General features: G+C 65.0%; 103 protein-coding genes and 17 pseudogenes (1 of these 120 only partly in view). 64 read left to right on the top strand and 56 right to left on the bottom strand.

Going from position 1 to position 113,921, the window contains the following annotated elements:
* The 4 genes from HYG77_RS37530 to HYG77_RS37515 form a co-directional block, all read left to right on the top strand.
* Window positions 1-780: the 3' portion of a TniQ family protein gene (locus HYG77_RS37530; RefSeq protein WP_054246139.1), read on the top strand. Its footprint begins 564 nt before the window's first position; 780 of the gene's 1,344 nt are visible here — the last part of the coding sequence; the start codon falls outside the window, past its left edge; it ends in the stop codon at window positions 778-780.
* Window positions 781-1,052: 272 nt separating this feature from the next.
* Window positions 1,053-1,655 (top strand): hypothetical protein, encoded by a 603-nt coding sequence (locus tag HYG77_RS37525; protein ID WP_208964462.1) that lies wholly within the window; start codon window positions 1,053-1,055, stop codon window positions 1,653-1,655.
* A gap of 11 nt (window positions 1,656-1,666) precedes the next feature.
* Window positions 1,667-2,254: a hypothetical protein gene (locus tag HYG77_RS37520; protein ID WP_054246141.1), complete on the top strand. Its 588-nt coding sequence runs from the start codon at window positions 1,667-1,669 to the stop codon at window positions 2,252-2,254.
* A 434-nt stretch (window positions 2,255-2,688) separates the two neighbouring features.
* On the top strand, window positions 2,689-3,222 hold the full coding sequence (locus tag HYG77_RS37515; RefSeq protein ID WP_236603726.1) for a class I SAM-dependent methyltransferase: 534 nt from the start codon (window positions 2,689-2,691) through the stop codon (window positions 3,220-3,222).
* Here HYG77_RS37515 and HYG77_RS37510 read toward each other — a convergent pair.
* The 6 genes from HYG77_RS37510 to HYG77_RS37480 all read right to left on the bottom strand — a co-directional run bounded on the left by HYG77_RS37510 (window position 3,219) and on the right by HYG77_RS37480 (window position 8,436).
* Window positions 3,219-4,613: a cytochrome P450 gene (locus HYG77_RS37510; RefSeq protein WP_054246143.1), complete on the bottom strand. Its 1,395-nt coding sequence runs from the start codon at window positions 4,611-4,613 to the stop codon at window positions 3,219-3,221. The genes HYG77_RS37515 and HYG77_RS37510 overlap by 4 nt on opposite strands.
* Window positions 4,614-4,628: 15 nt before the next feature.
* The gene (locus HYG77_RS37505) at window positions 4,629-5,864 is read right to left on the bottom strand and encodes a DUF6545 domain-containing protein (protein WP_054246144.1); all 1,236 of its coding nucleotides are present in this window, start codon (window positions 5,862-5,864) and stop codon (window positions 4,629-4,631) included.
* Entirely contained in the window at window positions 5,861-6,343 is a 483-nt protein-coding gene (locus HYG77_RS37500) for a hypothetical protein (protein ID WP_063786592.1), read from the bottom strand. Before HYG77_RS37500 ends, HYG77_RS37505 begins: the two co-directional genes overlap by 4 nt.
* A 110-nt stretch (window positions 6,344-6,453) precedes the next feature.
* Window positions 6,454-6,876, bottom strand: a complete 423-nt coding sequence (locus HYG77_RS37495; protein WP_159929197.1) for a hypothetical protein — start codon at window positions 6,874-6,876, stop codon at window positions 6,454-6,456.
* Entirely contained in the window at window positions 6,873-7,550 is a 678-nt protein-coding gene (locus tag HYG77_RS37490; protein ID WP_159929199.1) for a hypothetical protein, read from the bottom strand. The genes HYG77_RS37495 and HYG77_RS37490 overlap by 4 nt, the downstream gene beginning before the upstream one ends.
* 577 nt (window positions 7,551-8,127) lie before the next feature.
* Window positions 8,128-8,436 (bottom strand): helix-turn-helix transcriptional regulator, encoded by a 309-nt coding sequence (locus HYG77_RS37480; RefSeq protein ID WP_082359726.1) that lies wholly within the window; start codon window positions 8,434-8,436, stop codon window positions 8,128-8,130.
* 139 nt (window positions 8,437-8,575) lie between these two features.
* Here HYG77_RS37480 and HYG77_RS37475 point away from each other — a divergent pair, with 139 nt between their 5' ends.
* The 11 genes from HYG77_RS37475 (at window position 8,576) to HYG77_RS37425 (ending at window position 20,074) form a co-directional block, all read left to right on the top strand.
* Complete coding sequence (locus HYG77_RS37475; protein WP_236603679.1) at window positions 8,576-9,256, top strand: hypothetical protein; 681 nt, start codon at window positions 8,576-8,578, stop codon at window positions 9,254-9,256.
* Entirely contained in the window at window positions 9,253-9,777 is a 525-nt protein-coding gene (locus HYG77_RS37470; RefSeq protein WP_054246149.1) for a hypothetical protein, read from the top strand. Before HYG77_RS37475 ends, HYG77_RS37470 begins: the two co-directional genes overlap by 4 nt.
* Window positions 9,774-10,079 carry a hypothetical protein gene (locus HYG77_RS37465; RefSeq protein WP_054246150.1) on the top strand — a complete coding sequence of 102 codons (306 nt, stop codon included), beginning with the start codon at window positions 9,774-9,776 and terminating at the stop codon, window positions 10,077-10,079. The genes HYG77_RS37470 and HYG77_RS37465 overlap by 4 nt, the downstream gene beginning before the upstream one ends.
* Before the next feature lie 234 nt (window positions 10,080-10,313).
* Window positions 10,314-10,571: a hypothetical protein gene (locus HYG77_RS37460; RefSeq protein ID WP_054246151.1), complete on the top strand. Its 258-nt coding sequence runs from the start codon at window positions 10,314-10,316 to the stop codon at window positions 10,569-10,571.
* A 2,040-nt stretch (window positions 10,572-12,611) separates the two neighbouring features.
* On the top strand, window positions 12,612-13,199 hold the full coding sequence (locus HYG77_RS37455; RefSeq protein ID WP_082359728.1) for a hypothetical protein: 588 nt from the start codon (window positions 12,612-12,614) through the stop codon (window positions 13,197-13,199).
* A 291-nt stretch (window positions 13,200-13,490) separates the two neighbouring features.
* On the top strand, window positions 13,491-14,726 hold the full coding sequence (locus HYG77_RS37450; protein ID WP_054246153.1) for a hypothetical protein: 1,236 nt from the start codon (window positions 13,491-13,493) through the stop codon (window positions 14,724-14,726).
* Between the two features lie 1,289 nt (window positions 14,727-16,015).
* Entirely contained in the window at window positions 16,016-16,798 is a 783-nt protein-coding gene (locus tag HYG77_RS37445) for an AAA family ATPase (RefSeq protein WP_054246154.1), read from the top strand.
* The gene (locus HYG77_RS37440; RefSeq protein WP_054246155.1) at window positions 16,795-17,166 is read left to right on the top strand and encodes a hypothetical protein; all 372 of its coding nucleotides are present in this window, start codon (window positions 16,795-16,797) and stop codon (window positions 17,164-17,166) included. Before HYG77_RS37445 ends, HYG77_RS37440 begins: the two co-directional genes overlap by 4 nt.
* Window positions 17,167-17,321: 155 nt before the next feature.
* Window positions 17,322-18,602 (top strand): DUF2637 domain-containing protein, encoded by a 1,281-nt coding sequence (locus tag HYG77_RS37435; protein WP_054246180.1) that lies wholly within the window; start codon window positions 17,322-17,324, stop codon window positions 18,600-18,602.
* 469 nt (window positions 18,603-19,071) lie between these two features.
* Window positions 19,072-19,251: a hypothetical protein gene (locus HYG77_RS40430; protein ID WP_236603680.1), complete on the top strand. Its 180-nt coding sequence runs from the start codon at window positions 19,072-19,074 to the stop codon at window positions 19,249-19,251.
* Between the two features lie 607 nt (window positions 19,252-19,858).
* Window positions 19,859-20,074 carry a transposase gene (locus HYG77_RS37425; RefSeq protein ID WP_236603681.1) on the top strand — a complete coding sequence of 72 codons (216 nt, stop codon included), beginning with the start codon at window positions 19,859-19,861 and terminating at the stop codon, window positions 20,072-20,074.
* Window positions 20,075-20,097: 23 nt separating this feature from the next.
* On the opposite strand, the gene HYG77_RS37420 is transcribed toward HYG77_RS37425, so the two are convergent.
* Window positions 20,098-21,242 (bottom strand): IS3 family transposase gene (locus HYG77_RS37420; RefSeq protein WP_122975572.1). Its coding sequence is split into 2 segments (ribosomal slippage): window positions 20,098-20,975 and window positions 20,975-21,242, totalling 1,146 coding nucleotides; the frame shifts between segments, so codons are not numbered across the junction.
* An 88-nt stretch (window positions 21,243-21,330) separates the two neighbouring features.
* On the opposite strand from HYG77_RS37420, the gene HYG77_RS37415 reads away from it, so the two are divergent.
* On the top strand, window positions 21,331-22,347 hold the full coding sequence (locus HYG77_RS37415; protein ID WP_054246158.1) for an XRE family transcriptional regulator: 1,017 nt from the start codon (window positions 21,331-21,333) through the stop codon (window positions 22,345-22,347).
* 308 nt (window positions 22,348-22,655) lie between these two features.
* On the opposite strand, the gene HYG77_RS37410 is transcribed toward HYG77_RS37415, so the two are convergent.
* Together HYG77_RS37410 and HYG77_RS37405 are read right to left on the bottom strand one after the other, a co-directional pair.
* A complete protein-coding gene (locus tag HYG77_RS37410) occupies window positions 22,656-23,951 on the bottom strand; it encodes an SIR2 family protein (protein ID WP_208964461.1) in 1,296 nt (431 codons plus the stop codon).
* Window positions 23,952-24,417: 466 nt separating this feature from the next.
* Window positions 24,418-25,782: a cytochrome P450 gene (locus HYG77_RS37405; protein WP_054246160.1), complete on the bottom strand. Its 1,365-nt coding sequence runs from the start codon at window positions 25,780-25,782 to the stop codon at window positions 24,418-24,420.
* Window positions 25,783-26,020: 238 nt separating this feature from the next.
* Between HYG77_RS37405 and HYG77_RS37400 the strand changes: the two genes are divergently transcribed.
* Together HYG77_RS37400 and HYG77_RS37395 are read left to right on the top strand one after the other, a co-directional pair.
* Complete coding sequence (locus tag HYG77_RS37400) at window positions 26,021-26,365, top strand: hypothetical protein (RefSeq protein WP_054246161.1); 345 nt, start codon at window positions 26,021-26,023, stop codon at window positions 26,363-26,365.
* A complete protein-coding gene (locus HYG77_RS37395) occupies window positions 26,362-26,715 on the top strand; it encodes a hypothetical protein (RefSeq protein WP_054246162.1) in 354 nt (117 codons plus the stop codon). Before HYG77_RS37400 ends, HYG77_RS37395 begins: the two co-directional genes overlap by 4 nt.
* A gap of 296 nt (window positions 26,716-27,011) precedes the next feature.
* Here HYG77_RS37395 and ligD read toward each other — a convergent pair whose 3' ends face one another.
* Entirely contained in the window at window positions 27,012-28,016 is a 1,005-nt protein-coding gene (ligD, locus tag HYG77_RS37390; RefSeq protein ID WP_054246163.1) for a non-homologous end-joining DNA ligase, read from the bottom strand.
* A gap of 131 nt (window positions 28,017-28,147) precedes the next feature.
* Between ligD and HYG77_RS37385 the strand changes: the two genes are divergently transcribed.
* Window positions 28,148-28,495 carry an Lsr2 family protein gene (locus HYG77_RS37385; RefSeq protein WP_054246164.1) on the top strand — a complete coding sequence of 116 codons (348 nt, stop codon included), beginning with the start codon at window positions 28,148-28,150 and terminating at the stop codon, window positions 28,493-28,495.
* A gap of 380 nt (window positions 28,496-28,875) precedes the next feature.
* Here HYG77_RS37385 and mihF read toward each other — a convergent pair whose 3' ends face one another.
* The gene (mihF, locus tag HYG77_RS37380) at window positions 28,876-29,187 is read right to left on the bottom strand and encodes an integration host factor, actinobacterial type (protein ID WP_054246165.1); all 312 of its coding nucleotides are present in this window, start codon (window positions 29,185-29,187) and stop codon (window positions 28,876-28,878) included.
* A 162-nt stretch (window positions 29,188-29,349) separates the two neighbouring features.
* On the opposite strand from mihF, the gene HYG77_RS37375 reads away from it, so the two are divergent.
* Both HYG77_RS37375 and HYG77_RS37370 read left to right on the top strand, forming a co-directional pair.
* On the top strand, window positions 29,350-29,667 hold the full coding sequence (locus tag HYG77_RS37375; protein ID WP_082359730.1) for a hypothetical protein: 318 nt from the start codon (window positions 29,350-29,352) through the stop codon (window positions 29,665-29,667).
* Window positions 29,668-29,746: 79 nt separating this feature from the next.
* On the top strand, window positions 29,747-30,577 hold the full coding sequence (locus tag HYG77_RS37370) for a ribbon-helix-helix protein, CopG family (protein ID WP_054246166.1): 831 nt from the start codon (window positions 29,747-29,749) through the stop codon (window positions 30,575-30,577).
* Window positions 30,578-31,044: 467 nt separating this feature from the next.
* Here HYG77_RS37370 and HYG77_RS37365 read toward each other — a convergent pair whose 3' ends face one another.
* The 4 genes and pseudogenes from HYG77_RS37365 to HYG77_RS37350 all read right to left on the bottom strand — a co-directional run bounded on the left by HYG77_RS37365 (window position 31,045) and on the right by HYG77_RS37350 (window position 33,837).
* On the bottom strand, window positions 31,045-31,452 hold the full coding sequence (locus HYG77_RS37365) for a hypothetical protein (protein WP_054246167.1): 408 nt from the start codon (window positions 31,450-31,452) through the stop codon (window positions 31,045-31,047).
* Window positions 31,453-31,569: 117 nt separating this feature from the next.
* Window positions 31,570-31,723 (bottom strand): annotated as a pseudogene (locus HYG77_RS37360) (GNAT family N-acetyltransferase); the annotation flags it as partial.
* A gap of 332 nt (window positions 31,724-32,055) precedes the next feature.
* Window positions 32,056-32,391 carry a hypothetical protein gene (locus HYG77_RS37355; RefSeq protein ID WP_054246169.1) on the bottom strand — a complete coding sequence of 112 codons (336 nt, stop codon included), beginning with the start codon at window positions 32,389-32,391 and terminating at the stop codon, window positions 32,056-32,058.
* A gap of 501 nt (window positions 32,392-32,892) precedes the next feature.
* A complete protein-coding gene (locus HYG77_RS37350) occupies window positions 32,893-33,837 on the bottom strand; it encodes a phospholipase D family protein (RefSeq protein WP_054246171.1) in 945 nt (314 codons plus the stop codon).
* 209 nt (window positions 33,838-34,046) lie between these two features.
* Here HYG77_RS37350 and HYG77_RS37345 point away from each other — a divergent pair, with 209 nt between their 5' ends.
* The 4 genes from HYG77_RS37345 to HYG77_RS37330 all read left to right on the top strand — a co-directional run bounded on the left by HYG77_RS37345 (window position 34,047) and on the right by HYG77_RS37330 (window position 37,710).
* Window positions 34,047-34,235 (top strand): hypothetical protein, encoded by a 189-nt coding sequence (locus HYG77_RS37345; protein ID WP_054246172.1) that lies wholly within the window; start codon window positions 34,047-34,049, stop codon window positions 34,233-34,235.
* A gap of 237 nt (window positions 34,236-34,472) precedes the next feature.
* Window positions 34,473-34,817, top strand: a complete 345-nt coding sequence (locus HYG77_RS37340; protein ID WP_054246173.1) for a hypothetical protein — start codon at window positions 34,473-34,475, stop codon at window positions 34,815-34,817.
* Window positions 34,814-36,913: a hypothetical protein gene (locus HYG77_RS37335; protein WP_054246174.1), complete on the top strand. Its 2,100-nt coding sequence runs from the start codon at window positions 34,814-34,816 to the stop codon at window positions 36,911-36,913. The genes HYG77_RS37340 and HYG77_RS37335 overlap by 4 nt, the downstream gene beginning before the upstream one ends.
* The gene (locus HYG77_RS37330; protein ID WP_054246175.1) at window positions 36,913-37,710 is read left to right on the top strand and encodes a hypothetical protein; all 798 of its coding nucleotides are present in this window, start codon (window positions 36,913-36,915) and stop codon (window positions 37,708-37,710) included. The genes HYG77_RS37335 and HYG77_RS37330 overlap by 1 nt, the downstream gene beginning before the upstream one ends.
* 247 nt (window positions 37,711-37,957) lie before the next feature.
* Here the strand turns inward: HYG77_RS37330 and HYG77_RS37325 are convergent, their stop codons facing one another.
* Both HYG77_RS37325 and HYG77_RS37320 read right to left on the bottom strand, forming a co-directional pair.
* Window positions 37,958-38,179 carry a hypothetical protein gene (locus HYG77_RS37325; RefSeq protein WP_236603682.1) on the bottom strand — a complete coding sequence of 74 codons (222 nt, stop codon included), beginning with the start codon at window positions 38,177-38,179 and terminating at the stop codon, window positions 37,958-37,960.
* 103 nt (window positions 38,180-38,282) lie between these two features.
* Window positions 38,283-38,642 carry a hypothetical protein gene (locus HYG77_RS37320; RefSeq protein WP_054246182.1) on the bottom strand — a complete coding sequence of 120 codons (360 nt, stop codon included), beginning with the start codon at window positions 38,640-38,642 and terminating at the stop codon, window positions 38,283-38,285.
* 370 nt (window positions 38,643-39,012) lie between these two features.
* Between HYG77_RS37320 and HYG77_RS37315 the strand changes: the two genes are divergently transcribed.
* Window positions 39,013-40,032 carry an alpha/beta fold hydrolase gene (locus HYG77_RS37315; protein ID WP_054246176.1) on the top strand — a complete coding sequence of 340 codons (1,020 nt, stop codon included), beginning with the start codon at window positions 39,013-39,015 and terminating at the stop codon, window positions 40,030-40,032.
* A 108-nt stretch (window positions 40,033-40,140) separates the two neighbouring features.
* Here HYG77_RS37315 and HYG77_RS37310 read toward each other — a convergent pair whose 3' ends face one another.
* Entirely contained in the window at window positions 40,141-40,365 is a 225-nt protein-coding gene (locus tag HYG77_RS37310; RefSeq protein WP_236603683.1) for a hypothetical protein, read from the bottom strand.
* 326 nt (window positions 40,366-40,691) lie between these two features.
* Here HYG77_RS37310 and HYG77_RS37305 point away from each other — a divergent pair, with 326 nt between their 5' ends.
* Window positions 40,692-40,835 carry a hypothetical protein gene (locus tag HYG77_RS37305; protein ID WP_164709515.1) on the top strand — a complete coding sequence of 48 codons (144 nt, stop codon included), beginning with the start codon at window positions 40,692-40,694 and terminating at the stop codon, window positions 40,833-40,835.
* 134 nt (window positions 40,836-40,969) lie between these two features.
* Here HYG77_RS37305 and zapE read toward each other — a convergent pair whose 3' ends face one another.
* The 3 genes from zapE to HYG77_RS37290 all read right to left on the bottom strand — a co-directional run bounded on the left by zapE (window position 40,970) and on the right by HYG77_RS37290 (window position 44,712).
* The gene (gene zapE, locus HYG77_RS37300) at window positions 40,970-41,782 is read right to left on the bottom strand and encodes an AFG1/ZapE family ATPase (protein ID WP_054246178.1); all 813 of its coding nucleotides are present in this window, start codon (window positions 41,780-41,782) and stop codon (window positions 40,970-40,972) included.
* Window positions 41,779-43,473 carry an IS21 family transposase gene (gene istA, locus HYG77_RS37295; protein WP_082359731.1) on the bottom strand — a complete coding sequence of 565 codons (1,695 nt, stop codon included), beginning with the start codon at window positions 43,471-43,473 and terminating at the stop codon, window positions 41,779-41,781. The genes zapE and istA (HYG77_RS37295) overlap by 4 nt, the downstream gene beginning before the upstream one ends.
* Window positions 43,474-44,019: 546 nt before the next feature.
* Window positions 44,020-44,712 (bottom strand): GAF and ANTAR domain-containing protein, encoded by a 693-nt coding sequence (locus HYG77_RS37290; protein ID WP_054248224.1) that lies wholly within the window; start codon window positions 44,710-44,712, stop codon window positions 44,020-44,022.
* Between the two features lie 556 nt (window positions 44,713-45,268).
* On the opposite strand from HYG77_RS37290, the gene HYG77_RS37285 reads away from it, so the two are divergent.
* Window positions 45,269-45,946, top strand: a complete 678-nt coding sequence (locus HYG77_RS37285; protein ID WP_082359860.1) for a PAS and ANTAR domain-containing protein — start codon at window positions 45,269-45,271, stop codon at window positions 45,944-45,946.
* A 418-nt stretch (window positions 45,947-46,364) separates the two neighbouring features.
* On the opposite strand, the pseudogene HYG77_RS37280 reads toward HYG77_RS37285, so the two are convergent.
* Together HYG77_RS37280 and ltrA are read right to left on the bottom strand one after the other, a co-directional pair.
* Window positions 46,365-46,950 (bottom strand): annotated as a pseudogene (locus tag HYG77_RS37280) (IS1380 family transposase); the annotation flags it as partial.
* A 106-nt stretch (window positions 46,951-47,056) separates the two neighbouring features.
* Window positions 47,057-48,835, bottom strand: a complete 1,779-nt coding sequence (gene ltrA, locus HYG77_RS37275) for a group II intron reverse transcriptase/maturase (RefSeq protein WP_054248216.1) — start codon at window positions 48,833-48,835, stop codon at window positions 47,057-47,059.
* A 573-nt stretch (window positions 48,836-49,408) separates the two neighbouring features.
* Here ltrA and HYG77_RS37270 point away from each other — a divergent pair.
* Window positions 49,409-50,632: pseudogene (locus tag HYG77_RS37270) on the top strand (IS3 family transposase).
* 272 nt (window positions 50,633-50,904) lie between these two features.
* Here HYG77_RS37270 and HYG77_RS37265 read toward each other — a convergent pair.
* The gene (locus HYG77_RS37265; RefSeq protein WP_054248219.1) at window positions 50,905-51,252 is read right to left on the bottom strand and encodes a hypothetical protein; all 348 of its coding nucleotides are present in this window, start codon (window positions 51,250-51,252) and stop codon (window positions 50,905-50,907) included.
* 497 nt (window positions 51,253-51,749) lie between these two features.
* Here HYG77_RS37265 and HYG77_RS40860 point away from each other — a divergent pair, with 497 nt between their 5' ends.
* Window positions 51,750-52,187 carry a hypothetical protein gene (locus HYG77_RS40860; RefSeq protein WP_280123347.1) on the top strand — a complete coding sequence of 146 codons (438 nt, stop codon included), beginning with the start codon at window positions 51,750-51,752 and terminating at the stop codon, window positions 52,185-52,187.
* A 249-nt stretch (window positions 52,188-52,436) separates the two neighbouring features.
* Here the strand turns inward: HYG77_RS40860 and HYG77_RS40855 are convergent.
* A pseudogene (locus HYG77_RS40855) lies at window positions 52,437-52,661 on the bottom strand (protein kinase); the annotation flags it as partial.
* Between HYG77_RS40855 and HYG77_RS40850 the strand changes: the two are divergent.
* On the top strand, window positions 52,563-52,799 hold the full coding sequence (locus tag HYG77_RS40850) for a hypothetical protein (RefSeq protein ID WP_054248221.1): 237 nt from the start codon (window positions 52,563-52,565) through the stop codon (window positions 52,797-52,799). The pseudogene HYG77_RS40855 and the gene HYG77_RS40850 sit on opposite strands and share 99 nt — an antisense overlap.
* Here the strand turns inward: HYG77_RS40850 and HYG77_RS37255 are convergent.
* Window positions 52,742-53,032, bottom strand: a pseudogene (locus HYG77_RS37255) (integrase core domain-containing protein); the annotation flags it as partial. The gene HYG77_RS40850 and the pseudogene HYG77_RS37255 overlap by 58 nt on opposite strands.
* A 128-nt stretch (window positions 53,033-53,160) precedes the next feature.
* On the opposite strand from HYG77_RS37255, the gene HYG77_RS37250 reads away from it, so the two are divergent.
* Entirely contained in the window at window positions 53,161-54,510 is a 1,350-nt protein-coding gene (locus HYG77_RS37250) for an IS30 family transposase (protein ID WP_236603727.1), read from the top strand.
* Between the two features lie 7 nt (window positions 54,511-54,517).
* Here the strand turns inward: HYG77_RS37250 and HYG77_RS37245 are convergent.
* Window positions 54,518-55,315 (bottom strand): annotated as a pseudogene (locus HYG77_RS37245) (site-specific integrase); the annotation flags it as partial.
* A gap of 122 nt (window positions 55,316-55,437) precedes the next feature.
* Between HYG77_RS37245 and HYG77_RS37240 the strand changes: the two are divergent.
* A pseudogene (locus HYG77_RS37240) lies at window positions 55,438-55,647 on the top strand (transposase); the annotation flags it as partial.
* A gap of 414 nt (window positions 55,648-56,061) precedes the next feature.
* On the opposite strand, the gene HYG77_RS40420 reads toward HYG77_RS37240, so the two are convergent.
* A complete protein-coding gene (locus HYG77_RS40420) occupies window positions 56,062-56,289 on the bottom strand; it encodes a hypothetical protein (RefSeq protein WP_244461584.1) in 228 nt (75 codons plus the stop codon).
* A gap of 144 nt (window positions 56,290-56,433) precedes the next feature.
* Window positions 56,434-56,703 (bottom strand): hypothetical protein, encoded by a 270-nt coding sequence (locus HYG77_RS40415; RefSeq protein ID WP_244461588.1) that lies wholly within the window; start codon window positions 56,701-56,703, stop codon window positions 56,434-56,436.
* A 14-nt stretch (window positions 56,704-56,717) separates the two neighbouring features.
* Here HYG77_RS40415 and HYG77_RS37230 point away from each other — a divergent pair, with 14 nt between their 5' ends.
* Window positions 56,718-57,284, top strand: a complete 567-nt coding sequence (locus HYG77_RS37230) for a transposase (protein ID WP_244461587.1) — start codon at window positions 56,718-56,720, stop codon at window positions 57,282-57,284.
* Here the strand turns inward: HYG77_RS37230 and HYG77_RS37225 are convergent.
* Together HYG77_RS37225 and HYG77_RS37220 are read right to left on the bottom strand one after the other, a co-directional pair.
* Window positions 57,279-58,492 (bottom strand): annotated as a pseudogene (locus HYG77_RS37225) (IS4 family transposase). The gene HYG77_RS37230 and the pseudogene HYG77_RS37225 overlap by 6 nt on opposite strands.
* Window positions 58,493-58,691: 199 nt before the next feature.
* A complete protein-coding gene (locus HYG77_RS37220; RefSeq protein WP_208964459.1) occupies window positions 58,692-59,600 on the bottom strand; it encodes an IS5 family transposase in 909 nt (302 codons plus the stop codon).
* 105 nt (window positions 59,601-59,705) lie between these two features.
* Between HYG77_RS37220 and HYG77_RS37215 the strand changes: the two genes are divergently transcribed.
* Window positions 59,706-60,514 (top strand): IS5 family transposase gene (locus tag HYG77_RS37215; RefSeq protein ID WP_201453711.1). Its coding sequence is split into 2 segments (ribosomal slippage): window positions 59,706-60,048 and window positions 60,048-60,514, totalling 810 coding nucleotides; the frame shifts between segments, so codons are not numbered across the junction.
* A gap of 40 nt (window positions 60,515-60,554) precedes the next feature.
* On the opposite strand, the gene HYG77_RS37210 is transcribed toward HYG77_RS37215, so the two are convergent.
* On the bottom strand, window positions 60,555-60,887 hold the full coding sequence (locus HYG77_RS37210) for a hypothetical protein (protein ID WP_159929250.1): 333 nt from the start codon (window positions 60,885-60,887) through the stop codon (window positions 60,555-60,557).
* A gap of 92 nt (window positions 60,888-60,979) precedes the next feature.
* On the opposite strand from HYG77_RS37210, the gene HYG77_RS37205 reads away from it, so the two are divergent.
* From HYG77_RS37205 to HYG77_RS37195, 3 genes and pseudogenes are all read left to right on the top strand, one after another.
* Entirely contained in the window at window positions 60,980-62,164 is a 1,185-nt protein-coding gene (locus HYG77_RS37205) for an IS630 family transposase (RefSeq protein ID WP_236603691.1), read from the top strand.
* Window positions 62,165-62,311: 147 nt separating this feature from the next.
* Window positions 62,312-62,899, top strand: a pseudogene (locus tag HYG77_RS37200) (metalloregulator ArsR/SmtB family transcription factor); the annotation flags it as partial.
* Between the two features lie 230 nt (window positions 62,900-63,129).
* A complete protein-coding gene (locus HYG77_RS37195) occupies window positions 63,130-63,567 on the top strand; it encodes an RES domain-containing protein (RefSeq protein ID WP_236603729.1) in 438 nt (145 codons plus the stop codon).
* Between the two features lie 386 nt (window positions 63,568-63,953).
* On the opposite strand, the pseudogene HYG77_RS40410 reads toward HYG77_RS37195, so the two are convergent.
* A pseudogene (locus HYG77_RS40410) lies at window positions 63,954-64,343 on the bottom strand (transposase); the annotation flags it as partial.
* A 55-nt stretch (window positions 64,344-64,398) separates the two neighbouring features.
* Between HYG77_RS40410 and HYG77_RS37185 the strand changes: the two are divergent.
* Window positions 64,399-64,739, top strand: a pseudogene (locus HYG77_RS37185) (integrase core domain-containing protein); the annotation flags it as partial.
* Between the two features lie 203 nt (window positions 64,740-64,942).
* Here HYG77_RS37185 and HYG77_RS37180 read toward each other — a convergent pair.
* The 3 genes from HYG77_RS37180 to HYG77_RS37170 all read right to left on the bottom strand — a co-directional run bounded on the left by HYG77_RS37180 (window position 64,943) and on the right by HYG77_RS37170 (window position 67,687).
* Entirely contained in the window at window positions 64,943-65,389 is a 447-nt protein-coding gene (locus HYG77_RS37180) for an SRPBCC domain-containing protein (protein ID WP_159929253.1), read from the bottom strand.
* Window positions 65,390-65,557: 168 nt separating this feature from the next.
* Window positions 65,558-65,866 (bottom strand): EthD family reductase, encoded by a 309-nt coding sequence (locus HYG77_RS37175; RefSeq protein ID WP_159929255.1) that lies wholly within the window; start codon window positions 65,864-65,866, stop codon window positions 65,558-65,560.
* A 285-nt stretch (window positions 65,867-66,151) separates the two neighbouring features.
* Window positions 66,152-67,687 (bottom strand): AMP-binding protein, encoded by a 1,536-nt coding sequence (locus HYG77_RS37170; protein WP_159929257.1) that lies wholly within the window; start codon window positions 67,685-67,687, stop codon window positions 66,152-66,154.
* Between the two features lie 577 nt (window positions 67,688-68,264).
* Between HYG77_RS37170 and HYG77_RS37165 the strand changes: the two genes are divergently transcribed.
* Window positions 68,265-69,359, top strand: coding sequence for a GAF domain-containing protein (locus tag HYG77_RS37165; RefSeq protein WP_159929491.1), 1,095 nt, complete (start codon window positions 68,265-68,267; stop codon window positions 69,357-69,359).
* Here HYG77_RS37165 and HYG77_RS37160 read toward each other — a convergent pair.
* Entirely contained in the window at window positions 69,331-69,942 is a 612-nt protein-coding gene (locus HYG77_RS37160; protein WP_201453719.1) for a response regulator transcription factor, read from the bottom strand. The genes HYG77_RS37165 and HYG77_RS37160 overlap by 29 nt on opposite strands.
* Window positions 69,943-70,152: 210 nt before the next feature.
* Between HYG77_RS37160 and HYG77_RS37155 the strand changes: the two genes are divergently transcribed.
* The 9 genes from HYG77_RS37155 (at window position 70,153) to HYG77_RS37120 (ending at window position 79,962) form a co-directional block, all read left to right on the top strand.
* A complete protein-coding gene (locus HYG77_RS37155) occupies window positions 70,153-71,691 on the top strand; it encodes an aromatic/alkene/methane monooxygenase hydroxylase/oxygenase subunit alpha (RefSeq protein ID WP_159929259.1) in 1,539 nt (512 codons plus the stop codon).
* Complete coding sequence (locus HYG77_RS37150; protein ID WP_159929261.1) at window positions 71,691-72,782, top strand: aromatic/alkene monooxygenase hydroxylase subunit beta; 1,092 nt, start codon at window positions 71,691-71,693, stop codon at window positions 72,780-72,782. Before HYG77_RS37155 ends, HYG77_RS37150 begins: the two co-directional genes overlap by 1 nt.
* Complete coding sequence (locus HYG77_RS37145) at window positions 72,779-73,096, top strand: MmoB/DmpM family protein (protein ID WP_159929263.1); 318 nt, start codon at window positions 72,779-72,781, stop codon at window positions 73,094-73,096. Before HYG77_RS37150 ends, HYG77_RS37145 begins: the two co-directional genes overlap by 4 nt.
* Before the next feature lie 11 nt (window positions 73,097-73,107).
* On the top strand, window positions 73,108-74,139 hold the full coding sequence (locus HYG77_RS37140; RefSeq protein WP_159929265.1) for a 2Fe-2S iron-sulfur cluster-binding protein: 1,032 nt from the start codon (window positions 73,108-73,110) through the stop codon (window positions 74,137-74,139).
* Between the two features lie 238 nt (window positions 74,140-74,377).
* On the top strand, window positions 74,378-75,877 hold the full coding sequence (locus HYG77_RS37135; protein WP_159929267.1) for an aldehyde dehydrogenase family protein: 1,500 nt from the start codon (window positions 74,378-74,380) through the stop codon (window positions 75,875-75,877).
* A 27-nt stretch (window positions 75,878-75,904) separates the two neighbouring features.
* On the top strand, window positions 75,905-77,014 hold the full coding sequence (locus HYG77_RS37130) for an NDMA-dependent alcohol dehydrogenase (protein ID WP_159929269.1): 1,110 nt from the start codon (window positions 75,905-75,907) through the stop codon (window positions 77,012-77,014).
* A gap of 232 nt (window positions 77,015-77,246) precedes the next feature.
* Window positions 77,247-78,848: a chaperonin GroEL gene (gene groL, locus HYG77_RS37125; protein WP_201453712.1), complete on the top strand. Its 1,602-nt coding sequence runs from the start codon at window positions 77,247-77,249 to the stop codon at window positions 78,846-78,848.
* A gap of 77 nt (window positions 78,849-78,925) precedes the next feature.
* Window positions 78,926-79,075 carry a hypothetical protein gene (locus HYG77_RS40405; RefSeq protein ID WP_236603693.1) on the top strand — a complete coding sequence of 50 codons (150 nt, stop codon included), beginning with the start codon at window positions 78,926-78,928 and terminating at the stop codon, window positions 79,073-79,075.
* 35 nt (window positions 79,076-79,110) lie between these two features.
* Window positions 79,111-79,962 carry a hypothetical protein gene (locus HYG77_RS37120; RefSeq protein ID WP_236603694.1) on the top strand — a complete coding sequence of 284 codons (852 nt, stop codon included), beginning with the start codon at window positions 79,111-79,113 and terminating at the stop codon, window positions 79,960-79,962.
* 36 nt (window positions 79,963-79,998) lie between these two features.
* Here HYG77_RS37120 and HYG77_RS37115 read toward each other — a convergent pair whose 3' ends face one another.
* On the bottom strand, window positions 79,999-80,229 hold the full coding sequence (locus tag HYG77_RS37115) for an IS3 family transposase (protein ID WP_268962681.1): 231 nt from the start codon (window positions 80,227-80,229) through the stop codon (window positions 79,999-80,001).
* A 149-nt stretch (window positions 80,230-80,378) separates the two neighbouring features.
* Here HYG77_RS37115 and HYG77_RS37110 point away from each other — a divergent pair, with 149 nt between their 5' ends.
* The gene (locus tag HYG77_RS37110) at window positions 80,379-81,152 is read left to right on the top strand and encodes a transposase (protein ID WP_236603695.1); all 774 of its coding nucleotides are present in this window, start codon (window positions 80,379-80,381) and stop codon (window positions 81,150-81,152) included.
* Window positions 81,153-81,248: 96 nt separating this feature from the next.
* Here HYG77_RS37110 and HYG77_RS37105 read toward each other — a convergent pair whose 3' ends face one another.
* A complete protein-coding gene (locus HYG77_RS37105; protein ID WP_159929273.1) occupies window positions 81,249-82,397 on the bottom strand; it encodes an ISL3 family transposase in 1,149 nt (382 codons plus the stop codon).
* Between the two features lie 134 nt (window positions 82,398-82,531).
* Between HYG77_RS37105 and HYG77_RS37100 the strand changes: the two genes are divergently transcribed.
* From HYG77_RS37100 to HYG77_RS37085, 4 genes and pseudogenes are all read left to right on the top strand, one after another.
* Window positions 82,532-83,395 (top strand): ABC transporter ATP-binding protein, encoded by an 864-nt coding sequence (locus tag HYG77_RS37100; RefSeq protein ID WP_159929378.1) that lies wholly within the window; start codon window positions 82,532-82,534, stop codon window positions 83,393-83,395.
* Complete coding sequence (locus HYG77_RS37095; protein ID WP_159929380.1) at window positions 83,395-84,306, top strand: hypothetical protein; 912 nt, start codon at window positions 83,395-83,397, stop codon at window positions 84,304-84,306. Before HYG77_RS37100 ends, HYG77_RS37095 begins: the two co-directional genes overlap by 1 nt.
* Window positions 84,246-85,140 (top strand): annotated as a pseudogene (locus tag HYG77_RS37090) (IS5 family transposase). Before HYG77_RS37095 ends, HYG77_RS37090 begins: the two are co-directional and overlap by 61 nt.
* A gap of 58 nt (window positions 85,141-85,198) precedes the next feature.
* Entirely contained in the window at window positions 85,199-86,308 is a 1,110-nt protein-coding gene (locus HYG77_RS37085; RefSeq protein WP_159929382.1) for an IS630 family transposase, read from the top strand.
* A 4-nt stretch (window positions 86,309-86,312) separates the two neighbouring features.
* On the opposite strand, the gene HYG77_RS37080 is transcribed toward HYG77_RS37085, so the two are convergent.
* The 11 genes and pseudogenes from HYG77_RS37080 to HYG77_RS40395 all read right to left on the bottom strand — a co-directional run.
* A complete protein-coding gene (locus HYG77_RS37080; RefSeq protein WP_159929384.1) occupies window positions 86,313-87,572 on the bottom strand; it encodes a KasA/KasB family beta-ketoacyl-ACP synthase in 1,260 nt (419 codons plus the stop codon).
* 232 nt (window positions 87,573-87,804) lie between these two features.
* A complete protein-coding gene (locus HYG77_RS37075) occupies window positions 87,805-88,215 on the bottom strand; it encodes a DUF5313 family protein (RefSeq protein ID WP_159929386.1) in 411 nt (136 codons plus the stop codon).
* On the bottom strand, window positions 88,196-89,953 hold the full coding sequence (locus HYG77_RS37070; RefSeq protein WP_159929388.1) for a SulP family inorganic anion transporter: 1,758 nt from the start codon (window positions 89,951-89,953) through the stop codon (window positions 88,196-88,198). Before HYG77_RS37070 ends, HYG77_RS37075 begins: the two co-directional genes overlap by 20 nt.
* A gap of 328 nt (window positions 89,954-90,281) precedes the next feature.
* Window positions 90,282-92,186 carry a phosphoenolpyruvate carboxykinase (GTP) gene (locus HYG77_RS37065; RefSeq protein ID WP_201453714.1) on the bottom strand — a complete coding sequence of 635 codons (1,905 nt, stop codon included), beginning with the start codon at window positions 92,184-92,186 and terminating at the stop codon, window positions 90,282-90,284.
* 62 nt (window positions 92,187-92,248) lie between these two features.
* On the bottom strand, window positions 92,249-93,127 hold the full coding sequence (locus HYG77_RS37060; RefSeq protein WP_159929390.1) for a hypothetical protein: 879 nt from the start codon (window positions 93,125-93,127) through the stop codon (window positions 92,249-92,251).
* Between the two features lie 120 nt (window positions 93,128-93,247).
* A complete protein-coding gene (locus tag HYG77_RS37055; protein ID WP_159929392.1) occupies window positions 93,248-93,613 on the bottom strand; it encodes a metalloregulator ArsR/SmtB family transcription factor in 366 nt (121 codons plus the stop codon).
* 216 nt (window positions 93,614-93,829) lie between these two features.
* On the bottom strand, window positions 93,830-93,985 hold the full coding sequence (locus HYG77_RS37050) for a hypothetical protein (protein ID WP_159929394.1): 156 nt from the start codon (window positions 93,983-93,985) through the stop codon (window positions 93,830-93,832).
* A 140-nt stretch (window positions 93,986-94,125) separates the two neighbouring features.
* Window positions 94,126-94,419 carry a hypothetical protein gene (locus HYG77_RS37045; protein WP_159929396.1) on the bottom strand — a complete coding sequence of 98 codons (294 nt, stop codon included), beginning with the start codon at window positions 94,417-94,419 and terminating at the stop codon, window positions 94,126-94,128.
* A 234-nt stretch (window positions 94,420-94,653) separates the two neighbouring features.
* Window positions 94,654-95,117 (bottom strand): annotated as a pseudogene (locus HYG77_RS37040) (transporter substrate-binding domain-containing protein); the annotation flags it as partial.
* Between the two features lie 12 nt (window positions 95,118-95,129).
* Entirely contained in the window at window positions 95,130-96,389 is a 1,260-nt protein-coding gene (locus HYG77_RS40400; RefSeq protein ID WP_054248223.1) for an ISL3 family transposase, read from the bottom strand.
* Between the two features lie 124 nt (window positions 96,390-96,513).
* Window positions 96,514-96,996, bottom strand: a pseudogene (locus HYG77_RS40395) (transporter substrate-binding domain-containing protein); the annotation flags it as partial.
* A 33-nt stretch (window positions 96,997-97,029) separates the two neighbouring features.
* Here HYG77_RS40395 and HYG77_RS37030 point away from each other — a divergent pair.
* A pseudogene (locus HYG77_RS37030) lies at window positions 97,030-98,057 on the top strand (steroid 3-ketoacyl-CoA thiolase); the annotation flags it as partial.
* Window positions 98,058-98,289: 232 nt separating this feature from the next.
* Here HYG77_RS37030 and HYG77_RS37025 read toward each other — a convergent pair.
* Window positions 98,290-99,180 carry a universal stress protein gene (locus HYG77_RS37025; RefSeq protein ID WP_159929398.1) on the bottom strand — a complete coding sequence of 297 codons (891 nt, stop codon included), beginning with the start codon at window positions 99,178-99,180 and terminating at the stop codon, window positions 98,290-98,292.
* A 155-nt stretch (window positions 99,181-99,335) separates the two neighbouring features.
* On the opposite strand from HYG77_RS37025, the pseudogene HYG77_RS40390 reads away from it, so the two are divergent.
* Window positions 99,336-99,508 (top strand): annotated as a pseudogene (locus HYG77_RS40390) (acetyl-CoA C-acyltransferase); the annotation flags it as partial.
* 20 nt (window positions 99,509-99,528) lie between these two features.
* Here the strand turns inward: HYG77_RS40390 and HYG77_RS37020 are convergent.
* Window positions 99,529-100,675 (bottom strand): annotated as a pseudogene (locus HYG77_RS37020) (acetyl-CoA C-acetyltransferase).
* A gap of 276 nt (window positions 100,676-100,951) precedes the next feature.
* On the opposite strand from HYG77_RS37020, the gene HYG77_RS37015 reads away from it, so the two are divergent.
* From HYG77_RS37015 to HYG77_RS37000, 4 genes are all read left to right on the top strand, one after another.
* Window positions 100,952-101,608 carry a YoaK family protein gene (locus tag HYG77_RS37015; protein WP_236603716.1) on the top strand — a complete coding sequence of 219 codons (657 nt, stop codon included), beginning with the start codon at window positions 100,952-100,954 and terminating at the stop codon, window positions 101,606-101,608.
* An 827-nt stretch (window positions 101,609-102,435) separates the two neighbouring features.
* Window positions 102,436-102,870: an oxidoreductase gene (locus HYG77_RS37010; RefSeq protein ID WP_236603739.1), complete on the top strand. Its 435-nt coding sequence runs from the start codon at window positions 102,436-102,438 to the stop codon at window positions 102,868-102,870.
* 291 nt (window positions 102,871-103,161) lie between these two features.
* On the top strand, window positions 103,162-104,358 hold the full coding sequence (locus tag HYG77_RS37005) for an acetyl-CoA C-acetyltransferase (protein WP_159929400.1): 1,197 nt from the start codon (window positions 103,162-103,164) through the stop codon (window positions 104,356-104,358).
* Between the two features lie 170 nt (window positions 104,359-104,528).
* Window positions 104,529-105,438 (top strand): IS5 family transposase gene (locus HYG77_RS37000; protein WP_236603684.1). Its coding sequence is split into 2 segments (ribosomal slippage): window positions 104,529-104,903 and window positions 104,905-105,438, totalling 909 coding nucleotides; the frame shifts between segments, so codons are not numbered across the junction.
* A gap of 81 nt (window positions 105,439-105,519) precedes the next feature.
* Here HYG77_RS37000 and HYG77_RS36995 read toward each other — a convergent pair.
* From HYG77_RS36995 to istA (HYG77_RS36985), 3 genes are all read right to left on the bottom strand, one after another.
* Window positions 105,520-105,669: a hypothetical protein gene (locus HYG77_RS36995; RefSeq protein WP_159929402.1), complete on the bottom strand. Its 150-nt coding sequence runs from the start codon at window positions 105,667-105,669 to the stop codon at window positions 105,520-105,522.
* Window positions 105,670-105,754: 85 nt separating this feature from the next.
* Entirely contained in the window at window positions 105,755-106,519 is a 765-nt protein-coding gene (gene istB / locus HYG77_RS36990; RefSeq protein WP_159929404.1) for an IS21-like element helper ATPase IstB, read from the bottom strand.
* 64 nt (window positions 106,520-106,583) lie between these two features.
* Window positions 106,584-108,122, bottom strand: coding sequence for an IS21 family transposase (gene istA, locus HYG77_RS36985; protein WP_159929406.1), 1,539 nt, complete (start codon window positions 108,120-108,122; stop codon window positions 106,584-106,586).
* A gap of 699 nt (window positions 108,123-108,821) precedes the next feature.
* Here istA (HYG77_RS36985) and ctaD point away from each other — a divergent pair.
* From ctaD to HYG77_RS36965, 4 genes are all read left to right on the top strand, one after another.
* The gene (ctaD, locus tag HYG77_RS36980) at window positions 108,822-110,570 is read left to right on the top strand and encodes a cytochrome c oxidase subunit I (RefSeq protein ID WP_159929408.1); all 1,749 of its coding nucleotides are present in this window, start codon (window positions 108,822-108,824) and stop codon (window positions 110,568-110,570) included.
* A gap of 204 nt (window positions 110,571-110,774) precedes the next feature.
* Window positions 110,775-110,996 carry a phosphopantetheine-binding protein gene (locus HYG77_RS36975; protein ID WP_159929410.1) on the top strand — a complete coding sequence of 74 codons (222 nt, stop codon included), beginning with the start codon at window positions 110,775-110,777 and terminating at the stop codon, window positions 110,994-110,996.
* A 171-nt stretch (window positions 110,997-111,167) separates the two neighbouring features.
* Window positions 111,168-111,995 (top strand): alpha/beta hydrolase, encoded by an 828-nt coding sequence (locus HYG77_RS36970; RefSeq protein ID WP_159929412.1) that lies wholly within the window; start codon window positions 111,168-111,170, stop codon window positions 111,993-111,995.
* A gap of 259 nt (window positions 111,996-112,254) precedes the next feature.
* Window positions 112,255-112,575, top strand: a complete 321-nt coding sequence (locus HYG77_RS36965) for a hypothetical protein (RefSeq protein WP_159929414.1) — start codon at window positions 112,255-112,257, stop codon at window positions 112,573-112,575.
* Window positions 112,576-113,016: 441 nt separating this feature from the next.
* Here the strand turns inward: HYG77_RS36965 and HYG77_RS36960 are convergent, their stop codons facing one another.
* Window positions 113,017-113,367 (bottom strand): zinc ribbon domain-containing protein YjdM, encoded by a 351-nt coding sequence (locus tag HYG77_RS36960; RefSeq protein ID WP_159929416.1) that lies wholly within the window; start codon window positions 113,365-113,367, stop codon window positions 113,017-113,019.
* Window positions 113,368-113,921: the final 554 nt, after the last annotated feature.

The following is a 113,921-nucleotide window of genomic DNA, read 5'->3' as shown; positions in this document are numbered from 1 at the left end:
CCGGGCGAGCACACGGTCGTGCTGCCGCGACCGATCGCACCGATCACAGGGGAATCTCTGAGCTCCTACCTGCCTCGGCTCGCCCAAGCCAACCACCTCACCCTCGCCGAAGTCCTGGCCGCACTGCCGTCCTGGTTCTCCACGAAAATCAACAACCCCGACGAACTCTCCCAGCACCACATGCTCGTCCCCGCGACCACCGACGCGCTAAACGCACTCGCTCGTCTCGCCAGAACAACCCCACAACGCCTTGCCGGGGCACTACCAGCCTTCGGCGCCACCCACACCCGCGGACCGGTCCGCGCTACCACCGCCTGCCGCTACTGCACAGCCCGCCGCGGCGTCAGTGACCCAATCCCCGTTCACCTACCTGTTCACCTGAAAGTCTGCACGCACCATGGCATCTGGCTCAGCGATACTCGTCAGCCCAACCTCGACGTCACCGTCTGCCCCGAAATCATCACAGCCCAGCATCGCGCCAACCGGCTCCTGCGCCGATACACACCCCAGCAGCTCGTTCTCGCTCACGAAATCGCCGTCACGGCCATCCCGTCCTGGCCGACGACTCAGGCCGCCATCCCACGCCACTGGAGACACCGACTGCTCACCCTCCAGACCGTCAACCAACACCGCGGCATCGGCACCGACCACGAGGCCTACACACGCGCAGCGAAATACCCCGACGCCATCGCCCTCGTTCCCGGGATCCTCAACATCCGAGCAAACGAGCAAGATCCAATGGCAAAGTCACCCGATCCCAGAGCTCCCCGACAACCTTGACCAGCACTCGGTTTGCCACTCAAATTTCCCTACCGCAGGTCAGGGCGCACACATCAAGGACGATTCGCTGACACAGGACACACCGATTTTCGTCAATCTCGCGTATGCGCAACAGAATGCTCGCAGCTCAAACGGTACTTCCCCGCCAGATTCTGAAGCATGCCTCTGGGAATCGTCCCGGTCCGCCTCGCGCGGACACCCCCCTCGGAACCCAGGGACAATTCATTTACCCTGGTAAACAGCCCAATTCGGCTGACGGAAGGGAGGCTGGCGTGAAGACACGAAAGCTCGTCATCGTGGTGTTAGCGGTCGCTGTCGTCGGGTTACTGACCTACACGTACCTCTTCCGAACCAGCAATGACGAGGACTCGGCGAGCGTGGCGCCGTCGACGTCGACGTCGACGTCGACCAGCGCACCCTCGACCACCGCGGCTGCGGCGCCACCAGTCGACGCCGAGGCCACAGAGCTGCCGACAGCCTCCCGCGCCGCCGAACAGGCCGCCCGACAAGGCCTGACCGTGGCGTTCACTTGGTACCCAGCCACCGACATCACCCAGAATGACGCGTACGGGCGGGCCCGGAACTGGCTGACCGCCAAGCTCGCTGACCGCATGCTCGTCGACGCCCGCACTGAGCGCGGGCCGGGTGTGCAGTGGGACGAGTGGGCGCAGCAGCAGGCGAAGGTCATCGCCGATGTCAGCATCGAATGCTCCGGGTGTCCCGAGGACACCGACACCCTCGTCCACCGCGCGGCTACCATCGAACAGACCGCGATCTCCGGCAACAGCACCGATTCGGTCAAGCCTGACACCACCGTGTGGGTCATCCTCGTCCGCGAGGTCGACCGCTGGCTCATCGACGACATCCGCTACTGACCGGAGGGCCCTTGACCCGCAAAAGCATTACTGCAGCACTACTCACAGTTACGCTCGCCGTCGTCCTGACCGCATGCAGCAGCGACGAATCGCCTACCACAGCCCCCAGTGTCCCGAGTACCACCGCAGCCGCATCTCCGTTCGGCGCCGAGGCGAATAGTGCCCTCATCACCAAGATTCACCGTGACAACGCGACAGCGATTGTCGAGACCGTGGAGGCACGTAGCGGTTCCCCTGACCAGGCACTCGCGGCCCTCCTCGCGGCAGAGGCGGAAACCGGATGGAGATCGGGACTTTCGATGCCCCCGCCATCGGTAGACATCCGGGACATCTACGGCTGGCGCTTCGGGTACAACATTGCTGCGGACTCCACGGATGCAGTCAAGGCCGCGACGAACACATTCATGGACAACGCCGCCACCATCACCGTCAGCGCGGACGACCCGGCTGCCTACGCGCTGGCCGTCCAGACCGCAGACCCGCGCGGCTACAACGAAAAGGAACACTTCTACAAAAAGGGTGAGACCGCAGCCACCGAGTACGCCGTCGCCCTGCCCAAGGCCCAGGCTGCATACGCCGAGCTGCGCGATTCGCAGTAGTGAGGGATACGAGGGGACGTGTCCTTTGCGCAGGTAAACAGCATGAATAGATCTCTAGTCCAAAAGGCGTCGTTGGTGATGCCAGGCATTCGCACGACTTCTTCGACGGGTCTGTCTTCGGTCTCGATGTGTATGAGGGCGGCATCAACGGATGCGTCGTCGGCGACGTCGCACTCGATGCTGTGTACACCTTCAGGGACGGCAGAGCCACGGTGCGTTGTGCGTTCCCCACTTGTTCCGTGCAGCTCCTGGCCCATATGGTGTGACATGGTGTACCACCAAATGATGGGAGTTACGTGTCCAAGGTTGATCAGAAGGGCGTCCAAGCTGGGGCTGCGCCGTATACCGCGCCCTTCCTGCACATTTACGACCTATGGGTGGTTCACCTCTCCAACGATCTGGCCTGGCGCTGCGGCCGAGAACGATTCGTGGAGATGTATGACCAGCACGTCAGACGCTGTCATCTCGAGGTAGGTCCCGGGAGCGGCTGGTACCTGGCGAATGCCCAACTGCCAGCAAGGACCGAGCTCACCCTCCTGGACTTGAACGCCAACAGCCTCAAGCACTCCTACCGTCGGTTGTCCCCGCGCTATGAAGTGCGGACAGTGGAAGCCAACGTCTTGGATCCCGTGCCGTCGGACCTAGGACCATTCGACTCCGTCGGTATCAACTACGTCCTGCACTGTTTACCGGGCGGCTGGCCTGAGAAGCGTGCGGTCTTCCAGAACCTGGCCGGTGTGCTTGCAGCGGATGGCGTCCTCTTCGGTTCCACAGTTCTCGGGCCGGAGGTGAAACGGAACATCTTCGGCTTGGCGCTCAGTGAGGCATACAACCGTCTCGGGGCTTTCCATAACCGCGACGACGATTACGCCGGTCTCGTCGAAGCCCTGCGGGTCTCGTTCGGTCGCGTAGAGGTCTCTCAGGTCGGCAATGTGGCGTTGTTCGTCGCCAGCAAGCCCAAGCGCTAGTTTCGACGACGGGGGCGAAGCCGCAATCCTTCTGGTTTGAGGGTGATCTGCTCCTGGACCTCGAGTTGGTATGCGGGGTCTGCCTCGAAGTTGAAGCGGTGCAGAAGGAACGCCAGCGCGAGGATCGTCTCGTGATAGGCGAACTGGCGGCCAATGCACGCACGGAGACCGGTCCCGAACGGTTTGTAGACCACTGAGCTCTGTATAGGTCGCAGGTTCTCAGGCAGGAACCGATCCGGATCAAACTCCTCCGCATCGGCTCCCCACACCGGGTCACGGTGAGCCTGCAACGTGAGCACAAAAACCCAGTCACCGGGCGCAAACCTGTACTTTCCTCCGATTACCGTCTCTTCTTTAGCCTCTCGAAAGTAGCCCGGAGCAATGGGCCACAGGCGCAGAGTTTCGTCCACGACCCGGCGGAGGTAGCGCAATCGCGCGACGTCCTCGTACCTGATCGCTGTCACGTCGCCGGCTGGCCACCTCTCATCCAGTTCGGCGCGGGCTTTCGCTGCGATCTCGGGGTTCGTTGCGAGGTAATGCAATGCGAAGGCGAGTACCCCTGCCGATGTCTCGTGCCCTGCAACGAGGAAGGTGAGGATTTGATTCCGCACGTTGACCTCGTCGAGCAACTCACCGGTTTCCGGGTCGGGTTCGGTCAGCATTCGGGCAAGGAGATCGTTATGTGTTCCTGAGTCTTCTGTCTTGCGTCGTTTGATGACGTCGTCGACGACCTGCTTGACGTAGTGAATATCGCGCTGGTGTTGCGCGGCCTGTTTACGGCCGATTGTCTTCTGCAAAATTGGAGGCAGGTTCGAGTTGCGATTTATGTAGGTCAGGCCGCGCATCATGGCCTCGACAAAGGGATGGTTGTCGGTACGCCGGAATGAGTCGAACGTGTAGTCGAAGCCGGTTCGGGCGATCACCTCTAGGGTAAATCGGTTCATGTCCTCGGGGACGTCGACCCAGCCGCCCTCCTCGCTCTCCCACGCCGACACGAGCTCTTGGGCGGTCTCGCACATCGTGTCGTGGTAGCCGCGCATGGCCTGCTGGGTGAACCCCGGCGCGAGAATGCGGTGTGCTTTTGCCCAGTTCGGCTCATCGTTGTACGCCGTGAACAAACCGTCGCGGGAGATCGGGCGGAGTTTCTTGAAGAGGACGCCGACGTGCTTGGTCCAGGTGTCTTCGTTATTGACCTCGGCGATCAGTTCGGGGCCTGACACGATCACCATGGGATAGTTCACGATCAAGCGTTCGAAGATGGGGCCAAGCTGTCGCGCGTCTTTCATGCTGGTCTGCGTGGGCTTCGCCGGGTTGATCGTGAGGAGATCCCCGAGCAGTGGAAGGCGGTAGCGCGGGTGCGGCAGTGCCTCACCAGTTGTCGTAGTAACCATCAGGGTGTGCCTTTCTCAGCTGGCGGGGCCAGTGGTTGCGCTCGTGCCTTGCACGTAAGTCTCGATGTAATGGCGGACTGTCGGCCAGTCGTCTGCCAGCGCGATCAATTGATCGCTCGTGGCGGTGAGGTGCTGTTCGCTGGGGCGTAGGTCGAGGAACTCGAGCCGAATGCCTCCATCGTGGGGAGCGAGGTCCGACAGTTTGGCCTCAAGGGCGCGCGCTATCTGCAGTCCAGCCAGGAGTTGCTTGCGCCGGTCTTCGTCGGTGTGCGTAGCTGCGACGTAGTCGATGTCGTCCTGCGCGGCGGGCACGACGAATCGGCGCAGTCGGAGCAAGGCATCATGTATCTCGATGATCATCCGATGAAGTCGGCGAGCCGGGTTTTCGGCACGAGCTGTACGGACATCGGGAAATGCGTCAGTGAGATCTTGCCACAGCAGATGCAACCGACGGATACTTCGCCCGGTCCTGTCCCAGCCCAGCCGACTCATCACCACCGCGATTGTCGGAACGGTGACCACCGCAGTGGCACCGGTAGTTGCGAGGAAGAAGGTCAGAGCCTTGACCGTCATCCCCGGATCTCGTGTTGGGGTCTCGGTGACGACCTCATACAACGTCGTCAGTGGTGCAACAACGGAATCGACTACGAGCGCACCCGCCAGAACCACGTTGAGGGCGTAGAGAAGGCGCTCTCGACGAGTGGTGTCCTTGGCAAAAATCTCCTTCAAAAAAACGCGGACGATCAGCGCACCACACATAAGGATGGGTGCGTAGAACGCGAGCCAAGCAATCACGGCCGGCCAACCGAGGTACTGGTCAATGAGGAGTCCGGCGTTTCGTGCAGGAGTGCCTGCTATAAGGACGGTCAGGCCGGACCCCAATCCGATTCCGTAGTAGATCCACTGCCTCCGCCACACTGACACCTCAGCTACCTGGGCGGCTGCGACCCCCGTTCGCTGACCCGCGGCCCACAGTTGTGCCATTCCGTAGATGGCCTGCACGATGAGAACGATGAAGCCGAAAGAGATCTGCCGAAGAAGATCAACATCGCCGAATGGGCCGAGATAGCGAGCAAAGACGTCCTCCACGACCTTCTCACGGAGGAGCATGGCAGCAGCGGCAAATGACAACGCCTGGTTGATGAGTTGATCGGTCGGCGTTCGATTGAGTAGCCGGAATCTAGTGAGGGTCACGACCAGCAGCAGGATGATGATGGGCCAGGCGATCCAGCCGGTTACGGGTGAAGTCACCGGAAAAAGGTACTGCGGAGAAGGGACGCTCGTCGTTGGCGGACTGTCATTGCCTCGACCATGATCAGGTCTGCGAAGACCTCCGCGTCGTGCTCCTGCTCGTCCTCAAAGCTGCTTCGGCCGAGCACCTTCAGGATGGATGATCCCGCAAGGTCGGGGAGCAACGTCGAGAACACCCCGCCATCGGGATCAACCAGGGCACGTTCGTCGTGCTTGAGCATCATGTGGCCCACTTCATGACCGATAATCTGATCCGCGTGGTACTCCAAGACATCGGAGCCGTAGACGATGAGGTCGTCATGCTCTCGAAAGAGCCACAGGCCGCAGGTGGTATCCGAGTCGGTCGCCGCTCTCAAGGCCTCGGATCTGACCGGCACAAGGCGTACCGGTCGGTCCCGGTATTCGGCGACGACCTCGATGAACTGCTGACGTGCCCACGGGACATTGGTCGGCATCCGCCTGACCAGCTCCTGAGCCATTACTGCGATCGAACCCTCATCCACCCCGGACACAACTCCCGATTGGTTCAAATGCTCGAAAACCTATCCCTGTTGCTGGATCGCTGGCAAATCGCCTCGCCCAGCGCAGACTAGGCATCGACGTCTGTCTCCGCCGACGGCTCCGGTGGAAGTTGACACAGAATCTCGGCGATGGCACTCGCGAAGGGACCTTTCCCATGTCGTGCCTCGATTCGCTTTACACCGGCGTTGCGTGCACGAATGACCACCTGCAACTGAAAGTCGACGGCCGCCGTATGAGGCCCATCTTCCGTGAGGTATGTGCGTGGCGCGTCAAAGTGCTGTTCAAGCGCCCGGAGCAGCTCAGGTTCTGGCGGAGTCGCCGTTTCACCACCGCGTAGTTCTTCGATGCGGCTTGCCGGGATTTCTTGCCCAAGGATCGTGCTAATCGAGCGCGCAACCTGACCGGTGGTCTGTTCAGGGTCCTCTTTGAGGTGAGCCACATCAAAGAGCCTGTTGATTCGCTCGGCGACGGCTGGAATATCAACTGTCACGCCAGTTTTCCCCCTTCACGCGTGATCTGTATCTGTTTCGCTCGTAAACGTCGGTGGAACCGTTTGATCATAGTGGGGTCGAGATCGGTGGCCTTACCGAAGAGCCATCGCCGGTACTGTTTCTCCTCGGCATCCGGGTCATCATCTGAGACAGGGGGGCTGAGCAGCTCTGCGAATGCATACTCGAGGAGCGGGTGCGTGGTCGAACCGTCTTCGCCGAAATTCCGCTCGAGAAGGTCCGTAATGAACGCTCCGGCGACAGTGCTCACGCATGCGTCGACGTCATCACGTGCTCCACGGAGGTCTGCCGGAGCGATGGGCTGGTTCTTGTCCGCAAGATCATGCAGAACCTGTTGGGCACTCATCAGACGCAGTACCGCCTGCAGGGAAACTGTCATCTCTCCGCCACCTGTAGCCAGCGGTTGCTTTTCCCTGACCGTCGGCTCTCCGCCCTCCCAGTAGACCCGTGCGGCGCTTCCCGGACTCCACTGCAAACCGACATCAAACTTGGAAAGAGTGCTTGGCCTCGGGTTCTGAAGCTCCGCACGCTCAGCCTGCGTTACTACTGGCGGTGTCGGGCCCCCAGCTGCCTTGAGGCCCCCAATCGTCAGATTGAGGAGCTTTCGTCGCTCAGCAACCTTGACTGCAAAGCGCTGAGGGTCTCCTGATCGCATGCCCACATCATAGGTGCCCCACGAAATCTGACAGCAATTTGCTCACAAATATTACCGACTTTCCGCCAGGATATGGCTAGTAAATGGCAGTTTTTTGCATCTTAATTGTTGATTTTTCCGCCGGAGGCTCTAGGCTGCTTCCGTGACATCCGGGAGTACAGCCCAACGGCCGGGCGATCGCCGAGGTGACGGTGGCGCATTGCGGCCATCACGATTGACCACCGGCAGGCCCCTTATCCAGATCAAAGCTGCCCGCGGGTCAGGACTTGACGCCGGCGAGGCGGTCCTTCGTCCGCTCGCAAGTGACGACGACGACTTCAGCATGAAGACCAAGCACCTCGGCCATAGCTTCGGCACTGTCACCACTGAGCCTGGATTTGCCTCGCTCAAACGTGCTCAACGTACTCATGGACACGCCGATAATTCACACCACCGGATCCTGGTCGTAGCAGCCGTAGATGATGCGGAGGTCGCCGAGGAACCGCTCATCCAGCCCAATCTCGATGAGATCGTCCATGCGCAAGTCGAGCACGTCGGCGACTTCAGCCAGTCTCTTCGTATCCGCGACGCCCGAGGACTATGCGGGAGTGCCGGGCGGGCGGGTTCGCACCCGCTCGAAGCTTGCTCGCAGATCCTCCTCCGAAATCTCCAGAGCGTCGGCAAGCTTCTTTGCGAAGTTGTCGGTGAGGCGGGCATCTCCCCGCTCGATCGCGCCGACCATCGAGGTGCTGATACCAGCCTTCGCGCCGAGTTCGGGCTGAGTCAGGCCGAGAAGCACGCGCCAGTCACCCGGGTAACGATCCTCGCGCTTGATGTCGACGAGGTTAGCGCAGCCGGGGGACCGCCAGAACAGCAAGTCGACTGTTAGCGCAGTCGGACAAGCCATGAGACCAGCGGGTTAGCGGCCCGCGGCCTCGAATGCAGAACGGAGCCTGCAAATGAACACGTTAGATGGCGCTGGTGCTCTACGCCTAGCGACTGCAAATTCTCATGCTGGTCGAGAGAAGGTTGACGGGCACGATCGCGTGACCAACGGCCCTCTCCGCGAGATCCTGGCCAAGCATCGTCCGAACTATGACCACGCGTCGTGCACGGCCTGCGGGTTCGTCTACACCCCCGATCTCCCGTTGTGCCCGCCCGTCGCTGACGCTCTGCGTGAACTGTCCACGGGGGCCGCGCGGCCCCAGGACCTGTCTCTCGGCCGCTACACAAGCGGTCGACTCCGCGCGATGGCACGCGAGCACACCGGTGAGGGCCGGTGCCGGCGGTGCGGGTTCGTCTACGCCGGTCAGGTGCGTCTATGCCCGACGTCGCGGCGGATCGCCGCTGAACTCGAGACCCGCGGCCAGGCGCCCGCGACCCAGCCCCACACAGGTCAGGGTCTGTGCGTAGGTAAGGGCTCCGGTTGGACCGTCACCAGCACAAAGGCGGCGGCCTGGAAGCGTGCGATGGCTGCCTGTTCGGTGTGCCCGCTGCTCGCGCAGTGCGAGAGGCAACTGGAAGACAGGCTCGCTTCCGGTGTGAAGGTCCGCGAGCAGATCATGGCCGGACGGCTGTTCACCGTCACCGGCCGCGAGGTCGAAGCCGCTGGGGTTGATGCGTTCGCGGTTTCCCGGGGGCGGACAAAGAAGAAGCAGCAGAAGCCCCGGGCTCCAAAAGGGGTCCCGTCTAGGCCGGCCACCAGAACTCGCGAGGTCGCGGCATGACGTCACTCGCCGAGCGGGTCTATCTGATGGCCAGCGGACAGGCAGAGACTCCCGCCGCCGAAGGTCTCGCGGAGATCCGATGGGATTGGTTCGCTGACCTGTACGCCGACCCTCGGTGGGGGCTTGTCACTATCCCGGGCTGCAGCACGGCGGCCGCGGAAGCCGTGGCCGGACTCTGCCGGGCGACTGCTCTCGGTCCCACAGCTGATGTTGTCGAGGTTACTGGTCGGGTCAGCTCACTCACGGCACGCTGGCACGCCATCGATCGCCTTGCCACGATCAAGGGCGGCCGCGCACGGTCCGAGGCCGCCGACTATGCCTGGGCTGCAGTGTCGGATTCCGCTGTCGACGCCTACGACTACCTGGCTGGCATCGAGTTCAGCGGCGCCGAGACTGTCTCTTGCGCGTTCTGGGCCCAACTTGTCACCCAACCCGCCGACGTCGCGGAGGTCCGCATCAACGCCGCTATCGACGCCTGGGAGGTTCGTCTTCAGGGTTCGGCGACAGGAGTCGCTGCATGACCACAGTCAGTGCTGTCGACGTCCACGGGCGTCAGTGGGAACTAGTCCCGATACGGGATGTGATCTGCGCCAGGATTATTGCGGACGGTATCGCGAAACCAATCGTGCTTACCGAGCAACTTCTCGCCGAATGCGGCCCTCTTATGATCTCGGCTGCGGCGCCCACCCTGAGTGTGGGCGCCCGAGAGAAGCTCACCGATGTCATCGACCTGGTCGTGACGGCCCCTGAAACGGCTTCCATTGAGCAGATCCGTGAGGTTGCTTCGCTCGCCCGTCTACTTCTCCACCGACATCCCGCGTAGCAGTAGTCAAGATTCTGCGCGCTCCAGAGCAGGGCAGATCGGGCCCCGATCACCCAATCTTGTCGCGCCCTGGCCAGAAGCGGGATCGCTGAACCCGCGGCCAAGTCCGTTCAGTTCTCACACACCAACTCGTTCACGAAAGGCAGCCACCTTCATGACCACTTCAGTCACATGCGACACACCGAACAGCGCCGGTTACCCGTATCGGTTACAGATTCGATCTAGGGTTTCCTCATGGCACAGCACAACAAGGGGCCCCGCGGGCAAATCGCTACCCGCGCGCCCCTCAGACACCACAAGGTTTACGAGAGTCGGGCAGCCGAACTCGGCATCCCTGCTGGCGACTACTCCGTGCTCGTCCTCGCCATCACGCACGGACTGGACATCCCGGAATACATCAGCGAGAAACTTCGACCGGAACAGCTCCGACTACTCGAAGTCGAAGCTGCAGGGTCGCTGCACCGCGTCGAGCAATTGGCGATGGGCGCATGAACGACACCTAAACACGGAACAACCCCCAGGGCTTGGCGGCGTCGGGGGTTGTCCGTCTATGAAATTTCGGGACCTTACCAGCTCCCTGACCACCACTACCTTGAAAGGAAGAGGCGGTGCTTACTCCATGATAACGCACGGCCGCAACTCTGCCTTGCCTGCGAACCTCCAGTCGGTCACGTGTCCGTCTCAACGAGACCACATGCCGGCTACAGCGTTCCCACACGGTCAGGACCCTTTCGACGGCGCTATCCCTGTGTTGGCTTACCAGGGCTCCCATTACGCAACGGAATCTGCGGGTTCTGAGCTTCCACTTCCGGTGCCGCTTACGCGCGCCCCGGCCCTTCTAACCGAGGAAGGCGGTGGGCCTGGCGGATAGCTGATCGGAACTAACTCGATAGCTAATTCAAGAGCAGCGGTACCACCCAAAGGGACCCCCGAGCGGGGGTGGGTTTAGTCAATGAATCCCGCTGGGAGGACTGGCAGGTCCTCCCGTCTAGGGCGATCGTCTGGCAGGACGGTCATTCCCTGAGGTGAGTGGAAGAAGTGAGCAGCTTCTTCGACTCGGTACTGCATTCCCCGAAGGGACTACCTGTGCTAGGTACGTCTCAGGGTAACGCATACCCTGAATATCTCTCAACGGTTCAACATTCCGATCGCGGCGTGTCGTGGGACAAATCACACAACTCGCCAGTTCCTCAAACCGCTACGCAAGCAACGCAACCACTGGAGACCCCGTGGATTGACGAGCTGCGTCGACTCAATGCGGACACCGATCAGCGCGGCAAATCCTGGACGCTCCCCGTAAACGCGGGACAGGAGGCGAGAATCCCGATCTGGACAAGCCGTGACGGATGGATGCGACAGGTCCGGTACGCAGTCACCAAGACCGCCGACGGCCGCGCCGCAGTCGCCAAACACAGGATCGGCGTCGAAAGCATGGTCGCTATCGCCGCCGCGCACGCGTCGTCAGCCGACTCGAAAACTGGGCGCCGCGTTACCGCCACAGTCCAGAACCTCGCCGCCCGAGCAGGTGTGTCCGAGTCGGTGGTCAAACGAGGTCGACGCGTGTTGAAAGCACTACACCTTGGCTTCGAGTTGGTCCGTGGCCGCACCCTGACTACGCGTGAATTCCAAGCAGCAGAAGTCCACCACGGTGGGCGTCAGCACCGCGCCGCCAGCGTATGGGCTCTATCCTCCCCACCCGACCTCGTCGCAGCCACCCACGCTCCCCCACAACCAAAAAAACACGGCAGCTCCCACGGCAGGAGACACCGCGCGGCGAAGCATGCTCGCCACACCGCCACTGCCGGTTCGAATCCCAATCCCCAGGCCCGCGGCCGTGACCCCCTATCTTTGAGTGGTTTATCCCCGAAGGGGATCTCTTGTAGAGAAGTAATCACCAAACGCGCGTGCGCGCGCGCGAACCGATCCTCATCCTCGAATCGAAACAACCCTCGCCCCCTGGGCCTCCAACGAGCAGCGTCCGCACTGGTCGCTGCAGCTCCAGCCATCGCCCCCAGCGGCCACATCGGAATCGTGTGCGACGTCCTCGTCCGTTCAGGAATCGACACCACCCGCTGGACAGGACGCGATATCGCTCGAGCTTTGACGGCTGACACAGTCTCGCGAGGTGAGCTCTGGCCAAACGAGGTGCGCTCGCCAATCGGATATCTGACCTGGCGTTTGTCCAGACTCGACTGGTCGGGCCCCTCCCCCAGCGAGCAACGCGCCGCAGAGGCTGCGCACAGCGCACAACGCCGAGCTGCGCGTGACGCCGAACGCGAACGAGCTCGTCGCGCAGCAGCCTCGCCTGAGCACCGAAGGGCACTCATGGAACAGATCCGCGCCACCCTGGCACCCCAAAGGCAGGCAGCCTAACCATGCCCATTGATCCTCTGCCCACCATGCACATACGGCAACGAGCGTGGGACCGGGTACGGACGACAACCACCGCGCCGACCGAGGTACCACTCGCCACCGCACCCCGGTCCTATACTGCGAGAATCATCGTGGCCTCGCACAGGACGGAGTGCGCTCGTGGGTAGGAAGAAGACTGCGTCCCAATCGACCCACCGCCACCCGCGCGTGTATGTCAGCCGAGTCCAGACGCCTCCACGCATCAGCCGCAACACAGACTCAATCCGCGAACGCCTCCGCAGCGGCGCAAAAACTGTCGTAGTTGACACAGCAGGTCAGCTAATCGAACTCGACGACAAAACATTCGCATCGGCCGGCGACGAATGGACCCTACGATTCACCGCTGGATCGCAAGCACGAATTCATCTCGACTCACCACTACCCGCGACCGCGCACATCGTTGCCACTGACGCAACGACCGTGGAAGTCACAGGGCAAGTTCACGTCTGGGCCTACACCCACGCGACAGTTACTGCCTTCGACCGGTGCAAGGTGATAGCCCACAATCATGCATTCATCAGAGCATGCGACCACTCCACTGTGTGGGCCGACGACAACGTCGTTGTATACGCCTACGACGAAGCCACGGTCCAAGCTAGAGACCACGCGATACTCGCGCTTTCCGATAAAGCACACGCAGTCGTGGACACCGCAGTTGAGGTTCGCGGCCCGGCCCGCAAGAACGTCACCATCAGGTGCACAGCATGATTCCCGGATCATCCGCACTCTCCGCTCCGTTAACGCACCACCTGTCCACCCGCAGTTGCAAGAGGGCCTTCGTATACCTGGCTGTGAATCTACATAACCCAGCCTCGCGTTGCTAGCAACGCGAGCTAGCATTGCTAGGCGACCCTCGCGAGCCTGAATAGTTCGGCAAGCGTTGATACCCCGGGTACCTCCGCTTTCTGTCACGTGACGGCAGATACGGACGTCGCCGAAATCTCACCGAACGGCGCGTCGTGATGACGACTTGCTCGGTGTCTGTGGTGGACTGCGAATATGCCCAAAAGCCGAGGCCGCCGCAAGGGCGGCAAAAGCCGACCCATTCGCCGTGCTCCCCGGCAACTCCACCCCGCCGATCTTCTCCTGCGCGACGCCCGGCAACTCCTCGAAATCAACGATGTGCTCACCGCCGAAACCTGGGCCAGCGGCTGGCTCGGCGAGGCGTGGTCGACAGCGGCAGTAACCGAACGCGAGCCCGCGCATCAACTGTGTATGCAAGTCACCGGCAGAGCATGCACCACACCGTCTCCGTACTCACTGGCCGCGATCGACGCGCTCGCGCGGGTCGCACCTGCGCCCGACCTTTCCATGCTGACCGACACCCTCCACATCTTGGCCGAAACCCAACCACTGCCGGCCTGGCACACCGTCGAGGCGTGGACTCCGACCGCGGCGTGGCGCGCGGTCGGCGTGTACGACAGCGAACGGGTCCTGTTCATCGACTACGACGGACCCCACCCACACACATTGATGGCACATATCTACCAGGCCGGCGGGCTGATGATCGACAAACTCGCTCTCCTGAATCCCGGCGCAGCCACCACGTGGGACCAGCTGCGCGAACCTGACGAGGCACCGATGCCGCTCCAAACGGCCCCGGTCGCCGAGGTACTCGCTGATCTTGCGCACGCGTTGCGCACCACCGACATGACCTGGCCCCGCACCGCCGACGAGGACTTTTGCGATCACAGGGCGCTGGCATGGTCCCGCTGCCGGGACTACCTGCCAGAATGGCCCGAACATGCCGGACTACCCGAGGAAAGGCGCCGCCAACTGGTCGAGAACTTCCTCACCGATATCGGAAGCGACGACGAGGTGAGCCGGTCGCTGGCCGAGCTGTTCCTCGACTACGGCGACGGCTACATCGGCGCCGGACCGTTGTGCTGGAGCCCGGGCGAAGTGATGCTGCTGCTTACAGATTGGCTTCCCCGCAAAGCTGTCCTCGACGCCGACCAACGAAACGCACTGTCCTTCGTGTTGCGCCGATGGCTGACCTTCGCGCTGACCCAGCAGGGGATCGACCGCCAGTGGATCAGCCCCGTCGTCGATGCTGTCGATACCTTCCTACCCGAGTTCCATGACGCGTTCGACGATGAAACTACTTGGGGCCCCGCCAAACAGGTGGCCGCAGCGCTCACCGAGCGAGGCGTCGACCTCACCGACCGCCACGCCGTCGACGACGCCATTCGGCAACTCAACGCCGAACAACTCGCCCACCGATTACTGCCCTGATCCGTCGGCTCCGTGCACACGCGATTTACACGTCCGATTCGTTCTGAAGCTGTGGAATTCCTGCGACGCGCTGGCCAGCGTATGCGCGCTCGTTGGGCAAGCGACGTAACTCCGCAGTGCGATGCTAGTAAGGCTACCTAGCGTTGCTAGCGGTACTAGATAGAGTAGTAACACGAGCCAATTCAAGGTTTCCCGACTAGCTATGCGCGCGTTGATTGCTCGCCCACCTATAGCTGCTAGGACTGAAGTAGTAGCTAGCGGTGAAGTGACCGTTGTACTAAGGACGCTGGCGGAAATAGCAGGTTTCGCTCACAGAGATATGGACGCTAGCCTAGCTAAGCTAGCGGAGCGCGGCTAGCCCGAAAGTGGTGCACGGTTGATCCGGGGCGAGACGCTCGGGCAGCATGTCGAGCTGTGAAAGCTCGAAGCCTGGCCTGCTCCGTTTCGCGGGGTTCCGCCGCGCCTCGGCAGACGCGATCGGGCTGGAGGATGCGTTTCGCGTGACGTTGCCGCTTGGCATAGTTGTGGCGGCGACCCTCTGACCTGCAGAAATATCAACGCTAGCTCCTATAGCATCGACGGGATCTACTTTGGTGGCAAGGAGGGAAGCGTAACTATCCAGGCTATCTGGACTATCGGTTCTAGCCTTCATATCGCGAATAGTTCTGCTATGGAGACGATCACAGCTACCGAGCCTATCGCAGCAATGCTCGCAACCGTCGCTATCGGAGAGATGTCAGCAACGATATCTACCGGAGCTAGACACCGTATGTGCGCTACAGTAGCGCCGCTTTCTATGAACCCTTGCATGTCTATGCGGACTCGCCGTTCTAGCCTAAATAAGCTGGCTACGCAGGCTAGGGGTCGTAGGATTGCGTTCAGAGCTATGAGTGGGAACAGAACTACGAGCGCAACGCTTGCTAGAGAAGGTCAATTATCAATCGTCGCTGTCTTCGCTATAGTCGCAATCTTATCTAACGAAGCTACGCAAAATAGTGCAGTAAGCGTTGCAAGCAAAGCGATCGCAGACAGCGTAGATACGTTCGCATTCGTAGTTCCCGTAGCTATGGCTGCGTTCGCAGTGTCGGTCGCTACGAAAGCTGAACTAGAGACACTAGATACGCTATGCACGCTAGCTCACCTAACAAATAGGGCTAGCGTTGCTCGGCGTGTCGAGCTAGCTCAGTAGCCAAGCCTCGCTATGCTCCCTACGCGAGCGTGCGGAGTTGCACTAACGCTCATCGCGCGCATCTGGAAGTCTCCTGGCCTCGACGGAACGGAACCAAGTCATGACACGCAAATGTGCGATCTGCAATCAGAAAGGGGGAGTGGGCAAGACCGCCACGACCCTCGGTCTCGCGAGCGCAATTAGCAACGCTGGCGGACACGTCCTCGTTGTCGATGTTGACCCCCAGGGTAACGCCACCAACGGCGTGGGCGTCACCATCACCGACGAGATGCTGACAACCTACGACCTGATGAGCCGAACGGAGTCGGGCACGGCGATCGACGCCGTCATTGCCACTCCTTGGGACGGCGTCGATCTGATCCCGGCCGATCAGACGCTCGCGAACATCGAGTCGGATGGGGCCAACGACCTCATCTTCCGCCTCGACATTGCCTTCGAGGGCCTCGACCTGTCCGCGTATGACGCTGTCCTTTTCGATTGCCCACCGTCGCTCGGCAAACTGCTCTTCGCCGTTTTCTGTGCGGTGGACGGGGTCATCGTAGTAACCGAGCCCACCATTGACAGTGTTCAAGGCGTCACCAAGCTCCTCGAAACCGTCGAGAACGTCCAGCGACGCCCGAACCCGAATCTGGCTATTGACAAGATCGTCCTCAGTCGACGACGGGGGACGGGCGAGCACCAATTCCGGGAGAGCGAGCTGCGGGAAGTCTACGGCGACCTCGTTGCGCGCACCGCCATCCCGGAGTACGCCACTCGGCAGGACGCACACAGTGCGCGCACCCCGATTCACAAGTTCGCGGGCGGAAAATCGTTGTCATTGCAGCTCGCGTACACCGACCTACTCAGCGAACTACCCTTCAAGACCGCAGGAGCGACCGTATGAGTGTCCAACGTGAACCCGCTATCCGCAGGCCCGCGCACCCTGCCGCAGATCTTCCTGAGCGCCCCCGGGTCGTCAAAGACCCCACCCCGGCCGCCGTCGACGAGAAGCCGACGCAACTTCCGCCCGAATCGACCATCAGATCTGTCGCCGACGCGCCCGTCACGCCAGTCTTGTCTCATGCAGCCGAGGCGGCATCGGCTGTCGAGAAACTCAGCGAACAACACAACGTACGGGTTCGGCCCTCGACCAAGGCTCGCCTGACGCGCGGTGTGGACAAGCTGCGCTACGAGACCGGGGACCGGAGCATCACTATCTCGTCAGTCACCGACGCCGCGCTCATCGAGTACCTGACCAACAACGGCTGCTAGCGCCCATAGCAACACTAGCTATCGGTGCTAGGTGAGCGCTCGTGGTTCGGGGTATGCCCACCGCGACGCACTGGCCGCACCAACACAAGGAAGCCCCCGCCGATTGCGCCGGCGGGGGCCTCGTGGACCGGGACCCCGTGAAAGGACACCCGATCATGAACGACCTTAGTATCCGAGCAGCACGAATCCAGCTCCGCGCGCTGATTGCCGCCCTAATCGTTGCCATCGCCATTGCGGTCGGCATCACCACCGGAGCGTTCGTACTCTCGTTCGCCGTGCAACGCGACCTCGCAATGCAGGCCGGAATCCCGCACTACCTCACCTGGATCTTCCCCGCCATCGTCGACGGCGCAATCCTCGGCGCAACGATCGCCATCGTTGCGCTAAGCAAAATCAACGGCAGCGCAACGGGGAAGCACTTCTTCCTCTGGCTCGCAGTCGTCGTCGTCTTCATCAGCGTCTTCGGCAACGCCTACCACGCCTACCGCGCCGGGGAAGCCGCCGCGCGGAATGTTGCAGCTGGCATCGACCTGGGATACACCCCATTGACTCCAACCGGCGCCTCACTCATTGCAGTCATTCCGCCGCTTTTAGTTTTGGCTTTCACCCACGGCGTCGGAATCCTCATCAAGGCCATCGGCACCGCCCACACCGAGTCCACCGCGGTCGTCCGAGACACCCGAGACCGCGAACAGCGGGACGGTGAGGACATCGCGACCGATCACCCCACGGTGGCGGCCGAGTCGATGCCTGCATCCGAACGGAACCCCGGCCATATTGCGGCCTTCGTTGCTCCGAGCATTGCGCCGGACCTGAACGTTGCGCCGGACCTGAACGTTGCGCCGGCCCCTGACGTTGCGCCGCGCATTGCTCAGGCCGTTGCGCAGGTCGCCGACGTTGCACCGGCAGACGACTCCTCGGCACCCGACGACAGCCGTGAGGCCGCCGCGACCGCACCTGAGAGTTCCACCGGCGTTGCGGATGCCGCGCAACCAACCGAGGCGAACCCCGATGACCTCACCAACGTTGCGGCCCTCACCGAGGAGCACGTTGCGCCCAGCGCACTGAGCAAGCGCAATGACGATGCACTGAAGGTCGGCAATGCGCCGGAGGACTCGCAAGAGCCATTCGTGTTGCCGGACGAGGCCCAGACCATCGAGAACCTCCTCGACTTCATCGACGCGTGCGCCGACTTCGAGCCTGTAGTGAAGGAGACGGCCCGACTGCGCATCCTCGAACAGCACAGCTATGCGGAAATCGCCACGCTCACGCGGGCCAAGGCCGCCAGCACCGCAATGCGCCGGTTCGACAAGGTTGCGCAACGCGCGGTCGTCGCCGGGTTCCGGACGCCCCCGTTGCCGGAGCTCGAGGAGATGGCGGACGGACGCAATGCGGCAACGCTCGATCCGCAGTACACACTGGTCGGGGCACCTTGATCACCCGCCCCCGGCAAGGCGGCGACGGCCAGTTCGTACTCTCCGCGGCTCGACCGGGGAGACGACCGCCCGACCAACAGAACGAGGCGCGACCACCCAGCAAATTCCGAACCTCCGCAACACCCAGCGCCTCTGACCGCAACACAGCCCGACATTGCAGACCAACCAGATGAGGTTGGCAACGCAACGCCTGGTTGCGGCAACGCAACGCCGACCAGCACGAGGTTGGCAACGCCGGCGCCCGATTCGGATGCAACAGACAATCGGACGTGTGGACCGCAATGCAGATGCAACACCATCACAACGTCGGCGATCATCTGCGCATTGCAGGTGGGCGGGCGCCGCGTTGCATGCGGGTAAGCCCCAGGGAGTGGTGGGAATCGGTTGTGGAGTGGTTCGTGTCGTTTTGGGATCTGGAGATTCAGCGGACATCGGTGCGCGCGGGAAAGCGTCCGATCGCGATGACGCCATGGCTCAGGTCATCGCCGCTGGCCTCGACCTGGTGGGCTGTGAGGACGGATCGGTGGTCAATAAGTCTGCCCACGTCCGCATCGGAACCGAGCTGGCGGTGGTGACCGGGTTCGACAGTTCACGCCTGGACGAAAACCTGCGCTGCCGTATCGAGGCTGCCATCACCGCGAAGCAATAACCCTGCCCGCACGATGCGGCAACGGATATCCGTCGAGCTGTAGTCGGGTCTCCTCGGGGGTACCTGGCGAGCTGACGGCCGCACCGCAGCCGTACACCGCCACTCGATCCCGCAAGTGGGGTAGATCTGGATGATGATCGAACACGACGGTGACCGCGATCGATCGCAGTCGCGAGAGTCGAGTACGGGTCTCGCCGAATGTTATCGCCGCTGCCGAAGTCACTCGACGGTGCCGCGGGCATATCAGTGAGCGTCTCGACGCGGGTACTTTCACTTGCGGAATGGTTGGCGAACCCATCTCGTGTGGCTCTTCTGGCGGGGGGAGGGCAGGCGCGATTTCATCACGGTGACGTAAGTCCCCGAGCCTGGGGCGGCTGTCTGTTTCTGCGCCGACGACCCGATGGCCAGCCGCGGATCGCCATCACGTGCGGTGGTGGCTGCGCAGAAGGCTCAGATCGGTTGGGCTGCAAGACCCGGACCGGTGGGCGGCGTTATCGATCGTGCGCCGAAATGCTCCGCGATGGTAGTGGCGTGTCCCCCGTGAACGGCGCCACTATGTTTTAGAGTCTTGTTGCCCGTGAACTGGGCGGATAGGACGATGGAGAACATGGCTGGACGGAAGCGGAACTCCGCGGAGGACATCGTGCGCAAACTGCGCCGTGCCGACGAGCTCGCTGCTGCAGGCAAGACGCAGGAGGAGATCGCTGCGGAGCTCGAGGTGTCGGCAGCGACGCTGTACAACTGGCGACGCCAGTACGGCGGGATGGACACCGACGCAGCGAAGGAATGGCAGGTCCCCGATAGTCGGTCCGGTTGTTTCTAGAGCCGGTTCCTACGTGCAGTCGATCAGTCGATCCCGCACGCCACGGGCTGGTGCCGGTGGGTGCATCCGGCAGCGTACTCGGCAGGAGTCTTGTAACCCAGCGCCGAATGACGGTGTCGATGATTGTGGTCGTTCTTGAAGTCCTCGATCACCACGCGGGCCTCGAGCAGCGTAGGCCAGTAGTTGCGGTTCAGGCACTCATCGCGCAACCGGTTGTTGAACGACTCGATGAACCCGTTGTTCCATGGCGTGCCCGGCGGAATGTAGGACACCCCCACCGACCCAGCGCAGAAGGCCCGCAGTGCCTCGGAGATGAACTCGGGCCCATTGTCCATGCGCAATACCAGCGGCTGAACACCCCACATCGCGAACGCCTTCTCCAAGCCCTCGATCAATCGGTCGGCGGTGATCGAGCGGTCCACGATGTTCAGCAACGACATCCGGGTGTGCTCGTCGACCATTGACGCGATCTTCACCGTGTTGCCGTCGACGGTCGAGTCGAACTGGAAATCCAATGCCCACACAACATTCGGAGCATCCGCGTCGACGATCGGAACGGAGGACTGGCCGGCACGTTTGCGGCGTGGGGCACGCCGGACTTGCAGTCCTTCCTCCTTCCACAGGCGGTGAACCTTCTTCTTGTTCACCAGGGCGCCCTGGTCGTAGCGCAGCCACGCCCACGCCCGACGGAACCCATGCCGCGGATACTTGCGGGAATACCCGCGTAGCTCTGCGCGCAGATCGGCATCCGGGTCGTCCGGTGTCTGCGCCAACGGCAACCGCCGGTAGGAGGATCGGGAGAGCCCAACGACCTTGCACGCGAACCGCTCCGACATCTGCATGGTGCCGGTGAGCAGGGTGATCGCGGCGCGTTTGGCGGTCGGGCTCAGAATTTTCCCTTGGCGATCTCCCGCAGCGCGTCCTTCTCCAACTCGGCATCGGCGAGCAACCGCTTGAGCCGGCTGTTCTGCTCCCGTAGCTCCTTGAGTTCCTTCGCGGCGTCGGCGTCCATACCGGAGTACTGGCGACGCCAGTTGTACAGCGTGGCCGCCGACACCTCGAGTGCGGCGGCGATCTCTTCGCCGTTCTTGCCTTCCGCGGCCAACTCATCGGCTCGGCGCAGCTTGCGCACGATGTCCTCCGCCGAGTGACGTTTGCGTCCCGCCATGATCCCTATCGTCCCTTCTTCGCCCTCACCAGGGCAATCAGGACTCTAGAACAACCCGGACCTACTCAAGGGGGACACGCCACTCGGAGTGTCCCCTGTCGCGGTCGGCCAGTGGGAATCCGGAACAGCGAACCCGCGACCGGACAACATTGAAGCCCTCGCCCGAGTCCTCGACGTCCCAGTCGCCTTTCTCGCGGCCGGCCGGCCGTATGCACGTCTGGATGCGGCCGATGCACATTTCCGGAGTCTGCGCCGCACGCCGGTCAGCCAGCGCGACAAGGCAATATCGTTCGCCGAGCAGGTCTGGGAGCTGACCTACGCCCTGGAGAAGCGGGTGCGGTTTCCGATCATCGACCTACCAGGCTTCTCCGCCGGGGAGGTCGAACAAACCGACTTCCCAACCGACCCAGTCGCGGCGGCTCAAGCACTTCGCTGTCACTGGGATCTGGGCACGGGCCGACTCAGTCGCATGGTCCGAACGATGGAGCAGCACGGCATCATCGTCACGCTGGTGCCCTTCGCTGGCACCGATACCAAGAACATCGACGCCTTCTCCACCTCGAAGCTGCCACGGCCCATCGTCGTGCTCACACCCGACCGGGCCGATGACGTGTACCGCCACCGATTCAGCGCCGCTCACGAGCTTGGGCACCTGGTGATGCATAGCGATTGCTTACCCGGAGATACCCAGCAGGAGCGAGAGGCCGACGTGTTCGCCGCGGAGTTCCTGACCCCACGAGCCGAGATCACGCCGCTACTGCCACCTCGTCTCGACTTCAAGAAGCTGGGGGAGTTGAGCGTGCAGTGGGGCGTATCGGTCGACTCACTGCTCCGTCGATGCAAGGAGGTCGGCGTCGTCTCCGAGGCTACGTACAGGCGGGCCCACCAGCGGCTCGCCACACTTCGAACGTCGGGTCTGTTCGTTCACGAGTCGGTCCAGGGGTATCCGGGCGAGATACCAGCGCTACTCCGGTCGGCTTTCGAAATGGCCGAGACAAACGGGCTGACCCTCAAGGAACTCGCAACCGACTTGCGGCTCAATCTTCCCCGACTGCGACTTCTCTTGGGACAGGGTGACACTCGACCAAAATTGACACTCGTCTAGCGATCCTGCCGCGCACGAATGCCCACCGTGCCGAAGCATGGGCAGCAGGCCTCCCGGCAATGTCGCGAGCTGGACTCAGCTCGTTGAGTGCCGTTGGTTGCGCTGTGCGATTTGGTCGCGTACGGCAGGGCTGGAATTGACGATGAACCGATTGACCTCGCCCGATTTCCGGAACTTGCCGGTGGCGGAGCTTCGTGTCGTCGCACTGCTCACCAGGAAAGTGTCGGTCGACACCCTGCGTGCAGAAGTCCTTGCGGTTCGTGCGGTCGATTTCATGCTGCCACCTCCCTCGGTGGATCCAGGGTAGCTCACAATGGCGAATGCTGACCGTAGACACCCGTTCGGATCTCCAGCAGCAGGGACCACTTCTCGGACAGTTCCGCGAAGACCGCATTGACATCGTCAACCTGCTCCTCCGCAACCTGCTTCGTGGAAGCAGCGCTGATTACCCCACACGGCAGCGCAGGCGCGGAGGAGAACTCGACAACAAGCGGCGTTGCCGCCACGGACCGCCATCGTGCGGTTGACCCGGCCTGCGGAATGTCTCGGACGAGTTGCCCGTTGCGTCCAATGCACTGCCCGGCAATCCAGTCGCTGTCATGTCCAGGAACTGCCCGACGCAGATACTCGGGATGGCGGTATGTCCGATCGTTGGCTGCCCACCGGACGAGCCCGCCGGCACCATCAGCCAGCCACAACGTCAGGTTCGTGAAGTTGGGTAGTAGATCCTGCAGCGTTTCCAGATCGTGATTGAGCTCATCGGAGTCCCCCTTCTGCAGGATGGAGAAATCTTCGACATGGGTTTGCCATAGGGCGGCGGCTCTCTCACTCGGAGGTAAGTAGCCGGGTACCCCAACAAAGGGCAGTTCGCGAAGGGCTTGAGCGGCATCGGAGTAGTCGTGCGTTGCGATTACCTGTACCCCGAGGGCTGACCACTGGGTCTTGAGTGCGGCTTCCACGCGATTGAACTGGACTCGGTCGAGCCCCATGCCTTCTCGGGCGAGGAAAACCAGTACCTCGCCGCTCTCACCGTCGCACGTCAGGTCATGAATCCATTGCCGAATGTCCGGATCCCGATACGACGTGCCAGCCAGGATCAGCGGCCCCTTCTGGAGTGAGTCATGAAGCGCGGATTCTTGCCATGTAGTCCGCCGCTGCCCCAACCTGTTGTAGTCGGTCAGCGTGAGGATTACGGAGTCAGACGAGGTAGCGTTCGGGGGAAGAAAGCCGTGTAGATGATGCACCTCGTACGCACCCCTTGGGGCACGTGGGCTGCTCTTTTCCCGACTGAAGACCTCGACTTCCCCTTCCTCGAAATCCGTCGAGGCGTTGCGCAGCGCCGACTCGAGTAAGTCGTCGTAGTTCAACGTGAACAACGAGATCGCGTCGGGACCACGCCTCTCCGCCAGCGCGGCCGCGGCCGTGTGCAGCGGTGCCGGATCCACGGGTTCTTCGCCGTACAGCGCTGACTTGAGTAACGAGGTCCAGTTGTCCCCGGCAGCATTCTTCGCGGCTTCCGCAACGATGGCCGGATCTTGGCCGGCCAAGAAGGCCCTAGCCGTTTCGTGATCTTCGATTGCGCCGCTTGTCGCCAACAGGTCCACCGCGAAGGTATTCCAGTCGGGTAGACCAGCTGCCGCAGACGCACCTGCTCCCAGGAGCACTCCGACGTGAGAGTCGATCCTCATCGAGGCGAGGATGTCGATCGTCTCTTTCCCAAGCTCTGCGGCGCTCACTGCGACAGTCTCCCATCCAAGCTCCGGCCACGACGGCGGACACGGTCAGGCCACAAACGTCCTGTCCAGCCACGACCGTGTCGGCGCAGACCGGCCGTCTACGCCGACACCGAGGCACCCTCGACGGGTGTGCCATCGAACCCGAGGACGAGGGATCGCTGCTGGCGATGCTCTTTGGATGGAGAGAACTGCCCGTCTCGTCTCCTCGGTCAGAGCTGAGCAAGCAGCGATCCCCGGGTTCTATGGGGCGTCGAGCAGACTGGAGGATACGGAGGCGCGGCCCGCGTCAGCGTTGTACCGGTCGGTCGTTGGTCATTGGTGACCCGAGTCGGTATCAGTTCCGTGTGCGGACGTGGGCCTGGATGGGCGCCGCGGCGACGGTGGTGAAGGGCACCGCGAGGGGGAAGTCGTTCTGCAGGGAACGGATTTCGATTGTTCGGATGACGGTGGCGAGTGCGAGGGTGGCTTCCAGCATCGCGAAGTGGTCGCCGATGCATGACCGTGGCCCGCCGCCGAACGGGATGTATTGCCAGCGGTCGCGGTCACCGGAATTTTTGGTATTGAATCGGTCGGGGTCGAAGACCAGCGGGTTCTCCCAGAGCGCGGGGTCGCGGTGCATGGCGTAGATGCCGACCAGCACCATGCTGCCGGCCTCGACCCGGTAGCCGGCGACCTCGATGTCCTGCATGGCGGTGCGCCCGGCCACGGCGACCGGTGGGCACAGCCGTAGCGCTTCGTGCAGCACCTGCACGGTGTACCCGAGGCGGGGAACATCGTCGGGCGTCAGTTCGCGATCACCGAGGCCGGCGACCTCGGCCGCAACTGTGTCTTGCAGGTCGCGGTGGTGGCCGAGCTGCCATAACGCGTAGGCGAGGGTGGTGGCGGTGGTGTCGTAGCCGCCCGCGGCGAAGGCGATCAGGTCGTTGCCGATGTCCTGGTCCGACAGTGCTTGTCCGGTCGCCGGATCCGTGGCCCCGATCAGGGCGTGGACGAGCGGCGCGTCGCGGGTGGGGTCGGCGCGGCACGCCTGCAGGATCTCGTCCGAGAGCCGGTGCATGGCCGTATCCGCTGCCCAGGCTCGCCGACGTGCGGGGGTGGGGAGCCACCGCGGTGCGCGGACCGGCCGCATCCCCCGATCAGCGATATGCGACAGGGCGATACGCAGTGGTTCAGCGAACGCATCGGCCCTCTTGTCGAGGTCGGTTCCGAGGATGGAGCGGCCCAGTGCCCGCATGGTCAGTCGGCGGCACTCGGCGTCCAGGTCGACTTCGGTGCTGTCACCCCACCCGTCGGCGACCATTGCTGCGGCCTGGGACATGTGGCCGGCGAAGGTACGGACGCGCTGCTTGGTGAACAGCGGTTGTAAGGTGCGCTTGCGTGAAAGCCAGAGCTCGTTGGGGAGGTCGACGATGTTGTCGCCCATCAGGTGCCGCATCTCCTGGTGAACGGCGGTCCGATCGCACGCGGCGTCCTTGCGGCTCAGGACGTCGCGAGCTCCCATCGGGGAGGTGACCCACACGATCGGTTCGTTCAGCCATTTCGGGCCGAGAGTCACCCTGCTCACGGGCCCGCCGGTCTCGCGTAGCAATTCCTGGCCGGTGTGGTATTCCCTGACTGCCTTCAGTCGCTGCCGGAAGGGCAGCGGGTTTCGGGGAGCCAGTGGTAGCGAACCGACATCGCCCTCACGGTGAGTGTTCATGATCGTGCGCCCCCCTGTGTTTGGCTGATCAATTCCGGCCTCTCCCGAGGTTGCCGGGTCACGTCGTGCCGATCCGGATCGACCTTACGACGGAACCGGGTCGACCGACCGGCTGTCGCTCGACTCCGATCAGTTCGCGCCGAGGTGGCCGCGGCCGCACGACGATGCCAAGATCTTGCGCGACGAGGGAAAGCCCGACAGCCTGAAGCGGGCACCGACAACGCACGAAGGGGGAGCCTTGACCGAGTTTTACACCGCGACCGAACTCGAACAGAGCGGCTACGTTCGGCACCGACTGACCCAGCTGTTCGGAGAGCCCGACACCACAGGCAGTGAGGAACGCTGGCCGAGCGAGACCGTGCACGCCGTTGAACACGACGTTCTCGCACCGGCGGCGCGGGTGGTCTTCCCCGCGTTCGAACCGGACCTGGACACCCGCGCGGGGATGATCGCAGCCGATCTGCGCTTCGGGTGGCCCCAGATGGAGCAGATGCTCGCCCGCGTGAACCTGCGGGAAGACCAGGCGAGAAGTGGACGGACCCTGTCCAGCGTGGCCGCTGACGAGGGAACGGCCGCTCCGTGATCAGCGAGTTCCGCGACGCCGTCGTCGATGCGCTGCTGTCCGGGTCGTCCCTGCCCGACCGGTGGCGCGAGGCTCGAGCACAGCGGGCGCGGATGGCCGAGATCGCCGCCACGCTAGATCGCTTCCAGTGGTTGGTCCTCGAGGACCTGGCCGAGGCACGCCGAGCGTTCCAGCACCGAGACCGCCAGCGGGGGAATTCAGAGGTCACGGCGTTCCTTGCGGCCCACGAGCGCGCCAGGATGGTCGGTATCCCCGACGAGCGGGCGGTGTACCGCTTGGCCGATCGAATGGTCCGGGCGCGACAGACAAACCTGATGTTGGGCCTGGCGGGGAGTACTGGTGGGCGCTAGGAATCGGCCGGGACGAGATATTTCACCTGGACGCTGAACGGGTAGGTGCCTGGGCTTGCCAACACGGCCTCGATGAGTTGCTCGGCCGTCCTCGATACTGAGGATTTTGAACCTCGAGACCCCTTGAGGGTGAAGCCTCACCGTGTCGCCGATCGTCACAGCAGCGGAAGTTGCCGGATCCTCAGTCATACGCCATGCCTAACTCTCTCGCCCGACGTGCACACGATCCACTAGCTCGGAGAGCCTCATTCTCCCAGACCCGCCAGCGGCGGTTCCCGGAGCCAATTGCCTTCCCGTCAGCGTTGATCGGGCAGGGTGGCGTCCTCCGGTGGGATATCCGATCGCGGCCCTTTGAACGACGAATGTCTCAGACCGCCACCCTCGCTGAACTCGCGGAACTCGACGTCGACGACCACCCGAGGCTCGACCCAGTGCACACCATGAGGGGCGTCAGTATGTGCTGTCGAGTCCGCAAGGGGACTGGTCGGGCGTTCGAGTTCCCCGAGTTGGTCGCGCAATTGCCGGCGCATCGAGGCAGTAAATCCGGTCCCGACCTGACCGATATGCCTCAAGACCCCCTCGGCGTCATAGGCGCCCAGGACGAGGGAGCCGACCACGTTCCGCTGCGCGCCACCGCCAGCGATCCAGCCGATGACGACGGCGGACATTCGCTGTCTCACGAGCGTTTTCACCCACGACCGAGTCCGCCTGCCAGGCAGGTAGATCGAGGAGACCTTCTTGAACACCACACCCTCCATCCCGGTCTCGCGGGCCACACCGAGCATGGTCTCCCCGCTCAGCCCGAGCCAATGCGGAGGTGCCTGCACCGGCAGACCCGCACCGTGGGCCGGAACGAGCTCGGCCAGCGCCGCCCGCCGATCGAGATACGGCACGGACATCAGTGATGACCCATCGATGAGCAGGTCGAAGACGAAAAAGTTGACGGTGACCTGGCGGCGCAACACCGCCGATGGGCGCGCCACGTTCATGCGGCGTTGCAGGCGGCCGAACGAAGGTCGCCCATCTGCTCCCAACGCCACAACCTCCCCGTCCAACACCACCCGGCGGCGGCCGCCGAAAGCGTCGGCCAAGGCCTCGACCAGTTCCGGATACGACGACGTCACCACAGTCAGATTCCGGGACCACAGAACCGGATCGCTGCCCCGGCCACCAGATGATGCCAGCAGACGGCAGCCGTCGTACTTGATCTCCGCCGCCCACGACCCACTCGACTCACCCAGGGGCGGAGCGCCCAGGGTCGCCAACATCGGCGCAATCAGCCCACGGTGAGCATCGCCCATCCGCTGATTGTCCGCCCCGACGAGCCGCCCCCGTGATGACTCACGTCCTGCGTGAAATGAAGCCGGTGGTTTTCCGTCGCCTGGGCAGTAGGGTCGGCCTGGCTGTAAACCGGAGCAGAAGGAGTGCACAGGTGGCGCGGAAAACGGTGGTGGAGTTGGTCGATGACCTCGACGGCAGTGTCATCGAGGCCGGTGAGGGCGAGCACATCACGTTCTCGGTGAACGGTGTCGACTACGAGATCGACCTCAAGACGAAGAACGCCCGCGAATTCCTCAAGACGATGGACTTCTACATCGACCATGCCACCAAGATCGGCGGCCAGAAGCGCCGCGCGACCGCACAGGCCGGCTCGGCGCGGTCCCGGTCCCGGTCCCAGGCCCGGGAGGTGCGGGAGTGGGCGGCCGCGAACGGCTACCAAGTTTCCGCACGCGGCCGGATCCCCGCCGAGATCCAGGACGCGTTCGACGCAGCGCACTGACCCGAATCCGGGCACCGTGCGGCCGCGCCGGCTCACTGTAGAACCGGGCGCGGCCTGAGCACGACCGATACTCCGGACTACCGGGCTAAGTGTGGATCGGCGAACTTGATGCAGGGGACGCAAGATCCCACCTGGCACTTCGAGTGCCTCTGACGTGGGAAGCCGCCGGCACCTGGTGGTGTCAGCGGCTTCGGTGCCTGTTCGGGGCACGCTACGCACTGTAGGTCTGACCCGGTCAGGGTGACGGTGCCCGCCAGTGCGCCTCTCGGCAAGTGGTCGCTCGAAGCGGCGATTCTGATGTGGTACCCGGGGCATGGGGTCGAACACCGTCGCGTCTTTCAACGGCCCCGCGGCCGCCGAATCTTCCGACCTGTGCGGGGTCAGGCGGTGATGTCGAGGAGTGCTTGACGCTGATTCGTGCCCAGGCCACCGATACGCCGGGTGTCCGCGATCGACAGCTCCTCGAGGATTTGCGTTGCCCGCACCTTCCCGACGCCAGGCAAGGCTCTCACCAGGGCCGACACCTTGGTCTTCTTGACGATGTCGTTCGTCTCCGCCTTCGCGAGGACACCTGCGACCGTGAGGTCACCGGCCTTTACCGCGGACAGCAGTTCGGTCCGTGCTTTCCGCGCTGCCGCGGCCTTCTCCAGTGCCTGTGCACGCTGCTCGGCGGTCATGACGGGCAATGCCATATACGGCTCCTCGTTGCTCGAACCGCCCACGGAAAGGCGGTGTCGGGTTTATCGTGCCAGGTAGCACGCCGACGCGGCGCGGAAGCGGAGGGCGACGCCAGCGGCCCGCGCTTCCGACGGCCGCTGGCGGCGACCATCACGATAACAGCTAGTATCGAATGTGTGTTCGAAGGATGGAAGCCGGTCTACGACCCGAAGCCGTGGCGGATCGTCGACCCACCCCAGCGGATCATTGTCGACGTCTCTGCCGCCATCGCTCACGACGGCGGACGATCCGCGAACGACCTGCCCCTTCGAGTACGAGCCGAAGGGCTTGACCTGGATGTTCGAGTCCGCGGAGTGCTCCGGGCTTGGGGGCGTACCTCCCGGGGCGAATGGCTGGCGGCATGTACGTTCGCGATTCCCACCGGGAACAAGCGGGGAAGTCTCGAAATCACCCAGTGGTGTCCTGCATCGGCGATCACCGCCGAGTGCGAGTGATGGAACGGCTGGCCGATGCCGGGGCACACTCATGCGCACCGGCGGACCAGAAGGACGAGAAGGACGAGAAGATCGAGGGATGACAGAGTCGAGGCCGGGGCGGATCCCGGTGGGCGACCCGATCGCGCTGCGCTTCGACCCGGAGACCAAACACCGACTCGAGCAGATGGCCGAGGGCATCGGCCCGCGCCGGTTCGGCGCGTTGATCCGCGTCGCCTGCCGCCGCCTGGTCACCCAACCCAAAGCGGTCGGCAATCGTCTCGCCGAGGCGCGGCGACTCTCGCACGTGCGGCGGGCGATCCCGCTGGTCATGCTCACGCTCAAACTGGAACCCGACACCGCGCAGAAATTCACCGCCTTGGCCGCCGAGCACGACACCACGATCAGTGCACTGATGCGGATCGCGTTGCACCGATTCCTGGAAACTCCCGGCCGCTACAAACATCCGATGCTCCGCGAGGCGGAGCGGACCGGGCTGTCCGAGAAGGTCGAGGTGATGGTCAACCCGTCCAGCAGGCACCAGGTCTGGCGTCTCGCCGGTCGACACGGGGACAAACTGGGCACCGCACTTGCCCGGGTTGCGCTACGCCGTCTGCTCGACGAGCCCGGTGACCTCACCAGGGACCTGGAGGCCATCGCACCAGTGCGCGATCTTCGGCCCGAAACCTATCCCGCCAGAGTGAATGTGCACTTCGACGAGCCCCTCCGGCACAGGCTCGACGCCTTGGCCGCACGGGTCGGGTCCGACCGCGCCGAGTTGATGCGTCTGGCCGCGCAGCGTGTGCTCGAGGCCCCCGGAATGATCGAACACGCTGTCAATCGCGAGATCTTCCGCAGCGAGAAGAACAAGGCGCATCTGCTGGCCCGCCACGCCCGCCGCCAGGCGCGGCGCCGCGCGCCCCCTGGCTGATCCGTCGGACACCCCCGCACCCATAGGAACTGATCGACCACGGCTGCTGGTCCGTGGGTGGGGGTGCATGTCGATGTACTCGCAGTGCTCACCGGCCGGCGGCTCGATGATCAGCTTCCCCCTCGTGATCCGTTACCCGACGAAGGCTCGCTGATCGACTCCCATTAGGGTCTCGCGGCCGATGACATTTCGAGACGCGACGACCTGCTCGTTCATCTCGAGTCTCACGGTATGGCCACCGCGATCTGTCTCAACCTGAGGGCATTTCTTCAGCGCACCTTCCCCACCAGCTGCCTGTGCCGACGGCGTAATCTCGAGGCGGCGCTCGATCAAGGCAAAGCCTCGCCGGGTACAAGATCCCTACGGCTCCTGTGGGTGGAAGACGCTGTGCAGCAGACACCCAGCGGCAAGCCGGACTACCGCTGGGCGCAGGGGCCTCACCAAGCAGCGCGACCCCGACCACCGCATCATGTCCGGCTGACCAGGCGTTCGTACCGCTGCCGAGCCGCCTGAGTGCTGCCGAGTCCGAGACCGAACGCGATAGCCTGCCAGGTCATCCCGCGCTGACGAGCGACTCCGAGGAACAGGGCCTCGAGGTGGTCCATCTCCGCGCGGGCCTTGGGGATCAGGCTCAGCGCCGCGGTGATGTCGGCGTCGTCGACGTCGGGTTCACCGGGCTCCGGTGGCGTGGTACCGCCTGCGAGTGCGGCGACCACGCGGATGGCGCCGAGAGGTTCCAGCATCTCCGGATGAGATTGGCGGGCACGCTGTTCCGGAGTGGACCCGTGCCGTTCGGCGATGCGGAAAAGACCCGCATACTCGCGGTGCGCGCGATCACGACTGGGGTTGGGTGGGGTGAACGGGTCGGTGGGCATGCACTCGATGCTGCACCCTCGACCAGACGTCTGTCAACGATTTGTTGTAAACAACATGTTCACGCCGAAGGTGGTGGTCCAGCGCACGGGTGCGCGCCGTGCCACCACGTCGCAGGGTCAGGCCTGTGCGCGAACCACTAGAACTGTGCCGGGGAACTTCGGCGGCCAGTTCCTGCCTGCTGTGCTCCACGGCGGCGGCGCCGTACCCCTTCTTGCGGCACTCGGGTGCTACCCAGATGGCTACGTCGACTTCGCGTCCGGTGAGCTCACCCGAAGACCAACCCGCTCCGAGAGCGTCCGGGAAGTCCTCCGCTATGTCGTAGAGCGACACGTCCTCGTCCATGACGGACAGGACGCGCGTCTCGAGCAACGGTCCGCTTCCCGCCAACTCGGCCAGCACGTCGACAAACGTGGACTGGGCCTTGTCGAGGGTGGTCCGACCGGCCTCGATGGTGGGTCATGCTCGTGCCCGAGCGTGACGGTCAATGCGCGCACCGGTCATCGGGACGGCACCATCAGGATGGCCGCCGCCCGTGTGCGAGGTCGACGAGCCGATGCGCGAGCGCCGGGGGGAGCTGGAAGGTCCGGATGAGGTGCCCGGCGTCATACCCGGATCGGGCTTCGCAGTGTTCCGATCCGGCAGCAGATCATCTGCCACAGGTCGTCGGGCAGCAGTGCGCGGTAGTCCAGGCGCCGGCGCCGGTCGTAGTCGATCGGGGGCGGCTCCGCGATGAGGTGGTCCGCCAGCCGGGTGAGCGCGGTGAGGGTGTCGTCCCAGTGCGGGGCGTTCCGCAGGCATGCCAGTGTGCGGGTGACCCCGTCCGCGCGGACCGCCGATCCCAGGCGGTCGGCGGCCTCGCCGACGGTGAGCGTGGTGCCCACCAGCAGCAGCGCCGTCGACAGGGCCGGTCGGACCTGCGCCGGACTGCACGGGGCCACCGTGCACCGCAATGACCATTGCGGACAGAGCAGGGTCGGGATGCGTTGGGCCGCAGCGTCTACCGCGATAGCCGTCGTCGATGGTAGCGGAGAAGGCTCAGATCGATTGGGCTGCAACACCCGGGCCGGGGCGTGCGCCGAAACACTCCGCGACGGTAACCACAAAGCGCGGATAGCTAGTGTCGCTACGCTAGCTAGCATTCCGCCGAACACGGTTTCCGTCGACATCCTCGACCAGGTCCGCCGCAGCCCACTGGTCACGAGGATGACTGCCCGGATAGTCGATTTCAACGAGCCCACAAGGGGTGCCTTGCGTTGCACCACACCCAATCCCAACTCGAGGGGCGACAGCATCGGCTACGCGCTCGACACTGTCGGGCACGGGATCGACCTCGAAGGCGAGAATGAGAATGCTGGCGAGGCCCCGGCAGGCCTCGAGGTGTTTCCGTGGTTGGGGTGGCTGGTGGTGGTGTGCGCCGCTCCTTTCGTGACCGCAGCTGCTCACAGGTCCCATAGTGCGAGCAGCGCGGTCCGGAGGTTGGGGGAGCGGACGTAGTGGTCGGTCCGCAGCCGTGAGCCGGGGTGCCCGAGGTCGGTCAGCGCCTTCTCGGCGCCTGGGAGGGGTAGGGGTGGCAGGTCGGTGCGGGTGCGTAGGAAGAACAACACCGCCCCACCGGACCGCGGGACCTTCATGGGGTCGGAGATCACCACGGCCGGTGGGTGGATCCATTCGTCGCCGGTGGAGACGAAGACGATCAGGTCGCCGCGCCGGATGGTGCCGGGTGTGTCGAGCCGGAGTGATTCGAGTTGGTACTTCGCTGCCGGGCCGCCGGCGGCGTTGTGCCGGCCGCGCTGGGTGTCGAGGATCTGTTGTTCGGTGTGGGTGGGTTCGTAGTCGACGGCGTGTGTGACGAACATCCGGGTCACCGGTGTGGGGAGGAAGTCTGTGTCGGTGTGGACGCGGCCGGTGACCCCGGGCAGTGGGACGGCGCGGCCGATCTCCCACTCGAGGATGGCGTTGTCGAGGAACACTTGATCGACCTCGGTGATCTCGTCGAGGTTGTCGATGAACGTTCGCACGGAGGCGATGATGTCGGGGTCGTCGGTGATGATCACGGCGTCGTCGGCGAGGGTGGAGTTTTCGGATGCGTTTGCGGACCCGATCACTGCCCGGGTGTTGGTGGCGATCACTTTGGCGTGCAGGGTCGGTGACGACAGCACCCGCACCCCCCGCTCGACGTAGTAGGTGAGGGCGGCGGGGGAGGTGGCGTGCGCCCGGACAGCGGCCTTGGAGGCGTTGACGACCAACAGGTCCCCCGCGCGCAGCGGGAGCAGTGCGGGTGCGTCCTGCCCGAGGTAGCCGATCGCGGCGTACCGGGCGCCGCGGGTGCGGATGGCGCGGGTGATGTGCGGCCACGGGCTCGGCCCGTGGAAGGTGGTCCCCATACCGACAGACGGTAACCGGACCGCACCCCGGGGCGGGTGATGGTCCCGGGCAACGCGGCAAGGAAGCTGAAGGGGTCCTCGGTCTCGGACCGTCCCTGCGGCGCAGTTCCGCAGTTCCGCGGTGGCGCGGGTGACGTTCCGGCCGCGCGGATACTCGGATCTCTGTAAGACTTTCGGCAACGATCCACCGCAGGTAGAGCAAAGGAGGGATGGTGCCCAGCCTCATATTCAATGGTGTCACCTACGGCATCAGCCAGACCAGGTTCGAGGCCACCCGCGAGCTGCTCGCACGGTTTACCGAGGGACACACCCTGGGAGTGGCGATGTCCCTCGCTCATGACGGCGCCCGGCACCATCTGTTTCTCACGCCCGGGGTGCCGATCACGCTGGTGGAATAACGAATCCGACGGTTGCCGGGTCATGAAAGGCTTCCGGCGCTGACGTACCCGAGCAGTATGCCGGGCCGGGCCGTCACCAGCGGTGTCGATGCCCTCGGCGGGAGGGTTGCACCCGGTCACAACCTGGGCGCGAATGTGCGCGCAAACATGCCAGCGAAAATACCGGCATTACGTCATGTACTGGGTAGGGTGAGCTTCGCGGCAATTCGGGCGGTATGTGGAAGGCGAGGGGTGGGGATGGCGAAGGTGGGAACGTTCGGGGGCGGCGCCCGCCGCGCGACCGGGGGTGGACGCGCAGGCGCCGCCCGGTCGGGGAAGCAGCGTTCCGGCGCGGAAGGCGTCATCGAGTCGGGAACGCCGAGTCCGGAGTTGACGGCGAAGTTGGAACCGCGGAAGGGGCCGGCGAAGGTGCCGCTGAACACCCGGGTGTTGGCGTCGACGGAGGCCCGGTTGACCTGGCTGGTGAAGGATCGCCAATCCACGGTGACCAATGTCGTGGACGTGGCCCTGCAGGAGTTCTTCGACCGCTACCGTGTCCCTCCGGCAGATCTCGACGGCCGGATCATCGAGCAGGAGTCATGAGCTCTTCGTGGGAGCAGATACCCCTGTTCGCACTGCCCGAGACCACCCTGACGACATCGGCCGCTCCCACCGACGACGCCGCCCTCCCCGACGACGCCGCCCTCCCCGACGACGACGCTGACTCCCTTGATGCTGGTGTCGTCGTGGCAGCCGAGCAGGCGGGCTCGGAGCCAGCCGGCGCCGCACACCGGACATCGTCCGAGCAGTGTGATGGCGCCGAAGCCGAAGCCGGCGACGTCCCGGCCCCGCCGTCTCCCGAAGCGGACAGCACAAAGGTGGACAGCGCTGCGGTGGACCGCGGCGACGAGGCCACCGACACCGCACCAGCGGAAGCAGCTACGCCGGAAGCAGCTACGCCGGAAGCAGTTACGGCGGAACCAACGGTGCCCGCTGATGGCCCTGTTTCCCCTGCATCGGAGATCGAACCGACGACCACACGACGTACACCGGTGTGGGAGGCGCTGCCGGCGGGTGAGGCCGCGGATGGGCATGCGTTGATCGTGACCGCCGCCGGGACGTTCACCCCGTCGGGGCGGGAGTTGACCGGTCCGGTCGATTCACTCGAGAAGCTGGACAAGCTGATTCGCTGGGCGTCGCTGACTCCGTTGGGGGCGCCCGCGCAGATCTGGGTCGTCGGGTTGGCTGCGTGTGAGTTACTCGGGTGGGTGATCGATCCGGGCAGTGAGGACGACGTCGACGACATGGAAGCGTTGCGGTTACGTGCCGCAACCGAGTTGACCGCCACCCTGCATGCCACCCTCACCCCGCTACTTGGTGCGGGGTGGGAGCTGCGCGGCGAACCGGGGCATGTGGTGCACCTGTCCCGCACGATCGGGAACTTCACGTCGATGGTCGATGTGGTGATCGAACCGTATGTGTGGACCTATTGGAACAAGGACTTCGGTTGGCACAACCGGGTCGGCGACATGGGTGTCCTCGGCTCACCGGCCGCCGGAACGTATCTCCCGGACGACGACCTCCCGGCCGCCCGGGAACTCGGGCGCCGGCTGGCCTGGTGCGCGCAGCATCTCGGGGTGCTCCCCGGGCCGACACCGGCCCGCACCGGCGCCGCGATCATCGACAAGATCAAACGTGAACGCACCCGCAGCGGTAAGGGCATCGTGGTCACCACCGCGGGCGCGGTCCCACCCCTCGACGGGCCGCCGCGCGGCGACCTCGAGCCCGCGGTCGGCTGGACCCGGGTCCCCGACGCGCAGGACCTCGAGGATGCGGACCGGTTGGTGTCGATCGACCAACGCGCCGCCTATTTGGCTTCGGCCGGGATGCTCGAACTCGGCTACGGGCAACCGAAGCATCTGGCCGGTGGGGCGGCGGCCGCCGCGGCGGTGGGGGACAAGGGCACACCGTTCGGGTTGTGGCGGATCACCCTACCGGCCGGGCAGACCCTGTCGCTGCCCGAGAAGCTGCCCCTACCCCACCCCCATATGCTTCCCGATCAGCCGGTGCAGACCTGGGTCACCACGGTCACCCTTGATGCCCTTCGGGAGCCGGTCGCGGATGGTGGTATCGGTGCCGATCTCGACGACCTCGACATCACCGAGGCCTGGGTGTACCCGCAGCAGGGGCGGGTGCTGGATAAGTGGGCGAAGATCCTGCGCGAGGCCCGCAAGACCACTGTGGACACTCAGGATGCGGCGATGAAGGGGTTTATCGGGTCCTGCTACAAGGGGTACATCGGGCGGATGGTGAACCCGGACATGTGGACCGCGAGGCAGATGCAACACCACCACCAACCTGTGTGGCGGGCGGCGATCATCGCGCACTGCCGGTGGCGCGGCCGCCGCGTCGCGATGCGGATCGCCCGCGAACACCATCGGTGGCCGGTCCGCACCGTCACCGACTCCTGGGTATACCTCCTCCCCGGTGGTGAGAACATTTCCGACCCGAGTCAGGCGCTGGGGAAGATGACGGTGGAAAAGGACGTGATCCTCACCGACACCCTCCTGTACGCAGTGGCGTCGGCGGAGGACGTGCACGAGGTGAACCTCGCGATCAAGGCCGCCTTCACCGACAACGACGACGACGAGGACGCCGACGACCACGACGCCGACCACGTAGGGGAGCGGGTTCTCTGATGGCCCTGCATCTGCCGAAACCGCGCACCAAGAAACCGGCGCAGCAAGCGGTCGGCCTCGACGGCCTCAAAGTGTCCGTGGCCACCGCCGCGACCAGCGGTGTCGAGAAGTCGAAGCAGGTCACAACCGGGGGACTGGCCGGGCTGACCAGCAAGGTCTCCGTCAAGCAACTGCGCCAGGAACTGGGCAACCAGGGTTTGCGGCAGGCGGCGATCGATGCCGGCCGCACCCCACCGTCCGATCGCACGTTGCGCCGGTGGGCGCAGCAGGGCCGCATCCCGCATGCGGATGTTCTCGAGCGGGCGCAACGCCGTGCGGCGATCGAACGCCTCGGCGGCGTCGATGCCGTGGCCGCGAAGATCGGGCGGTCCCGCTCCGCGGTGTCCCGGTACCGGTCCGGGGAGACGAACGAGTTGCGTGCCGACGCCAGCAAAAAACTCAAAAACGTGCGGGCCGAGGACATCATGGCCCGTGCCGGGGTGCTGCGCCCGGATGGAACACCGAAGACCGCGGTCATCCGGGTCAAGGGGGGTGTCATGGTCCGCAACGGCGCCGACGAGGGCTACGACTACCGGGTCCGCACCCTGGACTTCGCGAACTCCGACACACCGTTCACCAGTGAGGAGTCCCGCGAACTGGCCGCCGCCCTGGCCAATGACGATCATGCCCGGGTCGTCGCACTCCTCGAACGGCACGCCACCCTCGACTACCCCGAAAACAAAGGCTTCGACAGATACAGCGACCAGTTCGGATTCCACTTCGACCACATCGACTCCGTCCACATCGACTGGATCTGATCGCAAAGGGACGTGCCGTTTCCGCAGGTGGTCCCGCGGACGTCGCCATCAGGAGGCGCGGGTGGGTCCGGCAGGGCAGATGAACTGCCGGAAACAACAGGTACCCCGACGGTGACGTCACCTCGACCCACCCAACAGTGCTGCGGTGTCATCGACTTTCCTAATTCGCCATCACAGAAATGGGCGCCGTTGCTCCGGCTGCGGAAGCTACATGTGTCCGGTACCCGTTCGAACGCACCCCTGCGGTTCAGCGACGTCGCGGCAACTGGTCCTGTACGTTTCCGACCGCTGACATGAGGTCGCGATTGAGGCGCTGATAGGTGCGCAGCCATCCTCGATCGACCGGCTCGTCGTGGAGGTGGGCCATCAGCGTTTCGCTGTTGTTGTTCGTGTCCAACCATCGGCGCAAATCGGTGGTGCGGTCCTGCACGTCGTGCAGCAACTGCTCCCGAACGGTCGGGTTCGTCATCGGGCGTCGACCCCTCTTTCCGTGCACCTCGAGCATTGTGTTGATGATTGTCGGGGAGGCGTGCGGCGGCTGTCAGCCGTTGCCTCACCGTCATGGGGAACCGTCAGGCGTACTCGAGCGAGTCGGCCTCATCGAGCGAGTCCCAGACGATCTGGTAACGCTTGCGAGTCACGTCGTCGGCGTCGGTGAGGAGCGCCTCGAACAACGACCGGGGGTCGGTGTGCCACGACCGTGCCAGTGCCGCGATCTCATGCGGGAGGAAAAGGCCGGACCGAGTGGCGGCGAGGACCCAGTCGTCGAATTCGCCTTCTCGGATCCGTTCGACGGCGTCGAAGTCGACGTATCCGTCCCCGAGGTCGAAGGAAAACATCACCGCGACGACGGCGCAGAGCGGTCGGCTGGCGTAGTCGGCGATGACCCCGCTTGTGTCGACGGTGTGGCGGACCAGCGGTTCGGTGGTCATGGCGACCTGCACTTCCTCGAGCCGGTGCGCGTTTTCCGACTCATTCTTCTTTGTCACGATCGCCCTGGAAACCCTCAAGTGGCGTGTTCAAGCAGGCTAAGGCATCTCCGAGCAAGAAGCTGTGTCCTCCGTCACATTACTGGATGGTAGTGATTCACATCTCATAGCGATCTCGTCCGAAGCGTCAGTGGTCGTACCGTTCGGTTGGTGGCCGGAGGGTAATACGTTCCAGTGCAACTGGACGATTGACCGAATAGCGTTTGCATCCAACGTATTCCACACTGTCACCGGGGCTGCCCGGTATCCGGGCTGCTCTGCGGTGGTGTCGGCACGAATCATCGGGCTGGGGATGTAGGGCAGGAGCGGCAGCATGCGGGCACGTCGACGGATCAAGCGGGTTGCCGCAGCAGTGGGTGTGGGGTGGGTCGCGAGTATCCTTTCGGTGCCGGTCGCGGCGGCGGAGGAGGTTCCGGATATATCCGGGGCGAGCTCGGTGTGGCAGATCCCGGACCGCGTCGGTCCAGCCCAAAGTACGCATCCCGATGCCGCCCGGTACGCGCGGCAACACCCGGGATCGGTGCCGCCCGGAGTCAACGACTTCACCTGCACCTCCACCGGCGCGGACCCGAGGCCGGTGGTGCTCGTGCACGGCACGGACTCGAACGCGTACTCGGACTGGGCGGCGCTCGGTCCGCGACTGGCGGCATCGGGTCACTGCGTGTTCGCGCTGAACTACGGCGGCGAACCCGGAGGCGAGAGCTACGGAACCGAGGACATCACGGTCAGCGCCGGCCAGCTGGCGCAGTTCGTGGCGCAGGTCCGCGGCGCGACCGGGGCATGTGAAGTCGACATCGTCGGCTACTCGCAGGGCGCGACGGTGGCCCGCTATTACATCAACCGGCTCGGCGGGGCAGCGGCGGTCGAGCAGTGGATCGGCCTCGCCTCACCGACCTATGGGGGCACCATGTTCGGTCTCGTTCCGGTCCTCGAGCAGACCCCCGGCGGCATGGCGTGGGCGGTCGCGGCGCTGCCCCCGGAATTGGTTTCACCCGCGTTGGTGCAGCAGGCTCAGGGCTCACCGCTCCTCGACGACCTCAACGGTGGGGGAGACACCGTCCCGGGAACCCGGTACACGACGATCGGCTCCCGAATCGACGAGGTCATCCAACCGGCGACCAATATCGCGCTGCGCGACCGGTCGGCGACGAACCTGATGATTCAAGACCTCTGCCCGCTCAACCAGTCGGGCCATTTCCGGATGCCCTACGACGAGTACACCCTCCAACTCGTGATGGGCCTGCTCGATCCCGCAACGGCGGTGACACCACCCTGCACCGTGGTCCCAGCGGGCGCCGGGGTACTCGACATGATCCTGACCGAGAACTTCTGATCGAGTCGATACGGAACCCGCTGTGGCGCAACGGGATGGGAGAACATGCGTGTCGTGCGGGTGGGAATGACGGTAGGCGCATCACGCCACACCGAGGGTTTGCGCCGGCTATGGGGCCACCTCGACGAGGTCGAACCGGGCGGGTAATTGCGCCCAGGTTGCACGGCGTCGTCCGTCGTGAGTGCGGTAGCCGCTTCCGGGCTCTGGAACCCAGGTGCGCATCAGATCGTTACGCACCGTGGGGCGGTCGGCGGATTCGCAGGTGTGCACCAGCGCGGCGACCAGCCACCCCCGGGAGGTGGTCGGCGGGTCCATTCCGATGGGTGCTCGCACCAAGAAGGTTCGTAGTCCCGAGTCGTCCTCACGTCGGTCCTGGTCGCGGCCCTAGGTCTGGAGGGGGCCGTTGCTGTTGACGCAACAATGACCGCCGCACTGTGGGTGCCGCGGCAGTAGCCGAGGGACGTGGTTCGTGTCGGAGCTCCGCGGGGCGTGGGTACCCCTGTCGGGAGCCCCACCCAGCGTGTTCCGGCCTTGTGTGCCCCTCACGACACGAAGGCTCCTCCGATTGGCAGAGGCTCCGACTGGTCGCCCACTCACCGATCGCCCCGTACTGTTTCAGGTATCGAATTGTGCAGTAGCGAAACAACGGAAGGTGCCCGATGGGAATGCTCGACAAGGCCTTCAAGAGCGGTGCCGCGATCAAGGCCATCCAGGTCGTCAAACGTGAGGCGTCCAAGCCGGAGAACCAGCGCAAGGCCCGGGAACTGGTCACCAAGCTACGTCAGAAGCGCCGCTCACACTGAGTTGTCAGCCCGGCCGATTCCCGGAGCTGCGCGGAGTGGGTTGAGACGGCGTGTGACTCTTCGCGGACGCCCGTGTCGCTTGCCAGGGTGATGGGACCACCTCGTTGCCACGAGCATGGGACCACCCGAAGGTGTCATCGAGCATCGACCTCGCCTTCTGAACTGTCAACCGCGCCATGCCCCGGACGGGTGCGTTGCCGGTAGGACGGGCCCTCGATGACGAGGGTGTGCGCCGCGGAGGTGAGCCGGTCGATCGCCGACTGCGCGAGCAGGGCATCGGTGGTCATCGACAGCCACTCATCTGGGGACCTATTTGAGGAGACGATCGTCGCCTTGCGGCGATGGCGCTCCACGACCAACTCGTAGAAGTCGTTGGTCTCGGTCGCGTCCAGGGGCCGAAGCGCAAAATCGTCGAGGACCAGGAGATCGACGGTGGCGATGCGCCGCATCTCCGCCTCGACCGAGTTGTCGAGCCGGGCGGCGCGCAGACGGGCGAACAGCTTGTCGGCGCGGGCGCAGAGCACCGTCATCCGCCGCCGGATCGCCACGTGCCCGAGGGCGGTCGCCAGGTGCGTTTTTCCGACCCCGACCGGTCCCAGAACAAGGACCGAGTGGCCGGCCTCGGCGAACCGCAGCGACACCAGATCCGAGAGCAGGGATCGGTCGTAGCGGAGGTCGTCGAGGGCGTTCCAGGTGTCGATTCGCATCGACTGATCCAGACCGGCCTTTGCCGACCGCAAAGTCGCCGAGCGTGATTCCCGCCGGGACACCTCATCGGCGAGGAGCAGTTCCAGGAACGCGACGTGGCTGAGTTGGTGCTGGCGGGCCAGCGCCAGTCGCTCGGGCAGGGTGTCCTTGAGGGCGCCGAGCTTGAGGGCCTTGAGAAGGGCGATCAGGTCGGCGCCGATCGGATCGACCGGCCCCGTGGGGGCGGGTGGGGTGGTCATCGTGTCTCCTTCGTGTCGGTGTTGCCCCCGGCGATCACCGTCAGATGCCCGGTCCTCTCGGTGGCGACGCCGGTCCCGGCAGTGGCGACGGTGGTCCCAGATGTGGCGGGGCCGGTCCTGTCGGTGGCGAACTCGGCGGGGTCGCGGGTGAAACGGGACGGTGCCGCCGATCCGGCGGCTGGCAGCAGCGGCGTGGTGGTCTCGGTGGCGCGTTCGAGCATCGAGGCGATCTTGCTCACCGACACCACGTCCAGATCCAGCGCCGTGCTGCACGCAGCTTCGACCGGGTCGGGCCCGTAGCGGCGGACCAGCCCGAGCAGCCGGTAGACCGCCCGCATCCGGATCCAGGGCAACGGATCGTCGAGCAGTCTTTCGGCGTAGATCCCGACGGCGCGGCCGTGCCCGGCGCAGGCGCCGATCAGCCGGTCCAGATCGCGCATCGCATACCCGATCTTCTCGGTGGGCAGATCCTCCGGGTCGGTGCTGCGCCCACCGGCGGGCTGGCGCGGGTGCACCTTCACCAGGTTTCCGCGGGCGTAGAACTTCACCAGCGCACTGTCCGCCCGCACCTCGAGCACACTGCCGATCCACTGTCCCGGTATCGAATACAGCGCCTTGGCGACCTCGGCATGAAAGTCGCGGTGCACCTTGACCTGTTTGAAGATCGGCACGTCGTAAACCGGCGGGACGGGCAGCAGCATCGGTGCCTCGTCCTCGTCGAACACCTCGAGCGGGCGGGCGGCGGTAGTGCCGTGGGTCCGCATCCCCGCGGTGTCGCGGCACCATGCCTCGGCACGCTGTTGCGCCTCCGCTAGATCTGCAAATTCCTCACCGGCCCAGTAGTTTCCGCGCACATACTGAACGGCCCTTTCGACCCTGGGTTTGTCCTTCGGTGATCGGATCCGGGCCGGGTCCGTCACGAACCCGGTGTGCTGGGAGTAGTCCAGCCAACCCTGCGACAGCCGCGGGTTGACCGCGTCCGCGTCGGTCACAACCGGTCTCAGGTTGTCGGGGATGAGGACCTTGAACACACCGCCGAAGAAGGTCCACGCCGCTTCGCAGCCAGCGATCACCGCCGCCAGGGTCTGCGAGTACGTCAGCCACACGAACATGTGCCGCGAGTACACGGCGGTGAAGATCAGTGCGTGCACCTTGCGGCGCCGCCCGGTGTCCGGGTCGGTCAGGTATCCCAGGTAGCCGAAGTCGATCTGGCATTCGCTGCCGGGATCGCCGTCGACGATGCGGACGGTGGTGTCCTTGCGGCCGAAACCGCAGCGCTCGGTGGCGAATCGGTGCAACGTCCGATACGGCACCACACAGCCCTGACGGGCCAGCAGTGTTTCGATCTTGGTGATCGTCAGGGGTGGATGCGGCCCGTCGCCCGCGACCCACGCCCGAATCTGGTCCTCGAACCCCAGCAGCTGGTCCCAGGCGGCGCCGTGTCCGCTCGGGCGGGCCGGGCGCACCGCCTCGATCACCGCGCCGATCAGCCCATCGTCGAGGGCGTCGACACAGTCGCCGCGCTGCAGCCCCGCTGCCTGGGCGGCCTCGATGTATCGGCGGGCCGTTTTGCGGTCCACCCCGCAGTGCGCCGCAATCGTGCGCAATCCCGGCGGCCGGGACCCGGGCACCCCGAGCCAGATCCGGAGCACTTCCTTGACTTCGTTCACATTGACCTCCCGAAACGCCATGCCCGTCCGCCTTCGTGACCGGGGATACCGACACGACGATCAAACGAGCGATCCGACGGGACTTCGGCGCGACGCGCCGGGTGGTCCCATGACTGGCAATCCGAGTGGTCCCATGAGGGTGGCAGAAATCAGGTCAAGACGGTCCCATGCTCATGGCAGGCGACAGCCCGAGTCGTCGATCGACTCCGTCGTGCAGGTGGTAGGACTCTTCGGAGTCGATCCGATGGGCGGCGTTCAAATCGTTTCGCGCGAGAGCAGGGGCAGCGTCACTCGACCCGGCGTCCGCCGCAGCGGGGAGCTGGTCGCACCGTGCAGGCGAGTTCGAAATGGTGAACTGGGGGGCTTGAGGGCGTGAGACTGTCTTCTCGCGACGGTGACGAGCGCCAGATATGGGGCACTACCCAGGTAGCTCGACAGCCACAGAGCGCGGTCACGCAGTCGCCGGTGTCCGCGCTACCGGAGGCGCCGAAAGGCTATCGGAAGGGGTATCGGAGGATTGAGCCGCTGTCGCTTTTGTCTGCGCGGCGGGGGGAGTAACCCGGCTACTCAACTCCCGTCGGGGCCGGCTTCGACGATGCGCGTGGCGATCTGGGACAGGGGTGTATTCGAGTCCTGGGACAGTTTGATGAGCATCTCGAATGCCTGATCAGCCGGGACGCGGAAGCGTTCCATGAGCATGCCCTTGGCCTGCCCGATGATGTCCCTGTTCGCGAGTGCGGAGCGGAGCTGAAGATCGGTGCGTGCCGCGACGATGGCGATGGCGGCGTGTGCGGCCAACACTTCCCCGACCGCCACCGACTCGTCATCGAACGCGTTCGGTTTGAACGCGAACAGGTTCAGGGCGCCGGCAACGTCGGTGTGGGTGTAGAGCTGGAACGAGAGCATGCTGCGTACACCGGCATCGAGGGCGGCCTTGGTGAAACGGGGCCAGCGTGTTTCGAATTCGAGGTCATTGCTGCACACGAGGAATGCGTCGACGGCGGCATCGAGGCAGGGGCCCTGTCCGAGCTGTACCTGCACGGTATCGAGTTGGGGAGGTAGGTCCGAGGTGGGGGCGAGTGATTCGAACTTTTTGCGACCGGAAATCATCAGGACATCGGCGCAGTCGGTGCCCGGGATCACTGACACGGTCGCCGCGGTGACACGTCGGAGGATGCCATCGAGGTCGCCGGGAGTTGACAGTGAGCGGGCGAGGTCGGCCATCACCGTGCCGAGGTCGCCATTAACGGAATCGGCCATGTCGTCGGCACCACCTCTCAGAATCGTCATTTTGTGGCATTGACGACGCTACGGAGTCGCCGACCTCCTATGACGCTACGCCTGCGAGGTGACCGAACCGGGGCCACTGACCACCGGAGCGAGTCGGCTGTGACGGAACTTGCCGACCCGACCCCCCCGGTCACAAGCCGACCCGACCCTCCGGTCACAAGGGGTCAGGCGGACGGCGGGCCTGGCTGTCGCGGCGGTTTGCGGCCCGAGATGACACGGCAGCACCATCGGATACCTGTAACCGATTGGGTTACTCCTCAGTCGAAACAGCTCTGCCAGTTGGCCGCGTAGGCCCCGCCTCGGCGGCCGTGTAGGACCGGCAGCTGCCCATCAGGTTGCTCGAAGACGAAACCAGATCCGGTAGACCGGTCCTCATCAGATTGTGAGCTGGTCGATCTCGTGCGGCCGGGCGTTGGCCGGCGCACTATCCCACACGGTGCTGGGAATCCTTGCGGCCGCCGATGCTGTGGATCGCGAACGGACCGTTCGGTCAGCTCGCCGCTTGGGTGGGTTCCATACTGGGTGGATGCGGGAAGAGCTGGATGTGCGGGTGGATCGGGCGGTGGATCAGATTTTCGGGTCCGGGGTACCGCATCGGGTGGGGAGCTTTCGGTTCTACCTCGACGGTGAGCGGTGGGAGTGGTCCGATGCGGTGGCGCACATGCACGGCTATCGGCCGGGGGAGGTGACTCCGACGACGGCGTTGGTGCTCTCACACAAGCATCCCGAGGACGAACCACGCGTTGCCGCCGTGCTCGAGAAGATGATCAGCGAGAAGGAGCCGTTCGGCAGCGAGCACCGGATCATCGATACCGGGGGCCGGCTCCATCAGGTGATCGTCGTCGGTGATCGGATGCTCGACGCCGGCGGGAAGATGATCGGAACATCCGGCTTCTACATCGATGTCACCGACTCCCACGACACCGAGGTTCAGGCATCGGTCGACGAGATCGTCGACGAACTCGAAAAATCGCGGGCGGTCATCGAACAAGCCAAGGGGGTGTTGATGGTCGCCTACGGCATTTCGGCCGAGCGTGCATTCGATGTCCTGACCTGGCGGTCGCAGCAGACGAATATCAAGGTACGCACGATCGCCGCGCATCTCGTCCGCGACCTCGCCGCGGACGCGGAAACCCCGGTCGCGTTCCGCCGTCGCGTCGAGCGTGTCCTGTTTACTGTGCACGAACGGATTCCGGGTCGGTGAGGGGGCGGCCTGCGGGCTGGGTCCTCAACCCGCAGTGCCTGGAACGGTCCGTCACCGGTAACGGACTTGCTCCTCGGTCACGGGTGCCCGCACCACACGGATCTCAACCTGCGAGGTTTTCGATGCCACACCATGGTGAAAGACGTGGCGGCTGAGTGGTTCGCGAAGATTCCGGTGGCGCGAGGTGGTAGGAATGCAGCGGTGGATAGGACGCCGTTGATCAATGACTACATCGACGTATGGGGGCGGCGTCCGTCGTGGGACAGCGGCCGTGCGGCGCCTGCCCTGTGGACTCCGGCGGCGTGTGCCGTCTTCTGACGCTTTCTCCGTCTTGTCGTGTGGTTCAGCGCCGCACATCGCGGGTAATTGCCGGATCATGGACACACGATGCGCAACTGTGTGACCGACTCCGGACGGCGGCGAGGGCGTCGGTGACCATCCGCGCCGCCCCGCGGGGCGATCCGCAGGCGCCGCGGCGCAGGCGTTGGCCGACGATCACCGGAGCCTGCCCCTCGTAGGTGGCGGTGGCGATCAGGGCGTTCAACCCACGGACCCCGGTATACCCCGTACCCGGAACCCTGCTTACCGTGCCCGTGCACCGGCACGATCGTATCGTCGAGGTCGACGACCACCCGAGCTTCGGGAGCGCCGGCCAGCGGTGTCCGTTCGGCCAGGCCACGCAGGAATCGGGTGGCGACCGCGTCGAGTTGGCGGACATGCCCGAAGGTGAACGACCGCAGGAACGAGCCCAGCGTCGACGGCGCGTACGGGCGGTCGAACACCGTGGCCATGGCGCCGTGCCGCAGCAGTGCCATGTCGTCGATGCTGTCGGCGCCGGCGACCATGCCCGCGACCAGTGCGGTCACCTTCCGCCCCGCATTGGCGCCCTTGTCGGTCGGCACCGACACGTACTCGTCCGCCAGGTCAGCGAGCCGGTTTTCCTGGGCCAACCCCAGCACCGGAATCAGGCCGGCCGAGGCGAGGAGGTTGCGGTCATCGAACACCGCCGCCCGTACCGGGCGGGTATGAGATAGTTGGTCGGGTAGCCCCGACGCCTTACGGCGCCGAGGCCCCCTCAGAACCGGACGTGCGACTTTCACCGCATCCGGCTCAAGCAAGCCCCAAGGGCGTCTGGCCCCTGATTCCGCTGGCCCCACTGCCCTGTCGCTCGAGATGTCGGCAGTGGGCATGCGTGAGGCGTGTGGCCCGATCGCCGCCATGGGCGTTACCCAAGACGAGGGCAGTAGCGCGTAGCGCTCTCGTCATGGCCTTGATCCACTGTTCCCACTCTTGTGGGCTTTGTGGAGCGTGGTCGGCGTGCAGAAGGAATGTCCCGCACACGGGGCAGAGCCCGCGCTGCTGGAGCAGCAGCGAGGCTGTGAGACCACCGAGTTGCGCGTATGCCTTTCGTCGCCGACGTGCCCAATACTGGTCCAGGGCAGGATCGTCAGGTGACGCGGTGCCCATGACCATGTTGTGGCGGACGATCTTCGTCCAGGCGAACTGGCGTAGGTACTTCCCGCTGTCGCGGTCGCCGAACACCCATCGGTCTGTTCTGGATGGGTTGAACGTGCCGAAGTACCGATCCACGACCCAGTTCCTCGACTTTCTCGGGTGGGCGCGCAGCGCCCACCCGTAGAGGTGTTGCCACAGATAGTGATCCACTGCGGAGAACACCTCTTTGGAGACCACGCTCCGGTAGTAGCCAGCCCAACCCCGGATGATCGGGGTCAGTCGGCGGATCACCGCTTCGGAGTTGGTTCCCCGTAGGGAACGCACTTCATCGGCGAGCCGATGCCGGATGCGCTTCACTGCCGCTGCGCTGGGTCTGATGAGCAGTTTGCCGTCGTATCGACGGACGTTGAACCCTAGGAAGTCGAATCCTGCGTCGACGTGGACAATTCGTGTCTTGTCTTCGTTGAATTCGAGGCCCCGTGGCGCCAACCACTCACCCAAGCGGTGCCGGGCCTGTTCGGCTTGGCCCTTGGTGTGACACATGATGACGAAGTCGTCGGCGTATCTCACCAGCACCGGAGCTCCTCTTGCCACGTGCGCCCCATGGGGGTCGCGACGTGTGTAGTGAACTCCAGCGGCTTCCTCCATCCCATGCAGCGCAATGTTGAGCAGCATCGGGCTGATCACCCCACCTTGAGGGGTCCCCTCGTCGGTGGAGGTGAACCGGCCCTGCTCGATCACTCCAGCAGCCAGCCATCCGGCGACAAGCCCCCGTGCGGGGAAGGTTCCCAGATGTGCCAGCAGCCGCTCATGATCGATGCGGTCGAACGCTGCCGACAGGTCCGCGTCGAGCACCCACTGGCGCTTGGACCTGCGTCCTTTGAGCGTCCAGTAGATCGCCTCGATCGCGTCGTGACAGCCACGCCCGGGCCGGAACCCATACGAGCGTGGTTCGAACCGCGCTTCCCACTCCGGCTCCAACGCATTCGCGACCCGAGCTTGTTGCACCCGATCACGAAGCACGGGAATCCCTAGTGGACGCTGCTTTCCATTCGCCTTCGGAATGTAGACACGCTTGACCGGTCGGGCCTGCCACAGCGCAGTATGCCGGTGCAGATCCACCGCCAACTCAGCCCTGGCAGAGGAAGTCAATACGACTTCTCCATCGATGCCCGCGGTCCTGCGTCCAGCGTTGCGCTGCGTCACCCGCCGCACACTGTGGAGCGTGTTCGACTGGCTTCGCAGCATCAGTTTCTGCAAGTTGCGGACCCGTTTGAGATCCCCTTCTTGCGACGCCTTGAAAATCCTCCGCCGCAGCCGCCGTACGTCCTGCTCCACTGAGCGCCACGAGATCGCATCCCAGTTCGTCATGACGTCTTGTGGTCCGTTCACCGAAGTGGTGTCCAACTTGTCCGCAAGTTCTGGCGTTGTCATCGTCGTCTCTTTCAAAGGCTCACCTGGCCCACGTCAGCACCCTCCACGGGTTCGAGTGTTCACTCGTATCCGGCCAGTTATCCGAACCCCGCCGTCGGAGGAGACGACATCAAGTCGGGTCGGTTTCCTGTCGCCTTTCGGCCACCGGCATTAGCTTCTTGGGCCATCCTGTTCCCGCCCAGGCGTTCAACCTTCCTCACGGTCGGCCCACCGGACCACCAGTCCGGACCAGAGCGGGGTTTCCACGTTCCACATGCGCAAGACCCGGCCGGGGTGGGTGCCGCCTCGATCCCGGGGCGACGGTGTTCATACGACCGGTCAGATACCCCCGGTCGCCGTCTGCCGCTTCTCAACGGCGAGCCCTTACCCCGGCCCAAGCTTCCATCTATCCGAGGCTCATCTTGACGAGACGTTTCGGCGGTTCACTCACGTTCACCCGTCCGGCCTTCCCCTCACCTGCCGCCCCGGGATGGATCCAGGACCGCTTCGGCTTCTACCCCTGAGCTGAGGCTGCACCCTTGGAGTGGACACCCCTGACAATGGTTCCAGTGGAGAGCCAGGAGGGATGTCGAGGTGGGACGCCAGTCTCTGTACCCGGAGGAATTCCGGAAAGATGCGGTCGCGCTGTACCGCGCGGCCGACGGTAAACGCACGTACGCGGCGGTGGCCGCGGACCTGGGCATCAGTGGCGAGACGCTGCGGACGTGGGTCCGTAAGGACACCGCCCGCGAGGGACGCCCGGAGGTCCGCGGCACCGCTGGTGGGGAGACCGAGTCGGACGAGCTCGCGCGGCTGCGGGCAGAGAACGCCCGGCTGCGGGGTGCGGAGAAGGAATGGCAGCTCGAACGTGAGATTCTGCGCCGGGCAGCCGCGTATTTCGCATCAAGGAGGTGAAGTGAAGACCCGCCGCTGGGACTTCATCTTCGCTCAGCGTGCCGAGTTCTTCCGTGCTGCGGCTGTGCCGGATGCTCGGGACCTCCCGTTCCGGCTACTACAAGCACATAGCCACCGAGGATGCTCGTGCCGAGCACGCGGCGGAGGAAGCCGCGACCGTCGCCGAGATCCGCGCGATCCATGCCGAGCACCGCAGCGCCTACGGCGCCCCGCGGGTGCATGCTGAACTACGGTCCCGCGGAAGCAGGATCAACCGCAAACGGGTGACCGAAGCTGATGCGGATCCACCACGTGGTGGGCAGGCACCTGCGCCGCAGCAAGCGCACGACGATAGCGGACAAGTCGGCTCCGTCGGTGCCGGATCTGGTGATGCGGGACTTCGCTGCCACAGCGATGAATACGAAGTGGTGTGGGGACGTCACCTACATTCCGGTGGGATCCTCGTGGTTGTTTTTGGCCACGGTGATCGACATCTGCTCACGCCGGGTGGTGGGCTGGTCGATCGCTGACCATATGCGAACCGAACTCGTCACGGACGCGATCGAGATGGCGGTGCGCACCCGTGGTGGTGACGTCGGTGGCGTTATCTTCCACAGCGACCGCGGATCGCAGTATACCGCAGCAGCTTTCGTCGATGTATGCCGCCGTCATGGGATCCAGCAAAGTCGAGGACGGGTCGGGTCAAGTTACGATAATGCTCTCGCCGAGTCGTTCTTCCAAGGGCTCAAGAGGGAGTGGCTGCACGGACGGAGTTGGACGTCGAAGTCGCAGGCACGGCTGGACCTGTTCGAGTGGCTCTCGTACTTCAATCGGCGTCGCCGTCACTCCGCCCTCGGATACCTCACCCCAGTGGAGTTCGAACAACGACTCATCGCGTCGTCTACGCTGTCAGTCGCCGCATGAAATCCGGTGTCCACTCCCAAGGGGCAACCTCAGAGCTTCGCACCCCGCCGTTACCAGCGACGCACGTCAAGGTGGGGACGGGCCATCGAACACAAACCCGGGCTACGTCATCGACAACACCGCCGACCTCCAATCAACGCGCCACTTGACGCATGCGACCTCGTGTCGCACCACCCTAGAGATGCCCTTCGTTTAGGGGAGGATCGGACCTTAGACAAGCCCAATCTTTCCAAAACGTAAGGGCATCTCGCCGTTACGACCCACCCACCACCTCAAACCATCGGTGGATTCAGGCTTAGGTGCGCACATGCCGTGGCGGTGTCACCGTCAAATAGCGCCAAACGCCCGCTGGCGAACAGGACCAGGGTCTTCATCTCGGAGCCCGGTACATGGTTGGCCAGAGCGAGAACTTCTTCGACCAGTTCGGTTCCCGCGACGACTTCACCCGGCAGTGCTGCGAGGACACGGTCGGCATAGAGGGCCCTGATTCGTATGATTGTCGGCTGCGCCGACTGGTGCGCGAGTAGTCGGTCGAGCCATCGGCGGCCCTCGCTGAGGGCGCCGTGAATACTCCAGAAGAGGTGCATTGCCGTCGCGATGCGCAACCCCGTCTCGACCAATCGGTTTTCGGTGGAGATCAGGCAATGCTCGAGTGCCTCCCGGATGTTGGGCTGTTCGCGATCGAGACGAGCAATCGCGTCTAATTGCCCCGGACCGGATCCATTCCGATTCCACCGCGCGACATACCTGGTCGTACCAGTTGCTGTGTCGAGATCGTAGTGCAAGATACTCGCCGCTCTGGCGGGCCTTCTCGCGGCCATATTCGCGGATGGTTTCGAGCATCCGGAACCGCACGACAGTTCCGCGGATCCGCAGGTGTGGACATGCGCGCAGCAATTCTTCGGCCAGTCCGGCGACAGCTTCGAGCAGGTGCCCGCAATTGTCGAGAACCAGCAGCACCTGTCGGGGCGCGAGATGCTCGACGAGTGAATCCTTGATGGATCGAGGTGCGCGTTCACGCACGCTAAGCGGGGCGGCCACCACCTCGGTGAGAAGGACCGCGTCCCGCGGATCACCCAGCTCGACCAACCACACACCGTCACGGAAAGATGCGGCCGTGGTCGCGGCCGCACGAAGCGCCAGACGGGTCTTGCCGACCCCACCGATCCCCGTCAGCGTCACCAGCCGAGACGACCGCAGCAGTTTTACCGTCTCCGCCAACTCGGTCCGGCGGCCGATGAAGCTGGTCAATTCGGGGGGGCAGATTCCTCTGGCATCTTGTGGGCCGAATCAACATCGCGTCCTCGTCCGGAACGCGACCGCACGAGTGCACCCGGCGTGCTTCGTCGCCCTGCACGGCCATGTCATCGACAGCAGAACCGTGTCGGCGCTGCACGGTGCGCAGGTCCTCGCTCAGTTCCGCGGCCGTCAGTTGGCGGTTTTCTGGACCCGAGGCCATGGCCTGTTCGATGACCGCGGCCACATCCCCGGCCACACCGTTCTCACGCAGGTCCGGGACGGGTCCGGTCGTAATCCGCAGGAACTGCGCCACTAACTGGTTGACCCTGGCGGCGTTCGAACGCGCGGCAGTGTCCGGTGATCGCGCAGAACTAAGGTCGCACCCAAACTGTAGATGTCCGATGCCGGGCTCGGAGAACGTCCGGAGAGCACTTCTGGAGCCGTAAACGCAGGTGAACCAGTGACCACCCCTGTGGCGGTCTCGAAACCCCCAGCGATGTGGGCGATACCCGAAGTCCGTCAACCGCGGTTCTCCGTAGTCGTCGAACAAGATGTTCGCAGGATTCACATCACGGTGCACGATACCGAGCCGATGTGCGGTTTCAAGTGCCCCGGCGAGTTCGGTGCCGAGACGAAGTGCGTCTTCGAGCGGTAACGGACCGACTCGGCGGATGTGCTCGTCCAATGACCCGTGCCGGTGGTACTCCATCACAACGAACAATCGATCGTGCTCGGTGACTCCGACCTGCAGGGCTCCGACGATGTCGGGGTGCCCGGTGAGCCGGGCCATCGCCCTGCCCTCCTGAAGAAGGCGTTGACGGTTCTGTTCATCGAAGTCGGGGCGTTCCCCCGAGGTGTGGACACCAGTTCCTATGCGGCGGTGGCCAGCGTAGCCGATCGCTGCTCGAACTCGACCGGACAGATCTGACCGAGGGTGGAGTGCCTCCTTCTGGTGTTGTAGCGCGTGATCCAGCGGAAGACAGCGGCACGCGCCTCGCCCGCGCTGTTCCAGCGCTTCCGACCCTGCAGCGTCTCTCGCTTCAACGTCGCGTTCAGCGACTCGGCCGCCGCGTTGTCCGCCGCCGTCCCGACCGCACCCCGCGATCTGGTCACCCCCAGCTCGCAGCAGAGGTCGGCGAATTCCGCTGATGCATACTGGGCGGGCTCAACCGGTCGATGCAACACCTCGATCACGGAGGTGTGCGATGGGATACAGCAACAAGCAGATGTCTGGCCCGCCGGTGGGTGCCAGGCGGCAGTGGGCGGCGGACAGGGCATTGCGACCTCCGATGCGTTCACCGGGCCGGCCGGAGCCCTCTCGTGCGGTGCAGCGGGACTTCTGGCGGCGGATCGCATCGGGAGTGACGACGGTCGAGGCCGCGGAGGCCGTCGGCGTGTCATGGCCGGTCGGGTGCCGTTGGTTCCGTCACGCTGGCGGCATGCCACCGATCAGCCTGGACGAGCCCACGGGCCGCTACCTGTCGTTCGCCGAGCGTGAGGAGATCGCGCTGTTGCGCGCCCAGGATGTTGGCGTGCGCGAGATCGCCCGCAGGATCGGACGCGCCCCGGGGACGATCTCACGCGAACTGCGCCGCAACGCGGCGACCCGGGGCGGCAAGCTGGTCTACCGGGCACTGGTGGCGCAGTGGAAAGCGCAACAGGCCGCGAAGCGGCCGAAGACGGCGAAGCTCGTGGGCAACGACAGGTTGCGTAAGTACGTGCAGGAGCGGCTCTCCGGCAGCGTCCGCCGACCCGACGGCACGATCGTCCGTGGGCCGCAGACGCCCGCGTGGAAGGGGCTCAACAAGCCGCATCGACAGGACAGGCGATGGGCGACGGCGTGGAGCCCGGAACAGATCTCGCACCGGCTCAGGATCGACTTCCCCGATGATGAGTCCATGCGCATCAGCCACGAGGCGATCTACCAATCGTTGTTCATCGAGGGCCGTGGCGCGCTCAAACGGGAGCTGGTCGCGTGCCTGCGCACCGGGCGGGCGCTGCGGGTTCCCCGAGCGCGGTCGCAGAACAAGCCGCAAGGGCATGTCACCGAGGACGTCGTGATCAGCGAACGCCCCGCCGAAGCCGCCGATCGCGCCGTCCCGGGGCCCTGGGAAGGCGACTTGATCATCGGGACCGGCCGGTCCGCGATTGGCACGCTCGTCGAGCGCAGCAGCCGATCCACGATCCTCCTGCACCTGCCTCGGCTGGACGGCTGGGGCGACAAGCCACCCGTGAAGAACGGTCCTTCCCTCGGCGGCTATGGCGCCGTCGCGATGAACGCCGCGCTGACGACATCGATGACCACGCTCCCCGAGCAGCTCCGCAAGACCCTCACCTGGGACCGCGGGAAGGAACTCTCCGGTCATACCCAGTTCGCTCTCGATACCGGCACGAGAGTGTTCTTCGCCGACCCGCACTCGCCCTGGCAACGACCGACGAACGAGAACACGAACGGCCTTTTGCGCCAGTACTTCCCGAAGGGCACCGATCTGGCCAGGTGGTCCGCCGAGGACCTCCAAGCCGTCGCCGTGGCGATCAACAACCGGCCCCGCAAGATCCACGACTGGCGAACCCCGGCCGAGGTCTTCGCCGAGCAGCTACGCTCACTGCAACAGACAGGTGTTGCGACGACCGATTGAATCCGCCCAAGTTGCCGTACTCGGTGTGCAGGTAGTCGGCATACAACCGCACCAACTCCGCCGCGACCGGGACCGTCCGCGCATGAACCGACTTTGCGCGGGCCCGGTTTGCGTTGTCGCGGCGTCGTACCGTGATCGCACGGTCGGAGGCGGCAATATCGCTGTGCCGCAACCCCAAGGCCTTCCCGATTCGCATCCCGCTGTCATACAACACCGCCAGCAGGAACCGATCCCGCAGACGTTCGCACGCATCCAGCAACGCCTGCACCTCGTCCGGAGCGAGGATCCGCGGGATCTTCTTCGCCGCTTTCATACCCACTGCACGCCGCGGCCGCAGCTCGTGCTTGCTGACGTGATGGAGGAACGGTTTCCATCCACCCCGCGACCCGCCGGCCTCCCATGTCGTCAGTAGACCTGCGACATCGACGCCGGCGCGTGCAGCGTGGACATAGAACGCCGCCAACGCCGACAGCTTCCGGTTCACCGTCGCTTCGCTGCAGTGGTGCTCCACCGAAGGCAGCACGCTGACCAAGCCCGAGCGTGCTGCCGTCGGCAGCCGCAGCCACGCAACGAACGCTCCGACGTCCTCGAGACCTACCTTCGTCCAGTCCAGGCCGCCCCTGGACAGGAACTCGAACCAATCCTTCAGGTCATGCGCATACGCCTTGACCGTGTTCGGTGACCGCTCGATATCGGTCAGATAGGCCAGATACCGATCCACTGGTACCACCGGCGCATCATCATCTCCGAGAACGGTCCACGACTCACGCGACGAGACCGGTGAAACCACCCGTGTGACAAGCACTCCAACTCCCCAGGTTCTGCTTCATGGACCGCTGAAGATAACCACGTCCAGCACGCAAGAACCGACCATCACAGACACCGTGGAAGACATCGAAGACGAAGCCCGCATCACTAGAGATAACCATTGAGAGCGTCAACGCCCGAATTCGCAGGGCCGTGAAGGCCCGCGGCCACTTCCCGACGGAGGCCGCGGCCCTGAAGTGTGTGTACCTGGCCATCATGAGCCTCGACCCCAAAGGCACCGCCCGCCAGCGCTGGTCCAACCGCTGGAAGGCGGCACTGAACGCCTTCGAGATCACCTTCGACGGACGCCTGTCCGCCGGACGGAAGTAGCTAGAAATCAACCAGTTACACCGTTATCTGGACAGACCCCCGTTCAGTTAGCAACTAAGTATGGTGCATATTGGTAACTGGGTGGGTTGTGGATGGTGTTGGTGGTGTCCGCGTTTGGCTGCCCATTTGAGGACTTCGCGTTTGACGACCCGGGGGTTGGCGCGGTGTCGGCGTACAGGGTTGATGCGGCGCAGGAGTTTGGCGATGCCCTGTTCCACAATCGGGTGGCGGCGTGGTGGTTATGAGGGGGAAAAAGAGGCTCTCTTGCTCTGAATGTGGGTGGCCCTGCATGTGGTAAGGCAGGTGGTGTGGGGGTGGGCGCACGGGCCGCCCGTAGGGTCGAAAGTTCCTACACAACCGGCCCAAAGGAGCTTGCCCGTGCGCGCCTCAACCCTACTCAACAGGCCGCTGTGCCTACCGAGGGCCACCGTCCGCGACGTCGAGATCCTCGACGAGCGGGTGGTGGTGAGGGTGCGTCCCCAACGCCGCCGGATGCGGTGCCCGTACTGCTCCTTCACGACCGTGCACCGCTACGACACCCGGGACGTCGACTCGTCGTGGCGGCATCTTGACCTGGGCGGACGGGTGTGTGTGCTCACCCTGCGGCGTCGGCGGTTGCGGTGCCCCGAGCACGGTGTACACGCCGAGGCGGTCGACTTCGCCCGCCCCGGCTCCGGGTTCACGACCGACTTCGAGGACCTCGCGGTGTGGCTGGCCACCAGGACCGACAAGTCCACGGTGTCGGTGTTCTGCCGGGTCACCTGGCGCACCGTCGGGGCCATGTGTTCACGGGTGGTCGCCGACAAACTTGCCCCGGACCGGTTCACGAATCTGGTCGACATCGGGGTGGACGAGATTTCGTGGCGCCGGCACCACAAGTACCTCACCCTCGTCTCCGACCACGAGTCCGGCAAGATCGTCTGGGGCACCGAGGGCAAGAACGCCGCCGCGCTCGGCACCTTCTTCACCGACACCCTGCCCGAGGGCGCGGCGCAGCGGATCGAGGCGGTGTCGATGGACCTCGGACCGGCCTACGTCAAGGCGGTACGCGAGCACGCCCGCAGGCGACGATCTGTTTCGACCCGTTCCACGTCGTCAAACTCGCGACCGACGCCCTCGACGACGTGCGCCGCCAGGCGTGGCAGCTCGCCCGCACCCTGTCGGACAAGCAGATCGCGAAGACGTACCGGGGCGCCCGGTGGGCGCTGCTCAAGAATCCCGAAAACCTCACCGATAAACAGGCTTCGACGCTCGAGGCACTCAAACGCGACGGCGGCGCACTGGGACGGGCCTACGAACTCAAGGAAGCCCTGCGCGCGGTCTTCGCGGGCGATCTCGGCGACGAGGAGACGATCGCGATGCTCGGCCGTTGGTGTTCGTGGGCGCAGCGTTGCCGCATACCGCAGTTCGTCAAGGTGGGCAAAACCATCCGGAAGCACCTCGACGGCATCCTCGCGGCCATCGCCCGCAGACTTGCAAACGGACGCCATGAGGGCCTGAACAACAAGGTCCGGCTGATAATCCGCCGGGCCTACGGATTCCACACCGCCGAGAACGCCCTCGCGCTGATCCTGCTCGCCTGCGGACCCGTCACCCTCACCCTCCCATATCACACGGCAACCCATCCACATTCATGACAGGAGAGCCGAAAAAGAGCTGTGGGACAGGGATCGTCGGGTGATCCGCAGGGCGGCGATGAAGGAGATCCGGTCGGGGTCGTGACTGCCGGCGGTTGCGGCGTCGCGCATCAGGGTGCGGATGGCGTAGTGGCAGCACAGGTGCCCCCAGATTTCCTGCTCGACCAGCGGTGGGGATTTCGACCGCAGCACGGCGCGTGGTCCGCGCTGGTGGGTCTTGAGTTCGTCGAAGGTGTTCTCGATTTCCCAGCGCTGGGCGTAGGCCAGCGCCAACTCTTCTGCAGGTGCGTCGGCGGGGTCGAGGATCGTGGTCAGCAGCCGATACTGCTCGGGGTTCCCCCGCCCGTCGTCGAGGGTGTAGTCGATTACGCGCACCGTGCGCGGTGTTCGCTGCTGCCGATTCTTTCCGGAGGTGGGGATGATCTGTGCCAGCCAGGATCCGTCGTCGAGGGTCTCGAGGTGTCGAGGTGAGAGGGTCGATTTGACCCTCCACAGCAGGTCGGCGCCGGTGGCTGCGGCTCGGGTCCACATGTCGAATCCGTAGAGGCCGCGGTCGGCGAGCAGCAGCATCCCGGGTTCGAGGGTGTCCATCAGCTCGTGGGCGAGCTCCCGCTCGGAGGTGCGGCACGGTCCGATCCCGGCGTCGAATACCGCGTGTGTGTGCCGCATTCGGCGAGGGCCACCAACCGTGCCTGCGGGAACGCGGACTTCTCGCCGCGGCTCGATGCGGGCCGCCCGAAATGCTCGGCGTTGGCCGGGGTGTCGGGCAGGTCGAGGCAGGTCCCGTCGAGGGCCACCAACCGGCGCCCGGCGAGCCAGGATCCGGGTGTATCCGTGTCGGCGAGAGGTCGGGCGACACGGCGGAACAACTCCCGCACCGGTTCGTATCCCAGACGTGAACGAGCCTGGAAGATCGCCGATTTCGTCGGCGGCGACCAGGACTGGGACCATCCCGACGCCCACGACAAACCGTCGGTGAGCTGATCGAAGACCTCCTCGTAGGAGCCTTGTGAATTCAATGCCATCCCGATCGAGAAATACGCCGTCACGCGAGCGGTCAACGACCTACTGCGCTGCTCGGTCCGCCCGCATTCCGCGATCACCTCATCGACCAGGGACGCGGGAAATACCCTGGTCAACAACCCCACCGACACCACATCCGACAACCGCCGATCCGAGACCGGCTTCACCCATCCACTCCGAGGCACACCTCATCGTATCGCAAACACCACTAACTGAACGGTATTGGGGCTAAGAAGGGCTACGTCACCAATCTTCCTGTGAGCATGATGAATCCGCATGAGGTAATCGATAAGTATCACGATTTGTGGAAGGTCGAGCAGTCGTTTCGGATGTCGAAGACCGACCTGCGGGCCCGGCCATCTTCAGCCACACCCGGGATTCGATCTAGGGCATGTCTCCCAATAGTTTGAGCCATTCGACGATGCCGGCGAGAAGGAATCCAGCCCGGTAAGTCAGCGCAAGCTTGTCATACCGGGTTGCCACCGCTCGCCACTGTTTTGCCTTGTTGAAGGCCCTTTCCACCACGTTGCGGCCCTTGTACGACTCGGCATCGAAGTTCGGTGGCCGACCGCCCGCGCTGCCCTTGTTCTTGCGGTTGGCCACCTGATCGGACTTCTCGGGAATGACCGCCTTGATGCCCTTGCTGCGTAGCAGTTCTCGATTGGCCTTGGATGTGTACGCCTTGTCGGCACGGACCTCGTCCGGGCGCGTGCGGGGTGCGCCGCCACCGATGCGCGGCACGCAGATGCCCTCCAGGAGCGGGCCGAACATCGGGCTGTCGCCTGCCTGGCCAGGACCCACCAGCACCGACAAGGGACGTCCGTCGCCATCGCACGCCAGGTGGACTTTGCAGGTCAGCCCGCCGCGGGACCGGCCGATGCCGTGATCGACCGGTTCGTCAAGCAGATTCGTGTAATTCGGTAGATCCCCTGTGTCACGCGCGGCGTTGGCGCCGTGCTGGTGCACCCGCACCACGGTGGAATCCACCGACACCGCCCAATCCAGATCGCCACCGGCATCGGCCATCGCCGCCAGGGCTATGAGTACCCGATCCCACGTTCCATCCCCGGCGTAGCGTCGGTGCCGTTTCCACACCGTCTTCCAGGGGCCGAAATGCGCAGGTAGATCCCGCCACGGGAGCCCGGTACGCAGCCGGTAGAGCATCCCCTCCACCACGAGCCGGCTGTTCTGGAACTTCCGCCCCCGCAGCCCATCCGAACTGGGCAACAGCAGCGCAAGCAACTCCCACTGCTTGTCCGTCAACACCTCAAACCGATTAACAACGTCTGCCACAGCGAAGAGTCTGCAGCACAACACCCCAAATCATTGGGAGACACGCCCTAGTGCTTAGAGCGTGTCTCATGTGGATGAAGTGACTTGTGGTGCATTATGTGACTCGTGGTAGATGAGTTGTCTCTGCGGTTGGTGCCGGATGCGTTGTGGGAGATCGTCGAACCGTTGATTCCGCGCTTCGTCTCTCGCCCGCAGGGAGGTGGCAGCGCCCCGGTGGATGACCGGGCGGTGTTCACCGCGATCGTGTACGTGCTGACCAGTGGATGTGCGTGGCGCCATCTTCCGCCGTCGTTCGGGGTCACCGTTCCCACCGCGCACCGCCGGTTCACTACGTGGGTGGCGGCGGGGGTTTTCGAGAGACTGCATGGTGAGGTGCTCGACCGACTCGGTGGGGCCGGCGAACTGGACTGGTCGGCAGCGATCCTGGATGCGGCGAGCGTCCGGGCGAAAAGGGGGGCTCGCTGACCGGGCCGAGCCCGGTCGATCGGGGCAAGAAGGGCTCAAAGATTCACGTCCTATCCGACTCGAACGGGATCCCGCTGGTGGTCGATGTTGCCGGAGCGAACACCCACGACAGCACCCTGCTGCAACCGATGGTCAGCGCGATTCCGGCGGTGAAATCCAGGCGTGGTCCGCGCCGCCGCAAACCCGGCAAACTGCGGGCCGACAAGGGCTATGACTACGACAAGCACCGTCGGTGGCTGCGCCAGCAGGACATCGTTCCGCGCATCGCCCGACGTGGCATCGATAAGAATGACCGGCTCGGCAGGTATCGGTGGAAGGTCGAACGCACTATCGCCTGGTTCACCGGTTACCGACGCCTGACCATCCGCTACGAACGCCACGGGGAGCACTTCGCCGGATTCCTCCACCTCGCCGCCGCACTCACCTGCTTCAAGAAACTCTCCATATGAGACACGCTCTTAGTGGTTCCGCCCATAAGTTCGTTGGGGTTCAGGTCCAGGCCGTCGGGTCGTTGAGGTAGAGACCACAGACGGTGTCGAGGGCGTCTTCTGGGAGTCCGGCGGTGTGGCCGTTGGGCAGGATCGAGTCCTCGTATCCGTCCTTGCTCGCAAGGTAGGCCGCGAAGCCCCATTGGGAGGCGGACCCGCCGTAGCGTAGTCGCATCAATGGCTGGCTATCGCCGTCGACGAGTTCACCGGTGACATAGGCGAACTGGCCACGGAACCGAACTCCGACACCGGTCAGCTGTGGCCAGCGTTCGCGTGCGCGTTGGGACAGGCGCTGTTGCAGCGACGTCTTCGTGGACTGCGGAGGCGTGGCCATGATCACTGATCCTGCCCGACCGGCGCGTCGCGAGCCAGTCCGCTGGGTGAAACTCGAGACTGAAGTGACTATTGGGAACTTCGGTTTGGGGTATGAGCATTGCCTTTGATCAGTGGGATCCGGTCAGGGTGACCGGATCCCAGCGCTGCGAGTTGAATCGTTTGCTTCGAGCCGGGCGCACCGAACAGCGTCTTGTGCTGCGCGCCACCATCGTGTTGTGGGCTGCGGATCGGTGCCCGAGTGCCGCGATCGCCCGGGCGTTACGCGTGAGTGTGGAGACCGTCCGCAAGTGGCGGGGCCGATGGAACGCCGCACCGGGCGTGGCGTCGTTGGGAGACGCGAAACGGTCGGGTCGGCCACCGAAGTTCACCCCGGTGCAGGTCACGCGGGTCAAGGCGATCGCCTGCACACCCCCGAAGGAGTGTGGGGTGCCACTCGCGCGTTGGTCGTGTCCGGAACTGGCCCGCCACGCCGTCACCGACGGGATCTGTGCGTCGATCTCGCAGGCCACGATTCGAAGGTGGCTCTCCCAAGACGCCCTCAAGCCCTGGCAGCATCAGTCGTGGATCTTCATCTCCGATCCGAACTTCACCGCCAAAACTAGCCGTGTGCTCGACCTGTATGCCCGGGTGTGGGATGGGGAACCGTTGGGCGAGCACGATTATGTGATCTCCTCTGACGAGAAGACGTCCATCCAGGCCCGCTGCCGCTGTCACCCCACACTCCCACCCGGCCGATCCCGGACGATGCGGGTCAATCACACCTACAAGCGGCGCGGGGCGGTCGCCTACCTGGCTGCCTACGACGTGCACCGGGCGAAAGTCTTCGGCCGGTGCGAGGACACCACCGGCATCGTTCCGTTCGCCCGTCTCGTCGAGCAGGTCATGACCCATGAGCCCTACGCGTCGGCGGAGCGGGTGTTCTGGATTGTGGACAACGGCTCCTCGCACCGCGGGCAGAAGTCGGGCGACCGGCTTGCCGAACAGTTTCCCAACGCGATCATGGTCCACACACCCGTCCACGCGTCGTGGTTGAACCAGGTCGAGATCTTCTTCTCCATCGTTCAACGAAAAATCATCTTGCCCAACGACTTTACTGATACCGACGAAGTCGCCGCACGACTGGCGGCCTTCGAGACCCACTACAACCGGGCTGCCCAACCGTTCAAATGGAAGTTCACCACCACCGACCTCGCCGACCTGCTCGCCAGGCTCGACCGCCAAGAACGCGACCATGATCAGCCCGACAAAACAACCGCTCAAGCCCGTGCCGCATGACCCTCAACGAACTTATGGGCGGAACCACTTAGAGATGCCCTTCGTTTAGGGGGAGGATCGGACCTTAGACAAGCCCAATCTTTCCAAAACGTAAGGGCATCTCGCCGTTACGACCCACCCACCACCTCAAACCATCGGTGGATTCAGGGTAAGCGGCTCGAGCTGCTGGATCTGCTCGCCCAGGGTGAGCGCACCGTCGACGCGCTCGCCCGCGCGGCCGGGCTGGGGTTGACCACGGCGTCCGCGCATCTGCAGACCCTCAAGCAGGCCAATCTGGTGGCCACCCGCCGCGAGGGCACGAAGGTGTTCTACCGGCTCGCCGGTGCGGATGTGGCGCAGCTGTTCGCGCTGGTCCGCACGGTCGCCAACGAACACCTACCCGATGTCGAGGCCGCCCGCACCGCCTACCTCGGCCCCGCCGACGCGGAACACGTCAGCAAGGACCAACTACTCGAGCGGGCCCGGTCCGGGAAGGTGACGGTCCTCGACGTGCGTCCCCGCGAGGAATACCAGGCCGGGCACATCCCCGGCGCCGTGTCGATTCCGTTGGACGAATTGGCCGATCACCTGGCCGACCTACCTGCAGATCAGGAGATCGTCGCCTATTGCCGCGGCGCCTACTGCGTGCTCGCCCACGACGCGGTCCGGCTCCTGACCGACCACGGCCGGGAGGCTGCGCGGCTGGCCGACGGCATGCTCGAGTGGCGTCTGGCCGATCTGCCGGTCGCGACGTGAGAATCACAAGTTTCCCCGCCAACCGTCAGTCGAGTGTGAGCTGTCGTCGATGGAGGTTGCCGAGGGACACGGCTATCTCGCCGACATGGAGGAGCTGGCCGAGACAGCACGATCGGGCTCTTCCGGCACCGGTCTGCGAGATTGTCGAGACAGCCGGTCAGCGGTGACCGCCGCGGCGAACGAGGCAGCAACCACGATCAGCGTGGCCACCAGCAGGCGGACGATTCGATCTGTCCCCGCCGCGGGGCACGTGCTATGTCGCATTCGACGAGAGGACGGCGATCCGGGAGACGGTGGGGGAGGCGTTGGCGTCGCTCGGGGTGATCGCCCACGACTTCGCGGCCGAGCGGGCAGTGTCTACGCTGCGGGTACCGGGCACCCACGACCTCGCGGACACCTGTGCGGACGCGGCGGCCGCGTTCGGGCTCACCCGGGAGTTGTGTTCGATGACACCGTACGACGTTCCCCGGGCGTGGGCGGCGGCGGCGTTCGATGTCGAGTTCGACGGCATCCGGTACCGGACGCGGTTCACCACGGGTCAGGCGGCAAATGCGGCCGCGGTGGTCGGTCCGGCCGGTGAGGTGTCCTGGCCTGTGGACCCCCGTCCGGAGCCTTTCGTGGCGGAGGCGTTGCGGTATTGCGGTACAGCCGCTTCCGCGGTCGGTTAGGGTCCTCGATCCGCCAACCTGACGATCCGGACCCCGCCGTCCTGTGAGCCGCGCTGCTTCGTCGCTGGAAACTCTAGCCTCACCCGCAGAGAAAGGACGGTGTGGCAGCCGTGGAAGGATCCGCTGGACGGACCGGATGTCGGCGCCGCACTGGCATCCCGAAGGCGGACGACCGTGCCTGGCGGACGGAGGGGTTTGTCGTGATCGTGTGAGTATCGCTCTGCCGATATCGGGTGCGCCGATGGGTTGCTCCCTGCCCCGAGCGGCGACGTCCGGGGTGTCGACGTGCGGCGGTACGCGCGCAGGAATGAGCAGGGACACGACGGGGCGACGGTTACTCGCTCCGTGGCCGGGATGGTTGGCCAAGAGTCGGCGGGGTTGCGTCTCACCGTGTGCTCGGTGAGCACGGCCCAGATCGGGTCGACCCCGAAACGGGAACGGTAGTCGACGATCACCGCAGTCGGCGGTCGACCTCCGCCGCGGCGAAAAACGCGCTCGCGGTTTTGAGAATCGTTGGCCCTACGCAATTCGTCGTTCTCTTTCCGCAGCGCCTTCAGCTCGGCGGCGCTGGCGGCGGCCGAGGACTCGGCGGCGGTGCCGGTGTCGGAGCCCTCACGGTCGATCCAGTTCCGGAGCGTATCGGGGTTGACGTCGATCAGCGCTCCGACGTGTCGGCGGGCTGCGACCTTCGTGTCGCCGTGCTCGTTGATCCGGTCCCGGTACATCCGCACCGCCCGCTCACGGGTCTCGGTGTCGTACTTCCTCGGTGCTGGCATGACTTCATTCTCCTGGTTCAATCAGGAGTCTCCACCCGACCCAGGACAGTTCAGTTTGGTGCATCACAGCGATGCGGGGAGCCAGCCCAGTACACGTCGCTGGCCTTCACCGAGGCGTTGATCGCTTCGGGTATCGCCGGGTCGATCGGCAGCGTCGGGGACGCCCTCGACAACGGATTGATGGAATCGACGATCGGTCTCTACAAAACCGAGCTGATCGACCGTGACGCGTCGTGAAGCGGGCGGGCCGAGGTGGAGCGGGAAACCGCCGAGTGGGTCCGCTGGTTCAACGCGGACCGGTTGCACTCGTCGATCGACTATCTTTCACCGATCTGGTACGAGACCCGCTATCGTGAACAGCGTCCCCCGGCTGCCTCAATCCCCGAGGTGGCCTGAACCGGAGTCTCCACTCGATCCAGGGCGATTCACCGTGCACCGCATCACCACGTGGGCAAACGCGCCGAAACCAAAGCTGGAAAACCCGTCGGGGCCGCCTGCCCAGGTTAAAAATCAAGCTCAAGGGGCAACCTCAAACACCACTAACTGAACGATATTGTTGACTCCATGGGGGCAACCTCAAAACCTGTCGAAACACGTTCTCAGAAGGGTTGACAGGTTCCGCTGGGCCGATGTTTCCCGCTTGGTGCGCCGGCTGGCTTGAACTGCGCACCGGTGGCGGCCAGCCGGACAAGCCAGTGCGACCACATATAGTCGCGCCTGCGCAGGAGGTCGTCGTCGGTGCCGTAACCGGTCTCGGTGAGACATAGCCGGGAACCATCGGCCTCCGGCTCGAGAGTGATCACCGTCCTCAACGGGCCTGGCCAGTCCGGTGCGCGCCACACGAACGTCACCGAGTCGGGCCAGCGGATGTTTTCGACGTGTCCTGACACCACCGGCCATCCCGGCGCGGCAACCACTACGACCCCACCCGCTTCTGGCTCCAACTCGACGACGGCGCCCATCCACTGACCGGCCGCATCCTCGGACACCACCAACGAGAAGAGGTCAGCGACCGCGATCTGGTAGTGGAACGATTTCTCAGTCATGACGACCACCGCCTCGAGACTGCCAAATTGTGCCCAGTCGAACGACACCCGCCAACCCGGTGGCGGAGCGACGATCCAGGTGCTCGGCCCAGCCATGACAGACCCGGGGGGGTAGCTCCGCGACTCGACGTGGCCAGTCCGGAACTGTGGCACGGCTCGCACTCGGTCTCATACTTCACGGTGGACCTCGCCGAGGTCGAGGTCGACGCCTCCGGCGGCGAAGTTCGCAAGGTCGGCGACGGCCTGCTCACCTGCCGGCGAGCAGAGGGCCGCGAGCGCGTCGTCCTTGGTGTCCCACTGGACGACGGCGACGAGGAAGTGGGGCGGCGGGGAGCCGTCTGTGGTCTCGCAGATTGTCCAGCCGAAGAAGGTGGCTTTCGGAAATTTCCGGGCGATCGGGGCGTGTGTGGAGCGGTAGTGCTCGAGGAATGCGTCGGGGTCCTGCGGGTGGGCGTAGGTGGCAGTGAGCTGGTACATAGCGGTCCTGTCTCGCGTTGTGGGGTCTCGTTGCGGCGCAACGGAGCGACGGATCTGGTCGTCCTGTTTTGGTTTCGAATTTCGGCTCGGGTGGTCAGGAACGGTTACGAGGATCTGATTGCGTCGTGGCCGTGTGAGCGGTGAGGAATGGCCATCGTTCGCAAAGGGTTGAACGATTCGCGTCGAGGAGGAAGGGAGAAAGTGAACCGTCCTAACCTGGTGCTGTTTTACCAGGCGGTAGCCTGCCCGCGATTGACACCTGGTCTGACAGCTGTGTTGTCGCGGCTAGTTCACTTGGCGGTCACCAGTCCAGAATTGTGCGCGGAGCCTGAATTTCTGAACCTTTCCGGTCGCGGTGCGGGGGATGCTGTCGGTGAACAGCACTTGTTTGGGGATTTTGTATCCGGCGAGACTGCGACGTGCGTGGTCGATCAATTCGGTCTCGGTCACTCTCTCGCCGTCTCGACGCACCACCAACGCGGTGACCATTTCACCCCACTTGTCATCGGGAACGGCGATGACGGCCACCTCGGCTACCGCGGGGTGAGTGAACAGGACATCTTCGACCTCGATGGAGCTGACATTTTCCCCACCAGTGATGATGACGTCCTTTTTGCGGTCGGAGATCGTCAGATACCCGTCCGCGTCGATGGATCCACCGTCACCGGTGTGGAATTGTCCGCCCCGCATCGCGGTGGCGGTTTCCTGTGGGTTGTTCCAGTAGCTGTCCATCACCGTGTTCGAGGCGACCAGTATTTCCCCGTCCGCGTCGGTGCTGATCCGGGTTCCCAACGACGGCGCACCTGCCTTGGACAGCATCTTGGCGCGCTCGATCGCAGGAAGGTTGTCGTATTCGGCGCGCGAGCGGTTCACGGTCAACAGCGGCGAGGTTTCGGTGAGACCGTAGATCTGGTTGAACTGCCATCCCAGTTCTTCTTCGATGCGGGCAATCGTGCGTGAGGGCGGTGGCGCTCCCGCGACGACCAGGCGGACCCGGTCGCGACCGGGGATCTCACCGTCCCACTGCTGGGCGGCGTCGAGCACCATATTCCACACCGTCGGAGCGCCGCACATCAAAGTGATCCCGTGTTCATCTACTCTGCGCAGAATTTCTGCGCCGTCGACTTTGCGGAGAACTACCTGCTTGATGCCCAATCCGGTTGCGGTGTAGGGTATTCCCCAGCCGTTGCAGTGGAACATCGGCAGCACGTGCATCAACACATCGCGGTCGCTGACCTGCATATGCATCCCGAATGTGACCGAGTTGATCCAGATGTTGCGGTGCGTGAGGCGCACGCCCTTGGGTTTTGCGGTCGTACCGCTGGTGTAGTTCAGTGTTGCGGTGGCGTCCTCGTCGGGTTGTTGCCATCGGTGGGGTTCGGCGTCGAACCGCAGTAATGCCTGGTCGGTGTCGGCGCCGAGTACGAACCGGTGGCGGGCGCCGACATCGGCGAGGGCCTCGTCGAGTTCCGGGTCGATCAAAACGACGTCGGCCTTGCAGTCGCCGATGATGTAGGAGACTTCTTCGGGCTGCAACCGAAAGTTGACCGGGACCAGGATCCGTCCCGACGAGGGCACCGCCAGCAGCAGTTCGAGCAAGCGCGCGGAGTTGTGACTGACGACCGCCACTCGGGCACCTTCGGGTACGCCCAGCTCATCGAGGCCGACCTGGAGCGCTCGGCCTCTGCGCGCCAGGTCACGGTAGGTCAAGTTTCCGACGGCGGCCGCGGGCTGTACCGGCTCGTCGACCACACCGATACGGTCGCCGTAAACGAGTTCAGCACGATCGATGAAGTCGTTGGTGGTCAACGGAACGTGCATGGAGTCTTCCCCATTCTTGTCTCAAGACCCGCACGAAGAACTATCCGGAGCTCTCCGGTCGACGTCGAACACAACGCCAGAGCCGCCTCGCGCCACCCCACCGTGTCCACAGTTCAACAGTAGGTGGCAGCTCGAGGCGTGGGGAACCCCCGCCGGCAACAGCTACCTCCGATCGGAGGTAAGTCCACCCAATGCACTTTTGGTGCCGCGCCAACAGTGTCGATCAGGACGTCTGTCATGCGAGGGATGTTTGGCATCCCTCGCATGGAACCTGCACGGGTACCTGGCCCGCGAGTGTGCGGGAAGCCAGCCCCGGCCCGAGAACTTGGTGTGGAATGGCGCCGCTCCTTCGTCGGAGACCGTGGCGGGTCGCCGATGGCCGAAGACATCGGGAAGCGGTTGGTCGAATTCGCAGCCTGCGGGCACAGGTCCCGTGGACCGCAGCAGCCTGCTGGCGTGTCTTCGCGTCCTGCCTGACGGGCTCGAAGGCGCTACTGTGATAGTCGTCGGCCCTCCGCCGCCTGAAAGGGGGCTCGTCGACATGACTGTCCTGGGTATCGATTCCGAGTTCAACGCTGTGCTCTCGCTGCTCGACCGAACAGCGGCACTGCGACACAGCGCGGAAATCGTCCACCGTGTGCTCGGTGCGGACCTGGCGGCCGGAGCGAACCGGATCGCCGAGGACGACACCATGAAGGTGGTGGCAGTGGTGGGCGGGCGCACTGAGGAGCTCAACGGTCTGGTCGTAGGGCCGCAGGAAGGCCTTGGCGGGCAGGCGGCGGTGCTGCGGCGGACCGCGGCGGTCGAGGACTACTGCCTGAGCCGGGCCATCACGCACGACTTCGACCAACCAGTTCGGGCGGAAGGTTTGCGGGCGGTGATGGCCGCCCCGATCGTGCGTGCGCACCGACTCTATGGGCTGCTCTACGCCGCCCGTAGAGTCCCAGTTCCATGGACCGACCGCGACCGGACTGACCTGCTGGGTCTGGCGCGGCAGACCGCGGTGGCTATGGAGGTGGCCGACAGTGCCCGCGAGATGGCCGAGGTCGCCGTGTTCAGCGAACGTCAACGACTCGCGATCGCATTGCATGATTCCGTGGGCGCGACGTTGTTCAGTTTGCGGGTGGCGTTGACGTCGGCCAAGGCATCGTCGGAGCTCGGCCCCACCCTGGAACTGTTAACCGATGCTCTGGCCCTGACCGAACGGGCAACCTCGGAGCTGCGGGCTCAGACCTTGTCGCTGCACCAACCACCCGAGGACAAGGCACTCGCGGTCGCCCTGCAGGGTGATTGTCGCGACTTCGCCGAGCGGGCCGGTGTGGCGGCGGAATTGGTGGTGCTGGGCGACCTGCCGCTGCTGGACGCAGCCAGGACCGATGTGTTGCGGCGCACCGCCCGCGAGGCACTGCTCAATGTGGAGAAACACGCTGCCGCCCACTCCGTGGTCGTGAGCCTGTACCGGGCGCAGGACGGTGTGGGGATGGCCGTGGCCGACGACGGCACGGCCGGCGACATCACACTCGAGGACGAGCGTGGCTTGGGTCTTCAGGTAATGGCCGAGCGCGTCGAACGGGTGGGTGGCTGGTTGTCCTGCGCCGGCAACGAGGAGGGCGGCGGTACGGTGCGGGTGTGGGTTCCCGCCGCTAGAGCATTCCGGCCTGTTGCGCCTTGACCACCGCGTCCAGTCGGTTGCGGGCGTCGAGGTGGGCTAATAACGATTGAACGTAGGACTTCACCGTGTTCGGCGCCAGGCCCAACTGCTGTGCGATCTCGGTGTTGCTCTCACCCATGGCCAGCCGCTCGAGCACCTGATACTCGCGCCGCGACAGTGCCAGCGGATCCCCGGAGCTGATCACCGGGTCACAGTATCGTCGTCCGGCGGCGACCTCCCCGATCGCGGTGATCAGCACCACGCAGGCGTTGTCCTTGTGCACCACTGCATCCATCCCGACCAGCCCCGCGATTTGGCCCACCGTGCGATTGCTGTCCCCGGTGAACAGCACGAGCTTCACCCCTGGGCATGCCCCGCGGAGCGCTGCGGCAGCGTCTGGCAGCGCCATGTCGGGCAGATGCAGATCCAGTAGCACCACGTCGGGTCGTTCGGAGACGGCAACCGCAACGCCGGCGGTCGCCGTGCGCGCCCCCGGGCACATCAGCATGCCCGCCGCCCCCTCGACCAGACGTTCCACTCCCAGATGCACGATCGGATGGTCGTCGATCACCAGCACTCGCACCACTCCTGGATGGGCCACCATGTCGGCGGGATGCGCGAGTGTGCCGCTCTGGACTCGGCGGTGAGGGGGCATATTTCCACGGTAACCCCTCAGGTTCGCGGCTCGCCACGAAACCCCTCCCCGGGTTGACTACCTCCGATCGGAGGTAGTCAACCCGGGGTAGAAATGTGATGGTGATCTCAACGCGATGGTGGTCGTCACCGTCGTCGGACGCTAAACGGGAGCGGGTAGATGACTACGTCGGTCACAACTCAGCACGAGAAGATCAAGTCGTTCGACTGGGAGCCGAGCTACTTCCACCGCGACGCACTGTATCCGACCAAGTACAAGATCCCGCCGAAGACCAAGGACCCCTTCCGCACCCTCGTACGCGAGTACGTGGGGATGGAGGAAGAGAAGGACGACCGACAGTACGGTGCGCTCGAGGATGCGCTGAGCCGGATGAACAACTCTGCGCAGGCCGAGCCCCGCTTCATGGAGATCATGAAGCCGGTGCTGGCGTTGGTCGACTTCGGTGAGTACGCCGCGATGAAATGCACCGCCATGCTCGTCGACACGGTGGAGAACCCGGAACTGCGCCAGGGGTATCTCGCGCAGATGATCGACGAGGTGCGCCACACCAATCAGGAGGCGTACTTGATGCGGTACTTCGCCAAGCACGCTCCGGATCCGGCCGGCTTCAACTCGGGTTTCAAGATGCGCGCCTTCGATCCGATCGGTCGACCGGGCCGGACGGTGTTCGAAGCGTTCATGAACGACGACCCGATCACCAATTCATTGAATTTGCAGGTCGTCGCGGAGACCGCGTACACCAACCCGCTGTTTGTGGCGGTGACCGAGGTGGCGGCCGCGAACGGGGATCAGGCAACCCCGTCGGTGTTCCTGTCGATCCAGTCCGACGAGGCGCGGCACATGGCGAACGGCTATTCGACGCTTGCTGCGGTGCTGAGTGAGCCGGACAATTTACCGATGCTCCAGGAGGACTTCGACACGGCATTCTGGCGTCAGCACTCCTTCCTCGACAATTTCCAGGGCGCGGTCTACGACTACTTTTCGAAGGTGCGGCTCAAGTCCTACAAGGAGTACTGGGACCAATGGATCTGGGACGACTGGGCCGGTAGCTACATCGAGCGGCTGGAGCCGTTCGGCCTGAAGGTGCCGCGCTGGATCAACGATGCGAAGCGGCATGTGGAATGGAGCGGCCATTCCGCGGCAATGGTGTCCGCGGCGCTGTGGCCGGTACATGCCTGGCGGTCGGATTACATGATCGAGGAGGACTTCGCGTTCCTCGAAGAGAAGTACCCCGGCTGGGAAGAGCATTTCGGCGGGTTCTGGACGGCGTACCGGGAGATGGGCGACCCGCGTAAGGGCCACCTCGCGCTGGAGCTGTTCCCCGAGATGCCGCCGATCTGTCGGACGTGCCAGATGCCGTGCGTGTTTCCGCGGCCCGACATCAACGAGATCCGGTTGTCGATCGACGCGGCCGGCCAACGGCACGCCTTCTGCTCCGGGGCCTGCCAGCACATCTTCCGGCAGGCCCCGGAGCGGCACAGCGGTATGACCTGGTGGGAGGTCAATGACGGTGTCGAGCTGGCCCGCTACATCGAGGACGCCGGTCTGCTGCGGTCTGATGGCCGGACCCTGATGGGACAGCCTCACGTGCACACCGAGGAACGCTGGCTGTGGACCATCGAGGACATCCGGCGCACCGGATTCGTCATCAAGGACCCGCTCAAGGCGTTGCCGGCCGACGCGTTTACGGACATCTGATGAGCACCGAACTGATCTCCGACGGCGTAGTGCCCGAGACCGTGGGCGAGGGTTTCTACTCGGCACGCGAGCTGACCTATATCCGCCCGCAGAAACGCCGAATCTCCGAGTACGAGGCGGTAATCTGCCACGCACAACCGGACCTCGACCAATTCGACTCCGGCGGCTGGTATCTTCTGCGGCCCGATGGATTGGGCTGCCAGGACGCCCGGACCACCGCACTGACGCATCCGAACTGGTTCGAGTACCGCGACCCGTCCAGCCTCTGGCAGCGCCCCTACATCAAGCTGCAAGCCCAGCAGGAACGGTCCATCCAGGGGGCGATCACCTCCGCGAAGGCCAACGGTTCATTCAGCGACATCGCACCGGGGTGGCTCGACCTCGTGTCGCGCTACTACGAGGCGTACGCGTCGTTCCAGTGGGGGATGTTCAAGGCGCACGCGTTCGTCACCCGGGAGGCGTTGTCGGACACCCTGTCGATGACCTACACCTTCAGCGGGATGGACCGGCTACGTCACCAGCAGGACATTGCGCTCTACAGCCTGGATCTGCACGAGCACGCGCCCGGCTACACCGAGGGTGCCGGCGCCGAGGCCTGGCTCAACGATCCGGTGTGTCAGGGCGCACGCCGACTGGTCGAACGGCTGCTCTCGCTGCAGGACTGGGGTGAAATGGTCTTGATGACGAACCTGGTGGTCGAGCCCCTGTTCACCGCCCTGCTCGGCAGCGAGTTCTTCCGGCATCTCGCCCCGCTGCACGGTGACGTGGTCATCCCGGTCATCGAGATGACCGCGGAGGCGGACCGGCTTCGCAACCGCACGGCGACACAGGCCCTGATCAAGTTGCTCACCGCCGATACCGACCGCTCCGGTCGGCCCGTACCAGCAGCACGCAACCGTGAACTCATCCAGGGCTGGGTCGACTCCTGGTATCCGGATGCATTGGCGGCCGTCGACGCATTCCTCCCGGTCTTCGACGCCGCACCGGCCGGGTCCGGCGTCGGCGAACGCGCCCGACAGCGCGTCGTCAGTACAACCGCGGACATCCTTGAGCAGGCCGGCCTGCAGGTTCCCGCGGCGGTGACGTCATGAGCCGCACCCCGGAGCCCGGACGCAGAACCATCGGACTCGTCCTGATGAAAAGCGAGGAGGCGCAGGCGACCGTCCACTACGTCGCCGAGGAGTGCCCGCAGATCCGGGTACAGGACCGGGGCACCTTCTTCCTGCTGGAGGCCGAAGAATCGATTCGCATCCCCCTGGCAGAGGTCGAGGAATACCTTGGGAAACCGTTGACGATGTCGCGGTTCCTGGTCTGCATGACCAGCTACTACGGGCGGGCACAGGTCGAAGACGACGCCTTCATCATCACCTCCGACATGTCCCAACTCGAACCGGCAAAGATCTGAACGGACAGTCGATGGCACACGTAACACTGGAGCCGACCGGGGAAGAATTCTCCGTCGGCGAGGACGAGGACATTCTCACCGCCGCCCTGCACAACGGCATCAACCTGCAATATGGATGTCGGCACGGGAACTGCTCCTCGTGTAAGCACTGGCTGCTCGACGGCGACGTCGACGACTCGGCGGGGTCGGTCTACGCGATCCCACGCAACGAACGCGAGGACGGGGCGATCCTGCTTTGCTGCGCCTACGCCAAGAGCGATCTGGTAATCGAGATCGACCAGCACGACGGTGTGGAGAAACTGCCGCCGATGACACCTCCATCGCCCCGGCGGGTGACGGTGCTCGACCAGCGCACGCTGACGCCGAACCTGGTCGAACTACGGGTCGCGTTGGACCATCCGCTGAGCTTTCGGGCCGGTCAGTACGCGGAGTTCACCCTCGACACCGGGGAACGCCGCTCCTACTCGCTGGCGAACCCGCCGAGTTCGGGACGCGAACTGACCTTCTGCATCAAACGCGTGCAGAACGGGGTGTTCACCACCGTGCTCGATCGGATCGAGCCCGGATCGCATCTGCATCTGGAGGCGCCGTTCGGCACGATGTTCCTCCGGGAGACCGGTCGCCCGGTGATCGCGGTCGGGATCGGCTCCGGCATCGCGCCGCTCCTGTCGATTCTGACCGACGCCGCCGAGCAGAACATCGACGTCCCGATCCGGTTCTACTACGGAGCCCGCACTGCCGGTGATCTGGTGTATCTCGACGAACTCGCCGAGCTGTCGCGAAGGTTGCGCGATTTCCAATTCATTCCGTGCCTGTCGCAAGGCTCGCCCGACACACTGCCGCCGAACGGGCGCGTCGGGCGGGTCACCCGAGCCATCGCCGAAGACATCAAAGACGCCTCACTCTATGACGCCTATCTGTGCGGTGCGCCGGAGATGTGCGACGCCGTCGGCCGACTCCTCGAAGCCAAGGGCCTGCCGGAGGTACGAATCCACGCCGACAAGTTCTATCCGGCCGTCGAAACCGCCCAGCTCCCAGCGTGAGTGAAGTGCGATTCATCAACACTGCACACCGAAGTCGGGTTCACGATGCAAAAGGATCCTCGATACGCCCCCGGGCTGCGGGGGTCCACCGTCACCGTCGTACGCGTGCCGCCCCCGTACGAAGCCTCCGGCTGCTACGCCACCTGCGGGGCATACGGGGTAGCCGCTTGCACAGAGCCAGCGACAAGCCGCCCACTAATAGGTCTCATTCACGAAATTTGTCTCCAGGAGATTTGCGATGACAGCTGTAGCAGAACACCCGATCTTGCCCGCGGTTCGCGGGTTCCTGAATGGCAACAAGAAGCTTCTGATCGATGGCGCGTGGGTGGACGCCGCGTCGGGCAAAACCTTCGCAACCACCGACCCGGCCACTGGGGCCACCCTGACAGAGGTGGCCCATGGCCAGGCCGAGGACATCGATCGGGCGGTCCGCGCCGCCCGCACGGCGTTCGACACCGGTCCGTGGCCCGCGATGAAGCCGAACCAACGCGAACGCCTGTTGTGGCGGGTGGGCGACATCCTCAGCGAACGCGCGGCGGAGTTCGGCCAGCTCGAAGCACTCGACAACGGCAAGTCGGCGGGGATCGCCACCGCAGTCGACGTCGCCTGGTCGGCGGATGTTTTCCGCTACTACGCCGGCTGGGCCACCAAGATCGAAGGCTCCACCATCAACGTCTCCATGCCGTTCTCCCCCGGTGGAGAGTTCCACGCCTACACCCTGCGCGAGCCGGTCGGGGTGTGCGGACTCATCGTGCCGTGGAACTTCCCGTTGCTGATGGCCGCCTGGAAACTGGCGCCGGCCCTGGCCGCGGGTAACACCGTCATCCTCAAGCCCGCCGAACAGACCCCGCTCACCGCGCTGCTGCTCGGAGAAGTGTTCCAAGAAGCCGGGTTCCCACCGGGTGTGGTCAATATCGTCACCGGATTCGGGGACGCGGGAGCGGCGCTGTCCGGGCACGGGGATGTGGACAAGATCGCGTTCACCGGTTCGACGGAGGTGGGCAAGAAGATCGTCGACGCGGCCAAGGGCAACCTGAAGAAGGTGTCTCTCGAACTCGGCGGCAAGAGTGCCAATGTGGTGTTCGCCGACGCCGACTTCGACCTCGCCGTCGAAGGTTCGCTCAACGCGTGGTTGTTCAACCACGGGCAGTGCTGCGTCGCCGGCACCCGGCTGTACGTGGAGGACCGGATCTTCGACGACTTCACCGGGGCGGTGGCCGAGGCTGCGAGCAAGGTCAAGATCGGTCCCGGGATGGATCCGGCCACCCAACTCGGTCCGCTGATTTCGCAGGAACAGTTCGACAAGGTCACCGGTTACCTGCGAGACGGGTTGGCCGACGGGGCACGGGCTCTGACTGGCGGCAAACGGTGGGGCGAGAGCGGGTACTTCGTCGAGCCGACGGTGTTCGTCGACGTCAAACCAGAGTTCAGTGTGGTCCGCGAAGAAATCTTCGGCCCCGTGGTGGCCGCGTTGCCGTTCGACGCAGACAACGGTGTCCTCGCCGCGGCCAACGATTCCATCTACGGACTCGCCGCGGGCATCTGGACCAAGGACATCTCCAAGGCGCACCGGACGGCCAAGAAGCTCAAGGCCGGGTCGGTGTGGGTCAATCAGTACAACGGCTTCGACACCGCGATGCCCTTCGGCGGCTACAAGCAGTCCGGCTGGGGACGTGAACTCGGCGGCTCCGCCATCGACCTGTACACGCAGATCAAGTCCGTCAACATCGCGCTCTGACGAACTCATACCGACAAGGAGTATTAAGTGAAAACCAAAGCAGCGGTGTTGCTGGAACCCGGGAAACCCTTCGAGATCATGGAGCTCGACCTCGATGGTCCCGGCGTCGGCGAAGTGTTGATCAAGTACACCGCCGCCGGGTTGTGCCACTCGGACCTGCACCTGACCGACGGTGACCTGCCACCGCGCTATCCGATCGTCGGTGGCCACGAAGGGTCGGGCATCATCGAGGAAGTCGGCCCCGGCGTCACCAAGGTCAAACCCGGTGACCACGTGGTGTGCAGCTTCATCCCGAACTGCGGAACCTGCCGGTACTGTGCCACTGGACGCTCCAATCTCTGCGACATGGGCGCCACCATCCTCGAAGGGTGCATGCCCGACGGCAGTTTCCGATTCCACGGCAACGGACTGGATTTCGGGGCGATGTGCATGCTCGGCACCTTTTCCGAACGCGCCACCATCTCCCAGCACTCGGTAGTCAAGATCGACGACTGGCTGCCGCTCGAGACTGCGGTGCTCGTCGGCTGCGGTGTTCCGACCGGTTGGGGCACTTCAGTCTACGCCGGCGGTGTGCGGGCCGGCGACACGACCGTCATCTACGGCATCGGTGGTCTGGGCATCAACGCCGTCCAGGGTGCGGTGAGCGCGGGCGCGAAGTATATCGTGGTGGTTGACCCGGTGGCGTTCAAACGCGACACCGCGCTCAAGTACGGTGCTACCCATGCCTTTGCCGACGCCGCAAGCGCCGCGGCGCAGGTCAACGAACTCACCTGGGGACAGGGCGCCGACCAGGCACTGATCTTGGTTGGCACGGTAGACGAGGACGTGGTCTCGGCGGCGACCGCGGTGATCGGCAAGGGCGGCACCGTGGTGATCACCGGACTGGCGGACCCGGCGAAGCTCACCGTGCACGTCTCGGGCACCGATCTGACCCTCAACGAGAAGACGATCAAGGGCACGTTGTTCGGCTCGTCCAACCCGCAGTACGACATCGTGCGTCTCCTGCGCCTCTACGACGCCGGACAGCTCAAACTCGACGACCTGATCACCACCCGCTACACCCTCGACCAGGTCAACCAGGGCTATCAGGATTTGCGGGACGGCAAGAACATCCGCGGCGTGATCATCCACGCGTGAGGTGATCAGATCCCGTGGCTGCGCCGTCGCGTCTTCTCCGCGTACCCAGCGCAGCCACGGTTTGTGGTGCTGATTTCCGTCGGTCGGCGCGGTGTCCTCCGCTAAGGAGGTCTCGGTCTCGCGCGCAAAGCCCGAAGGCAGTTTGACGCAGTTGCACAAGTAACGCGGCCGTTCCCGAGGTCGACCCCGCGGGGAAGACTTCCATCAGAGACAGAAAGAGCGTGCAGGCAACGTGGCCAAGATGATCGCCTTCGACGAGGACGCGCGGCGCGCCCTGGAACGGGGAGTGGACAAACTCGCTGACGCCGTCAAGGTCACCCTCGGCCCCAAGGGCCGCAATGTGGTGCTCGGCCGCGACGTCGCCAAACCCCTCGTGACCAACGACGGCGTCACCGTCGCCCGCAGTATCGAACTCGACGACCCCTACGAAAAGATGGGCGCCGAACTTGTCAAAGAGGTCGCGAAGCAGACCGACGACGTGGCCGGTGACGGCACGACCACCGCCACCGTGCTCGCCCAGGCCATGGTGCGCGAGGGCCTGCGTAACATCGCCGCCGGCGCCAACCCCCTGGCGATAGGGCGCGGCATCGGCGCCGGTTTGGTCGACGTTATCCGGGCGATCAACGACGCGGCGAGACCGATCGAAACCACAGAACAGATCGCTGCGACCGCGACGATCTCCTCGGGTGACCCCGCCATCGGCGCCATTGTGGCCGAGGCGTTGGACCAGGTCGGCGTGCACGGCATCATCACCGCCGAGGCATCGGACACCTTCGGCCTCACACTCGACCTCGTCGAGGGTTTGCGCTTCGACAAGGGCTACCTCAGCCCGTACTTCGTCACCGATTTCGAACGGCTCGAGGTCGTCCTCGACAACCCCTACATCCTGCTGGTCTCGTCGGTGATCAACTCGGTCAACCAACTGGCGCCCATCGTGGAGAAGGTGATGAAGACGGGTCGCCCGCTGGTGATCGTTGCCGAAGATGTCACCGACGATGCTCTCGCGACCCTGGTCGTCAACAACGTGAAAGGCACGTTCACCTCGGCGGCGGTGAAGTCCCCCGGCTTCGGCGACCGGCGTGAGCTGATGCTGCGCGACATGGCCATCGTGACCGGCGGCCAAGTCATCTCCGCGGCCATCGGGGTCACCCTCGAGGCGGCGAGCCTCGATCTGCTCGGCTCTGCGCGCCGGGTGCTGATCACCAAACACGACACCTCGATCGTCGGCGGCGCAGGCGACGCCACCGCGGTCGCCGGCCGGCTCAGGGAGATCACCACCGCGATCGAGCAATCGACCGACGACTATGACAAAGACAAACTCCGGGAGCGTCTGGCCAAGCTCAGCGGAGGGGCGGCGGTAATCCGGATCGGCGCCGCAACCGAGATCGAACTCAAGGAACGCAAACATCGGCTCGAGGACGCTGTCCGCAACGCGCGGGCCGCGGCGGAAGAAGGCATCGTCGCCGGCGGTGGGGTTGCCTTGTTGCAGGCATCCGCCACCGCCTTCGACACACTCGATCTCACCGGCGACGAGGCTACCGGCGCCAACATCCTGCGGGTGGCTCTCGACGCACCGTTGAGACAGATCGCCATCAACGCCGGCCTCGAAGGCGGGGTCGTCGTCGAGAAGGTCCGACACCTCCCGATCGGGCACGGCTTGAACGCCGCAACAGGTGAGTACGGTGACATGATCGCCGCCGGAATCATGGATCCGGTCAAGGTAACCCGATTGGCGCTGGAAAACGCCGCGTCCATCGCGGCGATGTTCCTGACCGCGGAAGTCCTCATCGCCGACAAACCCCACATCCCACTCTCGAAAATGCCTCCCCTCTGAACAGGAGAGAAGTTCTCGCCGACAAGATCAGCCGCGACGACGCCACCGACACCGCATCGTATGCAAGGAGTCTCAGAGTGCTCGCCAGAAAGATTGCCCTCACCACGATCCTCGTTATCGGGCTCGGCCTGTTGGCTGTCCCGTTCGTGACGGACATGCTGGCCAAAACCCAGGCGGTCGAACGTCTCACCGGAGATCTCCGGCCGGGTTCGACCCGGCGGCACTGAAACAGACACGCACCGACCTGAACACGGTGCAAGCGATGTCGGACCAACTGCAGTCGCAGACCCTGCCAGCGTTGCCTGCCGCCCTGAAGATGAGTCCCGCGCAATTCCAAGCGTTCCTGGGTGACAACTTCCGGGACGTCGCCACGGGTGTGGGCCAGCTGAACACGATCCTGCCCCGATTCCATGGATTGGTCGGCGGGTTGGAGGCGCGGTCGGCCGATTTCGCCAAGGCCGACCAGATTCCGACGGCCTGGCTGCCCAGTACTATGGTGCCGTTCCTGTTCTGGATTCCTGGCGCGATCCTCACGCTTCTGGCTGCGGCCGGGCTATTCTTCACACTTCGGGGTGAACGACAGGCAGTCGGTAAGTCGGCGTTGTGGGCCAGCGTCGGGGTCGGGGCGGCCCTCATGCTCGCGACGGTGGTGCTGTCCGTCCCGGAGAAAGGCGCGGCCGTCGACCGGATCGATGCGACATTCGGCCCGGTATTTACCACCGCTGGTGCTGACCAAGTACGTTCGGACATGAACGTCGTGCAGGCGATGTCGGACGAACTGCAAGCCAAGACTCTACCCGCGCTCGCCGGGGCACTCCAGATGAACCCGGAGCAGTTTCAGGGGTTCATGGTGCAGAATTTCCCCGACGTCGCCACCGGAGTGGGTCAACTGAACACGATCCTGCCCAGATTTCAGGGCCTGGCGTCCATTATCGAAAGTGATGTCTCCGATTTTCGGGTGGCGATGAGTATCCCGACCCAGGACACGGCAACATCGACGCTCGCCTGGTGGTTCGTGATCCCCGGGATACTGTTACTCCTCGCACCGGCCGGCGCCCTGCTCGAGATGCGGGCACAGCGCCCGTCCGGGCCTCGGCCAGAGGTCGTTCTTTGACAGCAATGAGATTCCCCCGCTTCTCCGGAGACCTTTCTATCTGGCTCCGGCAAGCACTGGCTGGATGATATCTGCCTCCTGTTCGTGCGGCATGTCCTGATGGGATCGTTCGTACTCGGCGGGCGAGAGCCCACCCAGGCCGGCCTGAATCCGGCGCGCGTTGTACCAGCCGTCGATGTACCGGAACAACGCCCACTCCGCTTCCGTCCGGGTTGCGAAAATGGTTGCGGGCCAACAGATCAACTCGATCTTCAGGGTCGACCACAGGTTTTCGGCGAGCTCGTGGTCGAAGCTGTCCCCGACGCTTCCGGTGGACGGGGCGATGCCGGCATCCACGAGCCGCTGCGTGAACCGCAGCGCGGTATATTGGGCGGGCTCAACCGGTCGATGCAACACCTCGATGACGGAGGTGTGCGATGGGATACAGCAACAAGCAGATGTCTCAGGCGCCGGTGGGTACCAGGCGGCAGTGGGCGGCGGACAGGGCATTGCGACCTCCGATGCGTTCACCGGGCCGGCCGGAGCCCTCTCGTGCGGTGCAGCGGGACTTCTGGCGGGACTGCCGCCACGTGACTCGGCGGCTCGAATCGGATCTGCTGCGCCGGGGCCACGCGGTCGTGCGGGTCAAGACTCAGTTGATGGCCCTGCATCGGCGCAGCGCCCGCCAGCCGGGAAAATCCGACCCTATCGACGCGCACGCCGTGGCGATGGCCGCGCTGCGTGAGGAGAATCTGCCGATCGCCCAACTGGACGAACCCACCAGGGAGGTCAAGCTCCTGTCCGATCACCGACGCAATTTGATCTGTGAGAGAACGAAACTCATCAACCGGCTTCGCTGGCACCTGCACGAGCTAGACCCTGAACTGGTGATTCCCGTGCGGGGGATCCGGCGGTACTGCGTCATGGACGAGCTCGCCGAACGGCTGACCGCGTTCACCGGTGTGGTCGCCCAGATCGCGCGCGAACTTCTCGACCGGTGCCGGCAGCTGACCGAGCAGGTCAACAATCTCGAGCGCCAGATCCGCGACCGCGTTCGGCGGATTGCGCCGTCGCTACTCTCGATACCCGGGTGCGGGGTTCTCTCCGCCGCCGTCATCATCGGCGAGACGGCCGACGCTCGACGTTTCCACTCGAAAGATGGCTCTCCTGTCATGAATGTGGATGGGTTGCCGTGTGATATGGGAGGGTGAGGGTGACGGGTCCGCAGGCGAGCAGGATCAGCGCGAGGGCGTTCTCGGCGGTGTGGAATCCGTAGGCCCGGCGGATTATCAGCCGGACCTTGTTGTTCAGGCCCTCATGGCGTCCGTTTGCAAGTCTGCGGGCGATGGCCGCGAGGATGCCGTCGAGGTGCTTCCGGATGGTTTTGCCCACCTTGACGAACTGCGGTATGCGGCAACGCTGCGCCCACGAACACCAACGGCCGAGCATCGCGATCGTCTCCTCGTCGCCGAGATCGCCCGCGAAGACCGCGCGCAGGGCTTCCTTGACGCACCGCTGTTCGCCGTGGGATTGAGTTCGTAGGCCCGTCCCAGTGCGCCGCCGTCGCGTTTGAGTGCCTCGAGCGTCGAAGCCTGTTTATCGGTGAGGTTTTCGGGATTCTTGAGCAGCGCCCACCGGGCGCCCCGGTACGTCTTCGCGATCTGCTTGTCCGACAGGGTGCGGGCGAGCTGCCACGCCTGGCGGCGCACGTCGTCGAGGGCGTCGGTCGCGAGTTTGACGACGTGGAACGGGTCGAAACAGATCGTCGCCTGCGGGGCGTGCTCGCGTACCGCCTTGACGTAGGCCGGTCCGAGGTCCATCGACACCGCCTCGATCCGCTGCGCCGCGCCCTCGGGCAGGGTGTCGGTGAAGAAGGTGCCGAGCGCGGCGGCGTTCTTGCCCTCGGTGCCCCAGACGATCTTGCCGGACTCGTGGTCGGAGACGAGGGTGAGGTACTTGTGGTGCCGGCGCCACGAAATCTCGTCCACCCCGATGTCGACCAGATTCGTGAACCGGTCCGGGGCAAGTTTGTCGGCGACCACCCGTGAACACATGGCCCCGACGGTGCGCCAGGTGACCCGGCAGAACACCGACACCGTGGACTTGTCGGTCCTGGTGGCCAGCCACACCGCGAGGTCCTCGAAGTCGGTCGTGAACCCGGAGCCGGGGCGGGCGAAGTCGACCGCCTCGGCGTGTACACCGTGCTCGGGGCACCGCAACCGCCGACGCCGCAGGGTGAGCACACACACCCGTCCGCCCAGGTCAAGATGCCGCCACGACGAGTCGACGTCCCGGGTGTCGTAGCGGTGCACGGTCGTGAAGGAGCAGTACGGGCACCGCATCCGGCGGCGTTGGGGACGCACCCTCACCACCACCCGCTCGTCGAGGATCTCGACGTCGCGGACGGTGGCCCTCGGTAGGCACAGCGGCCTGTTGAGTAGGGTTGAGGCGCGCACGGGCAAGCTCCTTTGGGCCGGTTGTGTAGGAACTTTCGACCCTACGGGCGGCCCGTGCGCCCACCCCCACACCACCTGCCTTACCACATGCAGGGCCATCCACATTCAGAGCAAGAGAGCCGAAATTCGGCCCGGTGACCGCACTGGACAATCTCGACCTGACCGTCGCCCGCGGCACCGTCGCCGGCTTCCTCGGCCCCAACGGCGCCGGCAAGTCCACCACCATCCGAATCCTGCTCGGGCTGCTGCGCGCCGACACCGGCCGGGCCACGGTCCTCGGAGCCGACCCCTGGCACGATGCCGTTACCCTGCACCAGCGCCTGGCCTATGTGCCCGGCGATGTCAGCCTCTGGCCGACCCTGACCGGCGGGGAGGCGATCGACCTGCTGTGCCGGCTGCGCGGGCGCGTCGACCCGGCCCGCCGCGCCGACCTGATCGACCGCTTCGACCTCGATCCGCGCAAGAAGTGCCGCACCTACTCCAAGGGCAACCGCCAAAAGGTCGCGCTGATCGCCGGATTGGCCTCCGACGTGGAACTGCTCATCCTCGACGAACCGACCTCGGGCCTGGACCCGCTGATGGAGCAGGTCTTCCAGCAGTGCATCGGCGAGGCCAAACGCGACGGGAAGTCCGTGTTGTTGTCGAGTCATATCCTCGCCGAGGTCGAAAAGCTCTGCGACACCGTCACCATCATCCGGGACGGGCGCGCGGTCGAATCCGGCACCCTCGAACAGTTGCGGCATCTGACCCGCTCGACGATCACCGTCACCACCGACCGCGACGCCGACGGTCTCGCCCGGCTCGACGGGGTGCACGAGCTGCGGATCGAGCACGGGCGCACCGTCTTCGAGGTCGACCATACCCGCCTCGACGAGGTGATCCGGCACCTCGCCGGGTACGGGGTGCGCAGCCTCGAGAGTGCACCACCGTCCCTCGAAAAGCTGTTTCTGCGCCACTACGGCGACGACCGTGAGGTCGCCGAGATCGGGCGGCGGTGATGACCTCCCTGCGCGGCACCGCGACTCTGGTGCGGTTCACTCTGCGGCGGGACCGGATCAAGCTGCCCGCGTGGGTGCTGGGCACCGCGGTGATGACGATGTACTTCGCCAACGCCCTGAAGCTGGCCTATCCCACCCCCGAGGACATCGAGAACGTCGCATCGTTCGCCAATACCCCTGCCGCGGTGATGATGTCCGGTCCCGGCTACGGCATGGACGCCCCGACTCGGGAGGCGTTCCTGGCCAACCAGTACGCCCTGTACCTGATGGTGGCGACCGCGCTGATGAACATCATGCTGATCGTGCGGCACACCCGCATGGAAGAGGAAGCCGGGCGCACCGAACTCGTGCTCGCCGGGGTGGTCGGCAGGCTCGCTCCGCTGACCGCGGCGATGCTCACCGCGCTCGTCGCCAACGCCGCCTTGGTCGTCGTCGGCGCCGCGGCGTTGGCCGGCACCGGAGTCGACCCGGCCGGATCCCTGCTGCTGCTGACCGGTTTCGCCGCCCTCGGGATGGTCTTCGCCGCCATCACCGCGCTCACCGCTCAGGTGACCGAACACGCGCGGGCCGCCACCGGGTGCTCCGCGGCCGTTCTGGGGGCCGCCTTCCTGCTGCGCGGGATCGGTGACCTGGTGGGCGAGCACGGCAGTGCGCTGTCCTGGTTCTCGCCTATCGCGTGGTCGCAGCAGACGAGGGTGTTCGTCGACCCGCGCTGGTGGCCGCTGGCGCTGTCGCTCGGGTTCGCCGCCGTCGCCCTGGCGGCCGCGTACGGGCTCGTTTCTCGCCGCGACGTGGGGGCGGGACTGGTGGCCCCACGACTAGAGCGTGTCTGCTTAATGTTCGGGGATAGATGCGTGATGCTGGGTATGTGTTGCGCGCCGACGAGATCCCCGATGACCTGTGGGCTGTGATCGAGCCCGTCCTACCCGCACTGGCGGGCCGAAGGGGGCGTCCATGGAACGACCACCGGTTGACCCTGGAAGGAATCGCCTGGCGGTTCCGAACCGGATCACCGTGGCGCGATCTGCCCGAATACTTCGGCCCGTGGCAGTCGATCTGGGAACGGCATCGCCGCTGGTCGGACGACGGCACCTACATTCGGATGTTCGCCACGGTGCGGGCGGCAGCCCCCGAACGAGAGAGACAGCTCGAACGTCTGCTGTCGATCGACTCGACGATTGTCCGCGCACACCAGCATTCGGCCGGCGCCCTGACCGATGCGCACACAGGGGGCTCGGTCGAATGACAAGAATCTGGCCAACGAACCCGCAGACCACGCACTCGGCCGCTCCCGCGGCGGGCTGAGCACCAAGATCCACGCCCTCACCGACACCTTCTGCTGCCCACTGACGCTGATGCTCTCGCCGGGACAGGCCGGCGACAACCCCTACCTGGCGCCGCTGCTCGACGCGCACCGCGCCCACGACACCGAAGCGTTCCGCCTGCTGGCCGACAAGGCGTACTCGCACCCGAGCACCCGAAAGAACCTGAGGGAACGCAGAATCTCGCACACCATCCCCGAACGCCGCGACCAGATCCGACGTCGCAAGGCGAAAGGATCGGACGGGGGTCGACCGCCGGCGTTCGACAAGGACCGCTACCGCGAACGCAACACCGTCGAGCGTGGTTTCGGGCGTCTCAAGCAGTGGCGTGGCAACGCCACTCGATACGACAAGTACGCCACCACCTTCCTCGGTGGCGTACTCTTCGCTGCGCTCGTCATTCATCATCGTGTCCGTAAATAGCAGACACGCTCTAGTGTCCCGAGTCGTTAATTCGTTGCCATCTTGGTAGAGTGTATCAATGGGTGATGGTCGTGGACCGAAGCTGGCCGCGCTGGAACTGAGTCAGGCCGAGCGAGATACGTTGCAGGGGTGGGCGCGCCGAGGTAAGACCGCTCAATCGCTGGCGACCCGGGCCCGGATCGTGCTGGCGTGCGCTGACGGCTTGTCCAACAGCGAGGTCTCGCGACAATTGAGGGTGTCGCTGCCCACTGTTGGCAAGTGGCGCAAGCGATTCCTGGAGGATCGACTGGAAGGCTTGAGCGACGAGGCCCGGCCTGGTGCGCCGCGCAAGCTGAGCGATGCCCAGGTTGAGATGGTGATCACCAAGACTCTCGAGGAGCAGCCGGTCAACTGTGACAGTCACTGGTCGACCCGGTCGATGGCGGCGGCGACCGGGATGTCCCAGACAGCGATTTCGCGGATCTGGAGGGCATTTGGCCTCCAACCGCACCTGGTAGACACGTGGAAGCTGTCGACCGATCCTCTGTTCATCGACAAAGTCCGTGACGTCGTGGGGTTGTACCTCGATCCGCCAGACAAGGCGATGGTGCTGGCAGTGGACGAGAAATCGCAGATGCAAGCGCTCGATCGCACCGCGCCCATGCTGCCGATGATGCCGGGTACCCCCGAACGTAAGACACACGACTACGTCCGCTACGGCACCACGAGCCTGTTCGCGGCGTTGGATATCGCCACCGGCAAGGTCATCGGCCAGCACCAGCGTCGCCACCGGCACCAGGAGTTCCTGCGGTTCCTCAAAACCATCGACGCCAACACCCCCGCCGAGCTGGACTTGCACCTGATCTGCGACAACTACGCAACACACAAGACCCCAGCGATCAAGAAATGGCTGGCCAGCCACCCTCGGTTTCACCTGCATTTCACCCCCACTTCGGGTAGCTGGCTCAACCTCGTCGAGCGCTGGTTCGGCGAGTTGACCAACCGCAAACTCCGCCGCTCATCCCACCGCAGCGTCAAAGCCCTCGAAGACGACGTCAACGCCTGGATCGCCGCATGGAACGAGAATCCAAAACCTTTCGTATGGACCAAGACCGCCGACGAAATCCTCGCAAGCCTCGCCCGCTACTGCACCAACATCAATAAAACAATTAGCGACTCGGGACACTAGGCTGTCATGCCTTCCCGAAGGTGAGCGCCACATTGTGGCCACCGAACCCGAACGAGTTGTTGATGGCGAAGTCGAATGCGCCGCGGCGGGGTTCACCCTTGACGACGTCGAGTTCGATGCCGGGATCTTGATTGTCGAGGTTGAGGGTCGGCGGGATGATCCCCTCGCGCACGCTCAGGACGGTGAGCACGGATTCGAGCGCGCCGACGGCACCGACGGAATGCCCCAGTGCGGATTTGGGTGCGTAGACCGCGGCGTGGTCGCCGACGGCGGTGTTGATCGCGTGCGCCTCGGCGGTGTCGCCGATCGGTGTCGAGGTGGCGTGCGCGTTGATGTGCCCGATGTCCGACTTGCCGAGTCCGGCCATGGCGATGGCCCTGGTCATGGCCCGGGCGGCGCCGGTTCCGGCCGGGTCCGGGGCCACGAGGTGGTATCCGTCCGAGGTGATGGCCGCGCCGAGGAGTCGGGCGTGGATTGTCGCCCCCCGCGCCTTGGCATGGTCCTCGGTTTCGAGGACCATCAGCGCACCGGCTTCACCGAAGACGAAGCCATCGCGGTCGGTGTCGAAGGGACGAGACGCTGCCGCGGGGGCGTCGTTGCGGGTGCTGAGGGCGCGCATCATCGCGAAGCTCGCGATCGGCACCGCCTCGATGGGTCCCTCGACGCCGCCGGCGACGATCATGTCCGCGTCACCCATGACGAGCATCCGGTATGCGTGTGCGAGGGCCTCGGAGCCGGATGAGCAGGCGGAGACCGGGGTGATGACGCCGCCACGGGCACCGAGTTCGAGGCCGACGATGGCAGAGGGCCCGTTGGGCATGATCATTTGGATGGAGAACGGCGAGACTTTCCGGTACCCGCCGGCGCGCATCTTCTCGACGGCATCGACGAGGGCATCGCCGCCGCCGAGCCCGGTTCCGATCACGACCGCGAGGCGATCCTTGTCCACGTCCGGGCTGCCGGCGTTCACCCACACCGTCCGACCGAGGATGAGCGCGAGGCGTTCGACCCAGCTCAACCGCCGCGTCTCGACCCGTGTCAGTGCAGAATCCGGTGACACCTTCAGGTGCCCACCGATCCGCACCGGCAGATCGAATTCCTCGACGAACGGGTCGTGGAGGACATCGATGCCGCTCTCACCGGCAAGTAGACCCTGCCAGGTGCCCTCGACGTCCCCGGCTATCGACGTCGATGCCGCCAGGCTTGTGACCACGACGGCGGGAACCCGCCGGCGGGTCGACGTGGAATCTGCGGCCGTACTCATCTGGTCCCGTTCGTCGGGCTGTGGGGGACTGCCGGAGCGGTGGGTGTGTCGTCTTTTCGGGTGCCGAGCATCGGTGTGGCGTCCTTTCCTTCGATGCGGATCTCTCACCGGACGGTGACCGGACGGGGGATTCGCAGTGACGGGTCTGCTGAGGTGCAGAAGGCGACCAGGTGTGCCGCCGGTGGTGTGGTCGCTGCCGACCGGGGCACGCTCCTCTCCCGGCGACGCCGGTTTAGGGGGCCGACCGGTAGCGGGACTCGTAGGAGGCTTGTTCGTCGTCGAGGCGGCGTTGTTTGTGGAGGTCGAGGAGTGCGGGGTCGAGGCCGTGGCTGACGAGCCGGTGGCGGAGGTAGATCTTCTTCAGTGCCAGCAGGAAGTACACGAACGGCAGGAACAGCAGCAGCACCATCCCGATGCGGATGATCCAGGGGCCGGGGATGAAGAGGAGTCCGGCGAGGATGGGGACGAGGGGGATGAGGCAGCGGGTGACGTAGCGGCGGGTGGCACCGGCACCGGTGGTGTCGTGAATGACCCAGGGGTGCAGCCGGGCCGGCAGGGTGCGGCCGGCGAGGTAGCCGAGGTGCTGACCGAAGGTCGGTGTCGTCGGAGGAGCGGGCGAGGGGTCAGGCGTGTTGTGGGTCATGGATCAGTCCTTCGACATCGTGGCTTATGTGATGGCCTTCGGTGAGCAGAAGCATCCGGGCGTAGCTGATCGCCCGGGGGGTGGTAGCGAAGAGGTGCCGCTCCTCGCTGCCGGTGGTGGTGAACACCCCGAGGGCTTCGAGCGGCCGGAGGTGCTCGGGTTTGATTCCGGAGATCAAGACGGTGATGTGGCGGTGTTCGAGTTTGGTGATGACGTCTTTGAGGACGAGGGCGCCGGTGGCGTCGAGGGCGGTGACCCGTGACATGCGCAGGATGACCACCTTGACGTCCGAGACTTCGGCGAGTTCGAGGAGGAACCGGTGGGCGGCGGCGAAGAACAGGGCGCCGTCGATCCGGTACGCGACGATGTGCTCGCGGAGCAGGTCGTGTTCCTCGGCCATGTGGTCGTCGGATTCGAGCGGTACCTGCTCGATGCGGGCGGATCTGGCGACCGCCCGCAGTGCGAGGATCGCGGCGAACGCGACACCGACCGCGACCGCGGTGACCAGGTCGAGCGCCACGGTCACCAGGAAGGTGGCCACCAGGACGCCCGCATCGGAGCGGGTGGCACGGGTGATGGCCAGGATCGAGGCGGTCTCGACCATCCGTACCGTGGTCGCCAGCAGCACCCCGGCGAGGGCGGCGAGCGGGATCTGCGCCACGAGCCCGGCCGCCAGATACACGATGCCCGCCAGGATGATCGCGTGCGTCAGGGCCGCGAGCCGGGTGCGGGCACTGGAGCGCACCCCCACCGCGGTGCGGGCGATCGCCCCGGTGGCCGGCACCCCACCGAACAGGGGAGCGGCGATGTTCGCCAAGCCCTGCCCGAACAGTTCGCGGTCGGGATTGTGCCTGGTGCCGACTCCCATCGAATCGGCGGCAGTCGCCGACAGCAACGACTCGAGTGCGGCCAGCGCGGCGACGGCCAGCGCGGGTGCGATCAGGGAGGTCAGCTCCCCGAGATGCAGAAAACTCACTGTGGGCGCGGCGAACCCGGCCGGAATGGCGCCGATCCGGGCAATGTCGAGGCCGAAGAGTTCCGCGACGACGGTCGCGGCGGCCACGGCGACCAGGGAGAACGGGATCCTCGGGAAGTAGCGGCCGCCCAGCAGGATCGCCGCCGCCACCACCAGTGCGGTCGCCGGAGTCAGCAGGGACGGGTCCTGCGCGAACTTGTGGACGGCGTCCGCCGCGCTCTGCCACACCTTCTCCCCCTCGGCGTCGGCGATTCCCAGCGCAGCGGGAAACTGCTGCAACGTGATGACCACGGCGATGCCGGCGGTGAACCCCTCGATCACCGGGGCCGGCATGTACCGCACGGCGCGGCCGACTCCGGCGAAGGCGAGAACGACCAGCACCACCCCGGCGATCAGCCCGACCGCCAGGACCCCGCTACCGCCGTGCTCGTGCACGATCGGCACCAACACCACGGTCATCGCGCCCGTCGGGCCCGAGACCTGAAATCGGGATCCGCCGAAGACGGCGGCCACGGCGCCGGCGATGACGGCGGTGGTCAGGCCGGCCGCGGCGCCCAATCCGGTGCTGATGCCGAAGCCCAACGCGAGCGGGAGCGCCACCAGCGCAACGATCAGCCCGGCCAACAGGTCCGCTCCGGGGGCGCGGATCGCCGGTTTCCACTCACTCCAGCGCGGCAGCAGCGCGGCCGCCGCACGCGCAGCGCGACCGAGAGGGTTCTCGGTCGCGTCGGGCGATGCGGTGGGGGTGGACGGTTCAGTCATCGAGGTTCCTCGGTGGTGACGGACGGTGGGCAAAATCCGGGAGGCGAAATGATCATCTATAATTGCTAATGTTAGCAAGTAACTATTATCGGAAGTTGAGTGATGCGGGTAACACGGATCGCGGCCCTGCGGGGGCGAATTCTGCAGTGCACCGAGTGTGGGCGGTGGTGTCGGGTGTCGGCGCTGCGGGCCGGCGACGACTGCTGCCCCGGGTGTGGGCGCCGGACGCTGGTCGTGGCCGGGACCGGACGGCCGCACCGCTCCGAATCCGGCACGGTCTCGAGCTGATCCGTGCTGCTCTGGCAAGGGGCCCGGCGCGCGTCCCGGGTCAGAACTGCGGTCGTGACCAGCGCGACTCCTTCTCACCGGAGGTAGCGTGGGCGCCCTTGCGGTGCGGGATGTCGCCGGGTTCGAGCTCGGCCAGGCGGAGCTTGAGGGCTCCGAGCTCTTGGCGCAGGACGTCGGGCAGCGTGTTGCCGCCGATCCTCGCGTACCACTCGTCGATCAACCGGGTCTCGGCCACCCATTCGGTCGAGTCGACCTTCAAGGCGGCGGCGATCTTGGTGTGATCGAACTTCAAGCCCGTCAGGTCGAGGGCGCCCGGGGTGGGCACGAAGCCGATCGGGGTCTCCTCGGCCTCCGCGGTGCCCTCGATCCGCCGCAGCGCCCATTCGAGGACCCGGGAGTTCTCCCCGAAGCCCGGCCAGAGGAACTCGTCGGTGTCGCCGCGGCGGAACCAGTTGACGTAGAAGATCTTCGGCAACAACTCGGCGTCCGTCCGGGTGCCGATGTCGAGCCAGTGCTGGAAGTAGTCCCCGACGTGGTAGCCGAGGAATGGCAGCATCGCCATCGGGTCGCGGCGCACGACGCCGACCTGCCCGGCCGCGGCGGCCGTGGTCTCCGACGACAGGGTCGAGGCCAGGAACACCCCGTGCTGCCAGCTGCGCGATTCGGTGACCAGCGGGATGGTGGTGGGACGCCGGCCGCCGAAGAAGATCGCCGAGATCGGCACCCCGGCAGGATCGTTCCATTCGGGGGCCACGGTCGGGCACTGGGCGATCGGGGTGCAATACCGTGAATTCGGGTGCGCCGCGGGCTCACCGGAGGCCGGGGTCCAGTCCCGTCGTTTCCAGTCCGTCAGATGGGCCGGTGGCGTGTCCGTCATGCCTTCCCACCAGATGTCGCCGTCGTCGGTCAGCGCGACGTTGGTGAAGATGGAGTTGCCCCGCTCGATGGTGGCCATCGCGTGCGGGTTGGTGTGGACACCGGTGCCGGGGGCGACACCGAAGAATCCTGCCTCGGGGTTGACCGCGTAGAGGCGCCCGTCCTCGCCGAACCGCATCCAGGCGATGTCGTCGCCGATGGTTTCCGCGGTCCACCCGTCGAGGGTGGGTTCGAGCATGGCGAGGTTGGTCTTGCCGCAGGAGGACGGGAACGCCGCGGCGATGTAGTGCACCTTCTGCTGCGGGGAGGTGAGTTTGAGGATGAGCATGTGCTCGGCGAGCCAGCCCTCGTCCTTGCCCATCTTCGAGGCGATGCGCAGCGAGTAGCACTTCTTGCCGAGCAGGGCGTTGCCGCCGTAGCCGGAGCCGTAGCTCCAGATGGTGCGCTCGTCGGGGAAGTGCGAGATGTATTTGGTGTGATCACACGGCCACGGCGTGTCGGTCTGCCCGGGGTAGAGCGGGGAGCCGACCGAGTGTAGACATTTGACGAATTCGGTGCCCGCGGTGAGCTTGTCCCACACCGCGGAACCGGAGCGGGTCATGATCTGCATCGACACCGCGACGTATGCGGAGTCGGTGATCTGAACACCGAATTTGGGCTCGGCGGCATCGAGGGGTCCCATGCAGAACGCGATGACGTACATCGTCCGACCGGACATCGCGCCGCGGTAGTGCTCGGTCATCACGGTCTTCATGTCGACCGGGTCCATCCAGTTGTTCGTCGGACCCGCGTCGGCCTGGAACTGGGAGCAGATGAAGGTGCGGTCCTCGACCCGGGCCACGTCTTCGGGATCGGAGACGCACCAGAAGGAGTTGGGTTTGCGCTCGAGCCGCACGAAGGTGCCCCGCTCGACCAGTTGTGTGGTCAAACGGTCCCATTCCGCCGCCGAGCCGTCGCACCAGACCACCTCGTCCGGCGCGGTGAGGGCGGCGACGTCTTCGACCCAGGACGCGATGCCGGGATGCGCGGTGGGGGCGCCCCCCAGACCGGACGCGATGGAGGTTGACACGATGTTCTCCTCGAGATGTTTTCGTCATGCGAGCGGACGGGGTTCGCGCCGCTCGCGGTGGCCTACTGGTGCTGGTTGCTGAATGGCGGTGCGTGGCCGATCGTCCTGCTCGCGTGCCGGGCGACGGCCGAGACCAGTAGCCGGTCGTCGAGGGACGGGAGCATCTGGTCGGCCGGGGTGATCAGCGCCAACGCCCGCACGCAGGCGGCCACCACCTCGACCGTCAACCGCCGCACACCGTGCCCGCACAGTGCGCTGAGCAGTCCGGGCAGCACCAAGGCGTCGTAGGCGTAGAGATCGGGAGGGACCACCACCGTGCGACCGGGCGCGGCGGTCTCGGGGGCACAGCCGGCGAGATCGACCAGGACGTCGTTGTGTTCCATCAGGCGGCGCAGCGGAAACGCCTCCGCGTCACGCTCGTGCCAACTGCTGAGATCACCGACCCCCGAGGTGATCAACACCGGCGCCAGCAGCGGTGCCCACTGGGGGTTGGTGATGACGACTCGGCCCGCGCGCGGCGGCACGCTGCGGCGGCGCAGGACGGTGATCGTCGCCGCCGCCAAGGGCACGGTCAGTACGTCGAGTTCGGTAATGACAAGAGGACCGCCGCCTTCTTCGACCTCGCGCTGCACCGACGCGGCGTCCGTGTGCCCCAATCCCAACACGAAGACCGCGCACACCCGGGACCCGAGCCCGATGATCCGGTCCGCGACCGTGTGCGGGTCGCCTGTGGTCAGGGGAAGGCGGAGGGCACGAATCGGGGTGCGGTCACGGATGAGGGTCGCGTAATCTTCCATGGCGACCCACGGCGTCCGGGTCCGCGCCGACCCGGCCGTGCGTGCGCGGGTGGTGGACACCGCGACGACGGCAACACTGATTCCCGCAAAGGACACACCGCCGTCGAGAGGGCTGCTGGCGCCACCATCGTGATTCTTCGTCACCGTTGACTTCCCTTTGTCGGATCGAGAGATGATTCTCCGTGCCACTCACTTATACGATGTACGCACTTTAGAAAATTCGCAAGTAGCGCGGGTGTGAGATTCCTGCCTTGGTGGGCCCCGTCAGCCCCGGACCTCACCCACCAAGGCAGGAGGTTCGGAAACGTCCTCGAGCAACTCCGCCTGGCCCGCCACCATCCCGGTGAGGATTCCGCGCGCGGTGGTGAGCAGATCCGCGATGCGCGGCGAGGTCAGGGCGTAGGACACCGACAGGCCCTCGCGTCGGGCCGTCACCAGGCCGGCGCGCCGCAGGATCGACAATTGCTGGGACAGGTTCGCCGGCTCAATCCCCACCTCGGGCAGCATTTCGGAGACGGCGTGTTCCCGTTCACTGAGCAGTTCGAGGACCCGGATGCGAGCAGGATGCCCCAATGTTTTGAAGAAGTCTGCCTTCATCTGATAGAGCGGTTGGCGCGAGTTCGCGGCCATGACGCCTCCTGTCGTCCGGGTCGATCCGGCGTCAGCGAGGTGTGTTTCGCACCCGCCGCGGCCGATTCTCCTGCATGGCGTGCAACCTACAGGTCCCGCAGGTTGGTTTACTTGCGAATCTTAGCAATTTGCTGGGGCTCGCGCTGCGGACCCGTCCCGGGCACGCCGAAATAGGCTCCCGCCACAATTTTCCGCCACTCCCACACGTCGACCAACCTATGCGCATCGGGCAGCGCCGTGGAGACGCCGAGCGGTGCAGACGCGAGGCACGTCGGCGTCGGCGACACCGTCGGGTTCGGCTCGGGCGGGGTTCGCCGTCTCCTCGATCGACGGCACCACCGCCCGGACCGGCGTCGCCCCCGACGCAGACACCCTGGTTCCGTCCGCGCTCTCGCAAGGTCCATCGTTGCCGAGTTCCTTGCCGGCGGCGCCGGGCCGCAGTGGTGGGCCCCACCGATCCCACGGACAACCAGTGTCCGGGCTGAAAAGCTAGGCAGCCCATTGTCCATCGATCAGCGCCGGGACCTGCCGAGCAGCCCGGAGCAGACGCCGAATTCGCACAGTTCCGCAGAGACCGCCGCCTGGCAGGCGAAGGCCGCAGTGTCACCCTGCGTCAGAGACTCCCAACACGAAGCATCGGCCAGACTCATCGCGCCCGCCAGCGCCGGTGATAACGCCGTCGGAGGCAGCAGTTCCACCTGCCGTCGGAGCACGGCGATACGGTCACGGACTCCCGGATTCGTTGCCGCCGCGTGTAACTGGGTGAGCAGGAGCGAGAATTCGCCCACGAGATACTGCTCGGTCATCGCCCTCACCTGCCGCACCACAGCCGAGGTAGACGGTGCGGACCCAGGCCGACACACGACCGTGCTGATCTGCCCACCCTGCAGCGGCTCGTCCCCGGTCTCGATTCGACCTTCTCCACGGGCGCCACCTCCCTCCAGATCGGGAGAGTTTCATCGTATCCTGCGCAATTGTGACGCAGTGGCCGATCTGGCTGCTGTTTGACATGGATATCTCGGCTCCACGGGCACGACCGGTCAGTCACGGTAGAGAGCGCCGGGCGGGCCGGCCGCCGGGCCCAATGGAGTCATCCACTTGTCGTAGAGAGCCATCCAGGTACCGTCCGCGCGCAGTCGCTCCAGGGTGCCGTTGAGAATCGAACAAGTTCGTCATCGTGCTTGTTGACGCCTATTCCGTACGGCTCCGACTCCAGCTCCGGTCCCACGATCTTCAGATTCGGGTCTTGCGCGGCCAGGCCCGCGAGGATGGAATCGTCGGTACTGGCCGCGTCGGCCTGGCCCCGCTGCAGAGTCGTCAGGCAATCGTCCCAGTCCGGCACCGCGACGATCGTTGCCTCAGGTGAAACACGCTGAATGGTGGCGAGAGAGGTGGTGTCGATGTAGGTACACACCCGTCTGCCAGCCAGATCCGACGGGCCGGTAATGGCCGAGTCCGCAGGTACCAGCAGACGCTGGGAGGCCTGAAAGTACACGGTGGAAAAACGGCTCTCCTGTCATGAATGTGGATGGGTTGCCGTGTGATATGGGAGGGTGAGGGTGACGGGTCCGCAGGCGAGCAGGATCAGTGCGAGGGCGTTCTCGGCGGTGTGGAATCCGTAGGCCCGGCGGATTATCAGCCGGACCTTGTTGTTCAGGCCCTCATGGCGTCCGTTTGCAAGTCTGCGGGCGATGGCCGCGAGGATGCCGTCGAGGTGCTTCCGGATGGTTTTGCCCACCTTGACGAACTGCGGTATGCGGCAACGCTGCGCCCACGAACACCAACGGCCGAGCATCGCGATCGTCTCCTCGTCGCCGAGATCGCCCGCGAAGACCGCGCGCAGGGCTTCCTTGAGTTCGTAGGCCCGTCCCAGTGCGCCGCCGTCGCGTTTGAGTGCCTCGAGCGTCGAAGCCTGTTTATCGGTGAGGTTTTCGGGATTCTTGAGCAGCGCCCACCGGGCGCCCCGGTACGTCTTCGCGATCTGCTTGTCCGACAGGGTGCGGGCGAGCTGCCACGCCTGGCGGCGCACGTCGTCGAGGGCGTCGGTCGCGAGTTTGACGACGTGGAACGGGTCGAAACAGATCGTCGCCTGCGGGGCGTGCTCGCGTACCGCCTTGACGTAGGCCGGTCCGAGGTCCATCGACACCGCCTCGATCCGCTGCGCCGCGCCCTCGGGCAGGGTGTCGGTGAAGAAGGTGCCGAGCGCGGCGGCGTTCTTGCCCTCGGTGCCCCAGACGATCTTGCCGGACTCGTGGTCGGAGACGAGGGTGAGGTACTTGTGGTGCCGGCGCCACGAAATCTCGTCCACCCCGATGTCGACCAGATTCGTGAACCGGTCCGGGGCAAGTTTGTCGGCGACCACCCGTGAACACATGGCCCCGACGGTGCGCCAGGTGACCCGGCAGAACACCGACACCGTGGACTTGTCGGTCCTGGTGGCCAGCCACACCGCGAGGTCCTCGAAGTCGGTCGTGAACCCGGAGCCGGGGCGGGCGAAGTCGACCGCCTCGGCGTGTACACCGTGCTCGGGGCACCGCAACCGCCGACGCCGCAGGGTGAGCACACACACCCGTCCGCCCAGGTCAAGATGCCGCCACGACGAGTCGACGTCCCGGGTGTCGTAGCGGTGCACGGTCGTGAAGGAGCAGTACGGGCACCGCATCCGGCGGCGTTGGGGACGCACCCTCACCACCACCCGCTCGTCGAGGATCTCGACGTCGCGGACGGTGGCCCTCGGTAGGCACAGCGGCCTGTTGAGTAGGGTTGAGGCGCGCACGGGCAAGCTCCTTTGGGCCGGTTGTGTAGGAACTTTCGACCCTACGGGCGGCCCGTGCGCCCACCCCCACACCACCTGCCTTACCACATGCAGGGCCATCCACATTCAGAGCAAGAGAGCCGAAAAAACTGACTCGTTGAGCGCGTTCACAGGTGATCGTGGTGGCGTGGACGACCACGTCCACCGCGTCGTTCTCGAGGGCTTCGAACCGGCCGTCGGAGGTGAGCAGCCGAAACTCGATTTTCGACGGATCGCCGAAGATGTCCCGGGCGATCTCCCATGCCAAGTCCACCTCGAAACCTTCGAGGGTGCCGGTGTCCGGATTCCGGAAGCTCAAGAGATTCGTGTTCTGATCGAGCCCCACGATGAGTCGGCCGCGTGCAGCGATGTCGGCGAGCGGTCCTCCAGGCGGCATCGCATCGGGAGTCACGGGTTGTCCGGGTCGAAGACTCGCCAGCGCGCCGCAGGACTCCGGGGAGGGCGGCGAAGCCGGAGCGCGACCCGAGGGCGGTATTACGCGAGCCCCGTCGGACAACGGCCGCTCGGAGTAGTCGCCGGTCACCGTCGTCGGCGGCGGCGGCTCCGCCGTGCAGGCGGCCAGGCCCACTACGGCTCCGGCACAGACACAGAATGCTCGCCACTGGTCGAGCAGGTGATCGGTGGGTGCGTGACACAGGCGGGTGAGCAGTCGAACAACGTCCCCAGGACGGCGTGGCTGCATGCCGGGCTGCCCTGGCAGGCCGGCATGCAGCCACGATCGACTGCCAGTGCGGCTCCGCCCAGCAGGCCACCCATCTCATCGCGGGCCTGATTGCCGCCGACGCCCTCGAGGTCGGCGTGGCCTGCGGCGTCGAGGCGATGAGCCGAGTGCCCCTCGGTGCCAACGTCGGCGACGGTGCGGGACCACGGCGACCGCAGTCGTGGAGCATCGACCTGCCCACCCAGTTCGAGGCGGCCGAGCGGATCGCGAAGCGGCGCGGCCTCTCCCGCGCTGACCTCGAGTCCTTCGGGGTCCGCTCTCAAACCCGCGCGCACCAGGCCTGGGATGAGGGAAGATTCACCGGGAAAGTACTGCCGATCCCCGCCCCCGTCGGGGGCGAGGACGGGACCGCGACCGATCAGGTGCGGTTGGTCGACCGCGATCAGGGGCTCCGCGCGACCACCGCACAGTCCTTGTCCGCCCTGAACCCGATCATCGAGGGCGGAACCCATACCGCCGGTACCTCCTCCCAGATCTCCGACGGCGCCGCAGCCGTGTTGGTGATGGATGCGACCAGGGCCATCGCGTTGGGCCTCACCCCGCGCGCGCGGATCGTGTCCCAATGCCTGGTCGGCGCCGAACCGCAGCTCCACCTCGACGGGCCCGTGCAGGCGACCTCGCGGGTACTCGACCGGGCCGGGATGACGATCAACGACCTCGACCTTTTCGAAATCAACGAGGCCTTCGCCTCCGTTGCCCTGTCCTGGGCATCGGTGCACCAACCGGACATGGAGCGGGTCAACGTCAACGGTGGGGCGATCGCGCTGGGTCACCCGGTGGGCAGCTCCGGTTCGCGGCTGATCACCACCGCCCTGCACGAACTCGAACGCCGCGACGGTGCCACCGCGCTCATCACCATGTGCAACGGCGGCGCCCTGGCCACCGGCACCATCATCGAACGACTCTAAAAGCCGCGCACGGGTCGGTCACCGGGCGCCTGATCGGGAGCCCACCCGGGTGATCCCGTGCCCAGCGACACACCCGCCGCCGAGCCGGTGGTTAGCCAAGGGCTATGAGACCATCAACCCGTGCCGATCGTGGCCTCCTCGTGGGACACGGGTACGCGATGCCGAGAGGTCGTCCGCGGCGATAGCAAGTCTGCAAGGTGCCGGTATCGCTGACGACGACCTGCTCTGAGATTCAATGGGGTTCGTGCGCGATCATCAAAGGGCATTGCGCGCTCTGCAGCAGCGCGCGACTGGTCGATCCGACGAGCATGCTTGCGTAACCACCACGTCCGTGACTACCCACCACCAGCAGCTGCGCACGTTCGGCCTGCGCGAGGAGGTTGCGTACCGGGCGATCTCGCACGATCACAGTCCGCACAACCACATGTGGATAGTCCTCGCGCCAACCTGCCAGGGTGTGCGCAAGGGTCGCCTGCGCGGCGAGTTCGTGCGGGGCCCAGTCGAATTCGGTGTCGTCGGGGAAGAACATGGAGAGTTTGTAGTCGGACCACACGTGCACGGCGACCAGTTCGGCGCCTCGCAGCGAGGCCTCTTCGAATGCCGCAGCGAGGACGGGTTCACTGTTCTTGGTCCCGTCGACACCGACCACCACCGGGCCGTCCAGGTCAGGCTCCTCCGGTCCGGGCAGCCCGCGGATCACCGCGACGGGGCACAGTCCGTGGGTGGTGAGAGCGGCCGCGACGGACCCGACGAGCATCCCGGTGAATTCGTCGAGGCCGCGCCAGCCGAGCACCACCATTTCTGCGGTCTGGACGTGGTCGAGGAGCACTCCGATGACTGGACCGCGGCGCAGATCGGTCTCGATCTCGAGGGTCCGTCCCCGGGCGGTCCGCGCGGCGACGTCGGCGGCGTGCTCGAGAATCTTCTTGCTTTCGGTTTCCTGTTTGTCGAAGTAGCCCGACGGGATGGCGTCGGGAACGCCGTACTGTCCCGGCGTCAGCAGCGCGGAGACCAACACCAGGGGCGACTCGCGACGCACGGCGGCCTCCGCCGCCCAGCGCACGGCGTCCAACGACGATGCGGACCCGTCTACCCCGACCACGATCGGTCGATTGATGTTCAACCTGATCTCCTTCCTTGCGCCCCCGGATATCGAAGCACGTCGAAACCCTGGCGGTGGCGTTCTACGAAAACCTTGGCCACCGTCGTTCGTTTCTAAATTTAGTGTGCGCCGATGGGTCCGGCCTCGATCAATCAGCCTGGTACCGATCCCACCGGGTCGAGGTCAACGGCGGCGCGATCGCGATCGGCACCCGCTCGGCATGTCCGGGCGCGAATCACCCACATCATGCGCTGAGCCGAGCCGCCGGGTCGGCGGCATCGGCGCGGCCGCGTTGTGCCGCGGCGGGGGAGGGGATGCTCTGATCGTCCGGGCGCCACCACGCCAGTAGGCCACGTCACCGCCCGCGAGTTATCCGAGGCGCTCGACAATGGTGACGCTCGCGGTGCCGCCGCCCTCACAGATGGTCTGCAGACCGTAACGCCCACCGGTGCGTTCGAGCTCGTGGAGCATCGTCGCGAACAGTCTCGTGCCGGTGGCACCGAGCGGGTGACCCAGCGCGATCGCCCCGCCGTTGACATTCACCCGTGCCGGATCGGCACCGATCTCCTTGATCCACGCCAGCACGACCGGCGCGAAGGCCTCGTTGATCTCCACCACGTCGATATCGTCGATGCTCAGACCCGTGCGCTCGAGCGCGTACCGGGTGGCCGGGATCGGCGCGCTGAGCATGAAGATCGGGTCGGCGCCGCGGGCGCTCAGATGGTGGATCCGGGCGCGGGGCTCGAGGTTGTGTGCCGCGACGGCCGCCTCCGATGCGATCAGCACCGCGCTGGCGGCATCGGAGAGCTGGCTGGCCAGGGCCGCCGTGATCCGCCCCCCTCGACCAGGGGGTTCAAAGCGGCCATCTTCTCGCCGCTGGTCTCACGCGGGCACTCGTCGACCCGGAACTCGCCGACTGCCGCGATCTCGTGGTCGAAACGGCCCGCCGCGATCGCCGCGCGGGCCCGCTGATGACTCTGCAGTGCCCAGCGTTCCATCTCCTCGCGGTCGATGCCCCACTTCTGATCAGCTCCGCCCCGTGGAACTGCGATACCTCGCGGTCGCCGTAGCGCTGCCCCCACCCCGTCGACCCCGAAAACGGTGTGGCGAAGCCCAACTGCTGCCCCACCGCCATCGCCGAGGCGATCGGGATCATGCTCAGGTTCTGCACGCCTCCCGCCACAATCAGATCGGCGGTGCCGCTCATGACCGCGTGGGCCGCATAGTGAATCGCCTGCTGGCTCGACCCGCACTGCCGGTCCACGGTCACCCCGGGAACCTCGTCGGGAAGCCCCGCCGCCAACCAGGCGGTGCGGGCGATGTTGCCGGCCTGCGGACCGATCGCGTCGACACAGCCGAAAACGACGTCATCGACCCCGTGTGGGTCGACCCCGCTTCGCCCGAGCAACTGTGTGATCACCCCGGCGTCGAGGTCCGCGGGATGCACGCCTGAAAGCGCACCGCCCTTCTTGCCGACCGCAGTGCGCAGGGCATCGACAATGTATGCCTCCGACATCGAACTCACTCCTCACCGGAAAATGGGTGTCCGCTCAGACCCACGAGCCGACCACACCACCAAGCATTTGCTTGGTTGTGTGGACGGTAGTCGATTCCTCTCCCCGCTGGCGACGGAGGGTGCTGGATTCCTCGACATGTCGCCCAGAGCGCCCACCGTGAGGGCAGTGGACACCCGTCACCCAACGATCCATGAACGTCAGCCAACCTGGTCAAGGCTCACCTTCCCCCTTACAGTTTCCGATAGCGGCAGGCGGCCCGGGCGGCGGGAGAGACCATGAGCACAGCCAATGCGAAAGATATGACAGCGAATCCGGGGACACGACGAGTAGTCGAGACCGCGGTAGCGGTGCACGTCGGCTTCGTCGACGCCTTCGGGTTCGTGCTCCTGGGCGGGTTCTTCGTCTCCTCAATCAACGCGACGACCACCACCACCGGTGTTGCACTCGGCGGCGGCACCTGGGGCGTCCTCGGCCTCGGTGCAGCGATCATCGGGGGGTTCCTCGTCGGCGTGGTGACAGCCGCTGTCGTGGGCCACCGGTGGACGCATCGGCGCGTGTCCCGAGTACTGCTTCTCGTCGCGGGCCTGCTCGCCGCGGGGGGCGCGATCCACTGGTTCACCGCGGCCCCAGTCGTGATCGGATTCTTTCTCGCGCTCGCCATGGGGGCCGAGAACACCCTCCTCGAAACCGGAGGCCTCCTGATCGAGACCGCGCAGCGCATCACGGACCGTCTCCTCGCCAAAGAGTCTCACCAATGGCTCCATTACCTACGACTGTGGAGTGCCGTCACGCTGGGAGCGATCCTCGGTGCGTGGGCGTACAGGGTGTTGGGCTTCAACTCCCTCTGGATCGCGGTGGGGGCCGCGCTGCTCGCCGGGTGTGTCCTCGGTAATGCTCCGGCCGGCGGCACCGGTCCCCGACGGGACGGATAGTTGTGCCCCGTCCGCAGCGGGTGAGGGCTTGCAGGTAGCCACCGGCGACTAGCCGGAAGCGCTCCGACCGAGCCCGACAACCACCCGCCGGACCGGTGATGCATCGCCTGCGGCGCCCTGTGGGACGTCGTCCTGTGCGGGCAGGGCAGGCCCGAAAATTCCGGGCGAGCGGTGACACGGATTCCGCCACGCCAGCGTCGACATGGTGGTGTGCGGTCGATGGCCCGACTGCGACCCGCAATCGGGTGTTCTCTCCGTCGGCGTCGCCGACGCGCCACCAGCTCATGGCGTCGAACCGGGGCGCAATTCTCGCTACTTAATAAATTACGCAACTGCTAATGTTGCGGTGTCCTGTGGAGTGCGCGCCGGTCGGGGGTGCGCACTCGCGCCGTCTGCTGCATTGAGGAGCGATCGATGATGACGCCGATGCATCCCTCTGACACCGCCGCCTTCTTCGTCCGGTGCGGATTCGTATCGAGCGGGTTACGCCTGGGCATCGCGGGTCGGTGCGGCCAGATGTTCGCTGATCGGGGAGTGGAGTCCTCTTCCTGTTCCCGGCAACGGGCGGTGCTTCGGCGGCCGAGACGCCGGGCCGGCGGGACGGTGTCCTCCTGCCCGTCGGTGGGCTGGTGGGTACCGGACCCAATGTCCCGGGCGTTGCTGATGTCATCGGCGATCCGCAACGCACCCACCGAACCGGTCGAGGGTTCGGGGAGTCCGGCGACACCTGGGCGCGGGGTGTGAGCGCCGTGACCGGTGGCGACCGCCGCGCACACCGTCGTGGCCTGCTTCGTCACATCCGCCGGCTCGGCCGGATAGCGGAGGGCGTGCCCGGGGGACTCGATGTCGAGGGCATGCTGGAAGCATTCTTGCCGGCGGCATCGATCCAAGTTCGGTATATCGATACTGGTTCCTGCAACGGGTGCTGGGTCGAGATCAACACCGCGCTCGCTCCGGTGCATGATGTGGAACGGTATGGCATCCGGTTGGTCGCGTCCCCACGCCACGCGAATGTGCTCCTCGTGACCGGCCCGGTCACACGAAACATGCTGGCCCCTCTCCGGGAGGCTTTCGAGGCGATGCCGCATCCCAAACGGGTTGTTACCCTGCATGACTGCGCACACGATTGCGGTGCGTTCGCCGGCGGTCACGAGGTGCTCGGAGCAGTCCGGGACGTCATCCCGGTCGACCTCGAGGTTCCGGGATGCCCTCCGACCACCGAAGTGATCGTGGCGGCTCTGCGGCACGTGACAGGGCGATGAGCCTGATCGCGGCCGGTATGGCGACCACCTCGATGTCGGCGGCAGCGGTCCGCGGCGGCGGTGATGATCTCGCCGGGTCTCGTCCCGGTCCATGTGTGGCGGTCTTCCCCCACCGAGATCGCCTCCTGAGCAACGAGTGACACACCACCAGTGGGGGTGCTCACCACGATCGACATGCTGGGGCAGCTCCTGGGGACAGATGTCCGACTCGGGCGCCAGCGCCCTGGTGATCTTCCCGGCAGCTGCGGTACGACAGCACCGAAGACCGTCCATTCGAAAGTTGAGATCACTTTGAAGACAAGCACAGTCATTGTCGCCGGAGCGCGGACCCCGCTGGGGCGCCTGCGCGGATCCCTGAAAGACCTGTCGGGGTCCGATCTCGGGGGCATCGCCATCAGGGGTGCCCTCGAGAAGTCCGGTGTCGCCCCGAATCAGGTCGACTACGTCATCATGGGTCAGGTGCTGACGGCGGGCGCGGGTCAAGTGCCGGCTCGCCAAGCCGCCGTCGCTGCCGGGATTCCGATGGACATTCCTGCCCTGTCGATCAACAAGGTGTGCTTGTCCGGTATCGACGCCATCGCGTTGGCCGACCAGCTCATCCGCGCAGGCGAGTTCGAGGTCGTTGTCGCCGGTGGTCAGGAGTCGATGAGCCGTGCGCCGCACCTACTCGAGAAGAGCCGGGAAGGCTTCAAGTTCGGCGACGTGACCATGCGTGATCACATGGCGTACGACGGTCTGCACGACATCTTCACCGATCAGGCCATGGGCCCGCTCACCGAGCAGCGTAACCGGACCGGCACCGCCGCGATCACACGGCAAGAGCAAGATGCCTTCGCTGCTGCCTCGCATCAGAAGGCGGCACGCGCGTGGAAGGACGGGCTCTTCGACAACGAAGTCGTCCCCGTAACGATTCCGCGGCGCACCGGCGGACCGATCATCGTCACCGAGGACGAGGGCATCCGCGCCGACACCACGATCGAGTCGCTGTCCGTGCTGCGTCCCGCCTTCAGCACGGATGGCACGATCACTGCCGGCTCGGCCTCGCCGATCTCCGATGGCGCCGCCGCCGTCGTGGTCATGAGTGCGGCCAAGGCCGACGAGCTGGGCCTGAGTTGGATTGCCGAGATCGGCGCGCATGCAGTGATGGCCGGACCGGATTCGACGCTGCAGTCTCAGCCGGCGCGCGCCATAGCCAAGGCCTGCGCGAGGGAAGCCCTCGATCCCCGAGACCTGGACCTGATCGAGATCAATGAGGCCTTCGCGGCGGTCGGCATCGCGTCGACCCGAGAGTTGGGCGTCGACCCTGCGAAGGTCAACGTCAACGGCGGCGCCATCGCCCTCGGGCATCCACTTGGGATGTCCGGTGCTCGCATCGTCCTGCATGCGGCTTTGGAGCTTCGACGCCGCGGCGGCGGTATCGGTGCGGTGGCACTGTGCGGTGGCGGCGGCCAGGGCGACGCGCTCATCCTGCACGTCCCCGCCTGTTGATCGGGCATGGGGCGCGGGGAAGGACCCGGGGTGGGTCCCAGGGCAATCGCGGATGGGGCGTTGGCCCTGATCCGCAGGCCAGGCTCACACATCCGCGGCCTGTATCTCGTTGACGGGAGCTAGGGCGTGTCTCCCAATGATTTGGGGTGTTGTGCTGCAGACTCTTCGCTGTGGCAGACGTTGTTAATCGGTTTGAGGTGTTGACGGACAAGCAGTGGGAGTTGCTTGCGCTGCTGTTGCCCAGTTCGGATGGGCTGCGGGGGCGGAAGTTCCAGAACAGCCGGCTCGTGGTGGAGGGGATGCTCTACCGGCTGCGTACCGGGCTCCCGTGGCGGGATCTACCTGCGCATTTCGGCCCCTGGAAGACGGTGTGGAAACGGCACCGACGCTACGCCGGGGATGGAACGTGGGATCGGGTACTCATAGCCCTGGCGGCGATGGCCGATGCCGGTGGCGACCTGGATTGGGCGGTGTCGGTGGATTCCACCGTGGTGCGGGTGCACCAGCACGGCGCCAACGCCGCGCGTGACACAGGGGGATCTACCGAATTACACGAATCTGCTTGACGAACCGGTCGATCACGGCATCGGCCGGTCCCGCGGCGGGCTGACCTGCAAAGTCCACCTGGCGTGCGATGGCGACGGACGTCCCTTGTCGGTGCTGGTGGGTCCTGGCCAGGCAGGCGACAGCCCGATGTTCGGCCCGCTCCTGGAGGGCATCTGCGTGCCGCGCATCGGTGGCGGCGCACCCCGCACGCGCCCGGACGAGGTCCGTGCCGACAAGGCGTACACATCCAAGGCCAATCGAGAACTGCTACGCAGCAAGGGCATCAAGGCGGTCATTCCCGAGAAGTCCGATCAGGTGGCCAACCGCAAGAACAAGGGCAGCGCGGGCGGTCGGCCACCGAACTTCGATGCCGAGTCGTACAAGGGCCGCAACGTGGTGGAAAGGGCCTTCAACAAGGCAAAACAGTGGCGAGCGGTGGCAACCCGGTATGACAAGCTTGCGCTGACTTACCGGGCTGGATTCCTTCTCGCCGGCATCGTCGAATGGCTCAAACTATTGGGAGACATGCCCTAGGTGCGTATCCCGTTCATGGGCGCGATCTGCGGCCCTCACCGGCTGATCCTCCCGATATCGGAGTCACAGTCGGCCTGTCGGTCACCCGGGCTGACCGTCGGCCACCAGGAGGTCCAACTTCTCGGATGAGCCGGGCATGCGGTTGAAGGCTGCCGACCAGTCTCCCTTTCGCCGCCAGGTCACGCCGATCTCGATGCCGTCCTCGTCGTGTGCCAGAATGTCGACCGTCACGTATTTCCCCAGGGGTGTCCGTCACGTAATTCCCCATGCTCGGGTGTGCTGAGTCGAGGGTAACCCGAGCGGATGGGGGTTCGGATCAGGTTGCGTTGGCGGTGCGGTGCCCGGGTCGTTTGCGGGGCCGGTAGGACGGGCCGTCCATCAGGGTTTGGTGGCTGGTGTTGATCAGCCGGTCGAGGAGCGATTCGGCGACGACCGGGTTCGGGAACAGCGGATACCAGTCCTTCGGGGCGCGGTTGCTCGTCAAGATCAGGGGTTTGCCGGCGATCGCCCGGTCCGAGACCAGATCGTAGAGATCGTCGGACTGGGTCGTGGTGTGCTCGCGCATCGCGAAATCATCGATGATCAACACCAGCGGCCGGGTGTATTCGCGCATCCGCTGACCGATGGTGCGGTCGGCATGACCGCCGGCGAGGTCGGCGAGCATCCGGGAGCACTTGACGAACCGCACGTCCCCACCGCGGCGGGCGACATGATGGCCGAGTGCTTGTGCCACATGTGTTTTGCCGACACCAACGGGTCCGTAGAGGATCACCGACTCTCCGGCGTCGAGCCAGCGCAGGGCGGCCAGATCCCGCAGCATCGCCGCCGGGAGTTTCGGGTTGGCGGTGAAGTCGAAGTCCTCGAAGGTGGCCTGTTGTTCGAACTTGGCCCGCCGCAGCCGACGGGCCAGCGCCGCGGTTTCCCGGCGGGCGATCTCGTCCTCACACAGCACCTGCAGGAACTCGAGGTGCCCGAGCTGCCCGTCCCGGGTTTGGGTCAGCCGGGCGTCGAGGGTGTCGAGCATCCCGGTCAGCTTCAACGTCTTCAACGCAGCCCGCAGGCTGGGGTCGTGAATTGTCATGACCATCCCCTTGCTCTTGTGAAAGTAATTGTTGTGCAGTGCATGTCATAGCCTCGCTCAACGCTTAGGCGGTGCGTTCGTTGCCGAACGCGTCGGGTCCGCGCAGGAACGCCGGCGCCTGCGCGACGGCTGGGGCGGGTTGTCCGTCGTGTTCGGTGCCGGCGGCGAGGATGCCCTTGACGGTGCGGTAGCTGGGGTCGCCAACCTCGAGGGCGCGGGCGCACGCCGCGTTCAGGCGGGCGTCGTCGTAACGGTCCCGCAGCCGCACGATGCCCTGGATGGCCCGGAGCCGGTGCAGGGCGTTGACCTGTGACAACTCGGCGACGATCGCGACCGCGCCGGGGCCGATCTGCTCGGCCTGCGCCCGGCACCAGGACACCGTCTGCAGTGCGTAGGCGATCTTGTGCGGTGGGTAGTGCTCGACGTTCGTCGACCGCCCCGACAGGTGCAGCACATGGGTGGCGACCACCTGCTCGCCCGCGAAGATCTGCACCATGTCGTTGCAGGTGCGGACCAGCATCTGCTGGCCGATCAGCCGCCAGGGCACCGAATACAGGGCCTTGCCGGCCTTGACGTGACAGTCCGGGGCGACCTTGCCGACCTGGTAGAGGACCGGTTCGAACGGTCTGGGTGGAAGTGTTGTGAGCCTGCGTCTTTCGATGGCGTCGAAGACGGCGGTCGGCTGGGCTCCGTCGAGGCCGCGGTGATTGTGCCGACCGTACACGTCGATGCACCAGGCCAGGGCGGCGTCCTGCATCTGCGCCAAGGAGGTGAACTCCCGTCCTTTCCAGAACGAATCCCGGATATAGGGCATCGGGCGTTCGATCCGCGGCTTGTCCTTCGGTTTGCCGGCGCGGGCGGGGTCGATCAGGACCCCGTAGTAGGCGGCGAGTTCGGCGTAGGCCCGGTTGATCTTCGGGTCGTACAAATCCGGCCGGTCGACCCCGGTCTTGAGGTTGTCGCACACGATCCGGGCGGGGACACCGCCGAAGAACTCGAACGCCGCCACGTGCGAGGCGCACCACGAGGACTGATCCATCCGCAGCACCGGCTGGACGAACAGCATCCGCGAGCAGCTCAGGATGATCGCGAACGCCCACACCGCCACCCGACGGTCGGTGACCGGATTGCGCCACATCCCGAGCTTGCCGTAGTCGACCTGGGCCTCGTCGGCGGGTGGGACCGCGCCCCGGGGCACCGTCACCTTCGCTTCGGCGACCTGATCGGCGAATTGCGCTGCCACATAACGACGTACCGTCGATTCCGACACCATGACGCCGTGGTCGTCACGCAGGCGTTGCGCGATCGTCGCGACCGTCACCGACGCGGTCAGCTGCCCATCGATCCAGTCGTGGTGCGCGGCGATCGCCGGCCATGTCACCGCCCGCGCTGCCGGGTCGCCGACCTCCGGGAACCATCCCGTGATCAACTCCCACCACAGGGCCTCCTCGAACTTCCCGCCCTCGCCCGGCGCCAACCCGGCCGCGACCGCCGGGGCCAGGTATTTCCGGATGGTCTTGCGGTCGATTCCCAGGGCCGTCGAGATCTGCACCTGGGATCGGCCGGCATGCCAGTGCCGGAACAACTCCATCAGATCGGTCATCGTCCACGTTCTCCTTGCCACCGTCAGGCCCCTTCCCGGGCCCGTTGTCGGTGGCCCAGTCAGGAGCGAACCTGTAGCAGCACCCGAACCCCCGCCAACACGCCCCAGGGTGGGGAATTACGTGACGGCGGGGTGGGGAATTACGTGACGGACAAACCCCTCAACCTGGGGAATTACATGACCGCTGACACCAGAACGAACAGTGCACCCCATGTGATCCTTGAAGAAGGTCAGCTGTCCAAACCTGGTGGGGAGAGGAGTCTCCTCACCGCAGCATCGACATAGAAGCTGGTCACACACGTATTTTAGTCCGCCGCAGCAGGAGTGCAGCAGCGGGTTTTCCGGAGCCGCCGCGCGGAAGCGGAGCACCAACACGGCCGCCGGACCCTCGGTGCGGTGCGTCCACCATCCGATTGTGAGAATGCGGCACCACCGGATTTGACCACCAAAGAGGAAATGTAATTGCTAATATTCTTAACTGGATAGGATGGAAGATTGGGGTGTACCGGCCGGTGTGAAGCCCGAGTCGTGCAAAAGGACACGAAAGGGTTTTCCGCTCGCCGGCCCGTGCGAGATGTCGTCGACTCACTCCCGGAGCGTGCGGTGGTGATGCAATGTACGGCCCGACGGCGCCCGCACCGGATCGACCGGGGCCGGCGGTATGACTCTCCATCCTCGCCGGACGGCAATGGAGGCCTCATGAATTCGATTGGCACCGTGATCCGGGCGGTACGCCCGTATCCGCAACGGTATGCGCCCAAGGGTTCGACGATCTACAAGTTCATCACGACCACCGACCCGAAAGTACTCGGGATGATGTACATGGTCACCTCGTTCACGTACTTCATGATTGGCGGATTGATGGCAATGCTGATCCGCAGTGAACTCGCGGTTCCCGGCCTGCAATTCCTGTCCAACGAGCAGTACAACCAGCTGTTCACCATGCACGGCGGCATCATGCTGCTGCTCTACGCGACACCGATCGTATTCGGATTCGCCAACTACATCCTGCCGCTGCAGATCGGCGCCCCCGATGTCGCGTTCCCCCGGCTGAACGCGTTCAGCTACTGGCTGTACCTGTTCGGTGCGCTGATCGTCACGGCGAGCCTGATCACCCCCGGCGGCGCCCCCGACTTCGGGTGGACCTCGTACGCGCCGCTGTCGAATGCGATTCACGCCCCCGGTGTCGGGGCGAACCTGTGGTTCCTGGGCCTGGCGGTCGCCGGGTTGGGCACAATCCTGGGCGGCGTCAACATGATCACCACCGTCATCTGCCTGCGCGCCCCCGGCATGACGATGTTCCGGATGCCGATCTTCACCTGGAACATCTTCATCACGATGATCATGGTCCTGCTGGTCTTCCCGCCGTTGACCGCCGCGTTCATGGGCATGTGGGCCGACCGTAATCTCGGTAGCCACATCTTCGACCCGGCGAACGGCGGCGCCCTACTCTGGCAGCACCTGTTCTGGTTCTTCGGCCACCCCGAGGTCTATATCGTCGCGCTGCCGTTCTTCGGCATCGTCTCGGAGATCTTCCCGGTGTTCTCCCGTAAACCGCTTTTCGGGTACACCGGCCTGATCTTCGCCACCCTCTCCATCGGAGCGCTGTCGATGGCCGTGTGGGCGCACCACATGTACGCCACCGGCGCCGTGCTGCTGCCCTTCTTCTCGTTCATGACGTTTCTCATCGCCGTCCCGACCGGGGTGAAGTTCTTCAACTGGATCGGCACCATGTGGAAGGGGCAGTTGACGTTCGAGTCGCCGATGCTGTTCGCGGTCGGCTTTCTGGTGACCTTCCTCTTCGGCGGCTTGTCCGGGGTCGTCCTCGCCAGCCCGCCCCTCGACTTCCACGTCACCGATACCTATTTCGTGGTGGCGCATTTCCACTACGTCCTGTTCGGCACCATCGTGTTCGCCACCTACGCCGGCGTCTACTTCTGGTTCCCGAAGATGACCGGCCGGATGATGGACGAGCGGCTGGCCAAGTGGCACTTCTGGACCACGTTCGTCGGCTTCCACACCACCTTCCTCGTCCAGCACTGGCTGGGTAACGAAGGTATGCCGCGTCGCTACGCCGACTACCTGCCCTCGGACGGCTTCACCATCCTGAACACCGTCTCGACGATCGGCGCGTTCGTCCTCGGTGCCTCGACGTTGCCGTTCCTGTGGAACGTCTTCAAGAGCTACCGGTACGGCGAGGTGGTCACAGTCGACGATCCGTGGGGTTTCGGCAACTCCCTCGAGTGGGCCACCAGCTGCCCGCCGCCGCGGCACAACTTCACCGAGCTGCCGCGGATCCGCTCCGAGCGCCCCGCGTTCGAGCTGCACTACCCGCACATGGTCGAGCGGATGCACGCCGAGGCGCATATCGGCCGCGGGCACGCCGGTACCGCCCTCCACGAGCCTCAGGGGTGCGACACCGCCGACCGCACACCCGAAAGCAGCTGACCCCTCGCCTGCAGGACCGACTCGACGAGACACCATCGACACCCGGTAGCGGAGAATGCGGCGCCACCGGACCCATACGACAGACCGGCGGACCAATTGCTAATATTCTTAACTAGATAAGATGGAAGTTCGACGTGATTCGTCCAGCAGTGTGCGCCCAGGCCGTTCCCCGTCGTCACGGTTGACTCGAAGGGACACCCACCCATGGCCGCAATGCCCGGCACGTTCGTCGCAGGGCTCGGACGAATCATCGAATTACTCACCGGGATCGAACCCTCGGAAATCGGCCTCGACAAGACTTTCGCCGGTGACTTCGGCATGGCTCCGCGTTCCGTCGCGGAAATCGCCGGACAGGTCGGGGACAAGCGCAGTGTCCGGATTACCGACGAGGGGCTCGCTGGTCGACACACGATCCGGACACCATGACCTGTACCGCACCGCACCGCGCTCTGAATTTCGACACCCAGGACCAGCCCCGCCGAGTACGCGATCAGCAACGCGTGCGACTTCGGTGGCCACAACACCGCTCTCCCTGTTCGCCCGCACCTGATCACCCGGCACCACCCATGCCCCCACATCTCCACGAAAACAAGGACCATGCCGACAGTCACCCTCAACAACATCCCGGTCAGCTACGCGATCAGCGGAACAGGACCACGGGTTCTGCTGATCATGGGCACCGGAAGCCCCGGACGCGTATGGAACACGTACCAGGTTCCGGCGCTGGTCAAAGCCGGGTTTCAGGTCGTCACCATGGATAATCGCGGGATTTCACATTCCCACGGTATCGAGGGCATGAGCATCGACGACCTCGTCGCCGATGCTGCGGCACTGATCGAACACCTCGGGGGCCCAGCCCATGTCGTCGGCACCTCGATGGGCGCGCGAGTAGTGCAGGAACTGGCCGTGGCCCGACCCGAATTGGTCATCAGAGCCATCATGATCGGGGCGACCGGAAAACCGTACCCGGTCGAGAGCGCACTGAACCGGGGCCAACAAGCTCTCCACGCGCAGGGTATCGAACTGCCCGCAACCTACGCCGCTGCAGTCACTGCGCTGCTGAACCTGTCTCCCCGGACCCTCGCGGACCCGCAGAAAGCGCAGGAATGGCTCGATATCTTCGAGTACTCGGCTCCCGCCACGACTTCATCGGGGGTGCGGGCACAGGTCGCGATGGATAGATCCCGCAATCGACTGGCCGATTACGCCCGTATCGTCGCACCCACCTTGGTCATCGGATTCGGCGACGACCGAATGACCCCACCGGAACAGGGCCGTGAAGTGGCCGCCGCCATCCCCGGTGCCCGATACCAGGAAATTCCACACTGCGGGCACTTCGGATACCTCGAGCAGCCTGACGCAGTGAACGCGCTGCTCATCGCCTTCCTGACAGGGAACCCCCTTCCCCGCACCCAACCGCGATGAACACTGGCCCGATCGCGGGAGACCGACACAACGCCGGGGCAGCTGAGTGTGGAGGTAGCCAATCACATGGGTAAGCAGACCGATGGCCAACCAGATGGTGAAGCCGCGGACTCGGCAACTCCCCAGGTGTCGAAGAGATAGGTGCCTCGGTGGTGAAACCGCACTCACATCCGCGGGGCCCTGAATCTGTGCGTACGCCGGTGATGGCCCGATCCAGTCCCGGTCCGACGGCATCGCGCAATCGACAAGTAGGGCAGCGATGAACCCGCGCAAGATCTTCCTGGTCCCCACGACCGATCACGAACAGATCCGCACCTGGATCCAGAAACATCGTGGGGCCCCGGCGAAGAGCCTGCATATGGCGGCGCCGGGGCGGCGCGGGGCCACGGTTCTTCGGATCGATTTCGTCGGTCTCCGGCCCGGTCCGGAGCTCGAACATATTACGTGGGGGGAGTGGTTCGCACTGTTCGACGAGCACCGCCTCGCTTTCTGCTTTCCCGTTACCGAGGACGGCACAGATTTCCAACTGATCTCCCGCGCAACGACGACGGACCCACCCCGAACTGAGCGGTCGGAGTGATGCGGAACCGGCAGATCCGCGTGCCCATTCCACCACCGGGGCGGCTCCACCACGGGGCGGCAGCCGGACAGGGGTGAACGCATCCACCCCACAGCCGTGCCCGACCTGGTCCATCGGTCAGACGGGTTGACAGGTCCCGTGCCGATACGAACGGCGGCGAGTCGAGGCGCCACCACCCGAACCGCCGCTGGCACCCGAGGCTTCACCAGTGAGAACAATCGAACCGGGAGCTGAGCGCACCTCGGACACAAAAACACGAACCGTGGCGAGCGCGGCAGGCGGACGCACTTCGGCCAGACGGAGAAGTGCGATTGGAACGTCGTACCGGTCATGCACCGCCGACAACCACGGCTTCGGCCACCGTCGGCCGGGAGGTACCGCCTGCCGATCGGTGAAGACGCATCCGCCGGAGCACCTCACGGCCTCGGCGGCGCCCGAGGATCAGATCTTCTTGACGACGCTCGACTTCAGTTGAATGGGACCGATTCCGTCGACCTTGCAGTCGATATCGTGGTCGCCCACGCCGTTCACCAGGCGAATGTTGCGCACGGTGGTGCCGGCCTTGATACCGGTGGGGCTGCCCTTGACCTTGAGAGTTTTGATCACCGTGACAGTGTCGCCGTCGGCGAGCACGTTGCCGACCGCATCTTTGATCGTGTCCTCTGCGGCGCCGGCGGGAGCGTCCGCCGTGGGAGCCCACTCGTGCGCACACATCGGGCAGACCAGAAGGGGACCCATCTCGTAGGTGTACGAGCTGGAGCACTCAGGGCACGGCGGCAAGGTCTCGTCCACCCGGGCATCCTACCTAGGGCCTCGTTCGGAACGGTCAGCTACTCGGAGCCATTGCCCCGCATGTGACTCGGCACCGAGGACTACCCGCGTCCGTCGGGGTATCCGGCACTGCGAGCGGTGTGGGTGTGTGCTCGACATGGTGGAGGATCGGCGGAGTCGTCATTGTCCCGCTGATCTCAGCGCCGGCGCGGTATGGCCATGACCACCACCTCGGCAACGGTTCCCGCGAAAATTACCGCAGCTGCCACCAGTGCTACCAGCCCACGCGCCATCTGAACCATCCCTTTCATTCGACCGGGCAGCGGTCCCATCCGGTCCTTTCCATCCGGTGCACTCACTCGGTGAGGCAACCGCGGGCGCCCCCTCGGTTGGCGCCATCGACGGGGTGCGAAGCCTTGCGACGGAATCTTCCCCGGCGTCGATCGTGTCGCCCATCGTGCACACCGTGCCACGCCGAGTCCAGAGACTCGGTCGGACTTCTTCGGCCGCCTCATGCTACTTAACAAATTACGCAACTGCTAATGTAATGGTGTTTCCGTGGGTGCGCACCGGCC

The organism is Rhodococcus sp. ZPP (assembly GCF_017656075.1).
Classification (GTDB): Bacteria; Actinomycetota; Actinomycetes; order Mycobacteriales; family Mycobacteriaceae; genus Rhodococcus_F; species Rhodococcus_F oxybenzonivorans.
Note: the sequence above shows the minus strand (reverse complement) of the source record. Positions and strands in the feature narration are given on the sequence as shown.

What these genes read in the sequence shown, in the direction of transcription:
- HYG77_RS37370 (WP_054246166.1), top strand. Translation starts at nt 29,747, where the DNA reads ATGACAGAGTCGAGGCCGGGGCGGATCCCGGTGGGCGACCCGATCGCG.
- HYG77_RS36965 (WP_159929414.1), top strand. Translation starts at nt 112,255, where the DNA reads ATGAACCCGCGCAAGATCTTCCTGGTCCCCACGACCGATCACGAACAG.
- HYG77_RS37340 (WP_054246173.1), top strand. Translation starts at nt 34,473, where the DNA reads ATGGCGAAGGTGGGAACGTTCGGGGGCGGCGCCCGCCGCGCGACCGGG.
- HYG77_RS37365 (WP_054246167.1), bottom strand. Translation starts at nt 31,452, where the DNA reads ATGCCCACCGACCCGTTCACCCCACCCAACCCCAGTCGTGATCGCGCG.
- HYG77_RS37325 (WP_236603682.1), bottom strand. Translation starts at nt 38,179, where the DNA reads ATGACGAACCCGACCGTTCGGGAGCAGTTGCTGCACGACGTGCAGGAC.
- HYG77_RS37120 (WP_236603694.1), top strand. Translation starts at nt 79,111, where the DNA reads ATGTCGGACCAACTGCAGTCGCAGACCCTGCCAGCGTTGCCTGCCGCC.
- HYG77_RS37210 (WP_159929250.1), bottom strand. Translation starts at nt 60,887, where the DNA reads ATGGCCACGCCTCCGCAGTCCACGAAGACGTCGCTGCAACAGCGCCTG.
- HYG77_RS37285 (WP_082359860.1), top strand. Translation starts at nt 45,269, where the DNA reads ATGCGGGAAGAGCTGGATGTGCGGGTGGATCGGGCGGTGGATCAGATT.
- zapE (WP_054246178.1), bottom strand. Translation starts at nt 41,782, where the DNA reads ATGACCACCCCACCCGCCCCCACGGGGCCGGTCGATCCGATCGGCGCC.
- HYG77_RS37145 (WP_159929263.1), top strand. Translation starts at nt 72,779, where the DNA reads ATGAGCCGCACCCCGGAGCCCGGACGCAGAACCATCGGACTCGTCCTG.
- HYG77_RS37095 (WP_159929380.1), top strand. Translation starts at nt 83,395, where the DNA reads ATGACCTCCCTGCGCGGCACCGCGACTCTGGTGCGGTTCACTCTGCGG.
- HYG77_RS37465 (WP_054246150.1), top strand. Translation starts at nt 9,774, where the DNA reads ATGACCACAGTCAGTGCTGTCGACGTCCACGGGCGTCAGTGGGAACTA.
- HYG77_RS37205 (WP_236603691.1), top strand. Translation starts at nt 60,980, where the DNA reads ATGAGCATTGCCTTTGATCAGTGGGATCCGGTCAGGGTGACCGGATCC.
- HYG77_RS37330 (WP_054246175.1), top strand. Translation starts at nt 36,913, where the DNA reads ATGGCCCTGCATCTGCCGAAACCGCGCACCAAGAAACCGGCGCAGCAA.
- HYG77_RS37170 (WP_159929257.1), bottom strand. Translation starts at nt 67,687, where the DNA reads ATGCACGTTCCGTTGACCACCAACGACTTCATCGATCGTGCTGAACTC.
- HYG77_RS36975 (WP_159929410.1), top strand. Translation starts at nt 110,775, where the DNA reads ATGGCCGCAATGCCCGGCACGTTCGTCGCAGGGCTCGGACGAATCATC.
- HYG77_RS37135 (WP_159929267.1), top strand. Translation starts at nt 74,378, where the DNA reads ATGACAGCTGTAGCAGAACACCCGATCTTGCCCGCGGTTCGCGGGTTC.
- HYG77_RS37290 (WP_054248224.1), bottom strand. Translation starts at nt 44,712, where the DNA reads ATGGCCGATTCCGTTAATGGCGACCTCGGCACGGTGATGGCCGACCTC.
- HYG77_RS37160 (WP_201453719.1), bottom strand. Translation starts at nt 69,942, where the DNA reads ATGGTGGCCCATCCAGGAGTGGTGCGAGTGCTGGTGATCGACGACCAT.
- HYG77_RS37335 (WP_054246174.1), top strand. Translation starts at nt 34,814, where the DNA reads ATGAGCTCTTCGTGGGAGCAGATACCCCTGTTCGCACTGCCCGAGACC.
- HYG77_RS37305 (WP_164709515.1), top strand. Translation starts at nt 40,692, where the DNA reads ATGGGAATGCTCGACAAGGCCTTCAAGAGCGGTGCCGCGATCAAGGCC.
- HYG77_RS37015 (WP_236603716.1), top strand. Translation starts at nt 100,952, where the DNA reads ATGAGCACAGCCAATGCGAAAGATATGACAGCGAATCCGGGGACACGA.
- ligD (WP_054246163.1), bottom strand. Translation starts at nt 28,016, where the DNA reads ATGGGCGATGCTCACCGTGGGCTGATTGCGCCGATGTTGGCGACCCTG.
- HYG77_RS37315 (WP_054246176.1), top strand. Translation starts at nt 39,013, where the DNA reads ATGCGGGCACGTCGACGGATCAAGCGGGTTGCCGCAGCAGTGGGTGTG.
- HYG77_RS37435 (WP_054246180.1), top strand. Translation starts at nt 17,322, where the DNA reads ATGAACGACCTTAGTATCCGAGCAGCACGAATCCAGCTCCGCGCGCTG.
- HYG77_RS37320 (WP_054246182.1), bottom strand. Translation starts at nt 38,642, where the DNA reads ATGACCACCGAACCGCTGGTCCGCCACACCGTCGACACAAGCGGGGTC.
- istA (WP_082359731.1), bottom strand. Translation starts at nt 43,473, where the DNA reads ATGGCGTTTCGGGAGGTCAATGTGAACGAAGTCAAGGAAGTGCTCCGG.
- mihF (WP_054246165.1), bottom strand. Translation starts at nt 29,187, where the DNA reads ATGGCATTGCCCGTCATGACCGCCGAGCAGCGTGCACAGGCACTGGAG.
- HYG77_RS37045 (WP_159929396.1), bottom strand. Translation starts at nt 94,419, where the DNA reads ATGACCGAGCAGTATCTCGTGGGCGAATTCTCGCTCCTGCTCACCCAG.
- HYG77_RS37150 (WP_159929261.1), top strand. Translation starts at nt 71,691, where the DNA reads ATGAGCACCGAACTGATCTCCGACGGCGTAGTGCCCGAGACCGTGGGC.
- ltrA (WP_054248216.1), bottom strand. Translation starts at nt 48,835, where the DNA reads ATGACAACGCCAGAACTTGCGGACAAGTTGGACACCACTTCGGTGAAC.
- HYG77_RS37080 (WP_159929384.1), bottom strand. Translation starts at nt 87,572, where the DNA reads ATGAGTACGGCCGCAGATTCCACGTCGACCCGCCGGCGGGTTCCCGCC.
- HYG77_RS37440 (WP_054246155.1), top strand. Translation starts at nt 16,795, where the DNA reads ATGAGTGTCCAACGTGAACCCGCTATCCGCAGGCCCGCGCACCCTGCC.
- HYG77_RS37460 (WP_054246151.1), top strand. Translation starts at nt 10,314, where the DNA reads ATGGCACAGCACAACAAGGGGCCCCGCGGGCAAATCGCTACCCGCGCG.
- istB (WP_159929404.1), bottom strand. Translation starts at nt 106,519, where the DNA reads ATGACAATTCACGACCCCAGCCTGCGGGCTGCGTTGAAGACGTTGAAG.
- HYG77_RS37055 (WP_159929392.1), bottom strand. Translation starts at nt 93,613, where the DNA reads ATGGCCGCGAACTCGCGCCAACCGCTCTATCAGATGAAGGCAGACTTC.
- HYG77_RS37510 (WP_054246143.1), bottom strand. Translation starts at nt 4,613, where the DNA reads ATGGTTACTACGACAACTGGTGAGGCACTGCCGCACCCGCGCTACCGC.
- HYG77_RS37345 (WP_054246172.1), top strand. Translation starts at nt 34,047, where the DNA reads ATGGTGCCCAGCCTCATATTCAATGGTGTCACCTACGGCATCAGCCAG.
- HYG77_RS37480 (WP_082359726.1), bottom strand. Translation starts at nt 8,436, where the DNA reads ATGGCTTGTCCGACTGCGCTAACAGTCGACTTGCTGTTCTGGCGGTCC.
- HYG77_RS37515 (WP_236603726.1), top strand. Translation starts at nt 2,689, where the DNA reads ATGTATGACCAGCACGTCAGACGCTGTCATCTCGAGGTAGGTCCCGGG.
- HYG77_RS37350 (WP_054246171.1), bottom strand. Translation starts at nt 33,837, where the DNA reads ATGGGGACCACCTTCCACGGGCCGAGCCCGTGGCCGCACATCACCCGC.
- HYG77_RS40430 (WP_236603680.1), top strand. Translation starts at nt 19,072, where the DNA reads ATGGCTCAGGTCATCGCCGCTGGCCTCGACCTGGTGGGCTGTGAGGAC.
- HYG77_RS37470 (WP_054246149.1), top strand. Translation starts at nt 9,253, where the DNA reads ATGACGTCACTCGCCGAGCGGGTCTATCTGATGGCCAGCGGACAGGCA.
- HYG77_RS37110 (WP_236603695.1), top strand. Translation starts at nt 80,379, where the DNA reads ATGGGATACAGCAACAAGCAGATGTCTCAGGCGCCGGTGGGTACCAGG.
- HYG77_RS37175 (WP_159929255.1), bottom strand. Translation starts at nt 65,866, where the DNA reads ATGTACCAGCTCACTGCCACCTACGCCCACCCGCAGGACCCCGACGCA.
- HYG77_RS37500 (WP_063786592.1), bottom strand. Translation starts at nt 6,343, where the DNA reads ATGGCTCAGGAGCTGGTCAGGCGGATGCCGACCAATGTCCCGTGGGCA.
- HYG77_RS37490 (WP_159929199.1), bottom strand. Translation starts at nt 7,550, where the DNA reads ATGCGATCAGGAGACCCTCAGCGCTTTGCAGTCAAGGTTGCTGAGCGA.
- HYG77_RS37155 (WP_159929259.1), top strand. Translation starts at nt 70,153, where the DNA reads ATGACTACGTCGGTCACAACTCAGCACGAGAAGATCAAGTCGTTCGAC.
- HYG77_RS37450 (WP_054246153.1), top strand. Translation starts at nt 13,491, where the DNA reads ATGCCCAAAAGCCGAGGCCGCCGCAAGGGCGGCAAAAGCCGACCCATT.
- HYG77_RS37140 (WP_159929265.1), top strand. Translation starts at nt 73,108, where the DNA reads ATGGCACACGTAACACTGGAGCCGACCGGGGAAGAATTCTCCGTCGGC.
- HYG77_RS36970 (WP_159929412.1), top strand. Translation starts at nt 111,168, where the DNA reads ATGCCGACAGTCACCCTCAACAACATCCCGGTCAGCTACGCGATCAGC.
- HYG77_RS37445 (WP_054246154.1), top strand. Translation starts at nt 16,016, where the DNA reads ATGACACGCAAATGTGCGATCTGCAATCAGAAAGGGGGAGTGGGCAAG.
- HYG77_RS37180 (WP_159929253.1), bottom strand. Translation starts at nt 65,389, where the DNA reads ATGACTGAGAAATCGTTCCACTACCAGATCGCGGTCGCTGACCTCTTC.
- HYG77_RS37085 (WP_159929382.1), top strand. Translation starts at nt 85,199, where the DNA reads ATGGGTGATGGTCGTGGACCGAAGCTGGCCGCGCTGGAACTGAGTCAG.
- ctaD (WP_159929408.1), top strand. Translation starts at nt 108,822, where the DNA reads ATGAATTCGATTGGCACCGTGATCCGGGCGGTACGCCCGTATCCGCAA.
- HYG77_RS37405 (WP_054246160.1), bottom strand. Translation starts at nt 25,782, where the DNA reads ATGAACACTCACCGTGAGGGCGATGTCGGTTCGCTACCACTGGCTCCC.
- HYG77_RS37425 (WP_236603681.1), top strand. Translation starts at nt 19,859, where the DNA reads ATGGCTGGACGGAAGCGGAACTCCGCGGAGGACATCGTGCGCAAACTG.
- HYG77_RS37250 (WP_236603727.1), top strand. Translation starts at nt 53,161, where the DNA reads ATGCGTTCACCGGGCCGGCCGGAGCCCTCTCGTGCGGTGCAGCGGGAC.
- HYG77_RS37075 (WP_159929386.1), bottom strand. Translation starts at nt 88,215, where the DNA reads ATGACCCACAACACGCCTGACCCCTCGCCCGCTCCTCCGACGACACCG.
- HYG77_RS37070 (WP_159929388.1), bottom strand. Translation starts at nt 89,953, where the DNA reads ATGACTGAACCGTCCACCCCCACCGCATCGCCCGACGCGACCGAGAAC.
- istA (WP_159929406.1), bottom strand. Translation starts at nt 108,122, where the DNA reads ATGACCGATCTGATGGAGTTGTTCCGGCACTGGCATGCCGGCCGATCC.